Genomic DNA, 112502 nt, shown 5'->3' with positions numbered 1-112502 from the left:
CCGTTGGCGTTGCCGAAGTAGACGTCCTCGATCCGGGCCGGGTCGAGGTCCGGCGTACGGGCGAGGAGCTCACGGATGACGTGGGCGGCCAGGTCGTCCGGGCGTACCCCGGCCAGCCCGCTGTTGTAGCGGCCGATCGGTGTCCGGACCGCGTCGACGATGTACACCTTGTTCACAGCAGGCCCTCCGGGACAGTGAGTTTCGCGTCGGTCTTGGCGGTGATCTCCTCGACGCCGACCCCGGGCGCGGTCTCGACGAGGACGAGCCCCTCGTCGGTGACGTCCAGGACGCCGAGGTCGGTGATGATCCGGTCCACGCACGCCTTCCCGGTCAGCGGCAGCGCGCACTCGGTGAGGATCTTCGCCGAGCCGTCCTTGGCGGTGTGTGTCATGACGACGATCACCCTGCGGGCCCCGTGGACCAGGTCCATCGCCCCGCCGATCCCGGTCACCAGCTTCCCCGGAACGGCCCAGTTCGCCAGGTCGCCCTTCTGCGACACCTGCATCGCTCCGAGCACGGCGACGTCGATGTGCCCGCCCCGGATCATGGAGAACGACAGCGCCGAGTCGAAGAACGACGCCCCGGGCAGGACCGTCACCGTCTCCTTCCCGGCGTTGATCAGGTCCGGGTCGACCTGGTCCTCGGTGGGGTAGGGGCCGGTGCCCAGGATGCCGTTCTCCGACTCCAGGACCACCTCCACCCCCTCGGGCAGGTGGTTCGGGATCAGCGTGGGCAGCCCGATCCCGAGGTTGACGTACTGCCCGTCCTCCAGCTCGCGCGCCGCCCGCGCGGCCATCTCCTGGCGCGTCCAGGCCATCAGCTGCTCACCGTCCGCTGCTCGATCTTCTTGTCCGCCGCCTGCTCGGGGGTCAGGGCCACCACCCGCTGGACGAAGATCCCCGGCAGGTGCACCGCGTCCGGATCGATCTCCCCGGGCTCCACGAGTTCTTCGACCTCGGCGACCGTGACCTTCCCGGCCATCGCCGCGAGCGGGTTGAAGTTGCGGGCGGACTTGCTGAAGACGAGGTTCCCGTGCCGGTCGCCCTTCGCCGCCCGGACCAGCGCGAAGTCGGTGCGGATCCCGCGTTCCAGCACGTACTCGGTGCCGTCGAAGTCCCGCACCTCCTTCGCCGGCGAGGCCAGCGCCACCGCGCCCGAGCCGTCGTAACGCCACGGCAGCCCGCCCTGCGCGACCTGCGTCCCCACCCCCGCGGGCGTGTAGAACGCGGGGATCCCCGCACCGCCGGCGCGCAGCCGTTCGGCGAGCGTGCCCTGCGGGATCAGCTCCACCTCCAGCTCACCGGCCAGGTACTGCCGGGCGAACTCCTTGTTCGCCCCGATGTACGACCCCGTCACCCGCGCGATCCGCCCGGCCGCCAGCAGCACCGCCAGACCCGACTCCATCGCCCCGCAGTTGTTCGAGACCACACTCAGGTCACTCACACCCCGCTCGTACAGCGCCCCGATCAGCACGTTCGGCACACCGCTCAGACCGAACCCACCCACCGCCAACGACGCGCCCCCCGGCACATCAGCCACCGCCTCCGCGGCCGTGGCGACCACCTTGTCCATCCGTGAAGCCTCATCTCTCAGCGGATTAATCAGGGCACTGAGTATTTCAGCGAGATGGCTGACACGGTGCCACTGACATCGAAACCCGTCAAGACCTCGGCCGATGGCGGTCGGCTGTACAGACAGGACGGGTGGTCGCGGGTATCGTTCAGTGCGCCAACGAATTCGGACCACGGGAGCGCATATGGCCGCGGTGGACCTCACCACCCACCCCGGGCACCTGGCCCGGCGGCTCCAGCAGGCCCACTACCTGCTGTGGAACACGATGGTCTCGGAGGAGATCACCTCGCCGCAGTTCGCCGTGCTGAACGCGCTCGTCGCCGAGCCGGGACTGGACCAGCGGACCGTGGGGGAGCGGGTGGGCCTGGACCGGTCGACCATCGCCGAGGTCATCAGCCGGCTGGACCGGCGCGGGCTCCTCGACAAGGTGCGCGACCCGCAGGACGGCCGCCGCTTCCTGCTGCGCCTCACCGACGAGGGAGTGCGGGCCCACCGCAAGCTGAGCGTGCGCACCGCCCGGATGAACCAGGTCTTCCTTGCCCCGCTCTCGGCAGAGGAGCAGAACCATTTCTTCGACCTGATCCAGCGGGTCTCCGACGCGGCGGAGGGCCTGCGCAATCCGGCGGAGCCGGTCGCCTCCCGGGCGTGAGCAGCGCCGTGGTGAACGACCGGCCTGACCGGCGAAGCGCTCAGGCTTTCAGGAACACCACCCACACCTGACCGTCGGCGAAGTTCACCGGGCTGCCGTCCGCGGTCGTGAACGTCGTTCCGCCGCCGGCCTCCGGCCGCGACCAGGTGGCTTCGAACGACCGCCCGTCCCGCAGTACCTCCGCCCTCCCCGAGCCCACCGTCTCGGTGAACGGTGTGTTGTTGCCGAGGACGTCGTGGTACTCCGACGGCCGGACCCGCACGTGCTGCACCACGACCGTCGCCGGTGCCGGCCGGTCGCCCGCCGTCGTCCTCACCGGGGTGCCGTCCATCGACACCAGCCAGCGGCTTCGGTCGCCGGACCAGGTGAAGGTGAAGCGGGCCGCCGGGTACCGCACGGTCCGCGACGCGGTGACCGTGCCGCCGGCCGGGGCCGCCCCGTGGCGGAAGCCGGTGGTGAGCGCCGCCCTGCCGGGCGCCCCGTCCGGCATCACCCGGGCCGGACGCAGGTACAGGTTGTGCGGGGCCGGCCGGCCGCTGCCCCGGTAGTAGGCGCCGGACGCCTCCGCGGGCGACTTCGGCCGCAACGGCGCCCGGCCGATCAGGGGGAGCAGTTTCTTCTGGGCGCCGGAGAAGGCGAGCGTCGGCCGGGTGAACTGGCGCAGCAGCTCCAGGTCGGACTCGCGGGCGCTGCGGACCGGGCCGATGGCCTCGGGGAGCCTGGTGGCGTACACCGCCATCAGCCGGCTGAGGCCGCCCTCCACCTGCTCCACGTACACCACGTCCGCCGAGTCCAGCCCGGTCTGCGGGCGGGCCGCGGCCACGTTGTCGATCTTCACGGCGAGGACGGATCCGGTGGCAGGCCGTTTGCCCGGTGCCGGGGTGCTCTCGCTCGGTGCCGGGGTGGCCTGCGGTGCGCGGCCGTCGTCCGTCGTGCCGTGCCGGGTACAGCCCGCCGTGACGGAGGCGGCCGCCGCGGCCGCCGCCAGCGCTGCCGTCAGCACCGTCCGGCGCGTCGGCGCCTCGTGTCGTCGCCTGTCCACCGCTGCCCCCCGCTCGTCCCACCCCGTTCACGCTCTTGACTGATTGTGTGCTCAACAGGTCAGCGGGGGCCATACCTGCTCGAAACAGATCCGGGACGGTCAGGATCCAAGGATCTCCGTGAGGTCGTAGCGCACCGGCTCCTCCAGCTGGGCGTAGGTGCAGCTCTCCGGCGTGCGGTCCGGGCGCCAGCGGCGGAACCGGGCCGTGTGCCGGAAGCGGGCCCCGTTCTCCATGTGGTCGTACGCCACCTCGGCCACCCGCTCCGGCCGCACCGGCACCCAGGACAGGTCCTTCTTGCCCGACCAGCGGCTCGGCGCGCCCGGCAGCCGGGCCGACTCGTGCGCCGCCTCCTCCGCCCAGGCCGCCCACGGGTGCCCGGAGACGTCGGCCATGCGCAGCGGCTCCAGCTCCTCGACCAGCTCGGCCCGCCGCTTCATCGGGAACGCGGCCGACACACCCACGTGCTGAAGGGCGCCCCGGTCGTCGTACAGACCCAGCAGCAGCGAGCCCACCACGGGGCCGCTCTTGTGGAAGCGGTATCCGGCCACCACGACGTCGGCCGTCCGCTCGTGCTTGACCTTGAACATGGCACGCTCGTCCTGGCGGTAGCGCAGGGTGAGCGGCTTGGCGACGACCCCGTCGAGGCCGGCCCCCTCGTACTGCTCGAACCACTGCCGGGCCACCTCGACATCGGTGGTGGCCGGCGCCAGGTGCACCGGCGGGGTCACGCCGGCCAGGGCCCTGGTGAGCAGGGCGCGGCGGTCGGTCAACGGGACGTCGAGGAGGGACTCGTCGGCCAGCGCCAGCAGGTCGAAGGCGACGAACGAGGCAGGCGTCCGCTCGGCCAGCGTGCGCACCCTGGAGTCCGCCGGGTGGATCCGCTCGGTCAGCGCGTCGAAGTCCAGCCGGCCCTCCCGCGCGATCACGATCTCCCCGTCCAGCACGCACCGCTCGGGCACCCGCTCCCGCAGCGCCGCCACCAGCTCGGGGAAGTACCTGGTCAGCGGCTTCCCGGTACGGCTGCCCAGCTCCACCTCGGCGCCGTCCCGGAACACGATCGCCCGGAAGCCGTCCCACTTCGCCTCGTACTGCATGTCCGCCGGGATCGTCGCCACCGACTTGGCGAGCATCGGCTTCACGGGCGGCATCACCGGCAGATCCATGCCACGACTGTACGAGCGCTCCCGGGCGTCCGCTCGTCACGCGGCACGCTTCGGTACGGACTCTGGGACCGCGTCGAGCCGATATGCGCGGTAGGGGTGGTGCGCCTACCGTGGCCGCATGGGCGATGCGGTGCAACTGGAGGTGGCCGGCCGGACCGTACGGCTGTCCAGCCCGGACAAGGTGTTCTTCCCGGAGCGCGGTTTCACCAAGCTGGACGTCGCCCGCTACTACGCGGCCGTCGCCCCCGGCATCCTGCGCGCCCTGCGCGACCGCCCCACCACCCTGCAGCGCTACCCGGACGGCATCGAGGGCGAGTGGTTCTACCAGAAGCGCGCTCCCAAGGGCATGCCCGACTGGATCCCCACCGCCCACATCACCTTCCCCAGCGGCCGCACCGCCGACGAGATGTGCCCCACCGAGGAGGCGGCCGTGGTGTGGGCCGCGCAGTACGGCACGCTCACCTTCCACCCCTGGCCGGTACGGCGCGATGACGTCGACCGTCCCGACGAACTCCGTATCGACCTCGACCCGCAGCCCGGCACCGACTTCGCCGACGCGGTCCGCGCCGCCCACGAACTGCGCGCCGTCCTGGACGAGTTCGGCGGACTGCGGGGCTGGCCCAAGACCTCCGGCGGCCGCGGGCTGCACGTCTTCGTGCCCATCGAACCCCGCTGGACCTTCACCCAGGTACGGCGCGCCGCCATCGCCGTGGGCCGCGAGCTGGAACGCCGGATGCCGGACCGGGTGACCACCAAGTGGTGGAAGGAGGAACGCGGCGAGCGCATCTTCGTCGACTACAACCAGACCGCCCGCGACCGCACCATCGCCTCCGCCTACTCCCTGCGGCCCCGCCCGAACGCCCCCGTCTCGGCGCCGCTGCGCTGGGAGGAGGTCGACGACGTGCGGCCCGCGGACTTCGACCTGGTCACGATGCCCGCCCGGTTCGCCGAACTCGGCGACGTGCACGCCGGCATGGACGACCACGCGTACTCCCTCGACGCCCTCCTGGAACTCGCCCGCCGCGACGAGGACGAGCACGGCCTCGGCGACCTGCCCTATCCGCCGGAGTACCCGAAGATGGCGGGCGAGCCCAAGCGCGTCCAGCCGAGCCGGGCACGGCCCGAACAGGCCTCCTGACGACGGGAGCCGGCACCGTCCCGGCCGCGGCCGGCGGAATGCGGCGCCCGGTGCGGGCGATCCGGCCGCCTCCCCGGATCCCGGGACTATGCTGATCGCCAGCCGCCGAGGAGGAGGGCCGAGGTGTCCGAGGCAGTGTCGCGCCCCACGCTGGAGGCCGTGGCCGCGCGGGCCGGGGTGTCGCGGGCCACCGTGTCCCGGGTCGTCAACGGCGGGGACGGCGTGCGCGAGCCGCTCGTCGAACGGGTGCGGCGGGCGGTCGAGGAACTCGGCTACGTCCCCAACCAGGCAGCCCGCAGCCTCGTCACCAGACGGCACGACGCGGTCGCCGTCGTCATCGCCGAACCCGAGACCCGGATCTTCGCCGACCCCTTCTTCGCCCTCCAGTTGCGCGGCATCAGCAAGGAACTGACCGCCCACGACAACCAGCTCGTCCTGCTGCTCACCGAGGGACGGGACGACCACGCCCGGGTGGCCCGCTATCTCGCCGGCGGCCATGTCGACGGCGCGCTGGTCTTCTCGCTCCACCTCGACGACCCGCTGCCCGGACTGATCGAGGGCGCCGGCGTCCCCACCGTGTTCGGCGGCCGGCCCGGCTGGAACGACGGCACGGACAGCGTCGTGTACGTCGACTGCGACAACCGGGGCGGCGCCGAGGACGCGGTGCGCCATCTCGTCAGCCTGGGCCGGACCCGGATCGCGCACATCACCGGGCCGCTGGACCAGACGTCGGCGGCCGACCGGCTGCAGGGATACCGGGACGTGATGGGGGAGACCGATCCCCGGCTGGTCGTCGCCAGCGACTTCACCCCGTCCGGCGGTGAGCGGGCCATGGGCGAACTCCTCGACCGCTGCCCGGACGTGGACGCCGTGTTCGCCGCCAACGACCTCACCGCGCTCGGTGCCCTGCGCGTCCTGCGCGAGCGCGGCCGCCGGGTGCCCGAGGACGTCGCCGTGATCGGCTTCGACGACGTGCTGCCGGTCGCCGGACAGACCGAGCCGCAGCTGACGACGGTCCGTCAGGACATCGAGGAGATGGGCCGGTTGATGGCCCGCCTGCTGCTGTCCACCCTGACCCGCGGCGGGCCGTCCACCGGCGCGCCGTCCAGCGTCGTCCTGCCCACGACGCTGATACGGCGCGCGACCGCGTGACGGGCCCCGGCTCCGGCCTCAGGTCTGCTGCGGTTCGCTCCTGATCACCGCGAAGCGGGCGCCGTACGGGTCGGCCAGCTTCGCCATCCGGCCCACTCCCTCCAGCGTGGTCGCAGGCATCCGCACCCGGCCGCCCGTCTGCTGGGCCTTCTCGACCACCGCGTCCGGGTCCTCGACCTCGAAGTACGGCAGCCAGTACGCGCCGGCCTGCGCCTCGGCCGGGTCCTCGGCCAGCGGCACCATCCCGCCGAACACCGACGCGTCGTCGCCGCCCGCCGGGTTGACACAGGTGTAGGTGCCGCCGGGGAACGGCACGCCGGAGGTCTCCAGGCCGAGCACCTTGTGGTAGTAGGCCGCGGCGGCCGCGATGTCCGGGGTGTACAGCTCGACCCAGCACAGCGAACCCGGATCCCCCGCCACGTCGAATCCCTTGGTCAGCGCCGGCTGCCAGATGCCGAACGGCACCCCCGCCTGGTCGGTGAGGACCGCCAGGTGGCCCTGGCCCAGCACGTCCATCGGCTGCGCGAGGACACTGCCGTGCGCCTGCTCGGCCGCCTTCGCGGTGGCCTGCGCGTCCTCGCTCTGGAAGTACACCGTCCAGGACGGCGGGCCCTGCTCCGGGCCGGTCTGCATACCGCCGGCGACGGTCCGGCCGTCCAGCTGGAAGAAACCGTAGCCGCCGGCGTCGGGACCCGCCGACCGGAACTGCCAGCCGAAGAGACCGTTGTAGAAGGAGACGGCGCCGTCGATCTCGGGCGTGCCGAGGTCGATCCAGTTGGGAGCGCCGTTGACGAAACGGGTGGTGAGCATCATCGCCCTCCTCGCAAGGGTCCTGTTCTCTGCTGCGCCGAGTCTTCCACCGCCCACTGACAATCGCTGCCCGCCCACGCCCATCCCGGCCCGGTTACCGTGGGTCACCCGACGCAATCGCCGAGTTTCGGATCCGTTCCGCGCGCCGCCGTGCGCGGGCGTGGCGCGCGGGAGCATGATCGAGGCTGAAGTGCTCCGTCGCCGGGCGTTGAGCGGGCGTTGATCGAACGTTTTTCGCCGCCCGGCACGATCCTGGCCATGCACTTCGACACCGTCATCCCGCCCCGCACGCCCGTCCCGGCCTGGCAGGCGCAGGCGTTGTGCGCGCAGACCGGGGCGGACTTCTTCTTTCCCGAGCCCGGCAGCTCGGTACGCGAGGCCAAGCGCATCTGCGGCATGTGCGAGATGCGCGCGGCCTGCCTGGAGTACGCCCTCGACAACGACGAACGCTTCGGCGTCTGGGGCGGCCTGTCCGAGAAGGAACGCCTGGATCTGCGCCGCGCCTCCCGCTGAACCCGTGCCCGCCGGGAAATCCGGTACGACCGCGCACCCCTGCCCGGATATCATCCGGGCAAGCGGGCCGGACGTAGCGCAGAGGCAGACGCATCGCCTTGCCAAGGCGAACACGCCGGTTCGAATCCGGTCGTCCGGGCCGCGTGACGAGGTCCTGTAGAGCAGAGGCAGACTCGCCGTCATGGCATGACGGATACGCCGGTTCGAATCCGGCCGGGACCACGCTACGGCGGACACGGGGCGGGGCGGATGACCGAGGCGATCACCGAGGCGGAACTGTCCGCCTTCCACGAGGTCGTGGGGAAGCTGCGGGCGCTGCCCGTCGACGACCCGGTGCGGCTGCGGGCCGAGCAGGTCGCCGCCTCCTTCGCCCGTGACGGACGGCTGCGCCGTCGCAGGACGCGCGGCACCGAGACGTCGCGGGCCGACGCCGCCGTGATGGCGGCGACCGCCACCGGTGCCCCGGACCGCCGCGAGGACGCGCCGCTGGCCGTGCCCGGCGCCGGCGGCGTCTTCCGCAAGCCACGCACCTGCTACGTCTGCAAGTCGCCCTATCGACAGGTCGACACCTTCTACCACCGGCTCTGCCCCGACTGCGCCGCCGACAACACCGCGCGCCGTGCCCTGACCACGGACCTCGGCGGACGCCGCGCGCTGCTCACCGGCGGCAGGGTGAAGATCGGCTTCCAGCTGGCCCTGATGATGCTCCGCGACGGCGCCGAGGTCCTGGTCACCTCGCGTTTCCCGCAGGACACCGTGCGCCGCTTCGAGGCCGCCCCCGGCAGCGCGAAGTGGCTGGACCGACTCACCGTCCTCGCCGTCGACCTGCGCGACCCGCGCCAGGTGCTCGGCCTGTGCGAGGAGTTGCGGCAGGAGGGCGAGCCGCTCGACATCCTCGTCAACAACGCGGCCCAGACCGTGCGCAGACCGCCCGAGTCGTACGCCCTGCTGGCCGCCGGAGAACCCGACGCGCTGCCCCCGGGGGCCCGGCAGGCTCCCGGATTCACCCCGATGCGCAGACTGGCGGGCTCGGCCGCGGCCCTGCCCGTCGCCCTGCGCGAGGCCGACGAGGCCGGGCTGCTGCCCGACCCGTCGCCCGAGAACTCCTGGTCGGCCCGGCTCGGTGCCCTCGACCCGGCCGAGGTCCTGGAGACCCAGCTCGTCAACGCCCTTGCCCCGGCGCTGCTGTGCGACCGGCTGCTGCCGCTGCTGCTGGCCTCGCCCCGGCCGCGCCGCTACGTGGTGAACGTGACCGCGGTCGAGGGCCGGTTCGCCGTCCGCAACAAGACGGCCGGCCATCCGCACACCAACATGGCCAAGGCCGCCCTCAACATGCTCACCCGCACCAGCGCCGCCGACCTCGCGGAGCGGGGCGTCCACATGTGCGCCGTCGACACCGGCTGGATCACCGACGAGAACCCGGCTCCGAAGAAGGCCCGGATCGCCGGCTCCGGCTTTCGCACGCCTCTGGACGTCGTCGACGGCGCGGCCCGCGTCTACGACCCGATCGTGCGCGGCGAGGCCGGGGACCCGGTGTCCGGGGTGTTCCTGAAGGACTACCGGGAGGCGGAGTGGTGACCGAGGACCCCGGGGACCGGCCGCAGACCTTCGCCGGTGTCCCGCCCGTGGTGCCGCGCCCGGCCGCCGAACTCGCCCCGCTGCTCGACTGGCTGCGGGCCGGCCGCCCGGCGGGGGAGCGGCTGGACTTCACCGCCGGCACCGCGCTGCCCGACGGCCGCCTCGACCTGTGCAAGCAGGACGTCGGCCCGGCGGGCGCCGCCCTGATCGCCGAGGCCCTCGGCGAAGGGCCCACCCCGGTACGGCACCTGCTGCTCGGCACGGACGCCCTCGGTGACGCGGGCGCCGAAGCCGTGGCCGGTTCCGGCGCCGAGGTGGAGACGCTCTACCTGGGCTGCAACGGCATCACGGCGAGCGGCGCCTGCCGGATCGCCGACCAGCTGCGGGCCTCGCCGCAGGTCGTCACCGGGGTGTGGCTCAAACGCAACCCGCTGGGCGGCGGAGGCGGCCGGGCCGCCGCCGAACTGATCGCATCCGCCCGCTCCTTGCGCACCCTCGACCTGGTCCAGACCGGACTCGACCCGGACGCAGCGGCGGTGCTCGCCGACGCGCTGCTCGCCGCGGCAGGCAACGGACGCCGGATCGAACGTCTCTTCGCCGGCGGCAACCCGCTGGGCGCGGCCGGGGCACGGGCCCTGGCCGCCGTCGTCGCCGGGGGTGGGCTCGGCGAACTGTACGTGTCCGCTGCCCGGCTGGGGGACGCGGGCGCCCTGGAGCTGGCCGCCGCCCTGGACCGTGCGCCGTACGGTCGGCTGACCCGGCTCGCGGTCGCCAGCAACGGCATCGGACCGGCGGCCGCGGCCCGCCTGGTGACGGCGGCGGCCGGCGCCGGGGTGACCCTGCTCGACCTGGGGCGGGTACGTGCGGCGGCCGTCCTGGCCGCGGGCGACAACCGGATCGACCTGGCGGCCGCCGACACGATCGGCCGGGCCCTGTCCCGCTCCGAACACCGTCTCGCCCATCTGGTGCTGACCCACACCGGGATGCGCAGCCGGGAGGCCCACCGGCTCCTCGACCACGCGGCCGGGGCCGGCACGGCCACCCGCTACCGCCTCGGCGCCGGTGTCGCCGCAAGCGTCAAGCGCCGCCTGGCCGGCCTCAGCGCCCACCTCCCGGCACCCACGGTCCCGGCCGACGTGGCCGCCGTACGCAGCGTGCACCGGACCGCGTCGCCGCAGACCTGACCGTCAGCTCCGGCGCAGACGCCGGCGGCTCGGCGTAGTCGTCGCGCAGGACCGGATCGACCTCCACCGCGAGCAGTCGCCCCGGGGCGAAGGGCACGCCGTCCAGGATCGCCCGCCGCAGTGCCGTGTCCCGGTCGGTGAGCAGCCGCCAGACGACGGCGTTGAGATCCGGGTCGTCCTCCTGGAGCATCCACAGCACCACCGAGGACGGCAGCGCCGGCAGCCCCCAGGGGATCCGGCGCCGGGTCTCCCGGAGATCCTCCGGCACCGGGCGGGGCAACCCGACCCGCGTGCGTACCCGGTCGGCGTCCGCCGGGTCGATCAGGTCCAGCAGGAAGCCGACCGCCCGGCCGGAAGTGGTGTCGTCACGCATGCGCGCATGATGCCGCAGGCCACCGACAGGGCGCACCGGGGAATCCGGGCGCCCGTCCGTCGTCGGGTCAGGCGCCGGCGCGGGTCGCCATCCGGGCCTTGCGCGCGGCCAGCTTCTCGTCGAACTTCGTGGCCTCCGCGTTCAGTCCGCCCATGAACAGGCCGAGTTCCTCCTGCGCCTGCAGGCCCTCCGGACCGAGGCCGTCGATCTCCAGGACCTTCAGGTGGCGCAGCACCGGCTGGAGCACGTCGTCGTGGTGGATGCGCAGGTTGTAGACCTCGCCGATCGCCATCTGGGCGGCGGCCCGCTCGAAGCCGGGGATGCCGTGGCCGGGCATGCGGAAGTCGACGACGACGTCCCGCACCGCCTGCATGGTCAGGTCGGGTGCGAGTTCGAACGCGGCCTTCAGGAGGTTGCGGTAGAAGACCATGTGCAGGTTCTCGTCGGTCGCGATGCGGGCCAGCATGCGGTCGCAGACCGGGTCGCCGGACTGGTGGCCGGTGTTGCGGTGCGAGATGCGGGTCGCGAGCTCCTGGAAGGCGACGTAGGCGATGGAGTGCAGCATCGAGTGCCGGTTGTCCGACTCGAAGCCCTCGCTCATGTGCGACATCCGGAACTGCTCCAGCTTGTCCGGGTCCACCGCGCGCGAGGCGAGCAGGTAGTCGCGCATCACGATGCCGTGCCGGCCCTCCTCGGCGGTCCAGCGGTGCACCCAGGTGCCCCAGGCGCCGTCCCGGCCGAACAGTGAGGCGATCTCGTGGTGGTAGCTGGGCAGGTTGTCCTCGGTGAGCAGGTTCACCACCAGCGCGATCCGGCCGATCTCGGTGACCTTCGACTGCTCCTTGCGCCAGGCCTCGCCGTCCTCGAAGAGGCCGGGGAAGTTACGGGCGTCCGTCCACGGCACGTACTCGTGCGGCATCCAGTCCTTGGCGACCTTCAGATGCCGGTCCAGCTCCTTCTCGACCACTTCCTCCAGGGCGTACAGCAGCCGCGCGTCGGTCCACACGGACGGGCTGCCGAGAGGGGGAGAAGTGATCGTCACGAGAACTCCAGGGGGACGCCGAACAAGAGCGGATGAACGGGAGAGGACCGGCGAGCGGGGCCGGAAACCTACGTGATCGTAGGCTACGAATCCGTAGGTTACGAAGCCGTAGGTTAAGTGCGCTGTAAATGCCGCTGATCAGGCCCGGTGCGCAAGGCGAATCGGGACATGCCAAGCAGCTCCGGGACGCGCAGGTCCCAGAGCCGAAGAGGTGAAAGGATCACCCGTCAGGCGTACAACTCCCGCAGTCGCACCGAGAGGCACGTCACACATCCCTCGAGTTTCTCGAACTCGGAAATGTCCACCGTGCCCACCTCGTGGCCGAGATCGGCCAGTAGCTCCGCGGTCTTCGGGGCGCTCGCCGACATCAGCAGCTTGCCGCCGCCCAGCAGCACCACATGGGCGCCCGCCTCCTCGGGCACCGCCAGGAAGCCCGGGAACAGCGACGGCCGGTCCACGTTCGGGATGTGCCCCAGAACCGTGCCGTCGGGCAGCGCGGTCACCGCCGACTTCAGGTGCAGCACCTTGCTCACGGGTACCGCGACCACGCGCGCCCCCAGCGGCTCGAACGCGGCCCGCAGTTGCTGCACCCCGGCCGCGTTGGTCCGCCCACCGCGGCCGACGTAGACGGTGTCGCCCACCTTGAGGACGTCACCGCCGTCCAGGGTGCCGGGCTCCCAGATCCAGTTCACCGAGCAGCCCAGCCGGGCCACCGCCTCCTCGACGCCGGCCGTCTCCGCACGCCGGGACTCGGCGCCGGGCCGGGTGATCAGCGCGACGTTCTTGTACATGACGACCGTGTCCTCGACGAACACCGAGTCAGGGCAGTCGTCCTCCGGGTCCACCTCGACGGTCTCCCAGCCGTGCGCGCGCAGCGTCTCCGCGTACGCCTCCCACTGGTCCTGCGCGAGCTCGAGGTCGACCTTCTCCCGCTCGATGTGCGTCACCAGGCCTTCGGCAAGGCGGGGGCTGGGGCGGCGGACGAGGGCCTTCTTGCTGGGCACGGCGGGTCTCCGGGGTCGGTGATGGTCCGGCGCCCATTGTGGGGGCGCCGGACCGCCATCATGCAGGGCCGATCGGTGTCGACAAAACCCCCGTTGTCAGGCTGTGCCCTCACCGAGACGCGCCACCTCGTCCGGAGTTGTGCCGGTCAGCTCCCCGTCCGCCATCAGCAGCCACCGCGTGATCCCGATCGACTCCAGGAACGGCAGGTCGTGACTGGCGACGATCAGGGCGCCCGCGTACGACTCCAGGGCCGTGGTGAGCTGCCGGACGCTCGCCATGTCGAGGTTGTTCGTCGGCTCGTCCAGCATCAGCAGCTGCGGCGCGGGCTCGGCCAGCAGCAGCGCGGCCAGCGCCGCCCGGAAGCGCTCGCCGCCGGAGAGCGTGCCCGCCTGCTGGTCGGCGCGGGCGCCCCGGAACAGGAAGCGGGCCAGCCGCGCCCGGATCCGGTTGTTGCCGGCGTCCGGTGCGAACCGGGCCACGTTCTCGGCGACGGTCAGCCCGTCGTCGAGGACGTCCAGCCGCTGCGGCAGGAAACGCAGCGGCACGTGCACGTGCGCCTCGCCCGCGACCGGCGCCAGCCCCCCGGCGATCGTCCGCAGCAGCGTCGTCTTGCCCGCGCCGTTGCGTCCGATCAGGGCGATCCGCTCGGGCCCGCGCAGGTCGAGGATCCCCTTCACCCGCGAGCCGTGCGCGAGCTCCAGGTTCTCCAGCGTCAGCACGTTCCGGCCCGGCGGTACTGCCGTGTACGGCAGTTCGACGCGGATCTCGTCGTCGTCCCGTACCGCCTCCACCGCCTCGTCCAGCCGCTCCTTCGCCTCGTTGAGCCGCTCCTCGTGCATGATGCGGTGCTTGCCCGCGGCCTCCTGCGCCGCCCGCTTGCGCGCCCCCATGACGATCTTCGGCTCGCGCTTCTGCTCGTACATCTTCTGGCCGTAGCGCTTGCGGCGGGCCAGTTTGACCTGGGCGTCGGACAGTTCGCGCTTCTGCTTGCGGACGTCGGCCTCGGCGACCCGCACCATGCGCTCGGCCGCCTCCTGTTCGACGGCGAGGGCCTCCTCGTACGCCGAGAAGTTGCCGCCGTACCAGGTGACCTCACCGCCCCGCAGGTCGGCGATCTGGTCGACCAGGTCGAGGAGTTCGCGGTCGTGGCTGACCACGATCAGCACGCCCGGCCAGGAGGCGACGGCCGCGTACAGCCGCTTGCGGGCGTACAGGTCGAGGTTGTTGGTGGGTTCGTCGAGCAGCAGCACGTCAGGCCGGCGCAGGAGCAGCGCGGCCAGCCGCAGCAGCACCGACTCGCCGCCGGACACCTCGCCGACGGTCCGGTCCAGGCCGATGTGGCCAAGGCCGAGTTCGCCGAGGGTGGCCAGGGCGCGCTCCTCGACGTCCCAGTCGTCGCCGAGCGCCTCGAAGTGCCGCTCGGACGCGTCACCCGCCTCGATGGCGTGCAGGGCGGCCCGCCGCGTGGCGATGCCGAGCACCTCCTCGACGCGCAGCGTGGTGTCGAGCGTGACGTTCTGCGGGAGGTGGCCGACCTCACCGGCCACCTTCACCGAGCCTTCGGCCGGGGTGAGTTCACCGGCGACGAGCTTCAGCAGCGTCGACTTCCCCGAGCCGTTGACACCGACCAGGCCGGTGCGGCCGGGGCCGAAGGAGATGTCCAGGCCGTCGAAGACGGGGGAGCCGTCGGGCCAGGCGAAGGAGAGGGACGTGATGGTCAGGGATGCTGACATGGGCGCCTCGCGGTTGCTTGCGGTGTCGGGGGACAGACGCGTGTCGAGACACCGCGAGGCAGAAGCCGAGAGGGCCAGGGAGAGAATCCTGCGCCGGGAGGACGGCTCACACGCCGAGGTCGAACGCCACAGACACACCTCACGGGTGTGACGCGGTGTCTCAGGACCTCAGACGAGCAACGTCCTTCTCCAATCGGCGGCAACAGGACCGCGATACACGTTAGGAGGGGCCACCAGGAGTGTCAACGCAATTAATCACCGCCGGGAAACGCCCGGTCAGCAGGCGTCCCGCATCAGCTCGGCCAGGTCGTGGTCCAGGTCCAGCTGAAGGTGTTCGAGACCGGCGGGCACCAGGTCGCCGGTGGCCTCCAGGAACCGGCGTATCTCGCCGGAGCGCACGTGGACGACGGCGGTGCCCTCGGGAGCGTGGAACTCCAGCACGGTCCGGTCGTAGCCGTACGGCCGCACCCGGACGTCCCCGTCGCCCTCCGGCGCGTGCAGTCCGGCGGCCAGCAGCTCGCGGGAGAACGTCCAGCAGACGTCGACCCCCTCCAGGGTGGCCGGGGCCGGGAAGGTCATGCGCACGGCGAAGGGGTCCTCGCGGTCGTAGCGCAAGGTGGCGGGAATGCTCGGCATACGCGGTGACGCGGCGACCAAGCGGGCCTCTACGGGCTGCTCGATGACGGTGGACAACGCCTTGCTCCCTCGTGACGGTGGTACGAATTCCCGGGTGTGTGAGACCTGGCACTGGAAGAGACGAAGGAGGCGGCCGATCCGTGCACAGGAAGGGCGAGTGACCTCTGTCACCGCCCCAGTCCACACCCGGGCCTCCCTCTCGCCAGGGGCGGCCGGGCCCTCTGGACGGCGGCGCGGTGGTCGGCTAGCTTCGCGCGCCATGAGGCGCTTGGGGAGCACGCGACGCACTGGACGAGCCCGACGCACCGGCCGAGCGGTCGCGGTGGGGGTGGCGTGCACCGCGGCGCTGGCCGCGCTGACAGCCGGTCCCGCACAGGCCGGCACCCGGGCACCGCACTGGGCACTCAAGGACACCGGCACCCCGGACGTGCGGTTCCGGGGCCTGGCCGCCGTCGACCGGCACACCGCCTGGCTGGCCGGAACCGGCGGCACCGTGCTGCGCACCACGGACGGGGGGACCAGCTGGCGGAACGTCTCGCCACCGGACGCGGGCGACCTCCAGTTCCGGGACGTCGAGGCGTTCGACGCGCACCGCGCGGTGGTGCTGGCCATCGGCGAGGGCGAGGCGTCCCGGGTCTACCGCACCGACGACGGCGGCCGGACCTGGACGGAGTCCTTCCGCAACACCGATCCCGCCGCCTTCTACGACTGCATGGCCTTCTTCGACCGCCGCCACGGCCTCGCCATGAGCGACCCGGTCGACGGGAAGTTCCGCATCCTGTCGACGAGCGACGGCGGCCGGTCCTGGCGCGTGCTGCCGGACGACGGCATGCCGGTCGCCCTGGCGGGCGAGGCGGGCTTCGCGGCGAGCGGCCAGTGCCTGGTCACCTCCGGCCCGAAGGACGCCTGGCTGGCCACCGGCGGCGGCGCGCACGCGCGCGTGCTGCACTCCGCCGACCGCGGTCTGACCTGGACCGCCGCCGACACGCCGATCCCGGCGGGCGACCCGGCCAAGGGCGTCTTCGCCCTCGCCTTCCGGGACCGCGGCCACGGCCTCGCGGTCGGCGGCGACTACCGCCCCGACCAGGCCTCGCCGCAGGCGGCCGCGGTCACCCCGGACGGCGGCCGCGGCTGGCTGGCCGCCGCCACCCCGCCGCCCGCCTACCGCTCGGGTGTCGCCTGGCTCCCGCACAGCCGCACCTCGGCCCTCGCCGTCGGCCCCACCGGCACCGACCTGACCACCGACGGCGGCCGCACCTGGCGCACCGTCGACACCGGCTCGTACGACACCGTGGCCTGCACACCGGACCTGAGCTGCTGGGCGGCCGGGGAGCAGGGCCGGGCGGCACGCCTGGAGAACTGAGCCGGGGGTACCCGTTCCTCGCCCACCGGAAAGGAGCGGTCATGCCACGCGGATCCAGCCCCAAGCGGGAACGTCAGTACGAGCACATCAAGGAGAGCGCTCTCGACCGCGGCGAGAGCCAGGACCGGGCCGAGGAGATCGCCGCACGGACCGTCAACAAGGAGCGCGCCCGGTCCGGCGAGTCCAAGACCGCCAGCCGTACGTCCACCCAGGACATGTCGTCCGGCCGGCGCGGCGGGAAGCGGTCCCACAGCGGCGCCCAGGGCCCGACCTACGACCAGCTCTACGAGGAGGCCAGGCAGCGCGGCATCGAGGGCCGCTCGGACATGAACAAGGCGCAGCTGCAACGGGCTCTGAACGCCAAGAAGAGCTGAGCCCGCCGGACGCCGGGTTCGGTCCGGGCCACGCCGGGTTCTGTCCGAGCCGTCACCGCACGCGCGCGTGGCACCCCGTACGCTCGTGCCCACCATGACGACGACCGTACGGGTGCCCGCGGGCTGGCCCGCGACCGAGGAACAGGCCCTGGCCGTACAGGACGAGCTGCGCGGGCGGGTGGTCCTCGACGAGCCGGGCCCGGCGCCCGGCGCCGGGCTGGTCACCGGCGTCGACGTGGCCTACGACGACGAGCGCGACCTGGTCGCCGCGGCGGCCGTCGTGCTGGACGCGGCGACCCTGGAGGTCGTCGCCGAGGCGACCGCCGTCGGCCGGGTCTCCTTCCCGTATGTGCCGGGACTGCTCGCCTTCCGCGAGATCCCGGCCGTTCGGGCCGCCCTCGACGCCCTGCCCTGCCCGCCGGGCCTGGTCGTCTGCGACGGCTACGGACTCGCCCACCCGCGCCGCTTCGGCCTCGCCAGCCACCTGGGCGTCCTCACCGGCCTGCCCACCATCGGTGTCGCCAAGAACCCGTTCACCTTCGCGCACGCTGACCCGGACGCCCCGCGCGGCAGCCACGCCCCGCTCCTGGCCGGCGCCGAGGAGGTCGGCCGCGCGCTGCGCACCCGGGACGCGGTCAAGCCGGTGTTCGTCTCCGTCGGACACCGCGTCAGCCTCGACAACGCCTGCGCCCACACGCTCGCGCTCACCCCGAAGTACCGCCTGCCGGAGACCACCCGCCGCGCGGACGCGCTGTGCCGCGGCGCGCTGCGTGAAGCTCAGGCCTGAGTAGCGATTCTGAGTACGAGTACGGACGCCGCCGTTACAGTCCGGCGGCAGGCTGGCCGCATGACCACACACCGCGCCCCCGAGTCCGTTGCCGCCTCCGCCCGGCCCGTCGAGCGCACGGTGACGGTCGCGCTGGTGCTCGCCGTGGTGGTGGGGTTCGGGTGGATGGCCGGGATGCTCTACACCGTGATCCAGTGGCAGTCCTAGGGGTTCAGCGGGTCGCCGCCACCCGGAAGCCGATTCCGGCCGCCCGCAGCCGCTCGGTCAGCGCGTCGCCCATCGCCTGCGCGGTGGTGACCTGGCCGGCCGTCGGCGGCAGTTCGTCGAAGGCGAGCGAGAGGGCGGCCTCCGCGAACATCTTCGCCGTCTCGCCGTAGCCGGGGTCCCCGCCCGAGACCTCCGTGAACACCCGTCGCCCGCCGCCCTCGCCGACGAACCGGACCGTGAACCAGCTGCGCGCCCGCTTCTCCGCGTCCGGCCCGTCCCCGGGCCTGAGCCGGTCCGACAGCCAGCGCCGGGCGGCCGGCAGCTGGGCCGCCGCGGCGACCGCGCCGACGACCGCGACCCCGCCGAGCGCCACGGGCAGGTGGCGGACGGCCGCGTAGTGCCGGTAGCGGAAGTCGGGGCCGTAGCGGTCCAGGGCCTTCGCCGAGCGGCGCACGATCTGGGTGTCGATCGTGGGCAGCGGCAGCGCCCAGGCGCCGACCTCGGGCGCGAACCGGGGGGCACCCGTCGGCGCGCTTGTCCGGCGGTCCAGCAGCCGGGGCTCGTGCCGGGCGCGGTCCCGGGCGGCGGCGAGCATCTGCCGGGGGCGTGCGAACTGGTCCAGCACGGAGGCGAAGGTGCCGCCGGAGAAGGTGGCGTCCGCGGTGACGAACCCGTCCACGGTCAGCGGCACGCCCTCCGGCAGTTGCCGGACCGTGAAGTACGCGCCCAGGTCGTGCGGGACCGAGTCGAAACCGCAGGCGTGCACCAGGCGCGCGCCCGTCTCCCGCGCACGTGCGTCGTGCCGGACGTACGTCAGGTCCACGAACTCCGGCTCGCCGCACAGGTCCAGGTAGTCGGCGCCGGTGTCCGCGCAGGCCGCGACCAGGTCCTCGCCGTAACGGCCGTACGGGCCGACCGTCGTGGCCACCACGCGCGCGTGCTCGGCGAGGGCCCGGACGGTGGCGGGCTCCGCGACGTCGGCGCGCAGCACGCCGACCGCCTTGCCGCCCGGCAGCCGCTCGCGCAGGGCCTCCAGTCTGCGCTCGTCCCGGGCGGCGAGCGCCCAGCGCAGTCCTTCGGGCGCGTGCGCGGCGAGGTACTCGGCGGTGAGCTCGCCGACGAAGCCGGTGGCTCCGAAGAGCACGAGGTCGTAGGGACGGTCCGTCGTCTTCAGCCTGCTCATGACACCTCTCGGTCGTGCAACCCGTGCCGTTGTCGGTGGCTGAGGCTAGCGTGAGGAGTGCGGACGCACCCCCACGGGGTATCTTGACTAAGCGCTTGCTCGTCCGCTCTTGTGCCCAGTGGAACCTGTTCTTAGCATCATCGGTGTTACATCAGTTGTGTCACATGACTGGGGGCATGACCATGGCAGGGACGCCAGGACACGGCCCGCTCTCCGGCGTGCGCGTGGTCGAGCTGGCCGGTATCGGGCCGGGCCCGTTCGCCGCCATGCTCCTCGCCGACCTGGGCGCCGACGTGGTCCGCGTCGACCGGCCCGGCGGTCCCGGGCTCGCGATCGACCCGGCGTACGACGTCACCAACCGCAACAAGCGCTCGGTGCTCGTCGACCTGAAGTCCCCGGACGGCCCCGCCCGCGTCCTCGACCTCGCCGCACGCGCCGACATCCTGATCGAGGGCTACCGCCCCGGCGTCGCCGAGCGGCTCGGCGTCGGCCCCGGAGACTGCCACGCCCGCAACCCCCGCCTGGTCTACGGCCGGATGACCGGCTGGGGCCAGGAGGGACCCCTCGCGCACCGCGCGGGCCACGACATCGCCTACATCGCCCTCACCGGCACCCTCGGCATGATCGGCCGCCCCGACGAGCCCCCGGCCGTCCCCGCCAACCTGCTCGGCGACTACGCCGGCGGCTCCCTCTACCTCGTCGTCGGCGTCCTGGCCGCCCTGCACCACGCGCGCGGGACCGGCACCGGCCAGGTCGTGGACGCCGCCATCGTGGACGGCACCGCGCACCTCACCGCGATGATCCACGGCATGGTGGCCGCGGGCGGCTGGCAGGACCGGCGCGGGGCCAACCTGCTGGACGGCGGCTGCCCGTACTACGGCACCTACGAGACCGCCGACGGCGGCCACATGGCGGTCGGCGCCCTGGAACCCCAGTTCTACGCCGAGTTCCTCCGGCTGCTCGGCGGACTGGACGACCTGGCCGACGCCCGCAAGGACTGGACCCGGTGGGGCGAACTGCGCGAGCGCGTCGCGGCCCGCTTCAAGGCGCGCACCCGCGACGAGTGGACGGCCCTCTTCGAGGGCTCCGACGCCTGCGTGGCACCCGTCCTCTCCCTCCGCGAGGCCCCGCACCACCCCCATCTGGCCGCCCGCGGCACCTTCGCCGACCACGGCGGCATCACCCAGCCGGCCCCCGCCCCGCGCTTCTCCGCGACCCCCACGGCCGTGCGTACCCCGCCCGCCCGGCCCGGCGCCGACACCGCCGCGGTGGCCGGCGACTGGGACGTAGCGGCGCTCCTCGACGGCCCCGACGACGACCGCGACCACCACGACAAGGACGCCACCTGATGGAGCTCTCGACCTTCCTGGACTACGCGGGCGACCCGCGTACCGCCGCGGACCAGGCGGCCGCGCTGGAGTCGGCGGGCCTCGACGCGGTCTGGGTCGCGGAGGCCTACGGCTTCGACTCGCCCACGATCATGGGCTACCTGGCCGCCCGCACCGAACGGATGAAGATCGGCTCCGCGATCCTCAACGTGTACTCCCGCACTCCCGCCCTCATCGCCCAGACGGCCGCGGGCCTGGACGCGATCTCCGGTGGCCGCGCGATCATCGGACTCGGCGCCTCCGGCCCGCAGGTCGTCGAGGGCTGGCACGGGAAGGCGTACGACAAGCCCCTCGGCCGTACCCGCGAGACGATCGAGCTGACCCGGCGGATCCTGCGCCGCGAGGTCATCGACCACCACGGCATCACCGACATGCCCCGGCCCGGCGGCCTCGGCAAACCCCTGAAGATCCTCACCAGGCCGGTCCGCCCCGCCGTCCCGCTCTACGTCGCCTCGCTGGGCCCCGCCAACGTCCGGATGACCGCCGAGGTCGCCGACGGCTGGCTGCCCACCCTGTTCATCCCCGAGAAGGCGCACCAGGTGTGGGGCACGCCGCTGGCGGAGGGCGCCGCCCGCCGGGACCCGGCCCTCGGAACGCTCCAGATCGTCGCCGGCGGGCTGCTCGCCATCGGCGAGGACGCGGCCGCCGTGCGCGACCAGGTCCGCCCGCGGATCGCCCTCTACGTCGGTGGCATGGGCGCACCCGGCAAGAACTTCTACAACGACCTCGCCGTCGCCTACGGCTACGAGAAGGAGGCCCGGCTCATCCAGGAGCTGTACCTCGAAGGCCGGCCGCGGGACGCCGCCGCGGCCGTACCGGACGAGTTCTGCGAGCTCATATCGCTGTGCGGCCCGCAGGGCTACGTCCGGGACCGCATCGAGGCCTTCCGCGAGGCGGGCGTGACCATGCTGGACGTCACCCCCGTCGGCCCGGACCCGGCCCGTCTGGTCGAGACCGTCAAGAACTGGCTCTGAGCCTCCGTCTTCCGAACCCTCTTGAAAAACCCTCGTTGAAAGGCTTGTCAGTGAGCACCGAAGCGTACGTGTACGACGCGATCCGCACCCCGCGCGGCCGCGGCAAGGCGAACGGCGCCCTGCACGGCACGAAGCCCATCGACCTGGTCGTCGGACTCATCCACGAGATCCGCGACCGCTTCCCGGACCTCGACCCGGCCGCCGTCGACGACGTCGTGCTCGGTGTCGTCGGCCCGGTCGGCGACCAGGGCTCCGACATCGCGCGGATCGCCGCGATCGCCGCCGGGCTGCCGGACACGGTCGCCGGCGTGCAGGAGAACCGCTTCTGCGCGTCCGGCCTGGAAGCCGTCAACATGGCCGCCGCCAAGGTCCGCTCGGGCTTCGAGGACCTCGTCCTCGCGGGCGGCGTGGAGTCGATGTCCCGGGTGCCGATGGCCTCGGACGGCGGCGCCTGGTTCAACGACCCGATGACCAACCTGGCCGTCAACTTCGTGCCGCAGGGCATCGGCGCCGACCTGATCGCCACCATCGAGGGCTTCTCCCGCAGGGACGTGGACGAGTACGCGGCGCTCTCCCAGGAGCGCGCGGCGACGGCCGTCAAGGAGGGCCGCTTCGACCGCTCCGTCGTCCCCGTGCGGGACCGCGCGGGCCTCGTCGTCCTCGACCACGACGAGCACCTGCGGCCCGGCACCACCGCCGACTCCCTCGCCAAGCTGAAGCCGTCCTTCGCCGACATCGGCGAACTGGGCGGTTTCGACGCGGTCGCCCTGCAGAAGTACCACTGGGTCGAGAAGATCGACCACGTCCACCACGCGGGCAACTCCTCCGGCATCGTCGACGGCGCCTCCCTGGTCGCCATCGGCACCAGGGAGATCGGCGAGCGCTACGGCCTCACCCCGCGCGCGCGGATCGTCTCGGCCGCCGTCTCCGGCTCCGAGCCGACCATCATGCTCACCGGTCCCGCCCCCGCCACCCGCAAGGCCCTCGCCAAGGCCGGCCTCACCATCGACGACATCGACCTGGTCGAGATCAACGAGGCGTTCGCGGCGGTCGTCCTGCGCTTCGTGAAGGACATGGGCCTGTCCCTGGACAAGGTCAACGTCAACGGCGGCGCCATCGCGCTGGGCCACCCCCTCGGCGCGACCGGCGCGATGATCCTCGGCTCGCTCGTCGACGAACTGGAGCGCCAGGACAAGCGCTACGGCCTCGCCACCCTGTGCGTGGGCGGCGGCATGGGCATCGCCACCATCGTCGAGCGCGTCTGAAATCCCCGCGGAACCAAGAGACTTCACGGAGACACGAGCCATGACCGAGAGCACCACCATCCGCTGGGAACAGGACGACACCGGCGTCGTCACCCTCGTGCTGGACGACCCCAACCAGTCCGCCAACACCATGAACGCGGCCTTCGCCGAGTCCCTCGCCGCGGTCACCGACCGCCTGGAGGCCGAGCAGGACTCGATCCGGGGCGTCATCTTCACCTCCGCCAAGAAGACCTTCTTCGCCGGCGGCGACCTGCGCGACCTCATCCGGATCACCCCCGAGACCGCCCAGGACCTCTTCGACGGCGGCCTCGCCGTCAAGCGCAACCTGCGCCGCATCGAGACCCTGGGCAAGCCGGTGGTCGCCGCCATCAACGGCGCGGCCCTCGGCGGCGGCTTCGAACTCACCCTCGCCTGCCACCACCGCGTCGCCCTCGACACCCCCGGCACCAAGATCGGCTGTCCCGAGGTCACCCTCGGCCTGCTTCCGGGCGGCGGCGGGGTCGTCCGCACCGTCCGTCTCCTCGGCATCGCCGACGCCCTGCTGAAGGTCCTCCTACAGGGCACCCAGTACAACGCCACGCGCGCGCTGCAGAACGGGCTCGTGCACGAGGTGGCCGAGTCGCCGGAGGACCTGCTGGCCAAGGCCCGCGCGTTCATCGACGCCAACCCCGAGTCGCAGCAGCCCTGGGACAAGCCCGGCTACCGGATCCCCGGCGGCACGCCCGCCAACCCCAAGTTCGCCGCCAACCTGCCGGCCTTCCCGGCGAGCCTGCGCAAGCAGACCAACAACGCCCCCTACCCGGCGCCGCGCCGCATCCTCGCCGCCGCCGTCGAGGGCAGCCAGGTCGACTTCGAGACCGCCCAGGTCATCGAGGCCCGCTACTTCGTGGAGCTGGCCGCGGGACAGACCTCGAAGAACATGATCCAGGCGTTCTTCTTCGACCTCCAGGCCGTCAACTCCGGCGCCAACCGGCCCAAGGGCATCGAGCCCCGCAAGGTCACCAAGGTCGCCGTCCTCGGCGCGGGCATGATGGGCGCCGGCATCGCCTACTCGTGCGCCCGCGCGGGCATCGACGTCGTCCTCAAGGACGTCTCGGCCGAGGCCGCCGCCAAGGGCAAGGCCTACTCCGAGAAGCTCTGCGCCAAGGCCGTCGCCAAGGGCCGCACCAGCCAGGAGAAGGCGGACGCGCTGCTCGCCCGGATCACGCCCACCGCGGACCCGCAGGACCTGGCCGGCTGCGACGCGGTCATCGAGGCGGTCTTCGAGGACACCGCCCTCAAGCACAAGGTCTTCCAGGAGATCGAGTCCGTCGTCGCCCCCGACGCCCTGCTCTGCTCCAACACCTCCACGCTCCCCATCACCGCCCTCGCCGAGGGCGTCGAGCGCCAGGCCGACTTCATCGGCCTGCACTTCTTCTCGCCCGTCGACAAGATGCCGCTCGTCGAGATCATCAAGGGCGAGCGCACCGGCGACGAGGCACTGGCCCGCGCCTTCGACCTGGTCCGGCAGATCAACAAGACGCCGATCGTCGTCAACGACTCGCGCGGCTTCTTCACCTCCCGGGTGATCGGCCACTTCATCAACGAGGGCGTCGCCATGGTCGGCGAGGGCATCGAGCCCGCCTCCGTCGAGCAGGCGGCGGCCCAGGCCGGCTACCCGGCCAAGGTGCTCTCCCTCATGGACGAGCTCACTCTCACCCTGCCGCAGAAGATCCGCCGCGAGTCCCGGCTGGCCGTCGAGGAGACCGGCGGCACCTGGACCGCGCACCCCGCCGAGGCGGTCATCGACCGCATGGTCGACGAGTTCGGCCGCCCCGGGCGCAGCGGGGGAGCGGGCTTCTACGACTACGCCGAGGACGGCAGCCGCGCCGCCCTCTGGCCCGGCCTGCGCGAGCACTTCACGAAGCCCGGCCACCAGATCCCGTTCCGGGACATGCAGGAGCGGATGCTCTTCTCCGAGGCCCTCGACACCGTCCGCCTCGTCGAGGAGGGCGTCCTCACCTCGGTCGCCGACGCCAACATCGGCTCGCTCTTCGGCATCGGCTTCCCCGGCTGGACCGGCGGCGTCCTGCAGTACATCAACGGCTACGAGGGAGGCCTGCCCGGCTTCGTGGCACGCGCGCGTGAACTCGCCGAGACCTACGGCGAGCGGTTCACCCCGCCCGCGCTGCTGGTCGAGAAGGCGGAGAAGGGGGAGACCTTCACGGACGGCCGCTGAGCCGACGCCGAGCCGGGTGCGCGGAGCGGACCCTCCTCAGGAGCCGTCTGCCGAGACGGCTCCTGAGCCGCCGAGCCACTGGTGCACCTCCGCGCTGAGCGACCGCTGGAAGGCGGTCAGGAGCGCCTGGACCACCAGCGGCTGCATGTGCGAGGACAGGGACTTCACGTCCGCCTCGGTCCGCTCCGCCACCTCGGCCCGGAACAGCAGGGACAGCTCGCGCGCGGCCGCCCGCGCGTGCTCGGTCAGGACGGTGCGCGCGGCCAGGATCGCCTTCTCGGACAGCGGTACGTCGAGGAGCCGCACGGCGAGCCGGAGCAGGCCGGGGTCGATGCGGTAGCCGTCCCCGTCGGGTCGTACGACGTCCATGGCGACGAGCCGTTCCACGTCCTCCGTGTCCAGCGGCCGTCCGGCCCGCCGCCGCAGCTCGGCGGCCGTCACGGTCACCTCGGTGTCCGGCGCCCAGGAGGCGACCACGGCCCGATGGATGGCCAGGTCGTGGTGGCTCAGGCCGGGCGGCAGCTGCCGTAGGTAGCGTTCGATCGCCGCCAGTGTCATGCCCTGGTGCTGCAGCTCCTCGATCAGAGCCAGCCGGGCCAGATGGTCCCGGCCGTAGTGGCCCACCCGGCGCGGACCGATCACCGGAGGCGGCAGCAGCCCCTTGGTGCCGTAGAAGCGGACCGTGCGGACCGTGGTGCCGGCCCGCGCGGCCAGCTCGTCGATCGTGAGTGCCGGGTCCGTGGAACCGCCGTCGGTGTCGGTCGTCATGTGCAGCAGTATCGCTGTCACACCGGCACTGTGACACCGGACGGTGACCCAGATGTGTTCAACTGATGTTCATCTTCACGCCAACATCGTGACCTTGTGAGAAGTCCCGCTCTGTGATCTGCACCATCGCATACGCCCTGGTGTCCGGGGGAAAGTGGGCCTTGGTCTGTGCCCACCACCAAGCGCGCCGACCGCCTACATCCGGACACCCGAGCGTGACCCGTTCGGGCGCACCAGAGAGTGGAACCCCCCTGTGAGCAAGGACTCCGTGGACACGGCACAGGCTGCCGCCACCCGGACCGACGCGGCCCAGGCGCCCGCGGACGCGGGCGACGCCGGCTACAGCAAGGACCTCAAGGCCCGCCACGTCAACATGATCGCCGTCGGCGGCGCGATCGGCACCGGCCTCTTCCTGGGCGCCGGCGGCCGCCTTCACAACGCGGGCCCGGCCCTCGCCCTCGCCTACCTGGTCTGCGGCGTCTTCGCCTTCTTCGTGGTCCGCGCCCTCGGCGAGCTGGTCCTCTACCGTCCCTCCTCCGGTTCCTTCGTCTCGTACGCGCGTGAGTTCCTCGGCGAGAAGGGCGCGTACGTCGCCGGCTGGATGTACTTCCTGAACTGGTCGACCACCGGCATAGCCGACATCACGGCGATCGCGCTCTACACCCACTACTGGAGCATGTTCACGAGCATCCCCCAGTGGACGCTCGCGCTGATCGCCCTAGCCGTCGTCCTGGCGGTGAACCTGATCTCGGTGAAGATCTTCGGCGAGATGGAGTTCTGGTTCGCGATCATCAAGGTCGCGACCCTCGTCGGCTTCATGCTGATCGGCATCTTCCTGCTCGCCACCCAGCACAAGGTCGACGGCCGGACCCCCGGCGTGAGCGTCATCAGCGACCACGGCGGTGTCCTCCCGCACGGCCTGATGCCGGTCGTCCTGGTCATGCAGGGCGTGATCTTCGCGTACGCGGCCCTGGAACTGGTCGGCGTCGCGGCGGGCGAGACCGCCGCGCCCGAGAAGGTCGTCCCGCGCGCGGTGAACTCGATCATGTGGCGCGTCGGCCTCTTCTACGTGGGCTCGGTCGTCCTCCTGGCCCTCCTCCTCCCCGGCTCGGTCTACTCGGCCGACGAGAGCCCCTTCGTCACGGTCCTCTCCAAGATCGGCGTCTCGGGCGCCGGCGACGTGATGAACCTGGTGGTCCTCACCGCGGCGATGTCCTCGCTCAACTCCGGCCTGTACTCCACGGGCCGCATCCTGCGTTCCATGGCGGTGGCCGGTTCGGCCCCGAAGTTCACCGCGCGCATGAACCGCAGCCAGGTGCCCTACGGCGGCATCCTGCTGACCTGCGCGGTCTGCGTGCTCGGCGTCGGCCTGAACTACCTGGTGCCCAGCCAGGCCTTCGAGATCGTGCTGAACGTCGCCTCCCTCGGCATCATCAGCACCTGGGTGATCATCATGCTCTGCCACCTGATCTTCGTCCGCCGCGCGAAGGCCGGCCTGGTCGAGCGCCCCGCGTTCCGCCTCCGCCTCAGCCCGGTGACCGAGCTCACCACCATCGCCTTCCTGCTGGTCTGCCTCGGCATGATGGGGAACGACGCCGAGGTCGGCCGCAAGACCCTCCTGCTCATCCCGGTGATCGCCGTCCTCCTGGTGGCCGGCTGGTTCGGCGTCCGCCGCCGGGTCTCCCAGACGGCCGACAGGGAGCTGACCCAGCTCTCGGAGTAGCGGCCCGGCGCCGTTGTCAGAGGCATCGCCTAGGGTGGCGTCGTGGGGGAGATCACATACGTCCGAGGCGACGCCACCACACCGTCGGGCAAGGGCGTCAAGGTCATCGCTCACGTCTGCAACGACCTGGGCGGCTGGGGAAAGGGCTTCGTGCTGGCCCTCTCCCGCCGCTGGCCCGAGCCCGAGAAGGCATACCGGGCCTGGCACCGCGACCGCGCGAACAACGACTTCGGCCTGGGCGCCGTCCAGCTGGTCCAGGTCGAGCGCTACATCTGGGTGGCCAACATGATCGGCCAGCGGGGGACCAGGACCGGCAGCAAGGGCGTACCGGTCCGGTACGAGGCGATAGACACGGCGCTGGCCGAGCTCGCCGACGAGGTGCTCGATCGCGGCGCGTCCGTGCACATGCCCCGCATCGGCTGCGGCCTGGCGGGCGGCAAGTGGTCCCGGATCGAACCGGTGATAAACGAGCGGCTGGTGGCCCGCCGAATCCCGGTCACCGTGTACGACCACGGCGACGAAGCGCCCCGTTAGCCTGCTGGAGAGGCTGCGGACGGGCGCCCCTTCAGGGGCGCTGGGGGTCCCCCCGGCCACAGGCCGGGGGAGGAACTGCGCGACCGGCCCCCACCGGCCCGCAGCCCCCCACTCGGCGCACCCGGCACCGGCCCCTGCTCAGTGCAGGTCGTTCGTCGCCTCGATCCGCTTCCACGACTTCGGCCGGACCGGGGCCACCGCCGCCCTGAACGCGGGAGCCGCCGGCTTCGTCGGCTGGAACAGCCACGCGTCGAACAACCCGGACAGCGACTTCCCCGACACCTTCTCGGCGTACTCCTCGAAGTCCCCCACCGAAGCGTTCCCGTACGCGTGCTCCTTCGGCCACCCCTTCAGGATCGCGAAGAACGCGTCGTCCCCGACCGCGTTCCGCAGCGCCTGCACGGCCAGCGCCCCCCGGTCGTAGACAGCGATGTCGAACTGGTCGTCGGGACCGGGATCCCCCGGCTTCACCGTCCAGAACGCGTCGTCGGCCGGATGCGACGCGTACACGTAGTCGGCGAGCTCCTGCGTCGTGCCCTCGCCCTCGTGCTCCGACCACAGCCACTGCGCGTACCGGGCGAAGCCCTCGTTGAGCCAGATGTCCTTCCAGCCCTTGAGGGAGACGTCGTCGCCGTACCACTGGTGGGCCAGCTCGTGCACGACCACCGAGGTGTTGGAACCGTTCGCGAACTGCTTCGGGCTGTAGTAGACGCGGGTCTGCGTCTCCAGCGCGTACCCGGTGGTGGTGTTCGGCACGTACCCGCCGGCCGAACTGAAGGGATACGGCCCGAAGTAGCCGGAGAGCCAGTCGACGAGCTCCCCGGTGCGCTCCACGCTCGCCCGGGCCGCCCCGTCGTTGTCGCCGAGGTCCTTGCTGTAGGCGTTGACGACCGGCACCCCGCCCTCGGAGGTGCTCGTCGTGATGTCGAACTTCCCGACGGCCAGGGTGGTCAGGTAGGTCGCCTGCGGCTTGTTCTGCCGCCAGTTGTACCGGGTCCAGCCGAGCTTCGAACTCGTCGACTGGAGCAGGCCGTTGGAGATGACCTGGGTGCCGTCGGGGACCGCCACCGACACGTCGTAGGTCGCCTTGTCCAGCGGGTGGTCGTTGCTCGGGTACCACCACCACGCGGCCTCGGGCTCGTCCGCCGCGACCGCCCCGTCCGGGGTGCGGTGCCACGTGTTGAAGCCGTACGCGCTCTTGGTCGACGGCACCCCGCTGTAGCGGACCACGACGGTGACCTGCGTGCCCTTCGCCAGCGGCGACTTCGGGGTGACGACCAGTTCGTGCTGACCGGACGTGGCGAAGTCCGCCTTCACCCCGTTCACCCGCACCTCGCTGACGTCCAGCAGGAAGTCCAGGTCGAAGCTGGACAGGTCCTGCGTGGTCCGCGCCAGGATCGTTGCCGTACCGGCCAGTTCGTCGGTGGCCGGCTGGTACTGCAGGCGGAGGTCGTAGTGGGAGACGTCGTAACCGCCGTTGCCGTAGTACGGGTAGTAGGGGTCGCCGATGCCCGGCGCGCCGGGGCTGTAGCTCGCGGCCGATGCCGGGATCGCCAGCAGCAGGGAGGCCGCCGCGAGGGCGCCCGGCGCGAGGATTCTGCGGTGCAAGAGAACTCCAGGTCGGTAGGGGGCCGAGGCGCACCCGCCACACCGGGGCGGGCCGCGCCAAGTCGATGGAGCACGAAACTGTTCGGAGCCTATTCAGTCCCTGTGTCCCCTGGCCTGTCCATGGCACCTCCTGTCACACGATCGCCATTCGGCCGCAATCCGGCCTGACGGTCCCCCAGATGCCCCCTTCTGCACAGGAGTTGACCGGGGTAACGTCCGCCGCATGCCGAAACGCACGCGCTTCACGATCTGGAGACCGCTCGCCGTCGCGGCCGTCGCCGCCCTGATCGCCGCCTTCCTCACCCCGGTCGCGGCCCAGGCTTCCGGCGCCCCTCGCGAGAGCCGGCCCGTCTACTCGTACGCGAACGCCATCCGCGAGGCCGTCTGGGTGGACACCGGTCTCGACTCCGACGGCGACGGGAAGACCGACCGGGTCGCCGCCGACGTCGTCCGGCCCGCCGAACCCGCCGCGCAGGGCCGCAAGGTGCCGGTCATCATGGACGCCAGCCCCTACTACTCCTGCTGCGGCCGCGGCAACGAGAGCCAGTTGAAGACGTACGACGCCCACGGGAACGTCGTCCAGATGCCGCTCTTCTACGACAACTACTTCGTGCCCCGCGGCTACGCCGTCGTCGGCGTCGACCTGGCCGGCACCAACCGCTCCGACGGCTGTGTCGACGTCGGCGGCCGCTCCGACATCCAGTCCGCGAAGGCCGTCGTCGACTGGCTGAACGGCCGCGCGAAGGCGTACAGCAGCCGCACCGGCACCACCACCGTCAAGGCGAGCTGGACCAATGGCAGGACCGGAATGATCGGCAAGAGCTGGGACGGCACCATCGCCAACGGCGTGGCCGCCACCGGCGTCAAGGGGCTCAAGACGATCGTCCCGATCAGCGCCATCTCCTCCTGGTACGACTACTACTTCGCCCAGGGCGCCCCGCTCTACGACTCGGGCCCCGACTGGCTGGCGGGCGCGGTGGAGAGCGACGACGCCCAGGCCAAGTGCGGTGCCGTCCAGCAGAAACTGGTCGACGGCGCCCCGCGCAGCGGCGACTGGACCGGCCTGTGGACCGAACGCGACTACGTCAAGGACGCCTCCAAGGTGAAGGCGAGCGTCTTCCTCGTCCACGGCATGCAGGACCTCAACGTCCGCACCAAGCACTTCGGCCAGTGGTGGGACGCCCTCGCCAGGAACGGCGTCGAGCGCAAGATCTGGCTCTCCCAGACCGGACACGTCGACCCGTTCGACTACCGGCGGGGCGCCTGGGTCGACACCCTGCACCGCTGGTTCGACCACGAACTCCTCGGTTACGACAACGGCGTCGACCGCGAGCCCATGGCCGACATCGAGCGCCACCCCGACCAGTGGGTGACCTCCTCGGTCTGGCCGCCGCGCGGCACGCAGACCACCACCCTGCGCCCCGCCACCGGCACCCGGGCCGGCGTCGGCACCCTCGGCCTGCACAAGGGCTCCGGAACCGAGACGTTCACCGACGACCCGCAGCAGAGCGAGACCGACTGGGCGGCCCAGCTCGCCACCCCCACCTCGGAGAAGGCCGGCTTCCTCACCGCGCCGCTCACCCGGGACCTGCGGCTGTCCGGCTCGTCGAAGGTGACCGTCACCGCCACCCCGACCACCTCGACGGCCCACCTGACCGCCGTCCTGGTCGACCTCGGCCCGGACACCGTCCGCGACTACGCCGATGCCGCCGAGGGCATCACCACCCTCACCGACCGCACCTGCTGGGGCGAGAGCACGGCGGGCGACAGCGCCTGCTTCCGGAAGACGGCGGCGAAGACCAAGGCCGTCGACTTCACCGTCTTCAGCCGCGGCTGGGCCGACCTCGGCACCTACGCCGACCCCGGCAAGGGCGTCCCGCTCACCCCGGGCAAGGCCTACACGATCACGCTCGACCTGGCGGCCACCGACCACGTCGTGCCCAAGGGCCACCGCCTGGCGCTGATCGTCGCCGGCACGGACAAGGACCTCATCGACCCGCCGTCCACCACCCCGACGCTCACCGTGGACCTGTCCCGTACGACGGCCAGGGTCCCGCTGGTCGGCGGCGCGGCCGCGTTCACCCGCGCCACTTCCGCCCGGTGGACCGCCCCCGAGCCGAGGGCCCTGCACGGCCTGCGCACCCCGCGCACCGTCCAGCGCGTCCCCGCGGGCTGACCGTTCAGGCGGCCGGGCCGGTGTCCACCAGCCCGGCCGCCTCTCGCGCACAGCCCCAGGCGACGGTGACCCCGGCCCCGCCGTGCCCGTAGTTGTGGACCAGCACTCGGCCCTCCGGCCGGAGTTCGTGCTCCAGGCGGACCGCCGACCGGTACGGCCGCAGCCCCACCCGGTGCGCCAGCACCCGCGCCCCGCCGATCTCCGGCCGGACCGCCGCACAGCGCGCCACGATCCCGGCCGCGACCTCGGGATCCGGCTCCAGCGACCAGGCGTCCTCCTCCGCCGTCCCCCCGAGCAGCAGCCCGCCGGGCTGCGGGAAGAAGTAGGCGGACGCGCCCCCGGCCACCTCGTCGGACGTGTACCAGGTGGTGATGCCCGGGTTCTCCACCACGACCAGCTGCCCGCGCACCGGACGCACCGCCGGATCCGGGACCAGCGAACGGGCCCCGAGCCCGGTGCAGTTGACCACGACCCGCGCGGGCACCTCGTCCAGCGCGCCCACCGTCCGCTCCTCGACCGTCCCGCCCGCGCGCTCCAACCGCTCCCGCAGCCACGCCAGATGGACCGGCATGTCGATCAACGGCAGCCGGGCCGCCACACCTTCCGCGGTCTCGGTCAGCCCCGGCACCTCGGCCGCCCACGAACCCAGCCCGTCCAGCCGCAGGCCGTCGTGTACGCCCTCGACCAGGCGTACGCCCGTCTCCTCCGGCCGCGCCGCCAGCGCCTCGTACACGACGAGGGAGGCGAGCGACCACTGCCCGACCAGCGTCTCCGGCTCGATGCGGTACGGCCACCACAGCGCGCCGGCGACCGCCGAGGTCGTACGCCCGCCGGTCTCCCGGGCCCACACCCGCACCCGGCGCCCGCTCTCGGCCAGCACCACCGCCGTGGTCAGTCCGGCCACCCCGCCGCCGACCACGATCACTTCGTCACTCAGCTCAGGCTGCACACGGCGACGTTAGCGGAATATGTCATGCCGCGCTCAGATCGTCCCGCTCTGGGGATACTCACAGCATGTCTGCCGCATACGCGACCTTCGGCCTGGCCCCGGCGATGCGCGCCGGCGGTGTCCGCGCCGACGGCGGCTACCAGCTCCACCGGGACTTCGTGGACTTCGTCGTCGACGGTCACCCGCTGCTGTTCCAGCTCTCCGACCTGGACGCCGTCTCCCCGCTCGCCTCCGACGTCCCGCCCGCGATCTTCACCGCCCAGGTCCGCAGTCTCTTACTGGAGTCCGAGCCCCCGCTGCCCGACGGCCGGTACGTCGTCTACGGCTGCCCCGAGTGCCAGGACCTGGCCTGCGGCGCGGTCACCGCGGTCATCGAGCACGACGGCGACGACTACATCTGGCGGGACTTCGCCTGGCAGACCTCCGAACACGTGGACCTGGAGCTCAACGGCTATCACGGCATCGGCCCGTTCCGCTTCCGCGGCCCCGAGTACCGCGAGGCCCTCGGCGCGCTCCTGGCCGACTCCGGCCCGCCGCCCGGCCGCCGGGTGCTGCTGATCGGCGCCCGTGTCGCCCTCCTCGCCAAACTGGCCGCCGCCCTGCGCACCATCGGCATCGGCGCCGACATCACCCGCGACGCGGACGGCGTGCCCGCCGAGGAGCTCCGCGGCTACGCGGCCGTCGTCTTCGGCCCCGCGGCCGGCCAGTCCGAGCGGACCGCCGTACGTCAGGCGTTCGAACGGGCGGGTGTGCCTGTCGCCTACGTCGACGGACTCGCCCCGATCGTCCCGCTCCTCGTCGCCCAGATCGAACACGTCCTCGACCGCAGCCCGATCCCGCAGCGCCGGCTGGCCGGCCTGGCCGCCGCCGACGGCACCGTCGGCTTCGAGGTCACCTCACCCTGCCGGGTCCGGCTCACGTCGTACCGCCTCGACCGCCTCTCCCGCCCCCGCGCCCACGAACTCTTCGACGGCGTCCTGGAACCCGGCCGCCACCGCATCCCGCTGGACGGCAGGGCGGCCAAGGACGGCTCCTACGTCGTGGCCCGCAGCTCCGGGAGCGTACTGGTGGCGGCCCTGGAGCGCTGACCGGGGGAGACGGGGCTGAGGGCGGGCCGGCCGGGCCCATTAGGATCGGCGTCCTGATGACTGCCACCCTCGTCGCCAAGAACCTCGCCGCCGGGCACGGCGACCGCTCGCTCTTCTCCGGGCTCGACCTCGTCGTCGCGCCCGGTGACGTGATCGGTCTGGTCGGTGCCAACGGCGCGGGCAAGTCCACCCTGCTCCGGCTGCTCGCCGGGCTCACCGCCCCCGAGCACGGCGAACTGCGTCTGTCCCCGCCGACGGCGAGCGTCGGCCACCTGCCCCAGGAGCCGGAGCGGCGGCCCGGCGAGACCGTCCGGGCCTTCCTCGCCCGGCGCACCGGGGTCGCCGAGGCACAGCGGGTGATGGACGAGGCGACCCAGGCCCTGGTCGACGGCGCACCGGGCGCCGACGACGCCTACGCCGTCGGCCTGGAGCGCTGGCTCGACCTCGGCGGCGCCGACCTGGACGAGCGCGCCGAGGAAATCGCCGACTCCCTCGGCCTGGCCGTCGACCTCGACCAGCCGATGACCGCCCTCTCCGGCGGCCAGGCCGCCCGCGCCGGCCTCGCCTCCCTGCTCCTCTCCCGCTACGACGTCTTCCTCCTCGACGAGCCCACCAACGACCTCGACCTGGACGGCCTGGAACGCCTCGAACGGTTCGTGACCGGCCTGCGCGCCGGCACGGTCGTCGTCAGCCACGACCGCGAGTTCCTCACCCGCACGGTCACCAAGGTCCTCGAACTCGACCTCGCCCAGCAGCAGATCCGCCTCTACGGCGGTGGTTACGACGCCTACCTGGACGAACGCGACGTGGCCCGCCGGCACGCCCGCGAGGACTACGAGGAGTACGCCGACAAGAGGTCCGCCCTCCAGGACCGGGCCCAGATGCAGCGTTCCTGGATGGACAAGGGCGTCAAGAACGCCCGGCGCAAGGCGTCCAACGACAACGACAAGATCGGCCGCAAGTTCCGCAGCGAGGCCAGCGAGAAGCAGGCCGCCAAGGCCCGCCAGACCCAGCGCATGATCGAACGCCTGGAGGTCGTCGAGGAGCCCCGCAAGGAGTGGGAACTGCGCATGGAGATCGCGACGGCCCCGCGCTCCGGCGCCGTCGTCGCCACCCTGCGGGACGCGGAGGTACGGCGCGGCGACTTCACCTTCGGCCCGGTCTCCCTCCAGATCGACTGGGCGGACCGGGTCGCGGTCACCGGCGCCAACGGCGCGGGCAAGTCGACGCTGCTCGCCGCGCTGCTCGGCCGGGTGCCCCTGGACGCCGGGCACGCGGCCCTCGGCTCGGGCGTGCTGGTCGGCGAGGTCGACCAGGCCCGCAAGCTGTTCCACGGCACCGAGTCCCTGCTGGACGCCTTCAGCGCGGCGGTCCCGGACACCGAACCGGTCGAAGTCCGCACCCTGCTGGCCAAGTTCGGCCTCAAACACGACCACGTGCTCCGATCGGCGGTCACCCTCTCCCCGGGCGAACGCACCCGCGCCGCCCTGGCACTGCTGCAGGGCCGGGGCGTCAACCTGCTGATCCTGGACGAGCCGACGAACCATCTCGACCTCCCCGCGATCGAGCAGCTGGAGTCCGCCCTCGACACCTACGAGGGCACCCTCCTCCTGGTCACCCACGACCGCCGCATGCTCGACGCGGTCCGCGTCACCCGCCGCCTGGAGGTCGCGGCGGGCAAGGTGACGGAACGCTGACCGCTGGGGGAGGAACCGCGCGGGCAACCACAACGCACCCGCGGCCGCCCGACAACCCGACCCGGCCCCCTACACCCGGCAGGAGACAGGCCATGAGCACATCGCCGAAACGGTCGGCCCCGCGGATCGTGAACGAACAGGACGTTCTCGCCCAGCTGCGCGGCACCCAGGACCGCATCGCCGACGCGATCACCGCCTTCGCCGGCACCATGACGTTCGTCTACCTGCACGCCCTGTGGTTCGCGGTCTGGATCGTCTGCAACGAGGGCGTGCTCGGCAAGGGCGCGATCTGGGACCCGTTCCCCTTCGGCCTGCTCACCATGATCGTCAGCCTGGAGGCGATCTTCCTGTCCACGTTCGTGATGGTGAGCCAGAACCGCCAGGCCGCCCGCGAGAACGTCCGTGCCGACCTGGACTTCGAGACCAACGTGCGCTCGGAGGTGTGGTCCATCCACATAGGTCGCGCCCTCGGCGTCGACCCACTGGAGGTCGAGAAGCGCGTCCAGGACCTGCTCACGGAGAACCGCGCCCGGATGAACGGCACCGCCCAGCCGCCGAAGGAGACATGATCCGTCAGGCGGTGGCGCCGAAGGCGGTGACGTCGAGCCAGTCGTCGCAGGCGCACAGATGTGACGCCGATTTGACATGCCCCTTTCGCCTCGGGTTCACCGGCCGCGCCGCCCCGCCTCCCCGGCCGCCCGCTCCACGCGGTCCCGGTGCTCGGCCCAGGCCTCCGCGTCGCCGGGCGCCATGTTGGCACCGTTCACCCGCTGCCCCGTCGCCCCGTCGACGAGCTCGCGCACGATGTCGGCGTGACCGGCGTGCCGCTGGGTCTCGGCGACCATGTGGGTGAGGACGCGGTGGAGGGTGATCTCCTTCGGCGGGTCGACGGGCAGGCGGCCGACCGCGTCCAGGGGAAGGGCGGCGATCGTCTCGTCCGAGTGGGTCCGGATCCGCTGGTAGACCCCGACCAGCTCTTCGCGCGTCTCGTCGGCCCGCGCCCACAGATCTCCGTTGGGTTCCGTGTCGCCGGTGAACCACAGCCTCGGTGCTCCGTCGAAGGGACGCCCGAACGCCGCTCCGAAGTACCAGGCCTCGGCACCGGCGAGATGCTTGACCAAGCCCAGCAGATTCGTGCCGGTGGGAGTCAGCGGACGCCGGATGTCGTACTCGGACAGCCCCTCCAGCTTCCACACCAGCACGTCACGGGCGTCCTGGAGGTACGTATGGAGATCGGCCTTGAAGTCAGCTCCGGTCATGGGGCCAGTCTGCGCATCAGGAGATCTTTGTCCAGGGAATTGGCCGGCGCGCGACGGTGCCCGGCGAGGGCAACGCATCCCGTCAGGGGCGCCGGAACACCCCTGGCAGAAGGCCGGGGGAGGAACTGCGCGACCGGCCACGACGGACCCGCAGCTCCCCAGCACCCCCGGAAGGCGCCGTCAAGGCCCGGTCAGCGCTTCCCGTCCTTGCCGCCCAGCAGCCCGGCCCGGCGCAGAGCATCGGCCATCGCGCTGTTCGCCGGAGCGGGCGCGGACGCCTGACGAGCTCCGCCGCCCTGCCGCTGCTGCTGTTGCCGCTGCTGCGGCGGACGGCCGCCCCGCTGGCGCCGTTCGCCGCCGTCGCCCTGTCGGCCGCCCTGCTGCGGAGCTGCTTCGTCGTCCAGCCGCAGCGTCAGCGAGATCCGCTTGCGCGGGATGTCCACGTCGAGGACCTTCACCTTGACGATGTCACCCGGCTTCACCACGTCCCGCGGGTCCTTGACGAAGGTCTTGGACAGCGCGGAGACGTGCGCCAGACCGTCCTGGTGCACGCCGACGTCGATGAACGCGCCGAATGCCGCCACGTTCGTCACCACGCCCTCCAGGACCATCCCGGAGGACAGGTCGGAGATCTTCTCGACGCCCTCCTTGAAGGTGGCCGTCCTGAACGCCGGACGCGGGTCGCGCCCGGGCTTCTCCAGCTCCTTGAGGATGTCGGTGACGGTCGGCAGACCGAACGTCTCGTCCACGAAGTCCGACGGCCGCAGCGAGCGCAGCACACCCGTGTTGCCGATGAGCGCGGCCACCTCCTGGCCCGACGTCTTCACCATCCGCCGGACGACGGGGTACGCCTCCGGGTGGACGCTCGACGCGTCCAGCGGGTCGTCGCCGCCGCGGATGCGCAGGAAGCCCGCGCACTGCTCGTACGCCTTCGGGCCGAGCCGGGCCACGTTCTTCAGCTGGCTGCGGGAGGTGAACGGGCCGTTGGCGTCGCGGTGGGCGACGATGTTCTCGGCGAGTCCGGAGGTGATGCCGGAGACCCGGGCGAGGAGCGGGGCCGACGCCGTGTTGACGTCCACGCCCACGCCGTTCACACAGTCCTCGACCACCGCGTCCAGCGAGCGGGACAGCTTCACCTCGGACAGGTCGTGCTGGTACTGGCCGACGCCGATCGACTTGGGGTCGATCTTCACCAGCTCGGCCAGCGGGTCCTGGAGCCGGCGGGCGATGGAGACGGCGCCGCGCAGCGACACGTCCATGTCGGGCAGCTCCTGGGAGGCGAAGGCGGAGGCCGAGTACACGGACGCGCCGGCCTCGGACACCATCACCTTGGTGAGCTTCAGGTCCGGGTGCCTGGTGATGAGCTCACCGGCGAGCTTGTCGGTCTCGCGGGACGCCGTGCCGTTGCCGATCGCGACCAGGTCGACCGCGTGCTCCTTGGCGAGCCGGGCCAGCTTGGCGATCGCCTCGTCCCATTTGTTGGCCGGGACGTGCGGGTAGATGACGTCGGTGGCGACCACCTTGCCGGTGGCGTCGACGACGGCGACCTTCACACCGGTCCGGAAACCGGGGTCCAGGCCCAGCGTCGCGCGCGTGCCGGCCGGGGCGGCGAGCAGCAGGTCGCGCAGGTTCGCCGCGAACACGTTGACCGCCTCGTCCTCGGCGGCCGTGCGCAGCCGCAGCCGCAGGTCGATGCCGAGGTGGACGAGGAGCCGGGTGCGCCAGGCCCAGCGGACCGTGTCCGTCAGCCACTTGTCGGCCGGCCGGCCCCGGTCGGCGATCCCGAACCTGTGGGCGACGATCCCCTCGAACGAGGACGGGCCCTCGGTCGGCTCCTCCGGCTCCAGGACGAGGTCGAGGACCTCCTCCTTCTCGCCGCGCAGCATCGCCAGGATGCGGTGCGAGGGCAGGTCGGTGAAGGGCTCGGTGAAGTCGAAGTAGTCGGCGAACTTCGCGCCCGCCTCCTCCTTGCCGTCCCGCACCTTCGCGGCGAGCCGGCCGCGCACCCACATGCGCTCGCGCAGCTCACCGATGAGGTCGGCGTCCTCCGAGAAACGCTCGGTGAGGATCGCGCGGGCACCGTCCAGGGCGGCCTGCGGATCGGCGACGCCCTTGTCGGCGTCGACGAAGGCGGCGGCGGCCGCCAGTGGCTCCACGCCCGGGTCCCCGAGCAGCCCCTCGGCCAGCGGCTCGAGGCCGGCCTCCCGCGCGATCTGCGCCTTGGTCCGCCGCTTCGGCTTGTACGGCAGGTAGATGTCCTCCAGCCGCGCCTTGGTCTCGGCGCCCCGGATCTGCGCCTCCAGCTCGGCGGTGAGCTTGCCCTGCTCGCGCACCGACTCCAGGATCGCGGTCCGCCGCTCCTCCAGCTCCCGCAGGTAGCGCAGCCGCTCCTCGATCGTGCGCAGCTGCGCGTCGTCGAGCATCTCGGTCGCTTCCTTGCGGTAGCGGGCGATGAAGGGCACCGTCGAACCGCCGTCGAGCAGCTCCACGGCAGCCTTGACCTGCCGCTCCCGTACGCCGAGCTCCTCGGCGATCCTGCCTTCGATGGACCCTGGAACCAGGGACCCGGGTGTCGTCACGATCCCGTACCGCCTTCTCCACTGAGGTTGCGCCGCAATTGTGGCAGGTGACACCGACAACCGGGCCTCAGGGCGCCGTTCCACGACACGGACACACCACGAATCCCCCGCACGCCCGACGATCCATTCGCACACCCAAACGAACCAGACAAACAAACCGCCCCCAACCCGACGGCCCTCTCCCGGCGACCCGTCCGCTTCGGGCGATCCGCCGGCCTCCCACAATCCGCCGCGACGGCGCTCAGCCACCACGACACGGTCCGGCGGTGCCGAACCCTGTCGGGCGAGGGGACAGGCCCGCCCAGATGGCCCGCTGCCGACAACCGTCCGCTCCCGGAAACCCGTCCGCTCCCGGAGCTCCACCCGCCTCCCACAATCCGCCGCGACGGCGCTCAGCCACCAGGGCGTGGTCCGGCGGTGCCGAACCCTGTCGGGCGAGGGGACAGGCCCGCCCAGACGGCCCGCTGCCGACAACCCGTCCGCTCCCGGAAACCCGTGCGCTCCCGGCGATCCAACCGCCTCCCACATTCCGCCGCGACGGCGCTCAGCCGCGACGGTGCGGTCCGGTGGCGCCGGGCCGGCCGGGCACCGGCCCGCGTCCCCGCCGCGTCACCCCTTGCCGAGGAGGTCCGCGGGGAACGCCCCCGCGGCCACCGCCGCCCGCGCGAAGTCCGCCGCGAGTTCGGTTAGGCGGGCGACGCCGTCGGTTCCCAGGTGCTCGTAGGGTGCCTGGTCCAGGCGGTCCGTCTCCGTCTCGATCTCCGCCCGCAGGGCCACCCCCGCCTCGGTCAGCTCCCCCGCCGCGTCGAGGAGGCCGCGGTCCCGCAGCCGTTCCGCCGCCGCGTCCCAGTCGTCCTGGTTCCAGCCGCGCGTGGCGAAGACCCACTTCGGGGCCATGCCCTTGCCCGTCGCCGTGTGCGTCACCACCGCCTCGAGACCGTCGAGACCGGCCGCCAGCAGCACCGCGAGGTGACCGTCGCCGCGATGCTCGCGCAGCAGCGTGCTCGCGTACCAGTAGGCGAGGTGGGGCTCCTGAGGCACCGGCAGGTCGGCATGGGCCGCGTACAGCGGGCGGCCGGAGCGCGCGCAGGCCTCGGTGGCGCGCAGCGCGAGCCGCGCGGCCTCGGCCATCCGGTCGGAGGCCACCGCGTCCGCGCCGAGCAGCCGCCGCATCGACCCGTCGACGGCACGCGCGCGTGCGGCGAGGACGTCCTTCGGGGACGCGGTCTCCCAGACGGCCGGCACGTGCCGGGCCACCAGCTCGTACTTGTAGTTGTAGAACGTCGCCGTCACCGTGCCGGCCCCGACCGGCCCCAACGCGGCCGCCCGCACCGCGAAGTTGACGGCCCGCGGATGGGTGACCCCGAGCGCGGCCAGTTCCTCGGCCAGCTCGGGGCTGAAGAAGTGGGTCGCGTGCAGGGAGTTGAGCAGGGTGTGGCAGCGGCGGCCGGCGCGCGGCTCCAGGACGGCGGTTGTCATGGCGGCACGCTACTTACTGGTTGGTACGGACTTCCAGTGCCCGGACCGGGGCCGGCGCCGTACGCCGTGCGGGATGGCAGGAAAGGTGGGCTGCTCGTCATTGCGGCCATCGCCGTACCGGCCAATAATCGACGACATGGCGCAGCGAACCGTTCTCGTCGTTCTCTTCGACGGAGTCCAGAGCCTCGACGTCACCGGCCCGGTGGAGGTCTTCACGGGTGCCGACACCCAGACCCCGGGCAGCTACCGGATCCGTACCGCCTCCCTGGACGGCGCTCCCGTGCGCACCTCCAGCGGGCTGACGGTCGTACCGGACCAGACCCTGGCCGGCGCGTCCGACCCGCACACCCTGCTCGTCCCGGGCGGGCAGGGCACCCGGCGGCCCGACCCGGAACTGGTGGCGTGGCTGCGGGCGCACGGGCCGCTGGCCGCGCGGCTGGTCTCCGTCTGCACCGGCGCCGTCCTGCTCGCCGCCGCCGGGCTCCTGGACGGGCACCGGGCGACCACCCACTGGGCGTACTGCGACAGGCTGGCGCGGGATCACCCCGCCGTCGAGGTCGACCCCGACCCGATCTACGTCCGGGACGGCCACGTCGCCACCTCGGCCGGCGTCACCTCCGGCATCGACCTCGCGCTCGCGCTGGTCGAGGAGGACCTCGGCCGGGACGTCGCGCTCACCGTCGCCCGGCACTTGGTGGTGTTCCTGCGCAGACCCGGCAACCAGGCCCAGTTCAGCGCCCAGCTCGCCGCCCAGACCGCGCAGCGCGCACCGCTGCGCGAGGTTCAGCAGTGGATCACCGAGCACCCGGACGACGACCTGAGCGTCGAGGCCCTGGCCGCCCGCGCGGCGCTCTCGCCCCGCCACTTCGCCCGCGCCTTCCAGGCCGAGACCGGGACGACACCCGGCCGCTACGTCGACCGGGTCCGGCTGGAACACGCCCGGCGGCTGCTTGAGGACACCGGCGACGGCGTCGAGGAGGTCTCCCGCGCCAGCGGCTACGGCACGCCCGAGGCGATGCGCCGCGCCTTCCTCCGGACCCTCGGCGCGACCCCCGCCGAATACCGGCGCCGGTTCAGCCCGGCACCCGTCGGCCCACCCCGTTAGGAGAGCCATGCAGATCGCGATCGCCCTCTACGACCGCTTCACCGCCCTCGACGCCGTGGGCCCCTACGAGACCCTGGGCCGGATCCCGGACGCCGAGATCGTCTTCGCGGCCGAGCAGGCCGGCCCCGTCCGCACCGACAACGGGCAGCTCGCCCTGACCGCGGCGAAGACCTTCGGCGAGGTGCCGCACCCCGATGTCGTGGTCGTCCCGGGCGGCCCCGGCCAGACCGCCCAGATGACGAACCCGGCCCTCCTCGACTGGATCCGCGCCGCCGACGCCACCAGCACCTGGACGACCTCCGTGTGCACCGGCTCCCTGCTGCTGGCCGCCGCGGGCCTCCTCGGCGGACGGCGGGCCACCTCGCACTGGCTGGCCCTCGACGAGCTGCGCGGGTTCGGCGTCGAACCGACGGGGGAACGGGTCGTCCTCGACGGCAAGTACGTCACCGCGGCCGGTGTCTCCGCGGGCATCGACATGGGCCTGACCCTGATCGGCAGGATCTCCGGGGACGCGGTCGCGCAGGCGGTGCAGCTCGGGATCGAGTACGACCCGCAGCCGCCCTACGACGCGGGTTCCCCGCAGAAGGCGCCCGCCGAGGTCGTCGGCCTGCTCCGCTCGAGGAGCCGGTTCATCCTCGGGGCGGAGCTGCCCACGTGAACCGCGGCTGACGGCGCTCCAGGAAGGCGGCGACCCCTTCGGCGGTGTCGCCGCTGCCGCGCGCCTGCTCCGCCCAGTGCGCGTCCCGGTCCGTACGGCCGTCGGCGAACTCCTTCGCGGCGGCCTGCGTCAGCTGCGAGCGGGCGGCCAGGATCGGGGTGAACTCGGCCACCCGCTTGTCCAGTCCGCCCTCCGGCAGCACCTCGTCGACCAGACCGGTGCGCAGCGCCCGCTCCGCGTCGATCAGCTCGCCGGAGAAGAGCAGGTACTTGGTGGCGGCCGGGCCGACGAGGGAGACCAGGCGGCGGGTGGAGGCGGCCGGGTAGACGATGCCGAGTTTGGCCGGTGTCACCCCGAACAGCGCGCCCTCCTCGGCGAACCGCAGGTCGCAGGCGGCGGCGAGCTGCGAGCCGCCGCCGACACAGTGGCCGCGCACGGCGGCGAGGGTCGGCTTGGGGAACGCGGCGAGGGCCTCCTCGGCGGCGACGGCGAGGGACTGTGCCTCGGCGGGGGAACCCCGGAGGGTGGAGATGTCGGCGCCGGCGCAGAAGGTGCCGCCCTCGCCGGTGAGCACCAGGGCCCGCACTGCGGGGTCGGCCGCGAGGCCGTCGAGGAGCGGCGGGAGGGTGCGCCACATCTCCGCGGTCATCGCGTTGCGTTTGGCCGGGTTGCCGATGACTACCGTGGCGACGGCTTCTTCGACCTGGTGGGTGAGGCGGGGCTCCATGGCCGGGATGCTATAGGCGCGGGCCGGCCGTGCCCCTGGCGGCCGCCGTCGCATCTCCCGGAAAGTTCTCATACCCGTACAACACGAATAGTTCGCGAAGTCGGCATTGAGGGGGGCAAGAGTCGTTCCACAACTGACCTTGTCATACGCCAACGGTCAGATCCGCTCGATATTCGCTGACTTGTGTTCAGTTCTCCGGGGCGGAGCGGGTCGTTGCCAACACTCGACGTGTGGTGACAATCGAGCGCGAGGGTGGCGACCGGACGATGGAGAACCACGGGCGCGGGCACGACCCGCGTCCAGAGGGAGGCGGCCCGCCGCCGGATCCGCTGCCGTACGAAGGAGTCTGGCGGTTCACCGCCCCCGCCGTGGACGCCTCGGTCCCGCAGGCGCGGCGCGCCGTACGGGACCTGCTCCAGCGCCAGGGCGTCCCGGTCTCGGAGGACCTGGTGTACGGGCTGTTGCTGATCGTCTCCGAGCTGGTCACCAACGCGGTCAAGCACGCGGCGCTGCTGTCGCCGGTGCTCGCCGTGGAGGTCGCCGTCGGCGCCGAGTGGGTGCGGGTGTCGGTGGAGGACAACCATCCCTACCGCCCGACCGCGCTGGAGGCCGACCACGGCCAGACCGGCGGCCGGGGGCTGCTGCTGGTGCGGGAGGTGGCCCGGGAGGCGGGCGGGGTCGTGGACGTGGAGCACACGTCGAGCGGCGGCAAGGTGATCTGGGCCGCCCTGCCGCTCAAACCCGCGACGCTGCCCTGAGCGGCCGGTTCACCAGCCCGCGGACGGGCCCGTCAGCTCCCGGATCGCCGGGCGGGCCGCGTCCAGCACGGTCATGAACCAGGACGAGAAGGGGTCCTTCGCGTGCCGCTCGGCCAGCTCGGCGGCCGTCACGAAGACGGTCGCCTCGACCTCCTCCGGGTCCGGCGCGAGCGTCGCCTGCACCATGCCGACGAACAGGTGGTTGAACTCCTGCTCCACCAGGCCGGAGGCCGGGTCCGGATGGTTGTAGCGGACCGTGCCCGCCTCGGCGAGCAGCGAAGGGGAGACGCCCAGCTCCTCGAAGGTCCGCCGGGCCGCCGCCGCGAAGGGCGCCTCGCCGGGGTAGGGGTGGCCACAGCAGGTGTTGGACCACACTCCGGGGGAGTGGTACTTGCCCAGGGCCCGCTGCTGGAGCAGCAGCCTGCCGTGTTCGTCGAAGAGGAAGACGGAGAACGCCCGGTGCAGCTGCCCGGGCGGCTGGTGCGCGGCCAGCTTCTCCGCGGTGCCGATGGTCACACCCTTCTCGTCGACGAGTTCAAGGAAAATCGCGTCTGCGGTCCCTTCCGACGTGCTGTGCGTCGCGGTGGCAGGTGTGATCGGCATACCCATCCTTCGCCTCGGTCTTCGCACCAAGTCTGCCGTACGAATCCGACACTCCCGGCACTTCCCGGCACGGGCACGCCGGAAGAGGGACCCGGTACTTGATCGTGCCCTACGGGTGCGAGAGGGAACCGCCCGGGGGTCTCGAACACAAGGACGCCGGGGGAGTGCGGAGCGCTGCGTTCCGGGGCTGCGGGCCCGGCGGGGTCAGTCGCAGAGCCGGGCCTCGTGCTCCGCGTGCCCGCCCGGCTCCAGCTGGAAGGTGCAGTGCTCCACGTCGAAGTGGTGGCCCAGGCAGCCCTGCAGCTCGTGCAGCATCTTCTCGTGGCCGATGGCGCTCAGCGCGTCCGAGCGGACCACCACGTGCGCCGAGAGCACCGGCATCCCCGAGGTGATCGTCCAGGCGTGCAGGTCGTGGACGTCCTCCACGCCGTCGAGCGCCAGGATGTGCGACCGTACCTCCGCCATGTCGACGTCCCGCGGCGCCGCCTCCAGCAGGACGTCCAGGGTCTCGCGCAGCAGTTTCAGCGTCCTCGGCACGATCATCAGGCCGATCACCAGCGAGGCGATCGGGTCGGCCGCCTGCCAGCCGGTGGTGAGGATCACCACCGCCGAGATCAGCACGGCCAGCGAGCCCAGCGCGTCGGCCGCCACCTCCAGGAAGGCACCGCGCACGTTCAGACTCTCCTGCTGGCCGCGCACCAGCAGCGTGAGCGAGATCATGTTGGCGACCAGACCGATCAGGCCGAACACGATCATCTGGCCGCCGTGCGTGTCCGCGGGCGTGAGGAACCGCTGGACCGCCTCGTACAGCACGTAGCCACCGACCACGAGCAGCAGCAGGCAGTTCGCCAGGGCGGCGAGGATCTCGGCGCGGGCGAGGCCGAAGGTGCGGTTGGTGCTCGGCGGGCGGTTGGCGAAGTGGATCGCCAGCAGGGCCATGCCCAGGCCCAGCGCGTCGGTCGCCATGTGGGCCGCGTCCGCGATCAGCGCGAGCGAGTCGGCCACCAGGCCGCCGGCGATCTCGACCACCATCACCCCGAGGGTGATGGCAAGCGCCACCCGGAGCCGGCCGCGGTACGCCGCCGCGGCCGTACCGGTGGGCGGCGCGTGGCTGTGGCTGTGACCGTGGTCGTGCCCTGCCCCCATGGGATAAGCCTCCTGTGTTCGCCCGGGATCACAGTGAACTACGGGTGGGGGGTATCCGGCAACGCGGCACTGAACACCGTTGTCATGTGCCCTGACCTGCGGAAACGAATCCCAGGTCGGGGAAGCCTCAGTTGCCTCCGGGCCCGGGCGGGGCAGCGCGGGCGACCGGCCGGGGGCCCGCGGACCCGTGTCCCCAATGCCCGTTCTGCGAGCGCCATTTGTGGGCCGGGGCCCGGATCGCGGATGATGATCTCGGCAAAGGCAGGGGCAGAGCGGGCCGACCGTGCCGTGAACGGCCGGTGAACAAGCAGTCCTCACCATCCGATAACCTCTGCCGAATGCCGTCCGGGGGCCACAGGCACACCCCGCCCCACCACGCAGCAGACCGGCGCCCGGACGCCGGCACCCAGGGAGTGAGTTCGGTTGTCGACCGCCATCGTCACCGGTCCGCCGGTGCCCGGATCGTCACTGGAGAGCGATCTGCGGGCGCTCGGCTTCGAGGTGCGGACGGCGTCGGACACCACCGAGGCCGAAGCCCTGCTGACGGCCGTACCCGCCGACCGGCGCGTCGCCGTCGTCGACGCCCGCTTCGTCGGTCATGTGCACGCCCTGCGCCTCGGCCTCACCGACCCCCGCTTCCCGCTCGCCGCGATCCCCGGCGCCGTCACCGCCCAGCCCGCCGCCCGGCCGGCCCTGGCCCGGGCGCTGGCCCGGGAGGCCGCCGCCGGCGGCGCCACCGCCCTCGCCGTGGACGGCCTGGTCACCGCCCTGGACGCCGACGTCCACCACCCCGAGCTGGGCAGCCTGGTCGCCGCCGTCCCCACCGACCCGCAGGCCCGCAACGAGGCCCGGCAGGCCGTCGCCGCCGTGGACGACGAGGCGATACGTCTCAAGTCGGCCGTGAAGTCCCGGGACGGCTTCTTCACCACCTTCTTCGTCAGCCCGTACTCGCGGTACATCGCCCGCTGGTGCGCCCGGCGCGGACTGACCCCCAACCAGGTCACCACCGCCTCGCTGCTCACCGCCCTGATCGCCGCGGGCTGCGCGGCCACCGGCACCCGGGCCGGCTTCGTCGCCGCGGGCGCCCTGCTGGTCTTCTCGTTCGTCCTGGACTGCACCGACGGCCAGCTCGCCCGCTACTCCCTGCAGTACTCCACCCTCGGCGCCTGGCTGGACGCCACCTTCGACCGGGCCAAGGAGTACGCCTACTACGCGGGCCTCGCCCTGGGCGCCGCCCGCGGTGGCGACGACGTGTGGGCCCTCGCCCTCGGCGCGATGATCCTGCAGACCTGCCGGCACGTGGTCGACTTCTCCTTCAACGAGGCCAACCACGACGCCACCGCCAACACCAGCCCCACCGCCGCCCTCTCCGGGAGGCTCGACAGCGTCGGCTGGACGGTCTGGGTGCGCCGGATGATAGTCCTGCCCATCGGCGAACGATGGGCACTGATAGCCGTCCTCACGGCCGCCACCACCCCGCGGATCACGTTCTACGTGCTGCTGATCGGCTGCGCCTTCGCCGCCACCTACACCACGGCCGGACGGGTGCTGCGGTCGCTGACCCGGAAGGCCAGGCGGACGGACCGGGCGGCGCGGGCCCTCTCGGACCTGGCGGACAACGGTCCGCTCGCCGGGTTCGTGTCCCGCACCCTGCACGCCCCGCTCGGCTCCCCCTTCCTGGTGGCCCTGGCCGGCGTGGCGATTCTCACCGTCTCCCTCTTCTCCGGCGTGACGTGGGCCCCGGTCGCGGGCGCCGTCGTCTACGCCCTGGCCGCCGGCCAGGCCCTGGCCCGGCCCCTCAAGGGCGCTCTCGACTGGCTGGTCCCGCCCCTCTTCAGGGCCGCCGAGTACGGCACGGTGCTCGTCCTCGCGAGCAAATCCGGGGTGAACGGAACCCTTCCCGCGGCTTTCGGTCTGGTGGCCGCCGTCGCCTACCATCACTACGACACGGTGTACCGCATCCGCGGCGACGCCGGGGCGCCGCCGGCCTGGCTGGTACGTGCCGTCGGGGGGCAGGAGGGGCGGACGCTGCTCGTCACCGTCCTGGCCGCGGTGCTCACCGCCGCGCAGTTCAAGGCCGCACTCACGGTCCTCGCCGTGGTCGTGGCCGGGCTGGTGCTCGTCGAGAGCATCCGCTTCTGGGTGTCCGCAGGGGCGCCCGCCGTTCACGACGAAGGAGAACCCGCATGATCGGCCTCGTGCTGGCGGCCGGCGCCGGACGGCGTCTGCGCCCCTACACCGACAGCCTGCCCAAGGCGCTGGTGCCGGTGGGGCCCGCCGGGATAGAGGACTCGATCACGGTGCTCGACCTGACCCTCGGCAACTTCGCCGAGATCGGCCTGACCGAGGTCGCGATCATCGTCGGCTACCGCAAGGAGGCCGTCTACGAACGCAAGGCGGCCCTGGAGGCCAAGTACGGGCTCAAGCTCACCCTCATCGACAACGACAAGGCCGAGGAGTGGAACAACGCCTACTCCCTGTGGTGCGGCCGTGACGCCCTCAAGGACGGTGTGATCCTCGCCAACGGCGACACCGTGCACCCCGTCTCCGTCGAGAAGACGCTGCTCGCCGCCCGCGGCGACGGCCGGCGGATCATCCTCGCCCTGGACACCGTGAAGTCCCTCGCGGACGAGGAGATGAAGGTCGTCGTCGACGCCGACAAGGGCATGACGAAGATCACCAAGCTGATGGACCCGGCCGAGGCCACCGGCGAGTACATCGGCGTCACCCTCATCGAGGGCGACGCCGCGCCCGAGCTGGCCGAGGCGCTGAAGGCGGTCTGGGAGACCGACCCGCAGCAGTTCTACGAGCACGGCTACCAGGAACTGGTCAACCGCGGCTTCCGCATCGACGTCGCGCCGATCGGCGACGTCCGCTGGGTCGAGATCGACAACCACGACGACCTCGCCCGGGGACGGGAGATCGCGTGCCAGTACTGACCCGGCTGATCCCCTCACCGGTCGTCGTCGACATCCGCCCGGGTGCCCTCGACGACCTCGCGGGGGTGCTCGCCGACGAACGCATCTCGCACTCCGGCCGGCTCGCCGTCGCCGTCAGCGGCGGCTCCGGCGCGCAGCTGCGCGAGCGCGTCTCGCCGAGCCTGCCGGGCGCCACCTGGTACGAGGTCGGCGGCGGCACCCTCGACGACGCCATCCGGCTGGCCGGGGAGATCAAGGCCGGCCGCTACGACGCGGTCGTCGGCCTCGGCGGCGGCAAGATCATCGACTGCGCCAAGTTCGCGGCGGCGCGGGTCGGCCTGCCGCTGGTCGCCGTGCCGACGAACCTCGCGCACGACGGCCTGTGCTCGCCCGTCGCCACCCTCGACAACGACGCGGGCCGCGGTTCGTACGGCGTGCCGAACCCGATCGCGGTCGTCATCGACCTCGACGTCGTCCGGGAGGCCCCGGCCCGCTTCGTGCGCTCCGGGATCGGCGACGCCGTCTCCAACATCTCGGCGATCGCGGACTGGGAGCTGTCCCACCGCGTCACCGGCGAGAAGATCGACGGTCTGGCGGCCGCCATGGCCCGCCAGGCCGGCGAGGCGGTGCTGCGCCACCCCGGCGGCATCGGCGAGAACGACTTCCTGCAGGTCCTCGCCGAGGCGCTGGTGCTCAGCGGGATCGCCATGTCGGTGTCGGGCGACTCCCGTCCGTCCTCCGGCGCCTGCCACGAGATCAACCACGCCTTCGACCTGCTCTTCCCGAGGCGTGCAGCCAGCCACGGCGAGCAGTGCGGGCTCGGCGCGGCCTTCGCGATGTACCTGCGCGGAGCCCACGAGGAGTCCGCGTTCATGGCCGATGTGCTGCGCCGGCACGGACTGCCGGTGCTGCCTGAGGAGATCGGCTTCACCGTGGACGAGTTCGTCCGGGTCGTCGAGTTCGCCCCGGAGACCCGGCCCGGCCGCTACACCATCCTCGAACACCTCGACCTCAAGACCCACCAGATCAAGGACTTCTACGTCGACTATGTCAAGGCCATCGGTAGCTGAACTCCGTCCGGTCGTGCACCCCGTTGGGGTCAAGGACCGGCGCAGCGGTGAGCACTGGATGGGGCGCCTCTACATGCGTGAGGTGTCCCTGCGGGTCGACCGCTACCTGGTGAACACCAGGGTCACGCCCAACCAGCTCACGTATCTGATGACCGTCTTCGGCGTCCTCGCCTGCCCGGCCCTGCTGGTGCCGGGCGTCTGGGGCGCGGTGCTCGGCGTGGTCTGCGTCCAGATGTACCTGCTGCTCGACTGCGTCGACGGCGAGGTGGCCCGCTGGAAGCAGCAGTACTCGCTGGGCGGCGTCTACCTGGACCGGGTCGGTGCCTACCTCACCGACGCCGCCGTCCTGGTCGGGCTCGGGCTGCGGGCCGCCGACCTGTTCGGCAGCGGCCGTATCGACTGGCTGTGGGCCTTCCTGGGCACCCTGGCCGCGCTCGGCGCCATCCTGATCAAGGCCGAGACCGACCTCGTCGGCGTGGCCCGCCACCAGGCCGGCCTGCCGGTGGTCAAGGAGGCCGCCGCCGAGATGCGCTCCTCCGGGATGGCGCTGGCCCGCCGGGCCGCCGCCCTGTTCCGGTTCCACCGGCTGATCCTCGGCATCGAGGCCTCGCTGCTGATCCTGCTGCTCGCCGTCGCCGACCACTTCCACGGCGACCTCTTCTGGACCCGGCTCGGCACGGCCGTGCTGGCCGGCATCGCGCTGCTGCAGACCCTGCTGCACCTGGTCTCGGTCCTCGCGTCGAGCAGGCTGCGGTGAGCGCCGGGCTGAAGGTCGGCGCGGTGGTCATCACCATGGGCAACCGCCCCGACGAACTGCGCGCCCTCCTCGACTCGGTCGCCAAGCAGGACGGCGACCGGGTCGAGGTCGTCGTCGTCGGCAACGGCTCGCCCGTCCCGGACGTCCCGGACGGCGTCCGCACCCTGGAGCTGCCCGAGAACCTCGGGATCCCCGGCGGCCGCAACGTCGGCATAGAGGCCTTCGGCCCCAGCGGCCGCGATGTCGACATACTGCTCTTCCTCGACGACGACGGCCTGCTCGCCGAGCACGACACCGCCGAGCTGTGCCGCCAGGCGTTCGCCGCCGACCAGCGGCTCGGCATCATCAGCTTCCGCATCGCCGACCCGGACACCGGGCAGACCCAGCGCCGGCACGTGCCGAGGCTCCGGGCCTCCGACCCGATGCGCTCCTCCCGGGTCACCACCTTCCTCGGCGGCGCCAACGCCGTCCGCACCCAGGTCCTCGCCGAGGTCGGCGGCCTGCCGGACGAGTTCTTCTACGCCCACGAGGAGACCGACCTGGCCTGGCGGGCCCTGGACGCCGGCTGGATGATCGACTACCGCGCCGACATGGTCCTCAACCACCCCACCACGGCCCCCTCCCGGCACGCGGTCTACCACCGGATGGTCGCCCGCAACCGGGTCTGGCTGGCCCGCCGCAACCTGCCCGCCCCCCTGGTGCCGGTCTACCTCGGGGTGTGGATGCTGCTGACCCTGGTGCGCCGCCCCTCCCGCCCGGCCCTGCACGCCTGGTTCGCCGGCTTCCGCGAGGGCTGGACCACCCCGTGCGGACCCCGCCGCCCGATGCGCTGGCGGACTGTGTGGAAGCTCACGCGACTGGGCCGTCCCCCGGTGATCTGACAAGCTCGGAGGTGCGGGTCCGCGCGTACGGCGTGCGGACCCGCCCCGGGAACGGCCGTACACGGTGCGCGGACGCCCCCGGGAATGTGTCTGATGGCGGAGACGTGTCGCCCCCAGTAGCACAATCCCGTAAGACGAACGTAAGAAGCATCGGTCGCCGGATTCGAAGGCGAAACCGGCGACCGACGCGAAGACGGATCCGAAGACGAAGGCTTCCACCCTTGAGTGAGACAACGCATGACGGCGGGATCGCGGTGACCGCGCCGCCGTCCCCCGACGAGGGCCTCACGGCGACGCAGCTGGCCGCCAGGTACGGGCTCGCGGTGAGCGGCGCACGCCCTCCGCTGGCCGAGTACGTACGCCGGCTCTGGGGGCGGCGCCACTTCATCCTGGCCTTCTCGCAGGCGAAGCTCACGGCCCAGTACAGCCAGGCAAAGCTCGGCCAGCTCTGGCAGGTGGCCACGCCGCTGCTGAACGCGGCGGTGTACTACTTCATCTTCGGCGTGATCCTGCACGCGAGCCGGGGCATGTCGCAGGACGTCTACATTCCGTTCCTGGTCACCGGCGTGTTCACCTTCACGTTCACCCAGAGCTCGATCATGACGGGCGTGCGGGCGATCTCGGGCAACCTCGGTCTGGTGCGTGCGCTGCACTTCCCGCGAGCCTCGCTGCCGATCTCCTTCGCGCTCCAGCAGCTCCAGCAGCTGCTGTTCTCGATGATCGTCATGGTCGCCGTGGTGGTCGGGTTCGGCAACCGGCCGGGCCTGTCCTGGGTGCTGGTCGTACCGACCCTGTTCCTGCTGTTCCTCTTCAACACGGGACTGGCCCTGATCGTGGCCCGGATGGGCGCCAAGACGCCGGACCTCGCCCAGCTGCTGCCGTTCATTCTGCGCACCTGGATGTACATGTCCGGCGTGATGTTCTCGATCACCAAGATGATGGAGGGCCGGCCGGAGTGGGCGCGCACGCTGCTCCAGGTCAACCCCGCCACCGTCTTCATGGACCTGATGCGCTTCGCCCTCATCGACGGCTACGGCGCCTCGAACCTGCCGCCGCACGTCTGGGTCGTCGCGCTGTCCTGGGCCGTGGTCGTGTTCGCCGGCGGTTTCGTGTACTTCTGGAAGGCTGAGGAGCGGTACGGCCGTGGCTGAGCAGAGCACAGGGGAGCGGATCCCCACCGTCATCGCGGAGGACGTGCACATCGTCTACCGCGTCAACGGCGCCAAGACCGGCAAGGGCAGCGCGACGGCCGCCCTCAGCCGCATCTTCCGGCGCGGCGACGACCGGGGCGTCCGCAAGGTGCACGCGGTCCGCGGTGTCTCCTTCGTCGCCTACCGCGGCGAGGCCATCGGCCTGATCGGCTCCAACGGCTCCGGCAAGTCCACCCTGCTGCGCGCCATAGCCGGCCTGCTGCCCGCCGAGAAGGGCAGGGTCTACACCAACGGCCAGCCCTCGCTGCTCGGCGTCAACGCGGCCCTGATGAACGACCTCACGGGCGAGCGCAACGTCATCCTGGGCGGTCTGGCCATGGGCATGTCCCGCGAGGACATCCGGGCCCGCTACCAGGAGATCGTCGAGTTCTCCGGCATCAACGACAAGGGCGACTTCATCACCCTGCCGATGCGCACCTACTCGTCCGGCATGGCGGCCCGCCTCCGCTTCTCCATCGCGGCCGCCAAGGACCACGACGTCCTCATGATCGACGAGGCGCTGGCCACCGGTGACGCGGCCTTCCGCAAGCGTTCCGAGGACCGGATCCGGGAACTGCGCGAGCACGCCGGCACGGTGTTTCTGGTCAGTCACAACAACAAGTCGATCCGCGACACCTGCGACCGCGTCCTGTGGCTGGAGCGCGGTGAGCTGCGCATGGACGGCCCGACCGAAGAGGTGCTCAAGGAGTACGAGAAGTTCACGGGCAAGTAGCCCCGTCCGGACCAGGCCCCGCCGGAACCTCTCCGGCGGGGCCCGCGTCTGCAAAGGAAACGTCAACTCGGGCTCGCCTTAGGAATCTTGACGCCAATCGGTGTGTTGTTGTGATCTGCGGGACACCCCGACGAACCTCGATGCGTTGTACAACGTAAGCTGTACCGGTCCCGGAAAGCGGCAAGAGGGGCGATAATGCGCGACACCCTCCGCCGGGCCGCCCCGCGGGCCGCTGGGCGGCGTGTCCGAAATAGTGTGTATTGGGTCGGCAGTGTAGAACGGGAGATGTGACGGCAATGGCTACGGAAACTCCCCAGCTCAACGCAGGCCGCGCCGTCCCCGCCCCGGGCAGCGAACGGTGACGGCAGCCGGCCCGGTGCGCACCGGAGACCCGGAGCGCGGCACCCTGGACAAGGCCGCGGACGAGAACTTCCCCGTGGCCCCCTTCTTCCTGCCGAAAGCCTGGCGCGACGACCTGATGGCGGTGTACGGCTTCGCCCGTCTCGTCGACGACATCGGCGACGGCGACCTCGCCCCCGGCGGTGCCGACGCCCGCCTCCTCGGGGTCTCCCCGGAGCAGGCCGAGGACCGCCTGGTCCTGCTCGACGCCTTCGAGGCCGACCTGCGCCGCGTCTTCGACGCCGTCCCGCGCCACCCCCTGCTGCGCCGCCTGCAGCCCACGGTCCGGCGCCGCGCGCTGACCCCGGAGCCCTTCCTCGGACTGGTCGCCGCCAACCGCCAGGACCAGCTCGTCAAGCGCTACGAGACCTACGACGACCTCCTCGCCTACTGCGAGCTGTCCGCCAACCCCGTCGGCCGCCTGGTCCTCGCCGTCACCGGTACCTCGACCCCCGAGCGCGTCCGGCTCTCCGACTCGATCTGCACCGCACTCCAGATCGTCGAACACCTCCAGGACGTGGCCGAGGACCTCGGCCGCGACCGGATCTATCTGCCCGCCGAGGACATGAAGCGCTTTCACGTCCAGGAGGCGGATCTCGCCAGGAAAATCACAGGCGCATCGGTGCGTGCACTGGTTGCATACGAAGCACAACGCGCCCGCGATCTCCTGAATGAAGGCGCCCCCCTTGTGGGTAGCGTCCACGGCAGGTTGAAGCTGCTGCTTGCGGGGTTCGTGGCGGGGGGAAGGGCGGCGGTCCACGCGATCGCCGCCGCCGAGTACGACGTACTTCCCGGCCCGCCCAAGCCCGGCAAGGGCCGGTTGCTGCGTGAGGTGGGCGTGACTCTGCGAGGAGAGGGGTGATCCGGACCGTGGACTCTCCCACACACGTGTCCGCACCGGTACTCGCCGCCTACAGCTACTGCGAGACGGTCACCGGACAGCAGGCACGGAACTTCGCCTACGGCATCCGGCTGCTCCCGGCGCCCAAGCGGCGCGCCATGTCGGCGCTCTACGCCTTCTCCCGGCGTGTCGACGACATCGGCGACGGCGAGCTGGCGAGCGACGTGAAGGCGGCCCGTCTGGAGGACACCCGGGCACTGCTGGCCCGGGTCCAGGACGGCGCGGTCGCCGAGGACGACACCGACCCGGTCGCGGTCGCCCTCGCCCACGCCGCCCAGGCCTTCCCGATCCCGCTGGGCGGCCTGGACGAGCTGATCGACGGCGTCCTGATGGACGTGCGCGGCGAGACCTACGAGACCTGGGACGACCTCAAGGTCTACTGCCGGTGTGTGGCCGGTGCCATCGGCCGGCTCTCGCTCGGCGTGTTCGGTACGGAACCGGGGGCGCGTGGCGCCGAGCGCGCGCCGGAGTATGCCGACACGCTCGGGCTCGCGCTTCAGCTCACCAACGTCCTCAGAGACGTCCGCGAGGACGCCGGCAACGGCCGTACCTACCTGCCCTCCGACGACCTCGCCAAGTTCGGCTGCTCGGCGGGGTTCCACGGACCCACCCCGCCGGAGGGCTCCGACTTCGCCGGTCTGGTGCACTTCGAAGTGCGGCGCGCCCGTGCCCTCTTCACCGAGGGCTACCGGCTGCTGCCCATGCTCGACCGGCGCAGCGGCGCCTGTGTCGCCGCCATGGCCGGCATCTACCGCCGCCTGCTCGACCGCATCGAGCGCGAACCGGAGGCGGTGCTGCGCGGCCGGGTCTCGCTGCCCGGACGCGAGAAGGCGTACGTCGCCGTGCGCGGCCTGTCCGGGCTCGACACCCGGCGCCACACCTCCCGCCTGACCGTCAGGAGGCGCGCCTGATGGACACAGTGGGCCAAGGCGACTCCACCGGAGAAAAACGGCAGGCAACCCTCCGGCACGGCGTGGCGTCCCTGACTGCGACGGCCCGACCTGCCCCGTTCCACCGGCACGGCGGGCGGGCAGGGGAGGACGCACGATGACCGACGGCACGCGATCCGAGCGGACGCACGACGACATCCCGTCCGGGCGCTCCGCGGTCGTGATCGGCGGCGGCCTCGCGGGCATCACCGCCGCGCTCGCGCTCGCCGACGCGGGGGTGCGCGTCACCCTGCTCGAAGGCAGGCCGAGGCTCGGCGGGCTCGCCTTCTCCTTCCAGCGCGGCGACCTGACCGTGGACAACGGCCAGCACGTGTACCTGCGCTGCTGCACCGCCTACCGCTGGTTCCTCGACCGCATCGAGGGCACGGCGCTGGCACCGCTGCAGGACCGCCTCGACGTACCCGTCCTCGACCTCGCCAAGCCGGAGGGGCGGCGCCTGGGCAGGCTCCGGCGCGACCCGCTGCCCGTCCCCCTGCACCTGGGACGCAGCCTGGCCGCCTATCCGCACCTCTCGCTCGCCGAACGGGCCAGGGTCGGGCGTGCCGCGCTCGCGCTCAAGGGGCTCGACCTCGCCGATCCGAGCCTGGACACACAGGACTTCGGCAGCTGGCTGGCCGCCCACGGCCAGTCGGCGCGTGCCGTCGAGGCCCTGTGGGACCTGGTCGGGGTCGCCACCCTCAACGCGGTCGCGGGCGACGCCTCGCTGGGGCTCGCCGCGATGGTGTTCAAGACCGGTCTGCTGTCCGACCCGGGCGCGGCCGACATCGGCTGGGCCCATGTGCCGCTGGGCGAACTGCACGACCGGCAGGCCCGCAAGGCGCTCGACTCCGCGGGCGTGCGTACCGAAGTCCGTACACGCGTCACCTCCGTCTCCACTAACGAGAACGGAACCTGGAGCGTTCAGGTTCCCGGCGAGACGCTCACCGCCGACGCCGTCGTGCTCGCCGTCGCCCAGCGCGAGGCCTACGACCTGCTCCCGGCCGGTGCCCTCGACGCCCCGGAGAACCTGCTGGAGATCGGCACCGCGCCGATCCTCAACGTCCACGTGGTCTACGACCGCACGGTGCTCACCAAGCCGTTCTTCGCGGCCCTCGGCACCCCGGTCCAGTGGGTGTTCGACCGCACCCACGCCTCCGGGCTGCGCGCGGGCCAGTACCTCGCGCTGTCCCAGTCGGCCGCCCAGGACGAGATCGACACCCCCGTGGCCGACCTGCGCGAGCGCTATCTGCCCGAGCTGGAACGGCTGTTGCCCGCGGCGCGCGGCGCCGGGGTGCAGGACTTCTTCGTGACCCGGGAGCGCACGGCGACGTTCGCCCCCACCCCCGGCGTCGGGCGGCTGCGGCCCGGCGCCCGCACCAAGGCACCCGGCCTCTACCTGGCCGGAGCGTGGACCGCCACCGGGTGGCCCGCGACCATGGAGAGTGCGGTCCGCAGCGGTGTCAGTGCGGCCGATGCCGCGCTCAGCACCCTGGGCCGGCCCCGCCCCCGTCGCCTCTTCGAGTTCGAGGAGGCGGCGTGACGCTCGACCAGCAGGCGGCAGGCCTCCGCACCCCCGGTACCGCAACAAGAGGAGAAACTGTGCCCACTGTGCCCCCGGCCTCGAAGGGCGCTCGCGAGACCGCAGTGGACGTGACCGCGCTCCTGGAGCGCGGCCGGACCCTTGCCACACCGGTACTGCGGGCGGCCGTCGACCGCCTGGCCTCTCCCATGGACACCGTGGCCGCCTACCACTTCGGCTGGATCGACGCCGAGGGCAACCCCGCCGACGGCGACGGCGGCAAGGCCGTACGCCCCGCGCTCGCCGTGCTCTCCGCCGAGGTCACCGGCGCCGCCCCCGAGGTCGGCATCCCCGGCGCGGTCGCCGTCGAGCTCGTCCACAACTTCTCCCTGCTGCACGACGACCTGATGGACGGCGACGAACAGCGCCGGCACCGCGACACCGTCTGGAAGGTGCACGGCCCCGCCCAGGCCATCCTGGTCGGCGACGCCCTGTTCGCCCTCGCCAACGAGATCCTGCTGGAACTCGGCACCGTCGAGGCAGGCCGCGCCACCCGCCGGATCACCACCGCCACCCGCGCCCTGATCGACGGCCAGGCCCAGGACATCTCCTACGAGCACCGCGACCGGGTCAGCGTCGAGGAGTGCCTGGAGATGGAGGGCAACAAGACCGGCGCCCTGCTCGCCGCCTCCAGCTCGATCGGCGCGGTGCTCGGCGGCGCCGACGACCGCACCGCCGACACCCTGGAGAAGTACGGCTACCACCTCGGCCTCGCCTTCCAGGCCGTCGACGACCTGCTCGGCATCTGGGGCGACCCGGAGGCCACCGGCAAGCAGACCTGGAGCGACCTGCGCCAGCGCAAGAAGTCCCTGCCGGTCGTCGCCGCGCTCGCCGCGGGCGGCCCCGCCTCCGAGCGGCTCGGCGAGATCCTCGCCGCCGACGCCAAGAGCAGCGACTTCGAGAACTTCTCGGAGGAGGAGTTCGCCGCCCGTGCCGCTCTCATCGAGGAGGCCGGCGGCCGGGAGTGGACCGCCGAGGAGGCGCGTCGCCAGCACACCATCGCCATCGAAGCCCTCCACGCCGTCGACATGCCCGACCTGGTCCGGGCGCAGTTCACGGCGCTCGCGGACTTCGTCGTCGTACGAAAGAGATGATCATTATCGGTCGAATAGTCCTCGCGTAGTCGCCGGCCGGTGCGAACGCGCAGCCAGCACCGGCCGACGGCGGACCCACAGCAGAACGATTTCGCACGACTGCACGAAGGGGAAGCCATGACAGCGACGACCGACGGAAGCACCGGGGCCACCCTGCCGCCCCGGGCCGACTCGGCCAGCACCGAACTCACCACCCCCGTGGCGGCCGGGGTACAAGAAGCCGCCGAACGCGCCGTACGGCGTGCCACCGACCATCTGCTCGCCCAGCAGGACGCGCAGGGCTGGTGGAAAGGTGACCTGGAGACCAACGTCACCATGGACGCCGAGGACCTGCTGCTCCGTCAGTTCCTCGGCATCCGCGACGAGGCCACGACCTCAGCCGCCGCGCTCTTCATCCGCGGCGAGCAGCGTGAGGACGGCACCTGGGCCACCTTCTACGGCGGCCCCGGCGAACTCTCCACCACCATTGAGGCGTACGTCGCCTTGCGGCTGGCCGGCGACGCGCCGGACGCCCCCCACATGGCGAAGGCGTCGGCCTGGGTCCGCGAGCGTGGCGGGATCGCCGCCGCCCGGGTCTTCACCCGGATCTGGCTGGCCCTGTTCGGCTGGTGGAAATGGGAGGACCTGCCGGAACTCCCGCCGGAACTCCTGTACTTCCCCAAGTGGTTCCCGCTCAGCATCTACAACTTCGGCCAGTGGGCCCGCCAGACCATCGTGCCGCTCACCGTGGTCTCGGCCAAGCGCCCGGTGCGCCCGGCCCCCTTCCCGCTGGACGAGCTCCACACCGACCCGGCCAACCCGAACCCGCCCCAGCCGCTCGCCCCGGTGGCCAGCTGGGAGGGCGTGTTCCAGCGGCTCGACAAGGTTGTCCGCGGCTACCGCAGGGTCGCGCTGGGCCGGCTGCGCGGCTCCGCTCTGAAGTCCGCCGCCCGCTGGATCGTCGAGCGCCAGGAGAACGACGGCGCCTGGGGCGGCATCCAGCCCCCGGCCGTCTACTCGGTGATCGCCCTGTACCTGCTCGGCTACGACCTCGAACACCCCGTGATGCGCGCGGGTCTCGAGTCGCTGGATCGTTACGCCGTGTGGCGCGAGGACGGCGCCCGGATGATCGAGGCCTGTCAGTCCCCGGTGTGGGACACCTGTCTGGCGACCATCGCCCTGGCCGACGCCGGACTCCCCGCCGACCACCCGCAGCTCGTCAAGGCCGCCGACTGGATGCTCGGCGAGCAGATCGTCCGCCCCGGCGACTGGGCGGTCAAACGGCCCCAGCTCCCGCCCGGTGGCTGGGCGTTCGAGTTCCACAACGACAACTACCCCGACATCGACGACACCGCCGAGGTCGTCCTCGCGCTGCGCCGGGTCAGGCACCACGACCCGGAGCGGATGGAGAAGGCCATCGGGCGCGGGGTGCGCTGGAACCTCGGCATGCAGTCGAAGAACGGCGCCTGGGGCGCGTTCGACGTCGACAACACCAGCCCGTTCCCCAACCGGCTGCCGTTCTGCGACTTCGGTGAGGTCATCGACCCGCCGTCGGCCGACGTCACCGCGCACGTCGTGGAGATGCTCGCCTTCGAGGGCATGTCCCACGACCCGCGCACCCGGCGCGGCATCGAGTGGCTGCTCGCCGAACAGGAGCCGAACGGCGCCTGGTTCGGGCGCTGGGGCGTCAACTACGTCTACGGCACCGGGTCCGTGGTACCCGCGCTCACCGCCGCCGGACTGCCCGTCTCGCACCCGGCGATCCGGCGCGCGGTGACCTGGCTGGAGCAGGTCCAGAACGAGGACGGAGGATGGGGCGAGGACCTGCGCTCCTACAAGTACGCCGACGACTGGAGCGGGCGCGGCGCCTCGACCGCCTCCCAGACCGCCTGGGCGCTGATGGCGCTGCTCGCGGCGGGGGAGAAGGACTCCAAGGCCGTCGAGCGGGGCGTCCGGTGGCTCGCCGAGACCCAGCACGAGGACGGCTCCTGGGACGAGCCGTACTTCACCGGCACCGGCTTCCCCTGGGACTTCTCCATCAACTACCACCTCTACCGGCAGGTCTTCCCGCTCACCGCGCTCGGCCGCTACGTCCACGGTGAGCCCACCCCCGAGGCAGAGGGGGACTGATGAGCGCCACGCCCGCGCCGGCCCCGCTGCTGATCGCCTGCGCACTCGGCATCGAGCACCTCGCCCTGCGCGCCGGCGAAAGGGGCGGCTCGGGCGGACCCGTCACCGTGCTGCGCACCGGCATGGGCCCCAGGGCGGCGGAACGGTCCGTCACCCGGGTCCTGGCCGACCCCGCGCTCGCCGGTGCCGCCGTCCTGGCGACGGGCTTCTGCGCGGGGCTCGCCCCCGGCATGCACCCCGGCGACCTCGTCGTCGCCGAGGAGACCCGGGACCCCCGCGGCAGCGTCCCGTGCGTGGGCACCGAACTCCTGGTGAAGGAACTCGTACGGACCCTGCCCGGCCGCACCGTCCACACCGGACCGGTCACCGGCTCCGATCATGTCGTCCGCGGTCACGAGCGGTCGGATCTGCTCGCGACCGGCGCAATCGCGGTCGACATGGAATCGGCGGCCACGCTCCTGAGCGCCGTGCAGGCGGGCGAGCGCCCCGTTGCGGCCGTCAGGGTGGTCGTGGACGCTCCTGAACATGAACTCGTCCGGATCGGCACGGTGCGCGGTGGAATATCCGCTTTCCGTGTTCTTCGATCCGTTCTTCCAGCTTTCTTTGAATGGCACCGTTCTTTGCTGCTCCCCCGGAGGTGAGCCAGATGGCCATGCCGCTGCGTCAGTCGATCAAGGTCGCTACTTACTTGGCCGAACAGAAGCTCCGCAAGCGGGACAAGTTCCCGTTGATCGTGGAGCTGGAACCCCTCTTCGCGTGCAACCTGAAATGTGAGGGCTGCGGCAAGATCCAGCATCCGGCGGGGGTGTTGAAGCAGCGCATGCCGGTCGCGCAGGCGGTCGGAGCGGTGCTGGAGTCCGGTGCTCCGATGGTGTCCATCGCGGGCGGCGAGCCCCTGATGCATCCTCAGATCGACGAGATCGTGCGGCAGCTGGTGGCGAAGCGGAAGTACGTCTTCCTGTGCACCAACGCGATGCTGCTGCGCAAGAAGATGGACAAGTTCACCCCCTCGCCGTACTTCGCCTTCGCGGTGCACATCGACGGGCTGCGCGAGCGGCACGACGAGTCCGTTGCGAAGGAGGGCGTGTTCGACGAGGCGGTGGAGGCGATCAAGGAGGCCAAGCGGCGCGGCTTCCGGGTGACCACCAACTCGACCTTCTTCAACACGGACACCCCGCAGACCATCATCGAGGTGCTCAACTTCCTCAACGACGACCTCAAGGTCGACGAGATGATGATCTCGCCCGCCTACGCCTACGAGAAGGCCCCCGACCAGGAGCACTTCCTCGGCGTCGAGCAGACCCGCGAGCTCTTCAAGAAGGCCTTCGCGGGCGGCAACCGCAAGAAGTGGCGGCTCAACCACTCCCCGCTCTTCCTGGACTTCCTGGAGGGCAAGGTCGACTTCCCGTGCACGGCCTGGGCGATCCCGAACTACTCGCTCTTCGGCTGGCAGCGCCCCTGCTACCTGATGAGCGACGGGTACGTGCCCACGTACCGCGAACTCATCGAGGAGACCGACTGGGACAAGTACGGCCGCGGCAAGGACCCGCGCTGCGCCAACTGCATGGCGCACTGCGGCTACGAGCCCACCGCCGTCCTCGCCACCATGGGGTCGCTCAAGGAGTCGCTGCGCGCGATGCGCGAGACGGTCTCCGGGAACCGGGAGTAACGGCATGACCGCGGTTTCCCTGGGCCTCCCGGAGGTCCCGGCCCGGCCGGTCGCCGAGCGGCGCGTGTCCCGGCAGATCCATGTCGGGCCCGTGGCGGTCGGCGGCGGCGCCCCGGTGTCGGTGCAGTCGATGACCACGACCCGCACCTCCGACATCGGCGCCACCCTCCAGCAGATCGCCGAACTCACCGCGTCCGGCTGCCAGATCGTCCGCGTCGCCTGTCCCACGCAGGACGACGCGGACGCCCTGGCGACGATCGCCAAGAAGTCGCAGATCCCGGTGATCGCGGACATCCACTTCCAGCCGAAGTACGTGTTCGCGGCCATCGAGGCCGGGTGCGCGGCGGTCCGCGTGAACCCCGGCAACATCAAGAAGTTCGACGACCAGGTGCGGGAGATCGCACGGGCCGCCAAGGACCACGGGACCCCGATCCGCATCGGGGTCAACGCGGGATCGCTCGACCGCCGGCTCCTGGAGAAGTACGGCAGGGCGACCCCGGAGGCACTCGTGGAGAGCGCTCTGTGGGAGGCCTCGCTCTTCGAGGAGCACGACTTCCGGGACATCAAGATCTCGGTCAAGCACAACGACCCGGTCGTGATGATCGAGGCGTACCGGCAGCTCGCCGCCCAGTGCGACTACCCGCTGCACCTCGGGGTCACCGAGGCGGGCCCGGCGTTCCAGGGCACGATCAAGTCGGCGGTCGCCTTCGGGGCATTGCTGTCCCAGGGCATCGGTGACACGATCCGCGTCTCGCTGTCCGCCCCGCCCGCCGAGGAGGTCAAGGTCGGCATCCAGATCCTGGAGTCGCTGAACCTCAGGCAGCGGCGTCTTGAGATCGTCTCCTGCCCGTCCTGCGGGCGCGCCCAGGTCGACGTCTACAAGCTGGCGGACGAGGTGACGGCGGGCCTCGAGGGTATGGAGGTGCCGCTGCGCGTCGCCGTCATGGGATGCGTGGTCAACGGCCCCGGCGAGGCACGGGAGGCCGACCTGGGGGTCGCCTCCGGCAACGGCAAGGGGCAGATCTTCGTCAAGGGCGAGGTCGTCAAGACCGTGCCCGAGTCGAAGATCGTGGAGACCCTCATCGAGGAAGCGATGAAGATCGCCGAGCAGATGGAGCAGGACGGCGCCGGGTCCGGAGCACCCGCCGTCACGGTGAGCTGAACAGCACGGACCGAGAGGGGGCCGAGCGTGACGATTCTGGAGACCATCCGGGGACCACGCGACCTGAAGGCGCTGTCCGAGGCGGAACTCGGCGAACTGTCCGAAGAAATACGCGAGTTCCTGGTGCACGCGGTCGCCAGGACCGGCGGCCATCTCGGGCCCAACCTGGGCGTCGTGGAGCTGACCGTCGCGCTGCACCGGGTCTTCGAGTCCCCGGCCGACCGCATCCTGTGGGACACAGGCCACCAGAGTTACGTCCACAAGATGCTGACCGGCCGTCAGGACTTCTCCAAGCTCCGCGGCAAGGGCGGCCTGTCCGGATACCCCTCGCGCGAGGAGTCCGAGCACGACGTCATCGAGAACAGCCACGCCTCCACCGCGCTCGGCTGGGCCGACGGCCTCGCCAAGGCCCGCCAGGTGCAGGGGGAGAAGGGCCACGTCGTCGCGGTCATCGGCGACGGCGCGCTGACCGGGGGGATGGCCTGGGAGGCGCTCAACAACATCGCGGCCGCCAAGGACCGGCCACTGATCATCGTCGTCAACGACAACGAGCGGTCGTACGCCCCGACCATCGGCGGCCTCGCCAACCACCTGGCCACGCTGCGCACGACCGACAGCTACGAGAGAGTGCTGGCCTGGGGCAAGGACGTGCTCCTGCGCACCCCGGTCGTGGGCGACACCATCTACGAGGCCCTGCACGGCGCGAAGAAGGGCTTCAAGGACGCCTTCGCCCCGCAGGGCATGTTCGAGGACCTGGGCCTCAAGTACGTCGGCCCGATCGACGGCCACGACATCAAGGCCGTCGAGTCGGCGCTCCGGCGCGCGAAACGTTTCCACGGGCCGGTGCTCGTGCACTGCCTCACGGAGAAGGGGCGCGGCTACGAGCCGGCCCTCGCCCACGAGGAGGACCACTTCCACACCGTCGGCGTGATGGACCCGCTCACCTGCGAGCCGCTCGCGCCGTCCAACGGACCCTCCTGGACCTCGGTGTTCGGCGACGAGATCGTCCGCATCGGCGAGGAGCGGGACGACGTCGTGGCGATCACCGCGGCCATGCTGCACCCGGTCGGCCTCGGCAAGTTCGCCGAGCGCTTCCCCGGCCGGGTCTGGGACGTCGGCATCGCCGAACAGCACGCGGCCGTCTCGGCGGCCGGCCTCGCGACCGGCGGACTGCACCCGGTCGTCGCGGTCTACGCCACGTTCCTGAACCGTGCCTTCGACCAGTTGCTGATGGACGTGGCGCTGCACCGCTGCGGGGTGACGTTCGTCCTGGACCGGGCGGGCGTGACCGGGGTCGACGGCGCCTCGCACAACGGCATGTGGGACATGTCCGTCCTCCAGGTGGTGCCGGGCCTCAGGATCGCCGCCCCGCGCGACGCCGAACAGCTGCGGCTCCAGCTGCGCGAGGCGGTCGCCGTGGACGACGCGCCCACCCTGGTGCGGTTCCCGAAGGAGTCGGTGGGGCCGGAGATCCCGGCGGTCGACCGGGTCGGCGGGATCGACGTCCTGCACCGCGGGGCGGACGCGCGGGTGCTGCTGGTGGCGGTCGGCGTGATGGCACCGGTGTGCCTCCAAGCCGCGGACCTGCTGGCCGCCCGGGGCATCGCCTGCACGGTCGTTGACCCTCGTTGGGTCAAGCCGGTGGATCCCGCGCTGCCGGGTCTGGCGGCCGAGCACGAACTGGTGGCCGTCGTCGAGGACAACAGCAGGGCGGCCGGGGTTGGCGCGGCGGTGGCGCTCGCGCTGGGCGACGCGGACGTGGACGTGCCGGTGCGCAGGTTCGGGATTCCGGAGCAGTTCCTGGCGCATGCGAAGCGGGGGGAGGTGCTGGCCGACATCGGGCTGACGCCGGTGGAGATCGCGGGGCGGATCGGGTCCAGCCTCGCGGGTCGGGGGGACGACCGTGCCGAGGGGGGTGCCGCGAGGGGCCGTGTGGCGGGTGCGGCCCCGTCCGGGCTGGTCGCGCAGTTCCCCGCGCCCCTGAGGGGCGCCTCAGTGGAGGGCGCTGTCATGGACGGCGCTTACGAGGAGAAAGAATGAGCAAGGAGTTCGACCTCGGTGCGCTGCTGGCCGAGCGTGGTGGTGAGCGGTACGAGCTGCACGGGAAGTACCTGAACCACCAGCTCCCGCGCATGCTGCACACCATCGGTTTCGACAAGGTCTACGAGCGGGCCGAGGGCGCGCACTTCTGGGACGCGGACGGCAACGACTACCTGGACATGCTCGCCGGGTTCGGGGTGATGGGGCTGGGCCGCCACCACCCCGTCGTCCGCAAGGCCCTGCACGACGTGCTGGACGCCCAGCTGGCCGACCTCACCCGCTTCGACTGCCAGCCGCTGCCCGGGCTGCTCGCCGAGCGGCTCCTCGCGCACAGCCCGCACCTGGACCGGGCCTTCTTCGGCAACAGCGGCACCGAGTCGGTGGAGACGGCCCTGAAGTTCGCCCGGTTCGCCACCGGCAGACCCCGCGTCCTCTACTGCGACCACGCCTTCCATGGCCTGACCACCGGCTCGCTGTCGGTCAACGGCGAGGACGGCTTCCGGGACGGCTTCGCCCCGCTGCTGCCCGACACCGCCGTCCCCCTCGGCGACCTCGACGCGCTCGCCCGGGAACTGAAGAAGGGCGACGTGGCCGCCCTGATCGTCGAGCCGATCCAGGGCAAGGGCGTGCACGAGGCCCCGCCCGGCTACCTGCGGGCCGCCCAGGAGCTGCTGCACAAGCACAAGGCCCTGCTCATCGCCGACGAGGTGCAGACCGGCCTCGGCCGCACCGGCGACTTCTACGCCTACCAGCACGAGGAGGGCGTCGAGCCGGACCTGGTGTGCGTGGCCAAGGCGCTGTCCGGCGGGTACGTCCCGGTCGGCGCCACCCTCGGCAAGGACTGGATCTTCAAGAAGGTCTACTCCTCCATGGACCGCGTGCTGGTCCACTCGGCCAGCTTCGGCGCCAACGCCCAGGCCATGGCGGCCGGGCTGGCCGTCCTGTCGGTCATGGAGAACGACCAGGTCGTCGCCCATTCCCGGGCCGTGGGGGAGCAGCTCAAGTCCCGGCTCGCCGCCCTGACCGACAAGTACGAGCTGCTCGCCGAGGTACGCGGCCGGGGCCTGATGATCGGCATCGAGTTCGGCCGGCCCAGCTCGCTGAAGCTGCGCAGCCGCTGGACCATGCTGCAGGCCGCCCGCAAGGGCCTGTTCGCCCAGATGGTCGTCGTACCGCTGCTGCAACGGCACCGGATCCTCACCCAGGTGTCCGGCGACCACCTGGAGGTGATCAAGCTCATCCCGCCGCTGGTCGTCGACGAGTCCGACGTGGACCGCTTCGTGGACGCCTTCACGGACGTCATGGACGACGCCCACAGCGGCGGCGGTCTGATGTGGGACTTCGGCAAGACGCTGATCAGGCAGGCCGTGGCCAACCGCTAGCTCTTTGCCTCTGAGGCAAGAAAATTGCCTCCCAGGCAAAGTTGCGGCTGAATGGAGGCATGAGCCCCTCCGACAACGAGCGGGCGGGCGGGCCGGTCGACGACCTGCCCGCCGTCGCCCCGCAGCTGCGCTCCCTGCGCCGCCGCGCCGGTCTCACCCTGGAGGCCGCCGCCCGCGACGCCGGGCTGTCGCCCGCGCACCTGTCCCGGCTGGAGACCGGTCAGCGGCAGCCCTCGTTGCCGATGCTGCTCGCGCTCGCACGTGTCTACGGTACGACGGTATCGGATCTGCTGGGGGAGACCGTCGCCGACCGGGACGCGATCGTGCGCGCCGGCGACATGGAACCGACCCGCGCCGGTGGCTGGACCTACTGGCAGGCCGGGGCGTCCGGCCGGGGGATGCAGGCGCTGCGCGTCCGGGTCCCGCACGGCTCCCAGGGCGACATCGTGCGGGTGCATCCCGGTGAGGAGTGGCTGCACGTTCTGCGCGGCCGGCTGCGGCTGCGCCTCGGTGACACCATCCATGTGCTCGCGCCGGGCGACAGCGCGCACTTCGACTCGCTGACCCCGCACCGGCTCGCCGCCGAGGACCAGGACGGGGTCGAGCTCCTGTTCGTCCATACCCTGCTGCAGAGTCCCACCGCCGCGCTGTGCCTGGGACCGATCACTGGAGAGCTGCCGTGAGCAATATCGAGGAGAAGTTTCCCCGGTCCCTGTGGATCCGGCTGGTCATCTACCTGGCCGTCGGGCACGTCCTGGCCGGTTTCCTCTACCTGCTGTTCGCCCTCGGCGGCAAGGGCTGAGCCGCGGCCCTCCGCCCGGTCTCAGTCGAGCAGGCGTTCGCGCAGCCGCTCCCGCGTCTCCGGAGCGAGCTTCAGGCCCTGCTCCAGGTACGCGTCGACGTCGCCCCACGTCTCCTCGATGCTCTCGAAGGCCGCCGCCAGGTACTCCGCGCGGGCGTCGAAGAGCGGGCTGAGCAGCTCCATCACCTCGGGGCTGTAGGCGCTGTCCCCGCCGCCGCTGCGGCGCACCTTGTAACGGCGGTGCTTGGCGTTGGACTCAAGGTAGTCGGCGGTGATCGCGTCGCGCTCCACACCCACCGCGAGCAGCGTCACGGCTATGGAGATGCCCGCCCGGTCCTTGCCGGCCGCGCAGTGCATCAGCGCCGGGACGCTGTCCTCGGCGAGCGCGTGCAGCACGCGCGAGTGCTCGTCGGTGCGGTCCTTGACGATCGTGCGGTACGAGCTGACCATCCGGGCCGCGGCCTTGCCGTCGCCCAGGAGCCCGCGCAGCTGGTCGATCTCGCCCTCACGGACCATCTTCCAGAAGTCGGCGCCGTGCGCCGGGTCGGTCAGCGGCAGGTTCAGGTTCCGTACGCCGGGCAGCTCGACGTCCGGGCCCTCCAGCTTCTGGTCGGCCGCGTTGCGGAAGTCGAAGATCGTGTGCAGGCCGAGCGAGGCGAGGAACTCCGCGTCCTGTTCCGTCGCGTGCGCCAGATGGCCGCTGCGATACAGCACGCCCGACCGCACCCGGCGCCCGTCCACGGTCGGCAGGCCGCCCACGTCACGGAAGTTGCGCACACCCGCCAGCTCGGGCTCGGTCGACGGGACCTGCTGCGTCACGGGGGCTCCTCCCGGTCGGCCCCGTCGGCGCTGCTCGTCGACGGGCACTGGACCGACCATACGACATCGGTTTCCACGGGCAATGAGTTGTCCACAGGCTCGCCTCCGCGGCCCGGGACCCTTGCCTCCGGGGCCCGCGGCCATTGATGATGTTGGGGCTTGAGCGGATCTGTTGGCCCCTGTGTGAGGTTTCTCGATGGTGGACATCGCCGAAAACGGTCGTACCTGGCTGCTGTCAGGCCCCGGCAGCAGCTACGCGCTGCATCTGACGGAGTCCGACGAACTGCTCCACCTGCACTGGGGGCCCCGGATCGGGCTCGCCGACGCCGAGGAGCTCAGCACCCGGGTGCTGCCCGGCTACTGGCCCTTCGAGTCGCCGCTGGACGGCCGCGAGGAGTACCCCGTCGAGGGCGGCCCCCGCTTCGTCCGCCCCGCACTGTCCGTGCGGACCGAGGAGCGCCGGGGCACCGAGTGGTCCTTCGACACGTACGAGGTCGAGGACGACGAGCTCCGGCTGCGCTTCACGGACGACGGCATCGTCATCACCCTGCACTACCGGATGCGCGGCGACGTCGTCGAGCGCTGGGTGACCGTCGACAACGAGGCACACACGCGTGTGGAGCTGCTGCGCGCCGACCCCGCCACCTGGACGCTCCCCGACCGCGAGGGCTGGCGGCTCTCCCAGCTGCACGGCCGCTGGGCCGCCGAGTCCCGGCTCGCCAGCGCCCCGGTCACCTACGGCGAGAAGGTCATCGGCAGCCGCCGCGGCCACACCGGGCACCAGCACCTGCCCTGGGTCGCCCTCGACACCGACGCCACCGAGGAGCGCGGCGAGGTCTGGGGCTGCGCCCTCGGCTGGTCCGGCTCCTGGCGGATCGCGGTCGCCCAGCTCCCCGACGCGCGCGTGCAGATCACCGGCGGCGCCGGCTACGACGACTCGGGGCTGCTGATGCTGGCCGAGGGCGAGTCGTACACCAGCCCCGTCTTCGCGGGCCTGTGGACCGACGGGGGCTTCGGCGGAGCCAGCCGTGCCTGGCACGCCTACCAGCGGGCGTACATCATTCCGGACGCCGACCAGGACCGGCCGGTGCTGTTCAACTCCTGGGAGGCCACCACCTTCGACATCTCCGAGGAGCAGCAGGCCACCCTCGCCCGCCGGGCCGCCGCGATCGGCGTCGAGCTGTTCGTGGTGGACGACGGCTGGTTCGGCGCCCGCACCAACGACCGCGCCGGCCTCGGTGACTGGACGCCCAACCCCGACCGCTTCCCCAAGGGCCTCAAGCCCCTCGCCGACTACGTGCACGCCCTCGGCATGCAGTTCGGCATCTGGGTCGAGCCCGAGATGGTCAACCCGGACAGCGACCTGTACCGCGCCCACCCCGACTGGGTCCAGTACCAGCAGGGACGAAAGCGGACGGAGTTCCGCAACCAGCTCATCCTCAACCTCGCCCGCGAGGACGTCCAGGAGTACCTCTGGGAGCAGCTCGACACCCTGCTGTCCAGCGCCCCGATCGACTACGTCAAGTGGGACTTCAACCGCTGCTTCACGGACGCGGGCTGGCCCGGCGAGCCCTACCCGCAGCGCCTGTGGGTCGACCACGTGCGCGGGCTGTACGCCCTGCTCGACCGGATCCGCGCGGCCCACCCGAACGTCGCCATCGAGTCCTGCTCGGGCGGCGGCGGGCGGATCGACCTCGGGATCATGAGCCGTACCGACGAGGTGTGGACCTCCGACAACACCGACCCGCTGGACCGCCTCGCCATCCAGCACGGCTTCAGCCAGATCCACCCCGCCCGGGTGATGTCGGCCTGGGTCACCGACAGCCCGAACCACCAGCTCAACGGCCGGGTCAGCAGCCTGCGTTTCCGGTTCGTCAGCTCCATGGCCGGGGCGCTCGGGGTCGGCGGCGACCTCTCGCGGTGGACCGAGGAGGAGCTGGCCGAGGCTGGGCACTGGGTGGAGCTCTACAAGGAGATCCGGCCCCAGGTGCAGCGTGGCGACCAGTTCCGGCTGCGGCCGCCGGCCGGCGGGCTCAGCGCGGTGCAGTACACGCTCGGCGACGAGACCGTGGTCCTGGCCTGGCTGCAGGCGCAGAGCTACGGCGAGCCGGCCCCGGCGGTGCGGCTGCAGGGGCTCGACTCGACCGCTGCGTACGAATGCCGCGAAACGGGCGAAGTGCATCGAGGTGCCGTGCTCTTGCACCACGGACTGCGTACCGGGCTGAAGGGTGACCTGGATGCGGCAGTCTTCCGGTTCCGCCGGATCTGACATATATGCCCGACTTGGTGCCTTCGTCATTACTTGCTCTGGAATAAGTGGACGTGGTGTGACGTGCGTGAGGAGCGTCATATGCGTGACCGTCCGTCGCGCGTCATGCTCACGTAATCCCGAGATTTCGCAGGTGAATTGGAAATCCGCAGGGGGCCGGAATTCACGGAGGGTGACCGGAATTTCCCTTTATGGATCAAGTCGGAACCGGACGGCCGGAACCGGGTGCTTGTCCATGTCCGTCCTACTCGCTTACGTTCGCCGCACATCCGGTCGGAACGCCGAATCCTGCCGCCGCCCGGAGTCCCCACACACACTCACCCGTGCCCGGCAGGAGCGGGGGACCCACCAGGTATGACCGCCTGTTCCGGTTCCCGGGACGGCTAGGGGTGTAGCCACGTCCTCCGGTGTGGCCGGGCAGCTCCAGCCCGAACCCGACAGCTCACCTCGCAGGCGCAGGAGAGGAATGCGCCATGCCCGCGAAGGGTAAGCACCGCCGTCCCAAGTCCCAGCGTCTCACCCGCTCGATGGCCGTCGCCGGAACCGGTGGCGCCGCGCTGGCTCTGCCGCTCATGGGGGCCACCGGCGCCCACGCGGCCACCACGCAGTCCCTTTCCGAAAAGACCACCCAGTCGCTTCCCGTGGTCGAGAGGGCCGCGGTGAGGGAGGCCCCCGCAGGGAATTCCGGCGCCGTGCATTCCGCGCGGCGGATCTACACGGTGGTGCCCGGCGACTGTCTCTCGAAGATCGCCCGCGACCAGAACGTCCGCGGTGGCTGGCACCGGCTCTACGCCGACAACCGGCAGGCGGTCGGCGGCAATCCCTCGCTGATCCATCCCGGCCTCAAGCTCACCCTCGGCGGCCGGCACGCCGCGCCGACGGACTCCGGCGCCCGCCCCGAGGCGCAGTCGAACCCGGGGTCGTCCACCTCGTCCTCGGCTTCGTCCTCAGACGCCTCGCACACCTCGAACAACTCGGGCGGTTCGGTCACGACCGCCTTTGGCTTCACCCTCCCGGTCACCGGTGGCACCATCGGCACCGGCTACCACGTGGCCGGCAGCATGTGGTCCAGCGGCTACCACACGGGCGTCGACTTCGTCGTCCCGACCGGTACCCCGGTCAAGGCCGTCGGCACCGGCACCGTCGTCACGGCCGGCTGGGGCGGCGCCTACGGCAACCAGGTCGTCATCCGCCTGGCCGACGGCTACTACGCGCAGTACGGCCACCTCTCCGCCCTGTCCGTCTCGGTCGGTCAGACCGTGACCGCGGGCCAGCAGGTCGGCCTCTCCGGCGCGACCGGCAACGTGACCGGCCCGCACCTCCACTTCGAGATCCGCACCACCCCCGACTACGGCTCGGACGTGAACCCGGTCGCCTACCTCCGCTCCAAGGGCGTCACCGTCGGCTGACCCGAGCGCATATCCCGGTGTCGACGGGGCCGCCCCACACGCGGCCCCGTTCGGGATCGACACGTCAACGCCGCTGGTCAGGGACTTATTCCAAGATTGGCAAAGTATTTAAGGGTGTCTTATCTCACCGAGCGTCAACCCCTTATTACGGTCGCGTAGGTCACAGCCGAAGGTGAATCATGGCCCGACGTGGGAGACGATTCGAAGAGTGACAATGCATCAGTGATCGGGTCGTACGCGGCGGTGGGGGACAGCTTCACCGAGGGCGTGGGAGACCCCGGCCCGGACGGGGCGTTCGTCGGCTGGGCCGACCGGTTCGCGGTACTGCTGTCCGACCGGCGCCCCGAGGGCGACTTCAGCTACACCAACCTCGCCGTACGCGGGAAACTGCTCGACCAGATCGTGGCGGACCAGGTGCCGCAGGCCCTGGAACTCGCCCCGGACCTGGTCTCCTTCTGCGCGGGCGGCAACGACATCATCCGCCCCGGAACCGACCCCGACGAGGTGGCCGAGCGGTTCGAGCGGGCCGTGGCCCGGCTGACCGAGGCCGTCGGCACGGTGCTCGTGACCACCGGGTTCGACACCCGGGGCGTGCCCGTCCTCAAGCACCTGCGCGGCAAGATCGCCACGTACAACGGACATGTCCGGGCCATCGCCGACCGGTACGGCTGCCCGGTCCTCGACCTGTGGTCCCTCAAGACCGTGCAGGACCGGCGGGCCTGGGACGGCGACCGCCTGCACCTGTCTCCCGAGGGGCACACGCGCGTGGCGCTGCGCGCGGGTCAGGTGCTCGGCATCGAGGTGCCGGCCGACCCCGACCAGCCGTGGCCCCCGCTGCCGCCCCGCGGCACCCTGGAGGTCCGCCGCGACGACGTGCACTGGGCCCGCGAGTACCTGGTCCCCTGGATCGGGCGCCGGCTGCGCGGCGAGTCGTCCGGCGACCACGTGACGGCCAAGGGGGCGCTCTCCCCGGACGACATCAAGATGCGGATCGCCTCCGTGGCCTGAGGCGGAACCGGCGGGTAAGGGGTGGCCGCACTGCGGGCCGCCCCTTACTACTGCTCGGGCAGCCCCAGTTCGCGCGCCAGCGCCTCGTCGGCCCACGCCCGGGCCCGGGCCCGGGGCACCGCGCCGGGGTACGAGGTCAGCTGGACGGCGAGCCCGTCGAGCAGCGCGGTCAGCCGCAGCGCCGCCGCGGTGGGGTCGGGGCACCGGAACTCACCGGCCGCCACCCCCTCGGCGATGACCTCGGCGAGGGCCGCCTTCCACTGCTGGTCCAGCTCCTTGGTGACGTCCCGCAGCGCGGGCTCCCGCAACGCCACCGCCCAGCCCTCGATCCACAGCCGCCAGCCCTTGGCCTGTCCGGTCGGCGCGTACCAGCGCACCGCGGCCCGCAGCCGGCGCAGCGCCGACGTGCGGCGGCCCAGCAACTTGCGCAGATGCGCCAGGTCGTCCTCGGCGGCATAGGTGAAGGCGGCGGCGACCAGCTTCTCCTTCGTCGAGAAGTGGTACAGCACCAGCGCGTTGCTCACCCCGAGGGCCGAGGCGACATCGGCGATCCGCACCGCCGCCACGCCCCGCGCCTCGATCTGCTCGATGGCGGCCCGCAGCAGTTCCTCCCGCCGCTCGGCCACGCTCAACCGCACTCTCGCCACGCGGTCACCCTAATCGGTCGTCCCGCCACCCGCGTTGCCGTCTCAGGCCAGCGGCAGCCGCATGATCGTCAGGTTCAGCCAACGGCCGAACTTGGTGCCCACCTCGCGGACCGTGCCGACGTGCTCGAAGCCGAACCGGTCGTGCAGCCGGACCGACGCGGCGTTCCCGGCCTCGATGCCGGCGATCATCACATGGTGGCCGGCCTCGCGCGCCGAGGCGATGAGCGGGCCGAGCAGCGCGGAGCCGATGCCGAGCCCGTGGCTGCCCTCGCGCACGTAGACGGAGTTCTCCACCGTGTGCCGGTAGCCGTCCAGGGCGCGCCACGGGCCGTAGACCGCGAACCCGGCCACCTCGCCCGGCGCGTCGGCCGGCTCGGCCACGAGCGCCGAGCCGCGTTCCAGGTGGGCGGCGAACCAGGCCGCGCCCTCCGCGGGGGACTGCGGGGTCTCGGTCCACAGGGCCGTCGAGTGCTCGATCGCGTGATTGCGGATCGCGCGGACGGCCTCCTCGTCGGCGCGCCGGGCCGGGCGCACCACCACCAGGCCTCTCTCGTATATTGGATTCATGTCCAACATAGTAGAACCATCTGCCGACCCCTTGGTTCGGCAGATCGCCGCCCGGGTCCGCACCGAGCGGGAGCGCCGCCGCTGGACGCTGGCGCAGCTCGCGGACGCCTCCGGGGTCTCCCCGGCGATGATCAGCCGGATCGAGCGCGGTGAGAGCAGCCCCACCGCGGTCGTCCTCGGCAAGCTGTCCGCCGCCTTCCAGATCGGCGTCGCCGCGCTGCTGGCCCTCGCCGAAGGCGCCCACGGCGCGCAGGAGTCCGTGGCCGACACTCCAGGGGTACGGCGCGCGGCCGACGCCGCCGAGTGGCGCGACCCCGGCACCGGCTACCGGCGCCGCCAGATCACCGGCCCGCGCTTTCCGGCGGAGATCGCCGAGATCCGGCTGCCCGCCGGAGCCCGGGTGCCCTACCCGGCAGCGGCCTTCGCCTTCGTACGACAGCTCGTCTGGGTCCTCGACGGCCGCCTCACCTTCCACGACGGAGACACGGTCCACGAGCTGGACGCCGGCGACACCGTCGAACTCGGCGCACCGGCCGCGCGCGTCTTCGCGAACACCACCGAGGCCGAGTGCCGTTACGCCGTCGTCCTCACCCGCGACGCCCAGCCGTGAGCCGTCCGCTGCCCCGCGGCGGCACCCGTCTCCTGGCCGCCACGGCCGTCGCCGCCCCCGTGCTCGACGCGCTCGGCCGGCAGGCCACCAGCCTCACGGCCACGGGCGCGCTGCTGCTCGCCGCCCTGCTCGGGCGCCGCTGAGGACGCGCCCCGTCACCGGTACCAGCCGAACCGCTCCGCGATCACCGGCAGCCGGTCGGTCACCAGGGCATGGGCCGCGGCCCGCGGTGTGGTGCCGTCGGCCGCCGCACGGTCCAGCATCAGCTCCACCAGGGCCCGCATCGAGCGGCGGATGTGGGCGAACGCCTCGTCGGCGTCGGGACCGATGTCGCCGAACAGCGTCCACCACCACCAGGCGTTGGTCCCCGAGTTGACCACCACGTCCGGCAGCACCGTCACCCCGCGCGCGGTGAGCCGCTCCTCCGCCTCCGGGAGCACGGGCATGTTGGCCGCCTCCACGATCCAGCGCGCGGTGACCAGGTGCTCGTTGGCCGCGTCGACCACGTACGACACCGCCGCCGGCACCAGTACCTCCGCTTCCGCGGACAGCCAGGCGTCACCCGGAAGTTCCACGTCACCGGGGCGCAGCACCGCGCGGTCGACGGTGCCGTACGCGTCCCGCGCGCGCAGCAGCGCCTCGACGTCGAGACCCGCCGGGTTGGCGATCGTCCCCTTGACGTCGGCGACCGCCACGATCGTGAGCCCCGCGCGGGCGAGGAACCGCGCCGTGGCGCCGCCCATCGTGCCGAGCCCCTGGACGGCGACCCGCGTCCCCGCGTACGGCACCCCGGCCCGGTCCAGCGCCGCCAGCGCCGACTCGGCGACACCGCAGCCGCCGGCCAGCTCGTCGAGGCCGATTCCGTCCACCTCGACGGCGAAGGCCTCCGCCAGCCTCCGCCGGGCCGCCGCCTCGTCGTCCAGCAGCGGGTACACGGCCTGGATCGAGGAGACCAGCCCCGCCTCGGCCGCCGCCCGGTCCACCAGGTCCTGGGTGAGCCCCAGGTCCTCGCCGGTGGTCCAGAAACCCTCCACGTACGGCCGCATGGCACGCAGGTAGCGGACCAGCAGGGCGTACGCCCCCGGGTCCTGCGGATCGCAGTCGATGCCGCCCTTGGCGCCGCCCAGCGGGATGTAGCGGCCCGCGGGGTTGTAGTGCAGGGCCTCCTTCATCGTCATGCCGCGCGCGAGCCCGGTCACCTCTTCCAGGGTGCAGCCGGGACGCATCCGCAGGCCGCCGCTGGCCACGCCCCGCACCAGCCGGTCGACGACCAGGAAGCCCCGGCGGCCGGTGACGTGGTCGGTCCACACGAGGGACATCAGGGGAGCGGTCACGGGGGCTCCTCGGGAGCGGTGTGAAGGAACGGTGTTACTGAACAGTCAGTCAGTATCGGGAGGCGGGCGGTGCGGTGTCAACGCCGACTGTCACAAGGGCCGACCATAATGGGGATCTCGGCGACACCTCTGGAGGTACCGTGACCGGTTTGCGTTCCCTGAGCCCCGGGCTCCGCGTGCTGCGGCCCACGGCCTTCGGCGCGGACCCCGGCGGCGAGCGCATGGCCCGCATCCAGCGCTCCCCGCACTTCAAGGACGGCGTCTTCCAGAACCCCGGCGGCACCGCCCGGATGCGGCCCTCGGGCTCGATGCTGGAGTTCGCCAGGACCTACTTCGAGAAGGAGCAGCGGGCCCGCAGAGCTCCCCGGGGCACCGTTCCGGTGCACCCCACCACCGTCGCCGACCTCGCCCGGCCCGCCGCCGGCGGTCTGCGGGTGACGTGGATGGGCCACTCCAGCGTCCTCGCCGAGATCGACGGACACCGCGTGCTCTTCGACCCCGTCTGGGGCGAGCGCTGCTCACCGTTCCCGTTCGCCGGGCCCAAGCGGCTGCACCCGGTGCCGCTGCCGCTCGCCGCGCTCGGCCCCGTCGACGTCGTTGTCATCTCCCACGACCACTACGACCACCTCGACCTGCCCACCATCAAGGCGCTGGCCGGCACGGACACCGTGTTCGCCGTACCACTCGGCGTGGGCGCCCACCTGGAACGGTGGGGTGTGCCCGCCGGCCGGCTGCGCGAGCTGGACTGGCACGAGGAGACCCGGGTCGGCGGCCTCACCCTGACCGCCACCCCGGCCCGGCACTTCTGCGGCCGCGGGCTGCGCAACACCCAGCACACCCTGTGGGCGTCCTGGGTCATCGCCGGCGAGGAGCACCGGATCTACCACAGCGGCGACACCGGCTACTTCGACGGTTTCAAGGACATCGGCGCCGACCACGGGCCGTTCGACGTGACGATGATCCAGATCGGTGCGTACAGCGAGTTCTGGCCCGACATACACATGACGCCCGAGGAGGGCCTGCGCGCCCACCTCGACCTCCAGGGCGGGCAGCCGCACGGCGTGCTGCTGCCGATCCACTGGGGCACCTTCAACCTCGCCCCGCACGCCTGGGCCGAGCCGGGGGAGTGGACCAAGGACGCCGGTGACGAGGCGGGCCAGGCGGTCGCGCTGCCGTGTCCCGGCGAACCTTTCGAGCCGTCCGGGAAGCTGCCCGCGGATCCCTGGTGGCGTGCGGTGTCGGCGCCGGTCGACCGGCCGTGGCAGCGCGAGAAGCGGGCCGAGGGCGCCCCCGAGCAGGGAGACCTCGGCCTCGCGGGCGAACGGTGACGACGCCCCTTTGGCGCGGAAGGTGACGAGGCACCGGTGACTCCCGCACCGCTGTGGCGGTGCCGTGAAAGTGCATGTGAAGACGGCGCCCGCGGTGGCCTCCGCGGAGAGCTGGGCGGGCAGCGCGAGCGCCGCTGCGGGGAGGCAGGCGACGAACGGGGGTCCACCGTCGAGGCCGCACTCCTGGTCCGCGACCTCATCCGGCGCTGCCTGCTGAGGGACCGGCGCTGCCCGCCGAAGGACCCGGACATACGGGAGCTGCGCAGGGCCGGCGCGGTGGACCAGTTCGTCGGCAGCGCGGAGGTCCTGAGCCGACCGGACCTGGCGCGGGCCGCGGCCGACGCCGTGACGGGCATCGCGCCCACGGCGGCCCGCCCCGCGCCCCGGTGAAGGACCGCCGGATCCAGATAGATCACAGTGGGTGACGCTCTGGGGGGTGCTGTGAGGGGCGCGGGCGGTCTCACGGCCGCCCTGCCGAGGCGGCCGAGGCCCTCCGGGCGGAGGGGAGGCGCGCGCGGCGGAGTGCCGGAGGCCCAGGCTCACGTCTTCTGCGTGTGACCGTTTCTGAGCAGGTCGGATCATTGATTGATTGTTCGAGGATGGAGCGCCGAGGGGGTTATCGGTCTTTCGTACGACGGCTCATACCAGAGCGGGACCATCTCCGGGGGACTTTGTCAACTGCCCACCGCACATGATGCGTCGGCGACTACTGTGAGTGTCCGTCGGACGACACGGGGCCGAATTCTTTTGCGGTCCCCTCGCCCGGCACCGCGATGGCGCATGCCCGACTCGCGCGCCCCGCGCGAGAAACCAGGCCCGACGGACCAGTACGAGGACGCAGATGTCTCACCTCCGTGCACCGGCCGCCCGCGCCGACCGCCGTGAGGGCGGCCGGCACGGACGACCGGTCGCCAGACCCGTTCCCGCGCTGCCCGAGACCCACATACGGCCTCAGCTCATGCGGCTGGCGGTTCTGCCACCGGTCGCGGTGGCACTCAGCGGCTGCGCCGCCGTCCTGTTCACCGTCCGCTCCACCGGCGCCCGGCCCAGCCTCACCCTGCTGGCCGTGCTCGCCGGAGCGGTCTCGGTGACCGCCGCGGGCATCGTGATCGCCGCCGTGGCCGCGGGCCGCGCCGCCCGCTCGGTCAGCGACCGCGTCGGCATCCTGCGCCGCAACACCGCCCGCGGCGAGGCCGACCTGCTCGCCCTCGTCGACGCGCTGCGGCGCGGCGAGACCCCGCCCCAGCGCAAGCCGCGCGGCGGGCCGCCCGCGGACGCGGACGACTTCGAACTGCTCGCGGCCGACCTGTCCCGCGCGCACGACGGCGCCGTCACCGCCGTCGTCCAGGCGGCCCAGCTCTCCAGCCAGGCCGGCAGCGAACAGAAGCTGGAGGTGTTCGTCAACCTGGCGCGGCGGCTTCAGTCCCTCGTGCACCGGGAGATCTCGATCCTCGACGAACTTGAGAACGAGATCGAGGACCCGGACCTCCTCAAGGGCCTCTTCCACGTCGACCACCTCGCCACCCGGATCCGGCGGCACGCCGAGAACCTCGCCGTCCTCGGCGGCGCCGTGTCCCGGCGGCAGTGGAGCAACCCCGTCTCCATGACCGAGGTGCTGCGCTCCGCCATCGCCGAGGTCGAGCAGTACTCCCGCGTCAAACTCGTCCCGCCGATCGACGGCGAACTGCGCGGGCACGCCGTCGCCGACGTCATCCACCTCCTCGCCGAACTCGTCGAGAACGCCACGGTGTTCTCCGCCCCGCACACCCAGGTGCTGCTCCGCGCCAACCTGGTCACCTCCGGACTCGCGGTCGAGGTCGAGGACCGCGGACTCGGCATGCCGGTCGGCGAACAGTCCAAGATGAACGCCCTGCTCGCCGACCCCGACCAGGTCAACGTCGCCAGCCTGCTGGCCGACGGCCGCATCGGGCTCTTCGTCGTCTCCCAGCTCGCCCGCCGGCACGGCATCAACGTCCGCCTCCAGACCAACATCTACGGCGGTGTCCAGGCCGTCCTCGTCGTCCCGCAGGGCCTGCTGGGCACGGCACGGGGCGTACCCGGCGCACCCGGTTCGGTGCTGCCGCCCCTCGACCCGGCGAACGGGGGCGGCGCACCGGGAGCGCAGATCGGTGCGCCCGGCACCGGGGGAGCCCGCGCGACCGACGGCACCGGGTCGCCGGCAGGTGTCCGCGGCACCGCCGGGCCGGACACGGGAGCCCGAAGCAGGACCGCCGCGGTCGGACCGCCGGCCGGCCGAGGCCCCGGACAGCAGCCGAGCCCCGCCACGGCCGCCACCGGCGGGCGGCGCCGACACGCGCAGCACGAGGGCACGCCCGCGCCGCTGCCGGTGCGCGGTGCCCAGGAGACCCGCCCGAACCCCGCCGAGGCAATGCCCGGCATCCGCCCCGAGGACCGGCCGGTGGTCGCCGAGCACGCGGGTGCCCCGCCCGTACCGCGGGTCGGCGCCGTGCGCGGCACGATGGGCAAACCCCAACTGCCGCGCCGCCGCGCCCAGGAGCACATCGTTCCCCAGCTGCGCGGCGGCCCGGCCCCCCGCCCGGAGAACGAGAACCCGGTCGGACACGACCCCGGCCTGATGGCCGCCTTCCAGCGCGGCATCGGTCTCGCCGAGGCCCAGCAGCACCTGGAGGCCGCCGAGACGGAGCCGAGCGCCGCCGAGCCGGTGGGCGGGGCACATGGCGCTTCGCCACACGACGGCTTCACCACCATGGGGTTCGCCGACATGGCAGCCCACGACACCTTCGGCGGTCGACCGACCAACACGTCGCATGCCACGCACTTGGACGCGACGCACATGGACGCGACGCACATGGATGTCACGGGTATGGACGCGACGCGCACGGACGCGACGCACCTGAATGCCGTGCGTACGGAGGCGGCACATGTAGAGACGGCACACATAGCGCCAGACCCCATGGCGCCAGACCCCCTGGCCCCGGACCGCATGGTCTCGGAACACACGGCCTCGGACCACATGACCAAGGGCCACCCGGACACGGACCACATGGCCCCCGCACACACCAGCCGGCCCCACCGGGACTCCGCCGAGAGCGAGTCGGCATCCCGGCCCCAGTCGTACTCCCAGGCCCTGCGCCCGGTGCACACCTCCGAATTCACCTCCCGGCCCGACGGGAGCGCACCTGCCGGATGACCAGCACTCTTTCCACCCCCACCCCCACCCCCGCCACCCCCGCCCCGACCCCCACCCCCAGCGCTCCCGCTGATCTTCGTACCCCAAGGAGTCGATCCACCATGGCGAGCGATGCGCCGACCGCCCAGGTATCCGACCTCGACTGGCTGATGAGCGGCCTGGTGCAGCGGGTGCCGCACACCACCAGCGCGGTGCTCCTGTCCTGCGACGGGCTGGTGAAGTCCGTCCACGGCCTGGACCCGGACAGCGCCGACCACATGGCGGCGCTCGCCTCCGGCCTGTACTCGCTCGGCCGCAGCGCGGGCGTCCGGTTCGGCGACGGCGGGGACGTCCGCCAGGTCGTCGTCGAACTCGACTCGACGCTGCTGTTCGTCACCACCGCCGGCTCCGGCACCTGCCTCGCCGTGCTGGCGGGCCGGGAGGCCGACGCCGCGGTCCTCGGCTACGAGATGGCGATGCTGGTCAAGAGCGTCCGCCCGTACCTCGTCACCGCGCCCCGGCAGCACGCCGTCGAATCCACGGCGACGAGGCCTTGAGGGTGGCGGCAGCCGGCGACGGGCCCTGGCTCGACGACGCGGCCGGACGCCTCGTGCGCCCGTTCACGGTCAGCAACGGCAGGACCGAGCCCAGCATCGCCCTCGACCTCATGTCGCAGGTGATGGCGACCGGGTCCACACCCCTCGGCTACCTCGGCCCCGAACACGCACAGGCCCTCGACCTGTGCCGCGCCCCCGTCTCGGTCGCCGAGATCGCCGCGCACCTCAAACTGCCCGCCGTGGTCACCAAGGTGCTGCTCTCCGACCTCGTCGACTGCGGGGTGCTGACCGCCAAGCCCCCGGTGTTCCACCACAACCCCACTGACCGGTCCCTCCTGGAGGCAGTGCTCGATGGACTACGACGACAGCTCTGATCCCTTCCCCACCGCACTGAAAATCCTGGTGGCCGGTGGGTTCGGGGTCGGCAAGACCACCTTCGTGGGTGCGGTCAGCGAGATCGCGCCGCTGTCCACGGAGGAACTCCTCACCACGGTCAGCGCCGCGACCGACAGTCTCGACGGGATCGAGAACAAGGTCGAGACGACCGTGGCCATGGACTTCGGCCGCATCACCCTGGACCCGGAGCACGTGCTCTACCTGTTCGGCACGCCCGGACAGGAGCGGTTCTGGTTCATGTGGGACGAACTGTCCGAAGGCGCGCTCGGCGCGGTCATCCTCGCCGACACCCGGCGCCTGGAGGACTGCTTCGCGGCCGTCGACTTCTTCGAGGAGCGCGGCCTGGGCTTCATCGTCGCCGTCAACGAGTTCGACGGTTCCTACCGCTACGACCCCGAGGAGGTGCGCGCCGCCATCGACCTCGACCCGGAGGTCCCGGTCATCCGTTGCGACGCCCGGATCTCCAGCTCCGGGGTGCAGACCCTGCTCACCCTCGTCCGCCATCTCATCGCCCACGCTCCGGTCTCCGCGCCGAGCCACGGCGCCCACATGTGAACCCCATATCCCGCTCACGGAGCCCGTATATGACCCACGTCCACTGCGACGGAGCCCGCGCATGAGGTACGACCCGCCGCGTCCGGCCGGCCGGCTGCTGCTCACGCCGGAGGACAAGGAGGCCCCCGAACGTACCCGGCGCCTCGGCCAACTGCGCCTGGGCGAAGACCCGGACCCCGCCCTCGACGCCTACGCGGACCGGCTCGCCGGGGTCACCGGAGCGCCGTACGCCATGGTCAACTTCATCGACGTGAACCGGCAGTTCTTCGCGGGCCTGCACCTGCCGGACGTGGCACCGCCCGTCGTACGGCCGGACGGCAGCACCCCGGTACTGGGCCGTGAGCTGCCCCGCGACCACGGTTTCTGCCCCCATGTGGTGGTCCGGCGCAAGGCGCTGGTCCTGGAGGACGTCTGCGACTACCCGCGGTTCGCGGGCAACCCGGTCGTCGACGAGTTCGGCATCCGTTCCTACCTGGGCGCCCCGCTGATCGACAGCACGGGAACGGTGCTCGGCACGGTGTGCGTGGTCGACGTGGAGCCACGTCCCTGGGGCCGACCCGGTCTGGAGACCATCAAGTCGTCGGCGTCGGAATTGGTGGCCCGCATCGAGCGTCGCGAGGCAGACGGGCTGCCGCTGTTGTGACGGCGGGAACAGCACGGGCCCGGCCCCTCCAATAGCCGACCGGTCCAATACCTCCGTATCCAAGGCAGCCGGCCGGCGTAGTTGACGGTGGCCAGGTTCGCCCCGGCTCCGGCGGACAGGCCGGCCTGGTCGTGCATCAGGGGCAGGATCGGGGTGGAGACGAAACGGCCCACCCCCATGCCCCCGGCGAGCGCTGCGGCGGCCCTGGCGACATGTGCCAGGGAGAGCCCGAGGCGGCGCCGGACACGGAGCCGGAGCCGGAGGCGGCAGCTGACGTGGAGGCAAGGGTCATCGGGTGCCCTCGGCCCGGCCCGGGTCGTTGGGGTGGGACTCCAGCGGGGTGACGGTGACCGTCATCCACGGGCGCAGCGGCAGCGTGCCGAGCACCTTCTCGTGGAGTTCCGCCTCGTCGGAGGCGCGCCAGACGCCGATGCTGCGCAATTCGCCCACGGGGCGCCACAACCGGGCCAGGTGACCGGTCGCGGCCAGTTCACGCGCCCGGACGGCCTCCGCGGCCCGGCGCCGGTCGACCTCGTCCTGGCCCGTGCCCTCGGGTATGTCGGTGGTGATCTCGACCAGGAACTCGCGCACGATGTTCTCCCTCCTCCGTCGGTACCTCCATCGTCCGCCGCCACCGGAACCACCGCCACGACAGGTCGGCTCACTGCTGGGAGGCGCAGCCTCCCAGCGCGCGTAGCATGACGCGCGTGGAACTGCGCCAGCTCCGGTACTTCGTCGCCGTCGCCGAGGAACTGAACTTCGGCCGGGCCGCCGAGCGGCTGCTCATCGCAGGCCCGTCCCTCTCCCAGCAGATCAAGGCGCTCGAACGGGACCTGGGTGTCCGGCTGTTCGACCGGGACCGCCGCTCGGTCTCCCTCACCCCCGCCGGTGCCGCGCTGCTTCCGCACACCCGGGACCTGCTGGAGCGGGCCGACGACCTCAGGCGCCGGGCGGGCCGCCTCTCGGGCTCCGAGTCGGTACGGCTCGGTTACGTCAACTGGCTGCCGCCGGACCTGGGTTCACGGACGGCCGCGGTGGCCCGGGTCCATGTGGACGCGTGGGTCGCGCCCTCCCACACCCAGGCCGCCCGGGTCGCCGACGGCAGCCTGGACCTGGCCGTCTGCTGGGTGCGCACCGAGGACCTCGAACGGCACGGGCTGCGCGCCCGGCTGATCGGCGCGGACCGGCTGTACGCCGTCGCCAAGGGCACCGACACGAGCGACCTGCCTGCCCGGGACACCGACATCCTGATCGACGACGACGTCACCTCGTGGGCCTCCTGGAACGCGTACGCCGAGGAGCTCACGCGGGCTGTCGGCGCCCGCCCGGTCCGCATCTCCGACGGTGCTGTCACCGGCCCCGCCTACTTCGACCACGTCCGGCGCTGCACCAGGCCCGTCCTCAACTCGCCGAAGGGCCAGACCGCTCCGCTCCCGCCCGACCTGGTCCGCCGCGAGATCGTCACCCCGAAGGTGTACTGGACCTGGTCCCTGGTCTGGCGCGCGAGCGAGGACCGGGCCGGCGTCCTGGCCGTCGTCGACGCCCTGTGCGACGGCGTCGGCGACCTCGGGATCCACGCCCCCGACGCCTGGTTGCCCGCGGACGACCCCCACGCTCTTCGCGGCTGAGCCGCGCTGGGAGGCCACGCCTCCCAGACGGGAGGAAACCGATCCTGGCGCGCCCGGCGGACCCGGCCTACGGTCAAATAGTCGACCGGTCGGCTAGCGGCCGGTCAGCCACTACTGAGAAGGTCAGCATGAGCACCCAGCAGCAGAAGGTCGCGATCGTCACCGGTGCCTCGCAGGGCATCGGCGCCGCCCTCGTCGAGGGCTACCGCAAGCTCGGCTTCGCGGTCGTCGCCACCTCCCGCACGATCGCCCCCGCCGACGACGCCGGCGTCCTGACCGTCCAGGGGGACATCGCGGACCCGGCGACCGCCGAGCGGGTCGTGGCCGCCGCGGTCGAGCGGTTCGGCCGGATCGACACCGTGGTCAACAACGCCGGCATCTTCGTCGCGAAGCCCTTCACCGAGTACACCGCCGCCGACTACGCGGCCGTGACCGGCATCAACGTCGCCGGCTTCTTCCACCTCACCCAGCAGGCGGTCCCGCACCTGCTCGCGCAGGGCGGTGGGCACGTCGTCAGCGTCACCACCAGCCTCGTCGACAGCGCGGACGCCCGGGTCCCCTCCGTCCTGGCCTCGCTGACCAAGGGCGGCCTGCAGTCCGCGACCAAGTCCCTCGCGATCGAGTACGCCACCCGGGGCATCCGCGTCAACGCGGTGTCGCCCGGCACCATCAAGACCCCCATGCACCCGGCGGAGACCCACGAGTTCCTCGCCGCCCTGCACCCGGTCGGCCGGATGGGTGAAGTGGGCGACATCGTCGACGCGGTGCTCTACCTGGAGACCGCGCCGTTCGTCACCGGCGAGATCCTGCACGTCGACGGCGGTATGAGCGCCGGCCACTGACGGCACGGCCCGGCACTCACCGAGGACCTACCGAGGACCTATCGAGGATCCACCGAGGATCCACCGAGGAGAAGAAGGAGCGGACATGACCAGCACGACGGAGGACACGGCGGTCCTGAGCGCGGTGCTCGACCGGTGGAAGGCGGCCGTCGACGCACACCAACCCGAGCGCGTCGCGGCCCAGTTCACCGAGGACGCCGTCTTCCAGGGACTGCACCCCTACAGCGTCGGACGGCAGGGCGTCGCCGCGTACTACGACTCCCAGCCCCTCGGGATGAAGGCGGCGTACCGCGTCCTGGAGACCCGGCGGCCCGCCGACGGCGTCGTCCTCGGCTACCTGGGCGTCGAGTTCTCCTTCACGGACCGGCCCCCGCTGGACGTGAAGCTCTCGGTCCTCGTCACCCGGACGGGCGAGGACTGGCACATCGCCCACTACCAGGTCTCCCGCCTCGACTAGCCGTCCCCTGCCGGGTGTTCCGCGGGCGTGAAGCCGAGCTGTGGCGGCGCTTAAGAAATCCTCGATGGACCGATGCGCCAGGGTGCGGCAGATTGCTGTGAGATTCCACCCCCTCCCCGGCCGCGGAGCGCTTCGGCGTCCCCGCGGCCGGGACCTCACGCACAGGAGCCGTAGCGTTGAAGGCGCTGGTCAAGGAGAAGGCGGAGCCAGGGCTGTGGCTCACGGACGTCCCGGAGCCCACGGTCGGGCCCGGTGACGTACTGATCAAGGTCCTGCGGACCGGCATCTGCGGCACCGACCTGCACATCCGGGCCTGGGACGGCTGGGCCCGGCAGGCGATCACCACCCCGCTCGTGGTCGGCCACGAGTTCGTCGGCGAGGTCGTGGCGACCGGCCGGGACGTCACCGACATCAAGGCGGGCGACCGCGTCAGCGGCGAGGGGCACCTCGTGTGCGGCAAGTGCCGCAACTGCCAGGCCGGCCGGCGCCACCTGTGCCGGGCCACGGTCGGCCTCGGTGTCGGCCGGGACGGGGCGTTCGCCGAGTACGTCGCGCTGCCCGCGGGCAACGTCTGGGTGCACCGCGTCCCCGTCGACCTCGACGTGGCCGCGATCTTCGACCCGTTCGGCAACGCCGTGCACACCGCCCTCTCCTTCCCGCTGGTCGGCGAGGACGTCCTCATCACCGGCGCGGGGCCGATCGGCCTCATGGCCGCCGCCGTGGCCCGCCACGCGGGCGCCCGCCACGTCGTGATCACCGACGTCAGCGAGGAGCGCCTCGACCTCGCCCGCAAGATCGGCGTGAGCCTCGCCCTGAACGTGTCACGGGCCGGGATCGCCGACGGGCAGCGGGAGCTGGGGCTGCGTGAGGGCTTCGACGTCGGCCTGGAGATGTCCGGCAGGCCCGAGGCCATGCGCGACATGATCGCCAACATGACGCACGGCGGCCGTATCGCCGTGCTCGGCCTGCCCGCCGAGGAGTTCCCCGTGGACTGGGCCCGGATCGTCACCTCGATGATCACCATCAAGGGCATCTACGGCCGTGAGATGTTCGAGACCTGGTACGCGATGTCGGTCCTCCTGGAAGGCGGACTCGACCTCGCCCCCGTCATCACCGGCCGCTACGGCTACCGCGACTTCGAGGCGGCCTTCGCCGACGCGGCGAGCGGCCGCGGCGGCAAGGTCATCCTCGACTGGACCGCGTAGTCCGTCGCACACATCCGCGCGTCAAACCCCTGGGAGCTTCTGGAATGTTCGACTCCGTGCGCGACGACCTGCGCGCCACCCTCGACGAGATCCGCGCCGCCGGCCTGCACAAGCCCGAGCGCGTGATCGGCACCCCGCAGTCCGCGACCGTGTCCGTCACCGCGGGCGGCCGCCCCGGCGAGGTCCTCAACTTCTGTGCCAACAACTACCTCGGCCTCGCCGACCACCCCGACGTGATCGCCGCCGCCCACCAGGCCCTGGACCGCTGGGGCTACGGCATGGCCTCGGTCCGCTTCATCTGCGGCACGCAGGAGGTCCACAAGGAGCTGGAGGCCCGCCTGTCGGCGTTCCTCGGCCAGGAGGACACGATCCTCTACTCCTCCTGCTTCGACGCCAACGGCGGTGTCTTCGAGACCCTCCTCGGCGAGGAGGACGCGGTGATCTCCGACGCCCTCAACCACGCCTCGATCATCGACGGCATCCGCCTCTCCAAGGCCCGCCGGCTGCGCTACGCCAACCGTGACCTGGCCGACCTGGAACGGCAGCTGAAGGAGGCGCAGGGCGCCCGGCGCCGGCTCGTCGTCACCGACGGCGTGTTCTCCATGGACGGCTACGTGGCCCCGCTGCGCGAGATCTGCGACCTCGCCGACCGCTACGACGCGATGGTCATGGTCGACGACTCGCACGCCGTCGGCTTCGTCGGCCCGTCCGGCCGCGGCACCCCCGAGCTGCACGGCGTGATGGACCGCGTCGACATCATCACCGGCACCCTCGGCAAGGCCCTCGGCGGCGCCTCCGGCGGCTACGTCGCGGCCCGCGCCGAGATCGTCGCCCTGCTCCGGCAGCGCTCCCGCCCCTACCTCTTCTCCAACACGCTCGCCCCGGTGATCGCGGCGGCCTCCCTGAAGGTCCTCGACCTGCTGGAGGCCGCGGACGACCTGCGGGTCCGGCTCGCCGAGAACACCGCCCTGTTCCGCCGCCGGATGACCGAGGAGGGCTTCGACGTCCTCCCCGGCGACCACGCCATCGCCCCCGTGATGATCGGTGACGCGGCAGAGGCGGGCCGGATGGCCGAGCTGCTCCTCGAACGGGGCGTGTACGTGATCGGCTTCTCCTACCCGGTGGTCCCGCAGGGCCAGGCCCGGATCCGGGTCCAGTTGTCCGCGGCCCACTCGACGCAGGACGTCGACCGTGCGGTGGACGCCTTCGTGGCGGCCCGTGCGGAGCTGGCGGGCTGATCCGCACTGGTGGGGCCGATCGGTACTGATGGGCTGATCGGTACCGATGAGGTGATCGGCACAGGTGGGCCGATCGGTACCGGCGGCCCGAGCAGCTCAGACATATTGCGATAATCAACCTCATGATCGAGGCGCGGCGGCTCCACATCCTCCGTGCGGTGGCCGACCACCGCACGGTGACGGCGGCTGCCGCCGCGCTCTATCTGACCCCCTCGGCCGTTTCCCAGCAGCTGACGGCCCTCGAACAGGAGACCGGCCACCGCCTGGTCGAGCGCGGCGCCAAGGGCGTACGGCTCACCGCGGCCGGCGAGATCCTGCTCGCCCACACCAACGCGGTCCTCGCCCAGCTGGAGCGGGCCGAGGCCGAGCTGGCCGCGTACGGCTCCGGCGAGGCCGGCACGGTCACCGTCGCCGCCTTCGCCACCGGCATCGCCCAGGTGGTCGCCCCGGCCGTGGCCCGCCTCGCCGGCACCGCCCCCGGCATCCGCATCCGCGTCCAGGACGCCGAGGGCGACGCCAGCCTCCCGATGGTCCTGGACCGGCAGGTCGACGTCGCGGTCGCCGTCGAGTACCGCGGGGCCCCGCCCGCCGACGACCCCCGGCTCACCCACGTGTCGCTGTACGCCGAGCCGTTCGACGCCGTCGTCCCGCTCCACCACCGGCTGGCCGGTACCTCCGAGGTTCCCCTCGCCGAGCTGGCCAAGGACGCCTGGATCGGGCCGTACCCCGGCAACCCCTGCCACGACGTCGCCGTCCTGGCCTGCGAGAGCGCCGGCTTCCAGCCCCGCTTCGAGCACTCCTCCGACGACTTCCGGGCCGTGGTGGCGCTGGCCGCGGCCGACGCGGGCGTGGCCCTCGTCCCGCGTTCCGCGCTGCGCGGCATGGACCTGACCGGCGTGGTCGTACGCCCCGTCGACGGTGTCGCCCCGACCCGCCGCGTCTTCGCGGCCGTGCGGCGCGGAGCCGAGGCCCACCCGCTGATCCGCCCGGTGCTCGACGCCCTGGGCGAGGCGGCACGGCTGTGAGCCTTCCTTAACACCGCCGTTTCACATCAGGGATATCGTCCCGGATGTGAAACGGACTGAGACGGTCTCCCCGGACCCCGTCGACCCCGACCCCGTCGACGCCCGCCTCGGCGGTCGCCTCGCCCAGCTGCGGGCCGAACACGGCTGGTCCCTGGGTGAGTTGGCAGAGCGCAGCGGAATCAGCAAGTCCACCCTGTCCCGTGCCGAACGGGCCGAGACGAGCCCCACGGCAGCCCTCCTCAACCGCCTCTGCAACGTCTACGGCCGGACCATGTCCCAGCTGCTCAGCGAGGTCGAGGCGGCACCCGCGCCGGTGCTGCGCGCCGCCGAGCAGCAGGTGTGGGAGGACCGCGCCTCCGGCTTCGTGCGCCGGTCGGTGTCGCCGCCGCACGGCGGGCTGCGCGGCGAACTCGTCGAGGGCCGGCTCGCGGCGGGCGCGGACCTCGCCTACGACCGCCCGCCGGTGCCCGGCCTGGAGCAGCACATCTGGGTGCTCGACGGGAGGCTGGCCGTGACGGCCGAGGGAACCGAGCACCTGCTGGACGCCGGGGACTGCCTGCGGCTGCGGGTGTGGGGGCCGACCCGCTTCCGGTGCCCGGGCCCGGCACCGACGCGGTACGTGCTGGCGGTGGTGCGGCCGTGAGGACACTGCGCCTGGACGCCGACCAACTGCCGCAGCGGGCGGGGGAGCTGGCCGAGCTGCTGGCCGACACGGTGAACGGCGGGGCGTCCGTCGGTTTCCTCGCTCCCCTCGGACGGGAGCGGGCCGTCGCCTGGTGGCGGGAGCGGGCGGCCGCCGTGGCCGCCGGGCAGCTCGCCGTCTGGGCCGCGCTGGACGACGCCGGCCGGACCGTCGGCACGGTCGGCCTCGCCTTCGCCCACCCCGGCAAACCCAACGGCCCGCACCGCGCCGAGCTGGTGAAGCTGATGGTCCACCGCGACGCCCGGGGCCAGGGCATCGGACGCGGCCTGCTGACCGTCGCCGAGGAGGCCGCGGCCGCCGCCGGGATCACCCTGCTCCATCTGGACACCGAGACGGACAGCCCCGCGGAGCGCCTCTACCGCTCGGCCGGCTGGACCCGCGCGGGCGTCATCCCCGACTACGCTCTCGACCCCGCCGGCGTACTGCGCGCGACGACCCTCTACTACAAGCGGGTGGGCACTCCGGGCGGGTGAGTGTCAGTGCCGGCCGCTACGGTTCGGGGCATGCCGGACGCCGAAGACGTACGCCGAGTCGCCCTGTCCCTGCCGGACACCGGCGAGAAGATCGCCTGGAGCATGCCCACGTTCCGGGTCGCAGGGAAGATGTTCGCCACGCTCCCCGAGGACGAGACCTCCATCGCCGTGCGCTGTCCCAAGGATGAGCGTGACGAACTGGTGCTCGCCGAGCCCGGCAAGTTCTGGATCGCCGATCACGAGGCGCAGTTCGCCTGGGTCCGGGTGCGGCTCGCCGCGCTGGAGGACGAGGGCGAGCTGCGCGACATCCTCGCCGACTCCTGGCGGCAGGCGGCCCCGCCCCGGCTCCTGGACTCCTACCCGGAGCTGGGGCTGCCCGGCGCGGCAGACTGATCCCCGCGGGCCGCTGCCCGGACACAGGCGGGGCCGGGCCCGGCCGATCCGGCCCGGCGGAAACGCGTGCGCGACCACCGACCCGAGTGCGGTATTGTTTCCCTGCACGTTTCGACCGGGGAAACCCCAGGTCAGGCGGGCACCGGGACGTGGCGCAGCTTGGTAGCGCACTTGACTGGGGGTCAAGGGGTCGCAGGTTCAAATCCTGTCGTCCCGACGGTGCGAAGGGTCTTCGCAGGCGAGAGCCTGCGAGGGCCCTTTTTCGCGCGTCCGTCGCCCGTCGGCGCTGGTGCGCGGGAGGAGTCGTTCGCGGTGCTTGCTTATGCCGTACGGACATCCGGCCGGAGTACTCTGACGGCCGATGGTTTGAGCTTTCAAACAATAGCCTCGGAGAACGTCATGCGCGTCGCCATCACCGGATCCACCGGACTCATCGGTTCCGCCCTCACCCGTTCCCTCCTCGCCGACGGTCACCGTGTGCTGCGTCTGACCCGTGGCCGGACCGCGGCCCGGACGGCGGACGGCAGCGAGTCCGTGACCTGGGAGCCCGGCGCCCGGCTGGACCCGGCCGTCCTGGACGGAGTCGACGCCGTGGTCCACCTCGCCGGAGCCGGGGTCGGCGACCGGCGCTGGAGCGCGGCGTACAAGCAGGAGATCAGGCTCAGCCGCCTGCAGGGGACGCGGACCGTCGCCGAGGCGTGTGCCGAGGCCGCCGTGCGGCCCCGGGTGCTGATCTCGGCCTCGGCCACCGGCTACTACGGCGACACCGGCGACCGTGTCGTCACGGAGTCCGATCCGGCCGGCGGCGACTTCCTGGCCTTCGTCTGCGTCGGCTGGGAGGCCGCCGCCGCGCCGGCCGAGCGAGCCGGCGTCCGGGTCGTGCACCCGCGTACCGGCCTCGTGGTCTCCGCCGGCGGCGGCGCCTGGGGCAGGCTGTTCCCGCTCTTCCGGTACGGCCTCGGCGGCCGGCTCGGCTCCGGCGACCAGTACTGGCCGTTCATCTCGCTGCCCGACCACATCGCCGCCCTGCGCCACGCGATCGACCACGAGGACGTCGCAGGTCCCGTCAACTTCACGGCCCCCGAGCCGCTCACCAACCGCGAGATCACCCGTGCGACCGGCCGGATCCTGCACCGGCCCACCCTCGCCGCCGTCCCCGCCTTCGCGCTGCGGATCGTCCTCGGCGAGTTCGCGGAAGGCATCACGGGCAGCTGCCGGGCGGTCCCGGACAGACTGCTGAAGGCGGGGTTCACCTTCCGGCAGCCCGGCATCGACGAGGCGCTGCGCGCCGCGCTGGACCAGGGCTAGCGGGCGGCCGGCGTCGGACGACCAGGCCCGCGCGGTCCTCGCCGAGCGGGAGCGGCCGGCCGGGACCTGCCACGAGCGGCTCGCGGAGCTCAGAGCCGAACTGGAGCGGGACGAGGAGGCGTTGACCACCAACGGCCGGATCGCCCCGGAACACGGCCTGCGCCGGGCCGAGATGGGGCGGGACTGGACCCGCTGGGCCGCCGGACAGCTCGGCTGAACGCCGTCGGCGGCACCCCGGCCGGACACCCCGGAGAGCTCCCTAGCTCACGAACCCCACGTGGGCCAGCGCCTGCTTCAGCAACACCCCGTGACCGCCCGGCATCTCGCTCTGCACGGCCTCCAGCATGGCCTCCTGCGGACTGAACCACACCAGGTCCAGCGCGTCCTGCCGGGGCCGGCAGTCACCGGTGACCGGCACGATGTAGGCCAGCGACACCGCGTGCTGACGGGGGTCGTGATACGGCGTGACGCCCAGCGTCGGGAAGTACTCGGCCACCGTGAACGGCTGCAGGGAGGCTGGCACCCGGGGCAGCGCCACCGGGCCGAGGTCCTTCTCCAGATGGCGCAGCAGGGCGTCACGGACCCGCTCGTGGTGCAGGACACGGCCGGAGACGAGGGCCCGGCTGACCGTTCCGTCCGGGCCGATGCGGAGCAGCAGGCCGATGCTGGTGACTTCGCCGCTGTCGTCGACGCGCACGGGCACGGCCTCCACGTACAGGATCGGCATGCGGGCGCGTGCCATCTCCAGCTCGTCGGAGGACAGCCAACCGGGCGTGGTTTCGGTCATGTCAGACATTGCTTGATCATACTTTCCGGACAGGGCGCGCGGTCAGTCGCGGCCGGGGTCGGATGCGGGAAGTCCGTACAGACGACGGGCGTTGTCGCGTCCCGTCCAGGCGGCGATCCGCACCGCGTCGGTCGGGCTCAGTTCGTCCGCGTCCACCCGGGCCTGCAGCATTCCGGCCAGCCCCTGCCGGAAGGACAGCGCGCCGAGGTGGTGGAACTCGGCCACACCATAGGCGTCCGAGCTGTACAGCAGTTTGCGGAACGGGGTGATCTCCATCGCCTCCGCCAGCACCGCCCCGGCCCGCGCCGGGCCCACGTGGTGCAGGGCGAGCCCGACGTCGAGGTGCACGTGCTCGAAGACCGCGGCGAGGTAGGCGGCCTGGCGGTGGTAGGGCCAGCAGTGCAGCAGGAGCACCGGGACGGTGCCGGCGGTCAGCCGCAGCCAGTCGGTGAGCAGGGCCGGATCCGCGCGGTGCAGCCGCAGGTCCGAGTCCCCGAAACCGGCGTGGAGCTGGAGCGGCAGCCCGAGCCCGACGGCGGTCCACAGCAGATGACGCATCAGCACCGGGTCCGTGAGCCTGCCGCCCGCGGCGAACCACAGCGCGGCCGCCCGGGTCACCTCCGCGTACGTCGGCCGTGCCGGGTCCAGGGCGAAGCCGGTGCGGTAGGCGGCCACCGACTTGACCGCGACCACACCCGGCCGCCGTACCGCCTCCTCGGCCGCGGCCCGGAAGGCGCCCGCGTACTCGGCCGCGGCGATGCCCTGTGCGGCCACCGCCTCGGCGACGCGCTCCAGGCGCACGACCTCGTAGGCACGCGCGCCGGCCGCCGCCGCGAGTTCGGCGGGGGAGGTGACCGGGTGCGGGGCGTACCCGGTGTCCACGCAGAACGCCTCCGTGTGCGCGGCCGTCAGGAACCGGCGGTTGACCTCCTGCCAGCCCAGTTCGGCCCGGCGCGCCAGGTAGTCGGCCACCGGCGCGTGCCGGTCCAGGCCGAGCAGGGGAGCGCAGTGCCGTCGCACGGCGATGCCGGCCGGGGTGTCGAACGGCGAGACGCCCGGCCAGGCCTCGCCCTCGGTCAGCAGCGACTCGAACTCGGGCTCGGTGAGGTCGGCGGTGACCGCGCCGTGGCAGTGGTGGTCGACGAGCGGGAGCGCGTCGAGGGCTTCCCGGACCGGTCCCGGCATCAGTACTTCCACCGGTAGGCCGCCGCCACCCCGGCCTCGTCCAGGCCGGCGACGGCCGCCGTCTCGCCCTCGCGTACGGCGACCACCGCGTCCGCGAGGACCGGGCCGAGCGCGGTGCGCAGCACCTCGTCCTCGCGGAATTCGTCGACGGCCTGCGCGAGCGAGGTCGGCAGCCGGCGCACGCCCCGGGCCACCGCCTCGTCCGGGACCAGCCGGCCCGGGTCGTCTCTGACCTCCTTGGGCAGCGGCGCGGCCGAGGCGAGCCCGTCCAGTCCGGCGACGATCACGCAGCCCAGGGCCAGGTACGGGTTGGCGGCCAGGTCGACCGGCTTGACCTCCAGGTTGGCCTCATGGCTCTGGTGGCCCACCGTGCCGGTGACGACCCGGATCCCGGTCTCGCGGGTCTCCCGGCCCCAGGCCGTGTACACCCCCGCCCACTGGGCGGGCCTGAGCCGCAGATAGCTGGCCGGGCTGGGCGCGGTCACCGCCGTCAGCGCGGGCAGGTGGGCCAGCAGCCCGGCGATGAACGACTCCGCCGCGGCCGTCATGCCGTACCGGCCCTGGCTGCCGGCGTGCAGGTTGATCCCGCGGCGCCACAGGGAGAGATGCAGGTGGCCGCCGTTGCCGACACCCCGCTCGGTGACGGCCGGGGCGAAGGAGGCGCGCAGGCCGTACTTCTGCGACACGGCACGGATGGTCTGCCGGACCAGCACGCTCTGGTCGGCCGCGGCCACCGGGTCCAGGGCGTCGGTGGAGAGCTCGAACTGGCCGGGCGCGTACTCGGGGTGGAGCTGGGCGACCGCCACCTCCTGCTTCTCGAAGGCCGCGAGCAGGTCGGCGGTGTAGTCGCTCAGCTCGGTCTGCCGGGCGGCGCTGTACGCGGGACCCGAGGTGGCCGGTGCGAACTCGTCAGCCGGTGCGGCGGCCCGGCCGAGCGCCCACTCGATCTCGATCCCCGCCTTGAAGGTGATGCTGTGCCGGTCCTCGGCGTCGGCGACGACCCGGCGCAGGAAGGTGCGGCTGCACCCCGGATGCCGTTCACCCTCCTGGGTGACCCGGTCGACCGGCGCCCAGGCCCAGCCGGGCTGCCCGGCGAGCACCACCAGCCGGTCCAGGTCCGGCACGAGGCGCAGATCGCCGTCGGGCGAACCGAGGACGTCGGTGCGCACGATCGCGTCGTTCGCCAGGAAGGTGTCGAACACCGGGGACATGCCGACACCCCAGGCCACCGCAGGCTGCAGCCCCTGCCAGGGAACGGTCTTCACCCTGCAGATCCCGGCGGTGTCCACGAAGGCCAGCATGATCCCGCGCACGCCCTGCGCGGACAGCTCGTGGGCGAGGGCGTGGGCCCGGGCCAGATCGCCGGGGTTCCCGCCGGGTACGGGGTCGACCAGGGGTGGCATACGACGTCCTCCTCGACGGGCTCGGATGCACGCGTCCCGGCCAGGGTTTCACGCCGACCGCGCCGAACTGCGCTACCGGCGCCGGGGAGTCGGCCCCGGCGGCGCGTCCGGATCCCGGCGGCCCGGAGCTCAGGGCTCAGGCGGCGAGGAGTTCCTCCGACAGGTCCCGCAGCCGGCGCGCGTTGTCCGGGTCGACGGCGTAGCGCGCCACCCCGGAGAGCCTGCCGGTGCGGCGGTCGACGACCTCGCTCTCGTTGCAGTCGTCGAAGAGGCCGCCCTCGACGCGGGCGCGCGTTCCGGGCAGCCGGGCGACCTCGGCGGCGGCGTCCGTCACCCGTTCCGGGTCGCGTCCGGTGAGCAGGACCAGGTCGTCCGGGGCCAGCCGGGCGGCGAGGCCTTCCGCGAGGGCGCGGCCGAGTCCCTGGTTGGCGCCGGTGACGAGAGCGATGCGGGAAGCGTTCATGCATCCACGCTAGGAACCGCGTGTCCATGAGTCCAACGAGAGTTACGCACGGCTAGTATGCGTTAATGTAATGGACTTCAACGATGTGTCACTGACCGCGCTGCGGGTCTTCCGCGCGGTCGCCGAACAGGGCACCTTCACCGCCGCCGCGGCCTCGCTGGGCTACACCCAGTCCGCGGTGTCCCGGCAGATCGCCGCGATCGAGCGCGCGGCGGGCGCGGAACTCCTCGAGCGGCGCCGCGACGGGGTACGGCTCACCGCGGCCGGCCGCATCGTCATGCGGCGCGCGACGACCGTGCTCGACGAGATCGAGGCGACGGCGAGGGAGCTGTCCGGGCTGCCTGGACAGGGTGGGACGGTCCGCCTCGGCTGGTTCCCCACCGCGGGTGCCGTGCTGGTCCCGCTCGCCCTGACCGCGCTGCGCCGGACGGACCCTGGCCTCCAGGTCATCGGCCGCGAGGGCACCACCCCCGCGCTGGTGCGCGCCCTGCGCGCCGGCAGCATCGACCTGGCCCTGCTCGCCTCGGCGCCGCCGTTCCGGGCGCCGGACGCCGAATCGCCCCCGCTGGTGCTCCAGACCCTCACCGAGCGCGCCCTGTGCCTCGCGCTGCCGGCCGGCCATCCGCTGGCCCGCGGCGACTTCGTCGACGTGGCCGACCTGCGCGGGCAGCGCTGGATCGCCGGTTCCGCCTCGGGCGAGGACCGGCTGATGGGGGTGTGGCCCGGCCTTGACGAGCGGCCGGAGATCGCCCACGTCGCCCGGGACTGGCTGGCCAAGCTCCATCTCGTCGCCGCAGGCTGCGGGCTGACCACCGTGCCGGCGGCGCTGGCCCCGGCGGCGCCGGCCGGTGTCCGGATCCTGCCGGTCCGCGGCGGGCCGCAGGAGCAGCGCCGCCAGCTGCTGGCCCGGCTGCCGCACCCGCCGGCCGAGGCGGTCACAAGAGTGGCGGCCGCCCTGCGGGCGGCGGCGCTCGACGCGGGCGCGCCGGACAGAGCGGGCTGACCTGAGCGAGCGGACTGCCCTGAGGCAGGCGGGCTGACCTGAGGCAGGCGGGCCGACCTGAGCAAGCGGGCCGACCTCAGCAAGCGGGCCGGGCGGCTGGACCGAACCGAGCGGTTCGACCGGGGCGGATCGACCCGCTCGGTCCGGAGTGGGCAGCCGGACCGGGTCGAGGGGCTCGTCCTGAGCGGGCAGCCCGGCCGGGTCGAGCGGCTCGTCCTGAGCGGTCCGAGTGAGTCCTCGGCGGGCTCGGCTTTTCTCAGCGGGCTCAGTTGTTCTCGGCGGCGAACATCCAGCGCTGCTTCTCCAGGTCCGCGGTGATCGAGATCAGCAGGTCCTGGGTGACCGGGTCGGGCTCGTCGGTCGCGGCGATCCGCTCGCGCAGCCGCCCGATCGCCGCCTCCAGGGTCCGCACCATCAGGTCGACGACCTCGTCGTCGCGCAGCCAGCCGTCCTTGGGGCCGGGCAGTGAGAACGCCGCGGCGACGGTCTCCGGGCGGCCGTCCGGCGGCACGCCCAGGGCGGCGGCGCGCTCCGCGACGGTGTCCGAGTAGGCGCGCGCGGTGGCGACCACCTCGTCGAGCTGGAGATGGATCGAGCGGAACCGCGGGCCCACGATGTTCCAGTGTGCCTGCTTCCCCATCAGCGACAGTCCGAGCAGGTCCACCAGGGTCTCCTGGAGGGCGCCCCCGGTGACCCGGAGCGCCTGGTCGGGCAGCGTGCTCTTCACCACGGACATGGTGGGCGTCTCCCTTCTGAGCTGTGCCTTCGTCGCAGCGCGAGTGCCCTGGCGCAACGGCCGCAAACGCAGCCGACCAGCGAGACGGTACTTACGCCCTCCGGTTGTCCGGACATAACATCGGTCCCCGCATGAACACGATGACGCTCTGGCACATATCCGGCTGGGAGTTCGCCGCCCTGGCATTCGCCGCCCTGCTCGTCGGCTTCTCGAAGACCGCCGTCAGCGGGGCCAACACCGTCAGTCTCGCCGTCTTCGCCGCCGTCCTCCCGGCCCGCGCCTCCACCGGTGTCCTGCTGCCGCTGCTCATCGCGGGGGACGTGCTGGCCGTGGCGACCTACCGGAGGCACGCCCACTGGCCCACACTGTGGCGGCTGTTCCCGGCGGTCGCGGCCGGCGTGGTGATCGGCACGCTGTTCCTGGTCTGGGCCGACGACGGCGTCGTACGGACCTCGATCGGGGCGATCCTGCTGCTGATGGCCGGGGTCACGCTGTGGCGGCGCCGTACGGCCGACCGCCCCGACGACCCGGACCAGGTCACCACCCGTGCGGGCCGGGCGAAGGCGGGTTCGTACGGCGTGCTCGGCGGCTTCACCACGATGGTCGCCAACGCGGGCGGCCCGGTGATGTCGATGTACCTGCTGTCGGCCGGCTTTCGCAAACTCGGCTTCCTCGGCACCTCGGCGTTCTTCTTCCTGATCGTGAACCTGTCCAAGTTGCCCTTCAGTGCCGGCCTCGGCCTGATCGACGGCAGCTCGCTGCTGCTGGACGCCGCGCTCGTGGTGTTCGTCGTGCCGGGCGCGCTCATCGGCCGGTGGGCGGTGCACCGGATCAACCAGCGGCTGTTCGAGCAGCTGGTCATCGCGGCGACGATCCTGGGCGGCCTGCAGCTCCTGCTGCGCTGAGCGGTCTGCCGGCGGGTCCCTTGGCGGGTCCCTGGGCGGGTCCTCCGGCCCGTCCGGTGGCCCCGGGAATGCGACAGGGGGAGGTGTTGTTGCAGAGATCGTGAATGACATGCCCGGATCAAGAACCTCGGGTGTGAGCGAAGGGAGAACCTCATGGCACGCAGCACCGCGCGTCCCGTCGTCAGGCTGAAGTCGACGGCCGGGACCGGAGTCACCTACGTGACCCGCAAGAACCGCCGGAACAACCCTGACCGGCTGGTCCTGCGCAAGTACGACCCGGTGGCCGGCGCCCACGTCGACTTCCGCGAAGAACGCTGAAGCCGGCCGTAAGCACACCGGCAGCCCAGAGAGGAAACCCCATGAAGGCCCGCATTCATCCCGCGTCCCGACTCGTGGTCTTCCGGGACCGCGCCGCGGACACCGCGTTCCTGACGCGGTCCACCGCCGACTCGTCCAGGACGATCGAGTGGGAGGACGGCAACACCTACCCGCTCATCGACGTGGAGATCTCGTCCGCGTCGCACCCCTTCTACACCGGCAGGGCGCGGGTCATGGACAGCGCCGGCCGCGTGGAGCGCTTCGAGCGCCGTTACGGCCGCACCGCCGCCGCCCGCGGCTGACCCACGCGGCGACCGACCCGAGGAGAAGAGAACCATGAAGGTACGCAATTCCCTGCGCTCACTGAAGGCCAAGCCCGGCGCCCAGGTGGTCCGCCGACGTGGCGTGGTCTACGTGATCAACAAGAAGGACCCCCGGTTCAAGGCCCGTCAGGGCTGACCGGGGTGGGCCTCCACGACGGCCGCCCGGCGCACCCCGCCGGGCGGCCGTCGTGCGTCACGGCGTCGGCCGGCCGAGCTGCCCCACGGCGCCGTCCCCCGCGCAGGCCCCGTGCGTCACGGCGTCGGCCGGCCGAGCTGCCCCACGGCGCCGTCCCTGCGCAGGCCCCGTACGCTCGCCCCATGTCTCCGCACGTCCTGATCCTCGGCGGCACCGCCGAGGCCCGCCGTCTCGCCACCGAGTTGTCGGGGCGCCCCGGAGTCCGTGTCACCACCTCGCTCGCCGGCCGGGTCACGCGGCCGGGCACGCTCGCCGGCGAGGTGCGGATCGGCGGGTTCGGCGGCGCGGCGGGCCTCGGCGACTGGCTGCGCGAACACCACGTGGACGCGCTGGTGGACGCCACCCACCCGTTCGCCGGGACGATCACCGCGAACGCGGCCCGCGCCGCCCGGGCGACCGGGATCCCCTCCGTCGTCCTGCGCCGCCCCGGCTGGCAGCCGAGCCCCGGCGACGACTGGCACCCGGTTGCGTCCCTGCCCGCGGCGGCGGCCGCCCTGCCCCGCTTCGGCCCCCGCGTCCTCCTCACCACCGGCCGCCTCGGCCTGTCCGCCTTCGCCCACCTGACGGACCGGCACTTCGTCGTACGGTCCGTGGAACCCCCCGAGCCGCCCCTGCCCCGGCACACCGAGGTGCTGCTGGCGCGCGGCCCGTTCACCGTCGCCGACGAGACCGCGCTGCTCACCGGGAACCTGATCGACGTCCTGGTCACGAAGGACAGCGGGGGAGAGGCCACGGCCGCCAAACTCACGGCCGCACGGGAACTCGGGCTGCCCGTGGTCGTCGTACGTCGGCCCCCGTTGCCGGACGGCGTGACGGCGGTGCCGGACGTCGCCGGCGTACTGGAACGGCTCGGGCTGGCCCCGGCGTGACCACTTCCGACGTCCGGGGTCCTGGCGTCCGAGGTGTCCGGACGCAGGCCGTCCTGACGGCGGGCGCCGGCTCCGCCGACCGCTCGGACAGGCCGACGCCTCGGGCAGGACGGCATCCTCGGTCGCTGTCACGATGTGACCTTCACGCCGGTGGGCCACCGTCGCATACCGGCAGGGGCCACCCGCATACCGCTCAGCCCTCCTTCGGGACCTCCGGGTGGCGGCGCAGCAGATACGTGTCCATGATCCAGCCCTTGCGCTCGCGTGCCTCGGCCCGCAGCCGCTCGATGCGCGGGCCGGCCTCGGCGATCGGACCGGAGACCAGGATCTCGTCCGGGGTGCCGAGGTACGCGCCCCAGTAGATGTCGATGTCCTCGTCCGCGTACCGGCGGAAGGCCTGGTGCGCGTCGAGCATCACGACCACGTCGTCCACCCCGTCCGGCAGCCCCTCGGCGAGCCGCCGCCCGGTGGTGATCTGCACCGGGCGGGCCACCCGGTTCAGTCCCGTGCGGTGCCGGGCCGCCAGCGCCGAGACACTGCTGATCCCGGGCACCACGTCGTACCCGAACCGCACCGTGCCCCGGGCGAGCACCTCCTCCAGGATCGCCAACGTGCTGTCGTACAGCGACGGGTCGCCCCACACCAGGAACGCGCCCGTCTGCTCCTCGCCCAACTCGTCGCGGATCAGCCGCTCGTAGATGTCCGCGCGGGCGGAGCGCCAGTCGCCGACGGCCGGCGAGTACGCCCCGCCGCCCGCGGCCCGGTCCCGCTCCGGGTCCCGCGCCTCGACCACCCGGTAACCGCCGTCCGGTATGTGCGTGTCGAGCATGTCCAGGCGCAGCTGTGTCAGGTCGCTCTTGACCTCCCCCTTGTCGAGGAGGAAGAACACGTCCGTGCTCTTCAGCGCCCGGACCGCCTGGAGGGTGAGCTGGTCGGGGTCGCCCGCGCCGATACCGATGACATGAATCTCTCGCACGTTCCCGAGTCTGCCGCATGCCACTGACAACGGGTCACCCCGGTGCTACCCGGGGCCGCACAGCCGGGGCGCCTCGCCCTTCGCGTCGACGCTCCCGGCGCCGCCCTCCACACGCCCGGCCAGCTCCCGCGCCCAGCGTGCGAGCCCGTCGACATCGATCCCGTGAGGCCGTGGCTCCTCGCCCCCTCTCGCCCACTCCTCCACCGCGCCCGCACCGCGCCGCAGCAGCCGCGCCCCGCCGGTCACGTTCCCGCGAGCCGCGTGCGTGAGCCCCACGGCCAGCTGGGCGAGCCCACGCCACAGGGTCCGTTCCGCCTCGGGCCCCGACTTCCAGGCGTCCTCGAACACCTCGTGCGCGTGGAACGGCTTCCCGGCGTCGAGCAGCGACTGCGCCTCGGCGACCGTCGCCCGCGGGGTCCGTACGACGCCCTCGGGCTGCCGCTCGACGCCCGGCGCGCCGTACGGCAGCGGCCGCCCCAGCCCGTCCCGCGGCCGGGCACTGCGCGCCCGTCCCTCGGCGTCCCGGTCCCGTCCGCCACTTCCCACGTCTTCCATACGACCGATTGTCTCCCCACCGTCCCCCGCCCTCTTTCTGCCCGCCCGGGTACGTGGGGTAAGGTGCTGTTCACGCGATCACGCGGGTCACCGCGCATGAACGCATCGGGACGTGGCGCAGCTTGGTAGCGCACTTGACTGGGGGTCAAGGGGTCGCAGGTTCAAATCCTGTCGTCCCGACTGGAGACAGTCGCAGGTCAGGGGCCGATTTCGGAGGTGTCCGAAATCGGCCCCTGATCATTCGTGGGGACCCGTTGGGGCTCGGCAGTGAGCGAGGTGCGCACAGCACACTGAGGTGTGCGGAGAGCGTCGCCCCGGCGGCCGTGATCTCGTGTACGCCGGGGTGCGGGTAGCGCTGGGTGGTGGTCAGGGAGCCGTGGCCGGCGATCCTGCGCAGGACGTGCACGTCGCGGGGCGGGTCCCGGCCGGGCACGCCGGTGACTTGGTCGTCCCGGGCGTACCGGGTGCGCTGTTCCTTGCTGTCAGGTCAGTTGTCGGGCACGAGCCATCCGATGCCCAGTTCCTCCGCCCCCGGGCGTAACGTCCTTATGAGTTCGGCGCGTTCGGGGTCGTCTTCGGGAAGGTTGTCGGCGAGGAGGGCCTGCGCGGCGACGGTCTGCGGCCGGGCGCCGAGCGCGGCGCGCAGGTGGAGTGAGCGGCGCAGCGTCGCGATCCGCTCGGCGGGCTCCCTGTGCGGTGCCAGGTGCCGGATGATGTAGGACTCGAAGTAGCCGTCGCCGGTCCTCGTGGCGATGTCGAGGGCGGTCTCGTAACGCGGGAGGGCACCGGCGGGGTCCTCGCCGATGTTGTCCAGCAGGACGGCCCAGTGGTATTCGGCCCAACCGCGCACCTTCTCGTCGTCACCGAGGAGACCCGGATCGGAGCACCGGCCGCAGCCGTGGCGAACGAGCGCCCGCACCCCATGATCAACCGTCACCAGGCCTGGCTGGGCGGCCTGGTCCGCGCCGCCGCCGAGTGGTGCGGTCCACCCGGCGGCGCACGGCAACGGGGAGCACTGCTCACCCCGCGTTACGCTCAAGAACTGTGAGTGACGCACCGCGCGAGCAAGCGACAGAGGTCCCCGGGGAACCGCCGGCGGAGCCGGGGACCCACCTGCGCGTCGCCGTCGTGCTGCTGGTCGCGGCCTCCGGGGCGGTGGAGACCATCTCCTTCACCGCGCTGGACCACGTCTTCGCCGGGGTCATGACCAGCAACCTGGCCCTGCTCGGGATGGCGGTCGGCCGCGCCCAGGCCACCGGCGTGACCGCGGCGGTGCTGGCGCTGGCCGGATTCGGGCTGGGCGCGGCCGTCGCCGCCCGGTGCACCCGCCGGCACGAGGGCACCGCCACGCACTGGTCGCGGCCGGTGCTGCTCTGTCTCGCCGGCGAGGCGCTCCTGCTGGCCGCGGGCGCCGTGGTCTGGGCCGTCCTCGGCGGAGCGCCGGGGCGGGCGGCCCGGGACGTCCTGCAGTTCGGGGCCGCGCTGACGATGGGCATCCAGTCGGGAGCCATGGTGGCGGCCGGCCGGGCCGCGGCACCGACCACGTACCTGACCGGCACCCTGGCCACCTACATCGTCAAGGGAGTGGGAGCGGGCCGCCCGAACCGCTGGGTGCCGCTCCGGCTGGCGGCCCTCATCGCGGGCGCGGCGGCCTGCATGGCGCTCCTGCGGACGGCTCCGGGCTGGGCCGGTCTGCTCCCGCCGGTGCTCGTGGGATGCGCCCTCCTCGGCGCGGGCGTGCCCGCGCTCCGTTCCCGCCGCGCCGCACCCGGCGGGGAGTGAGACGCGAGCGGTCTCGGGGGCCGGCCAGGCGGACTGCCGGGCTCGTCTCACCCGCGCTTCTACTAAATTAGTAATTAATCTTGACACGGTTTCGGCCACAGGCCACAGTCGTCGCCGTGACCTCGCGGGCCCGCTCCGGCAGGACGGCCCGCGTCTCGTTCTCCTGCTTCCCAACCCCCGGGAGAGGCACGTGACTTCGCACCCGCCCGCAGCCGGACCCCGGCACCACCGGATCACCCGGGCCGCCCTGGTGGCCGCCGTCGCGGTGGTCCTGGCCGCCACCGTGACCCCCGACGCCGTCGCGCGGACGACCGTCGACCAAGGCGCACCCGCCGGCTACGACAGCGGCCTCGCGCCCACGCCCTACATGGGCTGGAACACCTACTACGGGCTCGGCGCACCCACCGAGAAGGAGGTGCGCGCCGTCGCGGACAAGCTGGTCAGCAGCGGTCTGCGGGACGCCGGCTACGACATCGTCTGGCTGGACGGCGGCTGGCAGGCCGACAACCCCCGGGACGCCCAGGGCCGGTTGACGGCCAACCCGGACCGTTTCCCCTCCGGAATCCCGGCCCTCGTCTCCTACCTGCACCAGCGCGGACTGCGGGCCGGCATCTACACCGACGCCGGCACCTACGACGGCGGCAAGAGCTGCGGTCTCGGCAGCCGTGGGTACTACGACCAGGACGCACGGCAGTTCGCGAGCTGGAAGATCGACGCCGTCAAGGTCGACTTCCTCTGCGGGATCGGCGCGAAACTCGACCCGGGCCCCGCCTACAAGGAGTTCAGCGACGCGGTCGCCAAGTCCGGCCGCCCGATGCTGCTGAACCTCTGCAACCCGCTCACCGACGACTGGGGCCTGCCGCACACCCCCGAGCAGGACGCCCACAACACCTACGTCTACGCCCCGGCGATCGCCGACTCCTGGCGCACCGGCACCGACATCGCCTGGGGCACCCCCAGTCCGGGCGAGTGGCCGAACATCCTGCGCAACATGGACGCCAACGCCTGGCACCCCGAGGCGCAGGGCCCCGGCCATTACAACGACCCCGACTACCTCATCCCCATGCGGAAGATGACCGACGGGACGTACGAACTCACCCAGGAGGAGTCCACCACCCAGTTCGTGATGTGGGCCGAGATGGGCTCACCGCTGATGCTGGGCTCCGACCCGCGCACCCTGTCCGACTCGATGCTCACCACGCTCCGCAACCCCGAGATCATCGCCGTCGACCAGGACCCCCTCGCGGTCCAGGGCGTACGCGTGGCGACCGACTCGGCCGGCGACGTCTACAGCAAGGTCCTGCAGGGACACGGGCAGCGCGCGGTCGTCCTGCTCAACCGCTCCGACCAACCGGCCGAACGCACCGTGCAGTTCGCCGACACCGGCCTCGGCGGCCCGGTGCGCGTCCGTGACCTGCGGGCCCGCGCCGACCGGGGCACGCACACCGGGTCGTACACCGTCGAGGTCCCCGCGCACGGCACCGCCTTCCTGAAGCTGACCGGCGCCGACGCCCTGCCGGGGACGGACCTGGGCGTGACGGCCACGGCGAGCCCGGCCGTGGCGGGCGACGGCTCCACCTTCTTCCGGGGGCCGCACGGCTCGCTCGTCGAGCGGACCGCCGGGAGCACGAAGGACCTCGGCGGTCCCGCGCAGGGGAAGATCCTCGGCCAGCCCGCCGTGTACGCCTCCGCCGGCGGCCGGATCGACGTCTTCGTGCGCGGCGCCGACTCACGGGCCTACCGGCGGGTCTACGCCGACGGCCGCTGGGGGCGGTGGCAGTCCCTGGGCGGCAGCCTGACCGACGCGCCGTCCGTCGCCTTCACCGATCCCGCCCACTGGACACTTTTCGCCCGTGGCGCCGACGGCACGGTGGTGCAGCGCGGCCCGGCGACCGACTGGTCCTCGCTCGGCGCGCCCGCCGGACTGCAGGTCTCCGGCCGGCCGTCCGCCGCCGTCGACGCGCAGGGACGCGTCCACGTCGCCGTCCGCAGCACCGCCGACGACGTGTGGACGCGGACCCGGGACACGTCGGGGGAGTGGTCCGACTGGACCTCGCTCGGCGGCACCGTCAGCGGCAGCCCGACGCTCGTCACCGCCGGGGACGCGGTGCTGCTGTACGCGCGGGCCGCCGACTACACCCTCTGGCAGCAGCGGTACGCCGACGGCGCCTGGCAGGGCTGGAGCAAACGGCAGGAGTTCCCGAGCGCCGCGTTCGACGGCGCGCTCGGCGCGGCCGCCGCCCCGGACGGAGCCGTGGACGCGGTCTTCCGCGGAGTCGACGGCCACGTGTACCGGACCCGATTCAACTGAACGAGGACATCACCATGGCCAACCCCCAGACCAGCAGACGGCGTTTCCTCGCCGGACTCGGTGCCACCGGGACCGCGGCACTGCTCAGCGGCTGCGTCACCTCCACCTCCTCCGGGAAGACCTCCTCGAAGGGCCCGGCGACCCTCCAGTCCAACCTCTCCGCCCCGCAGGCCAAGGCCGCGATGGAGGACCTGGTCGCGGCCTACGCGAAGAAGGGGTCCGGCAAGGCGAGCCTGAACACGGTCGCCGCCGAGACCTTCCGCACCCAGCTGCCGACCTACCTCACCTCCGCCAACCCGCCGGACGTCTACACCTGGTACCCCGGCTCGGTCGCGGACGCCTACGCCAAGAAGAACCTGCTGCTCGACCTCGACGAGGTGTGGAACTCCTCGCCCGACCTCAAGCGGTACACCAAGGCGCTGGACTCGCTGTGCACCGCGAGCTCGGGCAAGAAGGTCTTCGTGCCCAACACCTACTACTGGTGGGGCATGTTCTACCGGAAGTCCAACTTCGCCAAGTGGGGCGTGAGCGAGCCCAAGAGCTGGGACGAGTTCCTCGACCTGTGCGACAAGCTCAAGTCCAAGGGCGTCGCCCCGATCGGGCTCGGAGCAGGCGGCAACACCCCCTGGGTGGCGTCGGCCTGGTTCGACTACCTCGACATCCGGATCAACGGCGCCCAGTACCACCGCGAACTTCTCGCCGGGAAGCACCGGTTCGACGACCCCGAGGTCCGCAAGGTCTTCGACCGCTGGCAGGAGGTACTGCCGTACTTCGACCCGAACGGCACCGCCCTCGCCTTCCAGGACGCGACGACCGCGCTGCTCAACGGCAAGACCGGCATGATGCTCATCGGCACCTTCTTCGCCGACTCGGCGCCCAAGAGCGCCCTGGACGACATCGACTTCTTCCGCTTCCCCGTCATCGACGCCAAGATCCCGCTCGCCGAGGAGGCGCCGGTCGACGGCTACTTCGCCAGCGCCCGCACCGGCCGCCGCGACCAGGTCTTCGACCTGCTGACGTACCTCGCCACCGCCGAGGCCCAGGAGATATACATCAAGGGCTCCTCCGGGACCGTCCTGCCCTGCAACCCGGACGCCAAGGACGCCGGCACCGCGCTGGTGAAGAAGGGCCGTGCGCACGTCGCGGAGGCCGCCGAGATCACCCAGTTCTTCAACCGGGACTCCAGCGACGCCCTCCAGCCCACCGCCGACACCGCCCTGACCAAGTTCCTGGCCAAGCCGAAGCAGATCAGCGGCATTCTGACCGACTGGCAGCGCGACGCCCAGAAGATCTGGAACGCCTGACGTGGCCGTGCTCACCGCCACCGACCGGAAGACCCCGGCCCCCCTGCCGCTCAGCGGCAGGCGGGCCCGGGGCCCCCGGCGCACCCCGCCGATGGTCCTCGCCTTCGTCCTGGTCCCGCTGCTCGCCGAGGCCGTGTGGGTGTTCTGGCCCGCCCTGCAGGGCTTCTACCTCGCCCTCACCAAGTGGGACGGCGTCTCCCCGCCGCAGTTCGTCGGCCTGGACAACTTCCGGGAGATGGCCCACGACGAGGTCTTCCGCAGCGCCCTCGGCCACACCGTCCTGTGGCTGCTCCTCTTCGGCGGCCTGTCCGCCGTCCTGGGCCTGGCCGCCGCACTCCTGCTCCAGCAGGAGCGGCGCGGCGTCGGCTTCTACCGGGCCGCCCTGTTCCTGCCGGTCGTCTTCTCGCTGGTGGCCACCGCCCTCGTCTGGCAGGCGATCTACCAGCCCGACGGCGTCCTCAACCGGGTACTGGAAGGGGTGGGCCTCGGCAGCCTCCAGCACGCCTGGCTCGCCGACCAGGACACCGCCCTGTACGCCGTGATCGTGCCCGCCCTGTGGCGCCAGATCGGCTACGTCATGGTGCTGTACCTGGCCGGCCTCAAGGGCATCGACCCGGCGCTCTACGAGGCCGCCAAGGTCGACGGCGCCAGTGCCTGGCAGCGGTTCCGGCACGTCACCCTGCCCCAGCTGCGCAGCGTCAACGCCGTCGTGCTGTCGGTCATCATCATCGACTCGCTGCGGTCCTTCGACGTCGTCTGGTCCCTCACCCGCGGCGGTCCCTACCACTCCTCCGAACTGCTCAGCACCTACATGTACTCCACCGCCTTCCAGTCCCTGCGCCTCGGCTACGGCTCCGCCCTGGCCGTCGTCATCTTCGTCCTCGCCTTCGGGGTCATCGCCTCCTACCTCGTCCGCGCCTTCCGGGAGGCCGACTGATGTCCACCGACGCCACGGCCAACTCCACCGCGCTGCGCCGCAGAAGGACGGCCACCGCCGGATTCCACCTCGGTGCCGGCGCCCTGGCGATCCTGTGGCTGCTGCCCATCGCCCTGGTCCTGGTGACCAGCCTGCGCTCCTTCGACGACATCGCCGCCCACGGCCTGGGCAGTTGGCCGCACTCCTTCACCCTGGGCAACTTCGGCCAGGCCTGGACCGACGGCGGCCAGCAGCAGGCCCTGATCAACAGCCTGCTCGTCACGATCCCGTGCGTCCTGGTGACCCTGACCCTCGCCGCGATGGCCGCGTTCGCCCTCAGCCGCTACGAACTCCCGTTCCGGCGCGCCCTGCTGCTGCTCATGCTCGGCGGCAACCTGCTGCCCCCGCAGATCCTGCTCATCCCCGTCTCCAAGCTCAGCGAGGTGATGGGCGTCTACGACACCCTGCCCGCGCTGATCGGCGTGCAGATCGGCTTCGGCGTCGGCTTCTACGTCTTCGTCCTGCACGGGTTCATGCGGTCGATCCCGGCGGAGATCCAGCAGGCTGCGGTCGTGGACGGCGCCGGGCCCTGGCAGATCTTCTGGCGGATCATCCTCCCGCTGACCCGCCCCGCCCTGGCCGCCCTCAGCGCCCTGTCCTTCACCTGGATCTTCAACGACCTGCTCTGGGCGATCACCGTCCTGCGCAGCGACACCAAGATGCCGATCACCGCCGCCCTCATCGGGCTCCAGGGCCAGTACGTGTCGGAGTGGAACGTGATCGCCGCCGGGTCGGTCATCGCCGCCGCGCCCACGGTCGCCGTCTTCCTGCGCTTCCAGCGGCACTTCGTGGCCGGCCTCAACCTCGGAGCGGTCAAGTGACCTACCAGCGCTGGACCTTGCGGACGGAGCACACCAGCTACACCGTCCGCCTCTCCCCGGACGGCCCCTGGGCCGAGCTCGACGCCTGGGGCCCGCTCGGCGTCGAGGACGGGCCGTCCGCCCTGGACTGGTCCCACCGCACCCACTTCATCACGCCCGCCGACGCGGCCCCGGCCGAGTACCTGCCGTACGGGCTACGGCCGTTCACCGGGTCCGAGCTGGTGGTGGGAGGTCCGGGCGCGGACCGGGGCGTGTGGTGGGAGTTCGACGGCGCCGAGGAGGCGGAGGGATCCCTCCGGCTCGCCTTCGTGGACGGGCGGACCGGGCTGCGCACGGTCCTCTGCTACCAGACCGTCCCCGGCACCGACGTGATCCTCCGCTGGGCCGAGTTCACCGCTGCCAGCGAACTCCGCCTGGAGCGGCTCGACTCGGCCGCTGTCAACGTCCCCGTCAGGGGCACGGCCCGGCTGACGTATCTCTCCGGTCAGTGGTCGCAGGAGTTCCAGCACACCCGACTCGACCTGACCAGAGGCACGTTCACCATCGGCAGCACGCAGGGTGCGCCCGGCCACGCGTACGCGCCCTGGCTCGCCGTGCAGGACGAGGAGGCCGCGTACGGCGTCGCGCTCGAATGGCCGGGCAACTGGCACATCACGGCGGAGGCCGAGCCGGGCGGTGCCGTACGGGTCCGCGCCGGACGGGTCCCGCACGAAGGCGCCGTGCACATGGCCGCGGGCGAAAACCTTGCCACTCCCCGCCTCGCCTGCGCGTTCAGCCCGGACGGCCTCGACGGCCTGTCCCGGGTCTGGCACCGCTACGAACGCCGCCTCTCCGGCGACCGGCTGCGGCGCACCCGCAAGGTCCTCTACAACTCCTGGGAGGCCACCGGCTTCGACGTCGACGCCGCCGGGCAGCTGGAGCTGGCGAAGGCCGCCGCCGACATCGGAGCCGAGCTGTTCGTCGTGGACGACGGCTGGTTCACCGGCCGCGCCGACGACACCGGGGGGCTCGGCGACTGGTACCCGGACCCCGAGGCGTTCCCGCGGGGCTTCGGCCCGTTCGTCGAGGAAATCCGCGCGCTCGGCATGGACTTCGGCCTGTGGGTGGAGCCGGAGGCGGTCAGCCCCGGCAGCCGGCTGCACGCCGAACACCCCGAGTGGGTCTACCGCGTCGACGGCCGCCCGGCCCGGCTCGTCCGCAACCAGCTGCTCCTCGACCTCGGCAGGACCGACGTCCAGGACTTCGTGATCGGCACGCTCGACCGGCTGCTCGGCACCTACGGCATCGGCTACCTGAAGTGGGACATGAACCGCCCGCCCACCGAACGCGGCCGCCCCGGCGCGGGTCCCGCCGACCTCGTCGACCTGGACGCCGAGCACGTCGCCGGATACCTGCGGGTCCTCGACCACCTGCGCACCGCACACCCCGACGTCACCGTCGAGGGCTGCGCCGGCGGCGGCGGACGGATCGAGCACGCCACCATCGCCCGCACCGACGTCGTCTGGCCCAGCGACAACACCGCGCCGATGGACCGGCTGCGCATCCAGCACGGCTTCCTGCACGCCCACGCGCCGCACGTCATGAGCTCCTGGGTCACCGACGCGCCCGGCATCTTCGACCCGCGCCCGCGCAGCCTCGCCTTCCGCTTCGTCAACGCCATGTGCGGAGTCCTCGGCATCGGCGCCGACCTGCGCGCCTGGACCCCGGAGCAGCGCGCCGAGGCCGCCCGCTGGACCGCCCGGTACAAGGAGGTGCGGGACGTGGTCCACCACGGTGAGGCCCGGCTGCTCGGGACGCCGGACGACCCCACCTGCGGGGTGCAGTACGACGCCGGCGACATGACCGTCGTCGCCGCGCTCTCCACCGGCCGCCTCGACGGGGCGCCGCTGTTGCCAGGCCGCCCCGACCGGCTCCGGCTGCGCGGCCTTGACCCGGCGGCCCGCTACCGGGACACGGCCACCGGAACGTCGTACGGCGGGGCTCATCTGCTCCACCACGGCCTGCCGTTCGCGTGGAGTGCCGAACACGATGCCGACCTGGTGGTGCTGAGCCGCCTGTAGGCCGCATATGTTTCCAGCAGCTCACCCTCTAAGGAGCCCGATGGACCAGTCCGTACGACGGTACGGTGCCCGCTTCACCGGCCGCACCGCCGTGGTGACCGGCGCCGCCTCCGGCATCGGCGCCGCCACCGCCGCACGCCTCGCCGGGGAGGGCGCCGCCGTCGTGCTCGCCGACATCGCCGACGAACGCGGCCAGGCCGTGGTGGACGGGATCGAGAAGGACGGCGGCCGGGCCCGGTACGTGCACGCGGACGTCGCCGCCGAGGACGACTGGGCGCGGATCGTCACCGCCGCCCACGCCTTCGGCCCGGTCGACGTGCTCGTCAGCAACGCCTACACCGTCGAGGTCCGCCCGGCCGGCGAGATGAGCCTGGCGTCCTGGCAGCGGCAGCTCGCCGTCAACCTCACCGGCGGCTTCCTCGGCGTCAAGGCGGTCCTGCCCGACCTGCGCGCCGGCCGCGGCGCCGTCGTCCTCACCTCGTCCGTGCACGCCCACGCGGGCATCCCCGGCCACCCCGCCTACGCCGCGGCCAAGGGCGGCCTGCTGTCCCTGTGCGGACAGCTCGCCGTCGAGTACGGGCCCGAGGTCCGCGTCAACGCGGTACTCCCCGGCCCCATCCTGACCGGGGCCTGGGACCGCGTGGAGCCCGCGGAACGGGAACGCAGCATCGCCCAAACGGCCGCCCGCCGCTTCGGCACCCCCGAGGAGGTGGCCGCCGCGATCGCGTTCCTCTGCGCCGACGAGGCCTCCTACATCACCGGGTCGAGTCTCGTCGTGGACGGCGGCTGGAGCGTCGTGAAGGCCTCCGCATGATGCCCCTGGACCGGAACGTGGAAGAGAAAGGCTGTACGACATGACGCCCTACGCCCGCCGCGGTGTGCACGGCCAGACCGTGGAGGCCCTGGCGCGCCGCATCCTGGGCGGCGAGATCCCTGAAGGGGCCACGCTCGACCTGGTGGCGCTGCAGAGCGAACTCGACGTCAGCCTCACCGCCCTGCGCGAGTCCCTCAAGGTGCTCGCCGCCAAGGGCATGGTCGACGCCCGCCAGAAGCGCGGCACGTTCGTGCGGGCCCGCGCGGACTGGAACCTGCTCGACGCCGACGTGCTGCGCTGGCAGTTCGAGGGCGGGGGGACGACCGGC

110 protein-coding genes, 4 tRNA genes, 4 pseudogenes and 1 riboswitch (2 of these 119 only partly in view) are annotated in these 112502 nt (G+C 72.3%); of the genes and pseudogenes, 83 read left to right on the top strand and 35 right to left on the bottom strand.

The features are described from left to right. The 3 genes in view from BLW82_RS06100 to BLW82_RS06090 are tightly spaced (each overlapping or abutting the next) and all read right to left on the bottom strand, a layout consistent with a single transcriptional unit that may run on beyond the window. Window positions 1-176: the beginning of a thiolase family protein gene (locus BLW82_RS06100; protein ID WP_093497834.1), read on the bottom strand. 1027 nt of this gene lie to the left of the window's left edge; 176 of the gene's 1203 nt are visible here — the first part of the coding sequence; its start codon is at window positions 174-176; its stop codon lies off the left edge, out of view. Continuing rightward, a complete protein-coding gene (locus BLW82_RS06095) occupies window positions 173-817 on the bottom strand; it encodes a CoA transferase subunit B (RefSeq protein ID WP_093497833.1) in 645 nt (214 codons plus the stop codon). Before BLW82_RS06095 ends, BLW82_RS06100 begins: the two co-directional genes overlap by 4 nt. Continuing rightward, on the bottom strand, window positions 817-1572 hold the full coding sequence (locus tag BLW82_RS06090; protein WP_093497832.1) for a CoA transferase subunit A: 756 nt from the start codon (window positions 1570-1572) through the stop codon (window positions 817-819). The genes BLW82_RS06095 and BLW82_RS06090 overlap by 1 nt, the downstream gene beginning before the upstream one ends. A gap of 184 nt (window positions 1573-1756) precedes the next feature. Here BLW82_RS06090 and BLW82_RS06085 point away from each other — a divergent pair, with 184 nt between their 5' ends. After that, on the top strand, window positions 1757-2221 hold the full coding sequence (locus BLW82_RS06085; RefSeq protein ID WP_093497831.1) for a MarR family winged helix-turn-helix transcriptional regulator: 465 nt from the start codon (window positions 1757-1759) through the stop codon (window positions 2219-2221). A gap of 40 nt (window positions 2222-2261) precedes the next feature. Here BLW82_RS06085 and BLW82_RS06080 read toward each other — a convergent pair whose 3' ends face one another. Together BLW82_RS06080 and BLW82_RS06075 are read right to left on the bottom strand one after the other, a co-directional pair. Continuing rightward, entirely contained in the window at window positions 2262-3263 is a 1002-nt protein-coding gene (locus BLW82_RS06080) for a DUF3048 domain-containing protein (RefSeq protein WP_093497830.1), read from the bottom strand. A gap of 99 nt (window positions 3264-3362) precedes the next feature. Further along, window positions 3363-4427: an ATP-dependent DNA ligase gene (locus BLW82_RS06075; RefSeq protein ID WP_093497829.1), complete on the bottom strand. Its 1065-nt coding sequence runs from the start codon at window positions 4425-4427 to the stop codon at window positions 3363-3365. Between the two features lie 118 nt (window positions 4428-4545). On the opposite strand from BLW82_RS06075, the gene ligD reads away from it, so the two are divergent. Next, window positions 4546-5565: a non-homologous end-joining DNA ligase gene (gene ligD, locus BLW82_RS06070; RefSeq protein WP_093497828.1), complete on the top strand. Its 1020-nt coding sequence runs from the start codon at window positions 4546-4548 to the stop codon at window positions 5563-5565. A gap of 123 nt (window positions 5566-5688) precedes the next feature. Further along, window positions 5689-6717: a LacI family DNA-binding transcriptional regulator gene (locus BLW82_RS06065; RefSeq protein WP_093497827.1), complete on the top strand. Its 1029-nt coding sequence runs from the start codon at window positions 5689-5691 to the stop codon at window positions 6715-6717. An 18-nt stretch (window positions 6718-6735) separates the two neighbouring features. Here BLW82_RS06065 and BLW82_RS06060 read toward each other — a convergent pair whose 3' ends face one another. After that, window positions 6736-7527 carry a VOC family protein gene (locus BLW82_RS06060; RefSeq protein WP_093507883.1) on the bottom strand — a complete coding sequence of 264 codons (792 nt, stop codon included), beginning with the start codon at window positions 7525-7527 and terminating at the stop codon, window positions 6736-6738. Window positions 7528-7785: 258 nt separating this feature from the next. Between BLW82_RS06060 and BLW82_RS06055 the strand changes: the two genes are divergently transcribed. The 5 genes from BLW82_RS06055 (at window position 7786) to BLW82_RS46040 (ending at window position 10802) form a co-directional block, all read left to right on the top strand. After that, window positions 7786-8040, top strand: coding sequence for a WhiB family transcriptional regulator (locus BLW82_RS06055; RefSeq protein WP_177232852.1), 255 nt, complete (start codon window positions 7786-7788; stop codon window positions 8038-8040). A gap of 67 nt (window positions 8041-8107) precedes the next feature. Then, window positions 8108-8179: transfer RNA gene (locus tag BLW82_RS06050), tRNA-Gly, on the top strand. Window positions 8180-8190: 11 nt separating this feature from the next. Next, window positions 8191-8262 (top strand) — tRNA-Ala (locus BLW82_RS06045). A gap of 27 nt (window positions 8263-8289) precedes the next feature. Continuing rightward, on the top strand, window positions 8290-9618 hold the full coding sequence (locus tag BLW82_RS06040; RefSeq protein ID WP_093497825.1) for an SDR family oxidoreductase: 1329 nt from the start codon (window positions 8290-8292) through the stop codon (window positions 9616-9618). Further along, window positions 9615-10802 (top strand): leucine-rich repeat domain-containing protein, encoded by a 1188-nt coding sequence (locus BLW82_RS46040; RefSeq protein WP_093507882.1) that lies wholly within the window; start codon window positions 9615-9617, stop codon window positions 10800-10802. Before BLW82_RS06040 ends, BLW82_RS46040 begins: the two co-directional genes overlap by 4 nt. Here the strand turns inward: BLW82_RS46040 and BLW82_RS06030 are convergent. The 5 genes from BLW82_RS06030 to BLW82_RS06010 all read right to left on the bottom strand — a co-directional run bounded on the left by BLW82_RS06030 (window position 10717) and on the right by BLW82_RS06010 (window position 15648). Then, window positions 10717-11175 carry a hypothetical protein gene (locus BLW82_RS06030; RefSeq protein ID WP_093497824.1) on the bottom strand — a complete coding sequence of 153 codons (459 nt, stop codon included), beginning with the start codon at window positions 11173-11175 and terminating at the stop codon, window positions 10717-10719. The genes BLW82_RS46040 and BLW82_RS06030 overlap by 86 nt on opposite strands. 67 nt (window positions 11176-11242) lie before the next feature. Then, on the bottom strand, window positions 11243-12217 hold the full coding sequence (locus tag BLW82_RS06025) for an acyl-ACP desaturase (RefSeq protein WP_093497823.1): 975 nt from the start codon (window positions 12215-12217) through the stop codon (window positions 11243-11245). Between the two features lie 227 nt (window positions 12218-12444). Then, a complete protein-coding gene (gene ddaH / locus BLW82_RS06020; RefSeq protein WP_093497822.1) occupies window positions 12445-13221 on the bottom strand; it encodes a dimethylargininase in 777 nt (258 codons plus the stop codon). A gap of 96 nt (window positions 13222-13317) precedes the next feature. Further along, complete coding sequence (locus BLW82_RS06015; RefSeq protein ID WP_093497821.1) at window positions 13318-14955, bottom strand: ABC-F family ATP-binding cassette domain-containing protein; 1638 nt, start codon at window positions 14953-14955, stop codon at window positions 13318-13320. Between the two features lie 276 nt (window positions 14956-15231). Then, window positions 15232-15648, bottom strand: coding sequence for a spore wall synthesis regulator SsgD (locus tag BLW82_RS06010; protein ID WP_093497820.1), 417 nt, complete (start codon window positions 15646-15648; stop codon window positions 15232-15234). 202 nt (window positions 15649-15850) lie between these two features. Between BLW82_RS06010 and BLW82_RS06005 the strand changes: the two genes are divergently transcribed. From BLW82_RS06005 to mmpA, 4 genes are all read left to right on the top strand, one after another. Further along, the gene (locus BLW82_RS06005) at window positions 15851-16954 is read left to right on the top strand and encodes a WD40/YVTN/BNR-like repeat-containing protein (protein WP_256215662.1); all 1104 of its coding nucleotides are present in this window, start codon (window positions 15851-15853) and stop codon (window positions 16952-16954) included. A 41-nt stretch (window positions 16955-16995) separates the two neighbouring features. Continuing rightward, window positions 16996-17328, top strand: a complete 333-nt coding sequence (locus BLW82_RS06000; RefSeq protein WP_093497818.1) for a plasmid stabilization protein — start codon at window positions 16996-16998, stop codon at window positions 17326-17328. A 94-nt stretch (window positions 17329-17422) separates the two neighbouring features. After that, the gene (locus BLW82_RS05995) at window positions 17423-18115 is read left to right on the top strand and encodes an endonuclease V (RefSeq protein WP_093497817.1); all 693 of its coding nucleotides are present in this window, start codon (window positions 17423-17425) and stop codon (window positions 18113-18115) included. A 60-nt stretch (window positions 18116-18175) separates the two neighbouring features. Next, on the top strand, window positions 18176-18322 hold the full coding sequence (gene mmpA / locus BLW82_RS44270; RefSeq protein WP_093497816.1) for a morphogenic membrane protein MmpA: 147 nt from the start codon (window positions 18176-18178) through the stop codon (window positions 18320-18322). A gap of 4 nt (window positions 18323-18326) precedes the next feature. Here the strand turns inward: mmpA and BLW82_RS05985 are convergent, their stop codons facing one another. Then, on the bottom strand, window positions 18327-19505 hold the full coding sequence (locus BLW82_RS05985) for a saccharopine dehydrogenase family protein (RefSeq protein WP_093497815.1): 1179 nt from the start codon (window positions 19503-19505) through the stop codon (window positions 18327-18329). A gap of 176 nt (window positions 19506-19681) precedes the next feature. Here BLW82_RS05985 and BLW82_RS05980 point away from each other — a divergent pair, with 176 nt between their 5' ends. From BLW82_RS05980 to BLW82_RS05965, 4 genes are read left to right on the top strand one after another with little or no spacing between them, the layout of a single operon-like run. Further along, window positions 19682-20854 (top strand): CaiB/BaiF CoA transferase family protein, encoded by a 1173-nt coding sequence (locus BLW82_RS05980; RefSeq protein ID WP_093497814.1) that lies wholly within the window; start codon window positions 19682-19684, stop codon window positions 20852-20854. Continuing rightward, window positions 20854-21867 (top strand): LLM class F420-dependent oxidoreductase, encoded by a 1014-nt coding sequence (locus tag BLW82_RS05975; RefSeq protein ID WP_093497813.1) that lies wholly within the window; start codon window positions 20854-20856, stop codon window positions 21865-21867. The genes BLW82_RS05980 and BLW82_RS05975 overlap by 1 nt, the downstream gene beginning before the upstream one ends. A 50-nt stretch (window positions 21868-21917) precedes the next feature. Beyond that, complete coding sequence (locus tag BLW82_RS05970) at window positions 21918-23132, top strand: acetyl-CoA C-acetyltransferase (RefSeq protein WP_093497812.1); 1215 nt, start codon at window positions 21918-21920, stop codon at window positions 23130-23132. 40 nt (window positions 23133-23172) lie between these two features. Further along, complete coding sequence (locus BLW82_RS05965; protein WP_093497811.1) at window positions 23173-25350, top strand: 3-hydroxyacyl-CoA dehydrogenase NAD-binding domain-containing protein; 2178 nt, start codon at window positions 23173-23175, stop codon at window positions 25348-25350. 36 nt (window positions 25351-25386) lie between these two features. On the opposite strand, the gene BLW82_RS05960 is transcribed toward BLW82_RS05965, so the two are convergent. Then, window positions 25387-26118, bottom strand: coding sequence for a MerR family transcriptional regulator (locus BLW82_RS05960; RefSeq protein ID WP_093497810.1), 732 nt, complete (start codon window positions 26116-26118; stop codon window positions 25387-25389). A gap of 253 nt (window positions 26119-26371) precedes the next feature. On the opposite strand from BLW82_RS05960, the gene BLW82_RS05955 reads away from it, so the two are divergent. Continuing rightward, window positions 26372-27841 (top strand): amino acid permease, encoded by a 1470-nt coding sequence (locus BLW82_RS05955; RefSeq protein ID WP_093497809.1) that lies wholly within the window; start codon window positions 26372-26374, stop codon window positions 27839-27841. Between the two features lie 42 nt (window positions 27842-27883). Beyond that, complete coding sequence (locus BLW82_RS05950) at window positions 27884-28375, top strand: macro domain-containing protein (RefSeq protein WP_093497808.1); 492 nt, start codon at window positions 27884-27886, stop codon at window positions 28373-28375. A 138-nt stretch (window positions 28376-28513) separates the two neighbouring features. Here BLW82_RS05950 and BLW82_RS05945 read toward each other — a convergent pair whose 3' ends face one another. Continuing rightward, a complete protein-coding gene (locus BLW82_RS05945; RefSeq protein ID WP_093497807.1) occupies window positions 28514-29983 on the bottom strand; it encodes a M1 family metallopeptidase in 1470 nt (489 codons plus the stop codon). 223 nt (window positions 29984-30206) lie between these two features. On the opposite strand from BLW82_RS05945, the gene BLW82_RS05940 reads away from it, so the two are divergent. Further along, on the top strand, window positions 30207-32159 hold the full coding sequence (locus BLW82_RS05940) for a Xaa-Pro dipeptidyl-peptidase (protein WP_093497806.1): 1953 nt from the start codon (window positions 30207-30209) through the stop codon (window positions 32157-32159). 4 nt (window positions 32160-32163) lie between these two features. Here the strand turns inward: BLW82_RS05940 and BLW82_RS05935 are convergent, their stop codons facing one another. Continuing rightward, the gene (locus tag BLW82_RS05935) at window positions 32164-33108 is read right to left on the bottom strand and encodes an FAD-dependent oxidoreductase (protein WP_256215661.1); all 945 of its coding nucleotides are present in this window, start codon (window positions 33106-33108) and stop codon (window positions 32164-32166) included. Window positions 33109-33173: 65 nt separating this feature from the next. Here BLW82_RS05935 and BLW82_RS05930 point away from each other — a divergent pair, with 65 nt between their 5' ends. The 3 genes from BLW82_RS05930 (at window position 33174) to BLW82_RS05920 (ending at window position 36462) form a co-directional block, all read left to right on the top strand. Continuing rightward, window positions 33174-34196: an oxidoreductase gene (locus tag BLW82_RS05930; RefSeq protein WP_093497804.1), complete on the top strand. Its 1023-nt coding sequence runs from the start codon at window positions 33174-33176 to the stop codon at window positions 34194-34196. Between the two features lie 56 nt (window positions 34197-34252). After that, complete coding sequence (locus tag BLW82_RS05925; protein ID WP_093497803.1) at window positions 34253-35893, top strand: ABC-F family ATP-binding cassette domain-containing protein; 1641 nt, start codon at window positions 34253-34255, stop codon at window positions 35891-35893. A gap of 92 nt (window positions 35894-35985) precedes the next feature. Further along, the gene (locus BLW82_RS05920) at window positions 35986-36462 is read left to right on the top strand and encodes a DUF1003 domain-containing protein (RefSeq protein WP_093497802.1); all 477 of its coding nucleotides are present in this window, start codon (window positions 35986-35988) and stop codon (window positions 36460-36462) included. Between the two features lie 96 nt (window positions 36463-36558). Here BLW82_RS05920 and BLW82_RS05915 read toward each other — a convergent pair whose 3' ends face one another. The 3 genes from BLW82_RS05915 to BLW82_RS05905 form a co-directional block, all read right to left on the bottom strand. Continuing rightward, on the bottom strand, window positions 36559-37152 hold the full coding sequence (locus tag BLW82_RS05915; protein ID WP_093497801.1) for a DinB family protein: 594 nt from the start codon (window positions 37150-37152) through the stop codon (window positions 36559-36561). A 191-nt stretch (window positions 37153-37343) separates the two neighbouring features. Continuing rightward, entirely contained in the window at window positions 37344-39731 is a 2388-nt protein-coding gene (locus tag BLW82_RS05910) for a Tex family protein (protein ID WP_093497800.1), read from the bottom strand. Window positions 39732-40340: 609 nt separating this feature from the next. Continuing rightward, on the bottom strand, window positions 40341-41210 hold the full coding sequence (locus tag BLW82_RS05905) for an SCO6745 family protein (RefSeq protein ID WP_093497799.1): 870 nt from the start codon (window positions 41208-41210) through the stop codon (window positions 40341-40343). Between the two features lie 136 nt (window positions 41211-41346). Here BLW82_RS05905 and BLW82_RS05900 point away from each other — a divergent pair, with 136 nt between their 5' ends. Together BLW82_RS05900 and BLW82_RS05895 are read left to right on the top strand one after the other, a co-directional pair. Beyond that, on the top strand, window positions 41347-42315 hold the full coding sequence (locus tag BLW82_RS05900; protein WP_093497798.1) for a GlxA family transcriptional regulator: 969 nt from the start codon (window positions 41347-41349) through the stop codon (window positions 42313-42315). 7 nt (window positions 42316-42322) lie between these two features. Further along, complete coding sequence (locus BLW82_RS05895; RefSeq protein ID WP_093497797.1) at window positions 42323-42973, top strand: DJ-1/PfpI family protein; 651 nt, start codon at window positions 42323-42325, stop codon at window positions 42971-42973. On the opposite strand, the gene BLW82_RS05890 is transcribed toward BLW82_RS05895, so the two are convergent. After that, window positions 42945-43700: an enoyl-CoA hydratase/isomerase family protein gene (locus BLW82_RS05890; RefSeq protein WP_093497796.1), complete on the bottom strand. Its 756-nt coding sequence runs from the start codon at window positions 43698-43700 to the stop codon at window positions 42945-42947. The genes BLW82_RS05895 and BLW82_RS05890 overlap by 29 nt on opposite strands. A 266-nt stretch (window positions 43701-43966) precedes the next feature. Here BLW82_RS05890 and BLW82_RS05885 point away from each other — a divergent pair, with 266 nt between their 5' ends. Continuing rightward, window positions 43967-44458, top strand: coding sequence for an ATP-binding protein (locus BLW82_RS05885; RefSeq protein WP_093507881.1), 492 nt, complete (start codon window positions 43967-43969; stop codon window positions 44456-44458). A gap of 9 nt (window positions 44459-44467) precedes the next feature. On the opposite strand, the gene idi is transcribed toward BLW82_RS05885, so the two are convergent. Together idi and BLW82_RS05875 are read right to left on the bottom strand one after the other, a co-directional pair. After that, window positions 44468-45061 carry an isopentenyl-diphosphate Delta-isomerase gene (gene idi, locus BLW82_RS05880; RefSeq protein WP_093497795.1) on the bottom strand — a complete coding sequence of 198 codons (594 nt, stop codon included), beginning with the start codon at window positions 45059-45061 and terminating at the stop codon, window positions 44468-44470. A gap of 204 nt (window positions 45062-45265) precedes the next feature. Then, window positions 45266-46207 carry a cation diffusion facilitator family transporter gene (locus tag BLW82_RS05875; RefSeq protein WP_093497794.1) on the bottom strand — a complete coding sequence of 314 codons (942 nt, stop codon included), beginning with the start codon at window positions 46205-46207 and terminating at the stop codon, window positions 45266-45268. Between the two features lie 423 nt (window positions 46208-46630). Between BLW82_RS05875 and BLW82_RS05870 the strand changes: the two genes are divergently transcribed. From BLW82_RS05870 to BLW82_RS05780, 20 genes and pseudogenes are all read left to right on the top strand, one after another. Further along, complete coding sequence (locus tag BLW82_RS05870; RefSeq protein ID WP_093497793.1) at window positions 46631-48397, top strand: DUF5941 domain-containing protein; 1767 nt, start codon at window positions 46631-46633, stop codon at window positions 48395-48397. After that, window positions 48394-49146, top strand: a complete 753-nt coding sequence (locus tag BLW82_RS05865; protein WP_093497792.1) for a phosphocholine cytidylyltransferase family protein — start codon at window positions 48394-48396, stop codon at window positions 49144-49146. Before BLW82_RS05870 ends, BLW82_RS05865 begins: the two co-directional genes overlap by 4 nt. Then, window positions 49134-50195: an iron-containing alcohol dehydrogenase family protein gene (locus tag BLW82_RS05860; RefSeq protein WP_093497791.1), complete on the top strand. Its 1062-nt coding sequence runs from the start codon at window positions 49134-49136 to the stop codon at window positions 50193-50195. Before BLW82_RS05865 ends, BLW82_RS05860 begins: the two co-directional genes overlap by 13 nt. Before the next feature lie 13 nt (window positions 50196-50208). Next, window positions 50209-50952, top strand: coding sequence for a CDP-alcohol phosphatidyltransferase family protein (locus tag BLW82_RS05855; RefSeq protein WP_046728530.1), 744 nt, complete (start codon window positions 50209-50211; stop codon window positions 50950-50952). A gap of 8 nt (window positions 50953-50960) precedes the next feature. Continuing rightward, a complete protein-coding gene (locus BLW82_RS05850; protein WP_093507880.1) occupies window positions 50961-51833 on the top strand; it encodes a glycosyltransferase family 2 protein in 873 nt (290 codons plus the stop codon). A 221-nt stretch (window positions 51834-52054) separates the two neighbouring features. Next, complete coding sequence (locus BLW82_RS05845) at window positions 52055-52984, top strand: ABC transporter permease (protein WP_093497790.1); 930 nt, start codon at window positions 52055-52057, stop codon at window positions 52982-52984. Beyond that, window positions 52977-53756, top strand: coding sequence for an ABC transporter ATP-binding protein (locus BLW82_RS05840; RefSeq protein WP_093497789.1), 780 nt, complete (start codon window positions 52977-52979; stop codon window positions 53754-53756). The genes BLW82_RS05845 and BLW82_RS05840 overlap by 8 nt, the downstream gene beginning before the upstream one ends. A 358-nt stretch (window positions 53757-54114) precedes the next feature. Beyond that, entirely contained in the window at window positions 54115-55017 is a 903-nt protein-coding gene (hpnC, locus tag BLW82_RS05835; protein ID WP_093497788.1) for a squalene synthase HpnC, read from the top strand. Then, window positions 55014-55967, top strand: coding sequence for a presqualene diphosphate synthase HpnD (gene hpnD, locus BLW82_RS05830; RefSeq protein WP_177232851.1), 954 nt, complete (start codon window positions 55014-55016; stop codon window positions 55965-55967). Before hpnC ends, hpnD begins: the two co-directional genes overlap by 4 nt. Continuing rightward, window positions 55967-56044: pseudogene (locus BLW82_RS46215) on the top strand (DUF6380 family protein); the annotation flags it as partial. The gene hpnD and the pseudogene BLW82_RS46215, both read left to right, overlap by 1 nt. Next, window positions 56035-57525: pseudogene (gene hpnE, locus BLW82_RS05825) on the top strand (hydroxysqualene dehydroxylase HpnE); the annotation flags it as partial. The pseudogenes BLW82_RS46215 and hpnE, both read left to right, overlap by 10 nt. A 59-nt stretch (window positions 57526-57584) precedes the next feature. Then, entirely contained in the window at window positions 57585-58658 is a 1074-nt protein-coding gene (locus tag BLW82_RS05820) for a polyprenyl synthetase family protein (RefSeq protein WP_177232850.1), read from the top strand. A 117-nt stretch (window positions 58659-58775) separates the two neighbouring features. Beyond that, complete coding sequence (shc, locus tag BLW82_RS05815; RefSeq protein ID WP_093497785.1) at window positions 58776-60767, top strand: squalene--hopene cyclase; 1992 nt, start codon at window positions 58776-58778, stop codon at window positions 60765-60767. After that, window positions 60767-61408: a phosphorylase family protein gene (locus tag BLW82_RS05810; RefSeq protein ID WP_093497784.1), complete on the top strand. Its 642-nt coding sequence runs from the start codon at window positions 60767-60769 to the stop codon at window positions 61406-61408. Before shc ends, BLW82_RS05810 begins: the two co-directional genes overlap by 1 nt. 5 nt (window positions 61409-61413) lie before the next feature. Further along, window positions 61414-62436, top strand: coding sequence for an adenosyl-hopene transferase HpnH (gene hpnH, locus BLW82_RS05805; RefSeq protein ID WP_089107242.1), 1023 nt, complete (start codon window positions 61414-61416; stop codon window positions 62434-62436). Window positions 62437-62440: 4 nt separating this feature from the next. After that, window positions 62441-63598, top strand: coding sequence for a flavodoxin-dependent (E)-4-hydroxy-3-methylbut-2-enyl-diphosphate synthase (ispG, locus tag BLW82_RS05800; RefSeq protein ID WP_093497783.1), 1158 nt, complete (start codon window positions 62441-62443; stop codon window positions 63596-63598). Window positions 63599-63625: 27 nt separating this feature from the next. Next, window positions 63626-65638: a 1-deoxy-D-xylulose-5-phosphate synthase gene (gene dxs / locus BLW82_RS05795; protein ID WP_256215660.1), complete on the top strand. Its 2013-nt coding sequence runs from the start codon at window positions 63626-63628 to the stop codon at window positions 65636-65638. After that, window positions 65635-67020 (top strand): aspartate aminotransferase family protein, encoded by a 1386-nt coding sequence (locus BLW82_RS05790; RefSeq protein ID WP_093497782.1) that lies wholly within the window; start codon window positions 65635-65637, stop codon window positions 67018-67020. Before dxs ends, BLW82_RS05790 begins: the two co-directional genes overlap by 4 nt. A gap of 59 nt (window positions 67021-67079) precedes the next feature. Further along, the gene (locus tag BLW82_RS05785; RefSeq protein WP_093497781.1) at window positions 67080-67703 is read left to right on the top strand and encodes a helix-turn-helix domain-containing protein; all 624 of its coding nucleotides are present in this window, start codon (window positions 67080-67082) and stop codon (window positions 67701-67703) included. Next, the gene (locus tag BLW82_RS05780; RefSeq protein WP_093497780.1) at window positions 67700-67822 is read left to right on the top strand and encodes a DUF6126 family protein; all 123 of its coding nucleotides are present in this window, start codon (window positions 67700-67702) and stop codon (window positions 67820-67822) included. The genes BLW82_RS05785 and BLW82_RS05780 overlap by 4 nt, the downstream gene beginning before the upstream one ends. A 21-nt stretch (window positions 67823-67843) precedes the next feature. Here the strand turns inward: BLW82_RS05780 and BLW82_RS05775 are convergent, their stop codons facing one another. Further along, a complete protein-coding gene (locus BLW82_RS05775) occupies window positions 67844-68641 on the bottom strand; it encodes a tyrosine-protein phosphatase (protein WP_093497779.1) in 798 nt (265 codons plus the stop codon). 196 nt (window positions 68642-68837) lie between these two features. Here BLW82_RS05775 and BLW82_RS05770 point away from each other — a divergent pair, with 196 nt between their 5' ends. The 3 genes from BLW82_RS05770 to BLW82_RS05760 all read left to right on the top strand — a co-directional run bounded on the left by BLW82_RS05770 (window position 68838) and on the right by BLW82_RS05760 (window position 73327). Continuing rightward, window positions 68838-70910 (top strand): alpha-galactosidase, encoded by a 2073-nt coding sequence (locus tag BLW82_RS05770; RefSeq protein WP_093497778.1) that lies wholly within the window; start codon window positions 68838-68840, stop codon window positions 70908-70910. A 308-nt stretch (window positions 70911-71218) separates the two neighbouring features. Then, window positions 71219-71379, top strand: a riboswitch (cyclic di-AMP (ydaO/yuaA leader). A gap of 4 nt (window positions 71380-71383) precedes the next feature. Then, complete coding sequence (locus BLW82_RS05765; RefSeq protein ID WP_093497777.1) at window positions 71384-72319, top strand: M23 family metallopeptidase; 936 nt, start codon at window positions 71384-71386, stop codon at window positions 72317-72319. Between the two features lie 222 nt (window positions 72320-72541). Next, entirely contained in the window at window positions 72542-73327 is a 786-nt protein-coding gene (locus BLW82_RS05760) for an SGNH/GDSL hydrolase family protein (protein WP_093497776.1), read from the top strand. Window positions 73328-73374: 47 nt separating this feature from the next. On the opposite strand, the gene BLW82_RS05755 is transcribed toward BLW82_RS05760, so the two are convergent. Then, the gene (locus BLW82_RS05755) at window positions 73375-73974 is read right to left on the bottom strand and encodes a TetR/AcrR family transcriptional regulator (RefSeq protein ID WP_256215659.1); all 600 of its coding nucleotides are present in this window, start codon (window positions 73972-73974) and stop codon (window positions 73375-73377) included. Between the two features lie 42 nt (window positions 73975-74016). Continuing rightward, window positions 74017-74541, bottom strand: coding sequence for a GNAT family N-acetyltransferase (locus BLW82_RS05750; RefSeq protein WP_093497774.1), 525 nt, complete (start codon window positions 74539-74541; stop codon window positions 74017-74019). On the opposite strand from BLW82_RS05750, the gene BLW82_RS05745 reads away from it, so the two are divergent. Both BLW82_RS05745 and BLW82_RS44265 read left to right on the top strand, forming a co-directional pair. Beyond that, entirely contained in the window at window positions 74540-75151 is a 612-nt protein-coding gene (locus BLW82_RS05745; RefSeq protein ID WP_093497773.1) for a helix-turn-helix domain-containing protein, read from the top strand. The genes BLW82_RS05750 and BLW82_RS05745 overlap by 2 nt on opposite strands. Then, window positions 75148-75294, top strand: a complete 147-nt coding sequence (locus BLW82_RS44265; protein WP_177232849.1) for a hypothetical protein — start codon at window positions 75148-75150, stop codon at window positions 75292-75294. Before BLW82_RS05745 ends, BLW82_RS44265 begins: the two co-directional genes overlap by 4 nt. 12 nt (window positions 75295-75306) lie before the next feature. On the opposite strand, the gene BLW82_RS05740 is transcribed toward BLW82_RS44265, so the two are convergent. Beyond that, entirely contained in the window at window positions 75307-76485 is a 1179-nt protein-coding gene (locus BLW82_RS05740; RefSeq protein ID WP_093497772.1) for a glutamate dehydrogenase, read from the bottom strand. 140 nt (window positions 76486-76625) lie between these two features. Here BLW82_RS05740 and BLW82_RS05735 point away from each other — a divergent pair, with 140 nt between their 5' ends. The 7 genes from BLW82_RS05735 to BLW82_RS05705 all read left to right on the top strand — a co-directional run bounded on the left by BLW82_RS05735 (window position 76626) and on the right by BLW82_RS05705 (window position 83115). Then, a complete protein-coding gene (locus BLW82_RS05735; RefSeq protein WP_093497771.1) occupies window positions 76626-77813 on the top strand; it encodes an MBL fold metallo-hydrolase in 1188 nt (395 codons plus the stop codon). Between the two features lie 36 nt (window positions 77814-77849). Continuing rightward, complete coding sequence (locus tag BLW82_RS05730) at window positions 77850-78203, top strand: hypothetical protein (RefSeq protein ID WP_107408504.1); 354 nt, start codon at window positions 77850-77852, stop codon at window positions 78201-78203. Window positions 78204-78654: 451 nt separating this feature from the next. Further along, entirely contained in the window at window positions 78655-80985 is a 2331-nt protein-coding gene (locus BLW82_RS05725; protein ID WP_256215658.1) for a sensor histidine kinase, read from the top strand. A 101-nt stretch (window positions 80986-81086) separates the two neighbouring features. Continuing rightward, window positions 81087-81521: a roadblock/LC7 domain-containing protein gene (locus BLW82_RS05720; RefSeq protein WP_093497770.1), complete on the top strand. Its 435-nt coding sequence runs from the start codon at window positions 81087-81089 to the stop codon at window positions 81519-81521. Window positions 81522-81523: 2 nt separating this feature from the next. Continuing rightward, window positions 81524-81895, top strand: coding sequence for a DUF742 domain-containing protein (locus tag BLW82_RS05715; RefSeq protein WP_093497769.1), 372 nt, complete (start codon window positions 81524-81526; stop codon window positions 81893-81895). After that, a complete protein-coding gene (locus BLW82_RS05710) occupies window positions 81873-82472 on the top strand; it encodes a GTP-binding protein (protein ID WP_093497768.1) in 600 nt (199 codons plus the stop codon). Before BLW82_RS05715 ends, BLW82_RS05710 begins: the two co-directional genes overlap by 23 nt. A 61-nt stretch (window positions 82473-82533) precedes the next feature. Next, on the top strand, window positions 82534-83115 hold the full coding sequence (locus tag BLW82_RS05705; protein ID WP_093497767.1) for a GAF domain-containing protein: 582 nt from the start codon (window positions 82534-82536) through the stop codon (window positions 83113-83115). Between the two features lie 288 nt (window positions 83116-83403). Here BLW82_RS05705 and BLW82_RS05700 read toward each other — a convergent pair whose 3' ends face one another. Continuing rightward, a complete protein-coding gene (locus tag BLW82_RS05700) occupies window positions 83404-83706 on the bottom strand; it encodes a muconolactone Delta-isomerase family protein (RefSeq protein ID WP_093497766.1) in 303 nt (100 codons plus the stop codon). Between the two features lie 107 nt (window positions 83707-83813). On the opposite strand from BLW82_RS05700, the gene BLW82_RS05695 reads away from it, so the two are divergent. From BLW82_RS05695 to BLW82_RS05645, 11 genes are all read left to right on the top strand, one after another. After that, window positions 83814-84743 carry a LysR family transcriptional regulator gene (locus BLW82_RS05695; protein WP_093497765.1) on the top strand — a complete coding sequence of 310 codons (930 nt, stop codon included), beginning with the start codon at window positions 83814-83816 and terminating at the stop codon, window positions 84741-84743. Between the two features lie 128 nt (window positions 84744-84871). Next, on the top strand, window positions 84872-85585 hold the full coding sequence (locus tag BLW82_RS05690) for an SDR family NAD(P)-dependent oxidoreductase (protein WP_093497764.1): 714 nt from the start codon (window positions 84872-84874) through the stop codon (window positions 85583-85585). 85 nt (window positions 85586-85670) lie between these two features. Further along, window positions 85671-86042 (top strand): YybH family protein, encoded by a 372-nt coding sequence (locus BLW82_RS05685; RefSeq protein ID WP_093497763.1) that lies wholly within the window; start codon window positions 85671-85673, stop codon window positions 86040-86042. A gap of 176 nt (window positions 86043-86218) precedes the next feature. Next, a complete protein-coding gene (tdh, locus tag BLW82_RS05680) occupies window positions 86219-87247 on the top strand; it encodes an L-threonine 3-dehydrogenase (RefSeq protein ID WP_093497762.1) in 1029 nt (342 codons plus the stop codon). Window positions 87248-87291: 44 nt separating this feature from the next. Continuing rightward, complete coding sequence (locus tag BLW82_RS05675; RefSeq protein WP_093497761.1) at window positions 87292-88485, top strand: glycine C-acetyltransferase; 1194 nt, start codon at window positions 87292-87294, stop codon at window positions 88483-88485. A gap of 122 nt (window positions 88486-88607) precedes the next feature. Further along, window positions 88608-89510 carry a LysR family transcriptional regulator gene (locus tag BLW82_RS05670; RefSeq protein WP_093497760.1) on the top strand — a complete coding sequence of 301 codons (903 nt, stop codon included), beginning with the start codon at window positions 88608-88610 and terminating at the stop codon, window positions 89508-89510. Between the two features lie 46 nt (window positions 89511-89556). After that, a complete protein-coding gene (locus tag BLW82_RS05665; RefSeq protein ID WP_093497759.1) occupies window positions 89557-90153 on the top strand; it encodes a helix-turn-helix domain-containing protein in 597 nt (198 codons plus the stop codon). Then, window positions 90150-90686 carry a GNAT family N-acetyltransferase gene (locus BLW82_RS05660; protein WP_093497758.1) on the top strand — a complete coding sequence of 179 codons (537 nt, stop codon included), beginning with the start codon at window positions 90150-90152 and terminating at the stop codon, window positions 90684-90686. The genes BLW82_RS05665 and BLW82_RS05660 overlap by 4 nt, the downstream gene beginning before the upstream one ends. A gap of 30 nt (window positions 90687-90716) precedes the next feature. Beyond that, window positions 90717-91079 carry an MmcQ/YjbR family DNA-binding protein gene (locus BLW82_RS05655; RefSeq protein WP_093497757.1) on the top strand — a complete coding sequence of 121 codons (363 nt, stop codon included), beginning with the start codon at window positions 90717-90719 and terminating at the stop codon, window positions 91077-91079. Window positions 91080-91222: 143 nt separating this feature from the next. Further along, a tRNA-Pro gene (locus BLW82_RS05650) sits at window positions 91223-91296 on the top strand. A gap of 182 nt (window positions 91297-91478) precedes the next feature. Continuing rightward, window positions 91479-92387 carry a TIGR01777 family oxidoreductase gene (locus tag BLW82_RS05645; RefSeq protein WP_093497756.1) on the top strand — a complete coding sequence of 303 codons (909 nt, stop codon included), beginning with the start codon at window positions 91479-91481 and terminating at the stop codon, window positions 92385-92387. Between the two features lie 259 nt (window positions 92388-92646). Here the strand turns inward: BLW82_RS05645 and BLW82_RS05640 are convergent, their stop codons facing one another. From BLW82_RS05640 to BLW82_RS44255, 4 genes and pseudogenes are all read right to left on the bottom strand, one after another. Next, window positions 92647-93174, bottom strand: coding sequence for an NUDIX hydrolase family protein (locus BLW82_RS05640; protein ID WP_177233264.1), 528 nt, complete (start codon window positions 93172-93174; stop codon window positions 92647-92649). Window positions 93175-93216: 42 nt separating this feature from the next. Beyond that, window positions 93217-94359, bottom strand: a complete 1143-nt coding sequence (locus BLW82_RS05635; protein ID WP_177232848.1) for an amidohydrolase family protein — start codon at window positions 94357-94359, stop codon at window positions 93217-93219. Then, the gene (locus BLW82_RS05630) at window positions 94359-95762 is read right to left on the bottom strand and encodes a type I glutamate--ammonia ligase (RefSeq protein ID WP_093497754.1); all 1404 of its coding nucleotides are present in this window, start codon (window positions 95760-95762) and stop codon (window positions 94359-94361) included. Before BLW82_RS05630 ends, BLW82_RS05635 begins: the two co-directional genes overlap by 1 nt. 262 nt (window positions 95763-96024) lie before the next feature. Beyond that, window positions 96025-96225, bottom strand: a pseudogene (locus BLW82_RS44255) (carbonyl reductase); the annotation flags it as partial. Window positions 96226-96295: 70 nt separating this feature from the next. Between BLW82_RS44255 and BLW82_RS05620 the strand changes: the two are divergent. Next, window positions 96296-97228 carry a LysR family transcriptional regulator gene (locus BLW82_RS05620; protein WP_093497752.1) on the top strand — a complete coding sequence of 311 codons (933 nt, stop codon included), beginning with the start codon at window positions 96296-96298 and terminating at the stop codon, window positions 97226-97228. 265 nt (window positions 97229-97493) lie between these two features. Here the strand turns inward: BLW82_RS05620 and BLW82_RS05615 are convergent, their stop codons facing one another. Further along, window positions 97494-97964: a Dps family protein gene (locus BLW82_RS05615; protein ID WP_093497751.1), complete on the bottom strand. Its 471-nt coding sequence runs from the start codon at window positions 97962-97964 to the stop codon at window positions 97494-97496. 131 nt (window positions 97965-98095) lie between these two features. Here BLW82_RS05615 and BLW82_RS05610 point away from each other — a divergent pair, with 131 nt between their 5' ends. The 5 genes from BLW82_RS05610 to BLW82_RS05590 all read left to right on the top strand — a co-directional run bounded on the left by BLW82_RS05610 (window position 98096) and on the right by BLW82_RS05590 (window position 100575). Then, window positions 98096-98869: a sulfite exporter TauE/SafE family protein gene (locus tag BLW82_RS05610; RefSeq protein WP_093497750.1), complete on the top strand. Its 774-nt coding sequence runs from the start codon at window positions 98096-98098 to the stop codon at window positions 98867-98869. A 153-nt stretch (window positions 98870-99022) separates the two neighbouring features. Beyond that, complete coding sequence (rpmG, locus tag BLW82_RS05605) at window positions 99023-99187, top strand: 50S ribosomal protein L33 (protein WP_093497749.1); 165 nt, start codon at window positions 99023-99025, stop codon at window positions 99185-99187. A gap of 41 nt (window positions 99188-99228) precedes the next feature. Further along, entirely contained in the window at window positions 99229-99489 is a 261-nt protein-coding gene (locus BLW82_RS05600) for a type B 50S ribosomal protein L31 (RefSeq protein WP_093497748.1), read from the top strand. 34 nt (window positions 99490-99523) lie between these two features. After that, window positions 99524-99646 carry a type B 50S ribosomal protein L36 gene (gene ykgO / locus BLW82_RS05595; RefSeq protein ID WP_093497747.1) on the top strand — a complete coding sequence of 41 codons (123 nt, stop codon included), beginning with the start codon at window positions 99524-99526 and terminating at the stop codon, window positions 99644-99646. A gap of 182 nt (window positions 99647-99828) precedes the next feature. Beyond that, on the top strand, window positions 99829-100575 hold the full coding sequence (locus BLW82_RS05590) for a cobalt-precorrin-6A reductase (protein WP_093497746.1): 747 nt from the start codon (window positions 99829-99831) through the stop codon (window positions 100573-100575). 193 nt (window positions 100576-100768) lie between these two features. On the opposite strand, the gene cobF is transcribed toward BLW82_RS05590, so the two are convergent. Together cobF and BLW82_RS05580 are read right to left on the bottom strand one after the other, a co-directional pair. Continuing rightward, window positions 100769-101551 (bottom strand): precorrin-6A synthase (deacetylating), encoded by a 783-nt coding sequence (cobF, locus tag BLW82_RS05585; RefSeq protein ID WP_093497745.1) that lies wholly within the window; start codon window positions 101549-101551, stop codon window positions 100769-100771. A gap of 45 nt (window positions 101552-101596) precedes the next feature. Further along, window positions 101597-102106 (bottom strand): DUF309 domain-containing protein, encoded by a 510-nt coding sequence (locus BLW82_RS05580; protein ID WP_093497744.1) that lies wholly within the window; start codon window positions 102104-102106, stop codon window positions 101597-101599. A gap of 106 nt (window positions 102107-102212) precedes the next feature. Here BLW82_RS05580 and BLW82_RS05575 point away from each other — a divergent pair. Next, a tRNA-Pro gene (locus tag BLW82_RS05575) sits at window positions 102213-102286 on the top strand. 76 nt (window positions 102287-102362) lie between these two features. Here the strand turns inward: BLW82_RS05575 and BLW82_RS46210 are convergent. Next, window positions 102363-102512: pseudogene (locus BLW82_RS46210) on the bottom strand (site-specific integrase); the annotation flags it as partial. Window positions 102513-102593: 81 nt separating this feature from the next. Beyond that, the gene (locus BLW82_RS05565; RefSeq protein WP_177232847.1) at window positions 102594-103043 is read right to left on the bottom strand and encodes a hypothetical protein; all 450 of its coding nucleotides are present in this window, start codon (window positions 103041-103043) and stop codon (window positions 102594-102596) included. Window positions 103044-103150: 107 nt separating this feature from the next. On the opposite strand from BLW82_RS05565, the gene BLW82_RS05555 reads away from it, so the two are divergent. The 8 genes from BLW82_RS05555 to BLW82_RS05520 all read left to right on the top strand — a co-directional run. Continuing rightward, window positions 103151-103888, top strand: a complete 738-nt coding sequence (locus BLW82_RS05555) for a DUF1275 family protein (protein WP_177232846.1) — start codon at window positions 103151-103153, stop codon at window positions 103886-103888. 190 nt (window positions 103889-104078) lie between these two features. Continuing rightward, window positions 104079-106199, top strand: coding sequence for a DUF8189 domain-containing protein (locus BLW82_RS05550; protein ID WP_093497742.1), 2121 nt, complete (start codon window positions 104079-104081; stop codon window positions 106197-106199). 14 nt (window positions 106200-106213) lie between these two features. Next, window positions 106214-107503, top strand: a complete 1290-nt coding sequence (locus BLW82_RS05545; RefSeq protein WP_093497741.1) for an ABC transporter substrate-binding protein — start codon at window positions 106214-106216, stop codon at window positions 107501-107503. A gap of 1 nt (window position 107504) precedes the next feature. Next, complete coding sequence (locus BLW82_RS05540; RefSeq protein ID WP_093497740.1) at window positions 107505-108440, top strand: carbohydrate ABC transporter permease; 936 nt, start codon at window positions 107505-107507, stop codon at window positions 108438-108440. Next, complete coding sequence (locus BLW82_RS05535; RefSeq protein WP_093497739.1) at window positions 108440-109300, top strand: carbohydrate ABC transporter permease; 861 nt, start codon at window positions 108440-108442, stop codon at window positions 109298-109300. The genes BLW82_RS05540 and BLW82_RS05535 overlap by 1 nt, the downstream gene beginning before the upstream one ends. Beyond that, window positions 109297-111360, top strand: a complete 2064-nt coding sequence (locus BLW82_RS05530; protein ID WP_093497738.1) for an alpha-galactosidase — start codon at window positions 109297-109299, stop codon at window positions 111358-111360. Before BLW82_RS05535 ends, BLW82_RS05530 begins: the two co-directional genes overlap by 4 nt. A 40-nt stretch (window positions 111361-111400) precedes the next feature. Beyond that, on the top strand, window positions 111401-112174 hold the full coding sequence (locus BLW82_RS05525; protein WP_093497737.1) for an SDR family NAD(P)-dependent oxidoreductase: 774 nt from the start codon (window positions 111401-111403) through the stop codon (window positions 112172-112174). A 40-nt stretch (window positions 112175-112214) separates the two neighbouring features. Further along, on the top strand, window positions 112215-112502 hold the 5' end (the start) of the coding sequence (locus tag BLW82_RS05520) for a FadR/GntR family transcriptional regulator (RefSeq protein ID WP_093497736.1). 468 nt of this gene lie beyond the right edge of the window; only the first 288 of its 756 coding nucleotides appear in the window; its start codon is at window positions 112215-112217; its stop codon lies off the right edge, out of view.

Source organism: Streptomyces sp. Ag109_O5-10 (assembly GCF_900105755.1).
Classification (GTDB): domain Bacteria; phylum Actinomycetota; class Actinomycetes; order Streptomycetales; family Streptomycetaceae; genus Streptomyces.
This window is presented reverse-complemented; position numbering and strand designations above follow the sequence as displayed.

What these genes read in the sequence shown, in the direction of transcription:
- BLW82_RS06095 (WP_093497833.1), bottom strand. Translation starts at nt 817, where the DNA reads ATGGCCTGGACGCGCCAGGAGATGGCCGCGCGGGCGGCGCGCGAGCTG.
- BLW82_RS06090 (WP_093497832.1), bottom strand. Translation starts at nt 1,572, where the DNA reads ATGGACAAGGTGGTCGCCACGGCCGCGGAGGCGGTGGCTGATGTGCCG.
- BLW82_RS06085 (WP_093497831.1), top strand. Translation starts at nt 1,757, where the DNA reads ATGGCCGCGGTGGACCTCACCACCCACCCCGGGCACCTGGCCCGGCGG.
- BLW82_RS06075 (WP_093497829.1), bottom strand. Translation starts at nt 4,427, where the DNA reads ATGGATCTGCCGGTGATGCCGCCCGTGAAGCCGATGCTCGCCAAGTCG.
- ligD (WP_093497828.1), top strand. Translation starts at nt 4,546, where the DNA reads ATGGGCGATGCGGTGCAACTGGAGGTGGCCGGCCGGACCGTACGGCTG.
- BLW82_RS06060 (WP_093507883.1), bottom strand. Translation starts at nt 7,527, where the DNA reads ATGCTCACCACCCGTTTCGTCAACGGCGCTCCCAACTGGATCGACCTC.
- BLW82_RS06055 (WP_177232852.1), top strand. Translation starts at nt 7,786, where the DNA reads ATGCACTTCGACACCGTCATCCCGCCCCGCACGCCCGTCCCGGCCTGG.
- BLW82_RS06040 (WP_093497825.1), top strand. Translation starts at nt 8,290, where the DNA reads ATGACCGAGGCGATCACCGAGGCGGAACTGTCCGCCTTCCACGAGGTC.
- BLW82_RS06030 (WP_093497824.1), bottom strand. Translation starts at nt 11,175, where the DNA reads ATGCGTGACGACACCACTTCCGGCCGGGCGGTCGGCTTCCTGCTGGAC.
- BLW82_RS06015 (WP_093497821.1), bottom strand. Translation starts at nt 14,955, where the DNA reads ATGTCAGCATCCCTGACCATCACGTCCCTCTCCTTCGCCTGGCCCGAC.
- BLW82_RS06005 (WP_256215662.1), top strand. Translation starts at nt 15,851, where the DNA reads ATGAGGCGCTTGGGGAGCACGCGACGCACTGGACGAGCCCGACGCACC.
- BLW82_RS06000 (WP_093497818.1), top strand. Translation starts at nt 16,996, where the DNA reads ATGCCACGCGGATCCAGCCCCAAGCGGGAACGTCAGTACGAGCACATC.
- BLW82_RS05995 (WP_093497817.1), top strand. Translation starts at nt 17,423, where the DNA reads ATGACGACGACCGTACGGGTGCCCGCGGGCTGGCCCGCGACCGAGGAA.
- mmpA (WP_093497816.1), top strand. Translation starts at nt 18,176, where the DNA reads ATGACCACACACCGCGCCCCCGAGTCCGTTGCCGCCTCCGCCCGGCCC.
- BLW82_RS05985 (WP_093497815.1), bottom strand. Translation starts at nt 19,505, where the DNA reads ATGAGCAGGCTGAAGACGACGGACCGTCCCTACGACCTCGTGCTCTTC.
- BLW82_RS05980 (WP_093497814.1), top strand. Translation starts at nt 19,682, where the DNA reads ATGACCATGGCAGGGACGCCAGGACACGGCCCGCTCTCCGGCGTGCGC.
- BLW82_RS05975 (WP_093497813.1), top strand. Translation starts at nt 20,854, where the DNA reads ATGGAGCTCTCGACCTTCCTGGACTACGCGGGCGACCCGCGTACCGCC.
- BLW82_RS05965 (WP_093497811.1), top strand. Translation starts at nt 23,173, where the DNA reads ATGACCGAGAGCACCACCATCCGCTGGGAACAGGACGACACCGGCGTC.
- BLW82_RS05960 (WP_093497810.1), bottom strand. Translation starts at nt 26,118, where the DNA reads ATGACGACCGACACCGACGGCGGTTCCACGGACCCGGCACTCACGATC.
- BLW82_RS05940 (WP_093497806.1), top strand. Translation starts at nt 30,207, where the DNA reads ATGCCGAAACGCACGCGCTTCACGATCTGGAGACCGCTCGCCGTCGCG.
- BLW82_RS05930 (WP_093497804.1), top strand. Translation starts at nt 33,174, where the DNA reads ATGTCTGCCGCATACGCGACCTTCGGCCTGGCCCCGGCGATGCGCGCC.
- BLW82_RS05925 (WP_093497803.1), top strand. Translation starts at nt 34,253, where the DNA reads ATGACTGCCACCCTCGTCGCCAAGAACCTCGCCGCCGGGCACGGCGAC.
- BLW82_RS05920 (WP_093497802.1), top strand. Translation starts at nt 35,986, where the DNA reads ATGAGCACATCGCCGAAACGGTCGGCCCCGCGGATCGTGAACGAACAG.
- BLW82_RS05915 (WP_093497801.1), bottom strand. Translation starts at nt 37,152, where the DNA reads ATGACCGGAGCTGACTTCAAGGCCGATCTCCATACGTACCTCCAGGAC.
- BLW82_RS05905 (WP_093497799.1), bottom strand. Translation starts at nt 41,210, where the DNA reads ATGACAACCGCCGTCCTGGAGCCGCGCGCCGGCCGCCGCTGCCACACC.
- BLW82_RS05900 (WP_093497798.1), top strand. Translation starts at nt 41,347, where the DNA reads ATGGCGCAGCGAACCGTTCTCGTCGTTCTCTTCGACGGAGTCCAGAGC.
- BLW82_RS05895 (WP_093497797.1), top strand. Translation starts at nt 42,323, where the DNA reads ATGCAGATCGCGATCGCCCTCTACGACCGCTTCACCGCCCTCGACGCC.
- BLW82_RS05890 (WP_093497796.1), bottom strand. Translation starts at nt 43,700, where the DNA reads ATGGAGCCCCGCCTCACCCACCAGGTCGAAGAAGCCGTCGCCACGGTA.
- BLW82_RS05885 (WP_093507881.1), top strand. Translation starts at nt 43,967, where the DNA reads ATGGAGAACCACGGGCGCGGGCACGACCCGCGTCCAGAGGGAGGCGGC.
- idi (WP_093497795.1), bottom strand. Translation starts at nt 45,061, where the DNA reads ATGCCGATCACACCTGCCACCGCGACGCACAGCACGTCGGAAGGGACC.
- BLW82_RS05875 (WP_093497794.1), bottom strand. Translation starts at nt 46,207, where the DNA reads ATGGGGGCAGGGCACGACCACGGTCACAGCCACAGCCACGCGCCGCCC.
- BLW82_RS05865 (WP_093497792.1), top strand. Translation starts at nt 48,394, where the DNA reads ATGATCGGCCTCGTGCTGGCGGCCGGCGCCGGACGGCGTCTGCGCCCC.
- shc (WP_093497785.1), top strand. Translation starts at nt 58,776, where the DNA reads ATGACAGCGACGACCGACGGAAGCACCGGGGCCACCCTGCCGCCCCGG.
- BLW82_RS05810 (WP_093497784.1), top strand. Translation starts at nt 60,767, where the DNA reads ATGAGCGCCACGCCCGCGCCGGCCCCGCTGCTGATCGCCTGCGCACTC.
- hpnH (WP_089107242.1), top strand. Translation starts at nt 61,414, where the DNA reads ATGGCCATGCCGCTGCGTCAGTCGATCAAGGTCGCTACTTACTTGGCC.
- ispG (WP_093497783.1), top strand. Translation starts at nt 62,441, where the DNA reads ATGACCGCGGTTTCCCTGGGCCTCCCGGAGGTCCCGGCCCGGCCGGTC.
- BLW82_RS05790 (WP_093497782.1), top strand. Translation starts at nt 65,635, where the DNA reads ATGAGCAAGGAGTTCGACCTCGGTGCGCTGCTGGCCGAGCGTGGTGGT.
- BLW82_RS05785 (WP_093497781.1), top strand. Translation starts at nt 67,080, where the DNA reads ATGAGCCCCTCCGACAACGAGCGGGCGGGCGGGCCGGTCGACGACCTG.
- BLW82_RS05770 (WP_093497778.1), top strand. Translation starts at nt 68,838, where the DNA reads ATGGTGGACATCGCCGAAAACGGTCGTACCTGGCTGCTGTCAGGCCCC.
- BLW82_RS05765 (WP_093497777.1), top strand. Translation starts at nt 71,384, where the DNA reads ATGCCCGCGAAGGGTAAGCACCGCCGTCCCAAGTCCCAGCGTCTCACC.
- BLW82_RS05745 (WP_093497773.1), top strand. Translation starts at nt 74,540, where the DNA reads ATGTCCAACATAGTAGAACCATCTGCCGACCCCTTGGTTCGGCAGATC.
- BLW82_RS05750 (WP_093497774.1), bottom strand. Translation starts at nt 74,541, where the DNA reads ATGAATCCAATATACGAGAGAGGCCTGGTGGTGGTGCGCCCGGCCCGG.
- BLW82_RS05725 (WP_256215658.1), top strand. Translation starts at nt 78,655, where the DNA reads ATGTCTCACCTCCGTGCACCGGCCGCCCGCGCCGACCGCCGTGAGGGC.
- BLW82_RS05720 (WP_093497770.1), top strand. Translation starts at nt 81,087, where the DNA reads ATGGCGAGCGATGCGCCGACCGCCCAGGTATCCGACCTCGACTGGCTG.
- BLW82_RS05710 (WP_093497768.1), top strand. Translation starts at nt 81,873, where the DNA reads ATGGACTACGACGACAGCTCTGATCCCTTCCCCACCGCACTGAAAATC.
- BLW82_RS05705 (WP_093497767.1), top strand. Translation starts at nt 82,534, where the DNA reads ATGAGGTACGACCCGCCGCGTCCGGCCGGCCGGCTGCTGCTCACGCCG.
- BLW82_RS05695 (WP_093497765.1), top strand. Translation starts at nt 83,814, where the DNA reads ATGACGCGCGTGGAACTGCGCCAGCTCCGGTACTTCGTCGCCGTCGCC.
- BLW82_RS05690 (WP_093497764.1), top strand. Translation starts at nt 84,872, where the DNA reads ATGAGCACCCAGCAGCAGAAGGTCGCGATCGTCACCGGTGCCTCGCAG.
- BLW82_RS05685 (WP_093497763.1), top strand. Translation starts at nt 85,671, where the DNA reads ATGACCAGCACGACGGAGGACACGGCGGTCCTGAGCGCGGTGCTCGAC.
- BLW82_RS05675 (WP_093497761.1), top strand. Translation starts at nt 87,292, where the DNA reads ATGTTCGACTCCGTGCGCGACGACCTGCGCGCCACCCTCGACGAGATC.
- BLW82_RS05670 (WP_093497760.1), top strand. Translation starts at nt 88,608, where the DNA reads ATGATCGAGGCGCGGCGGCTCCACATCCTCCGTGCGGTGGCCGACCAC.
- BLW82_RS05655 (WP_093497757.1), top strand. Translation starts at nt 90,717, where the DNA reads ATGCCGGACGCCGAAGACGTACGCCGAGTCGCCCTGTCCCTGCCGGAC.
- BLW82_RS05645 (WP_093497756.1), top strand. Translation starts at nt 91,479, where the DNA reads ATGCGCGTCGCCATCACCGGATCCACCGGACTCATCGGTTCCGCCCTC.
- BLW82_RS05640 (WP_177233264.1), bottom strand. Translation starts at nt 93,174, where the DNA reads ATGACCGAAACCACGCCCGGTTGGCTGTCCTCCGACGAGCTGGAGATG.
- BLW82_RS05635 (WP_177232848.1), bottom strand. Translation starts at nt 94,359, where the DNA reads ATGCCGGGACCGGTCCGGGAAGCCCTCGACGCGCTCCCGCTCGTCGAC.
- BLW82_RS05630 (WP_093497754.1), bottom strand. Translation starts at nt 95,762, where the DNA reads ATGCCACCCCTGGTCGACCCCGTACCCGGCGGGAACCCCGGCGATCTG.
- BLW82_RS05620 (WP_093497752.1), top strand. Translation starts at nt 96,296, where the DNA reads ATGGACTTCAACGATGTGTCACTGACCGCGCTGCGGGTCTTCCGCGCG.
- BLW82_RS05615 (WP_093497751.1), bottom strand. Translation starts at nt 97,964, where the DNA reads ATGTCCGTGGTGAAGAGCACGCTGCCCGACCAGGCGCTCCGGGTCACC.
- BLW82_RS05610 (WP_093497750.1), top strand. Translation starts at nt 98,096, where the DNA reads ATGAACACGATGACGCTCTGGCACATATCCGGCTGGGAGTTCGCCGCC.
- rpmG (WP_093497749.1), top strand. Translation starts at nt 99,023, where the DNA reads ATGGCACGCAGCACCGCGCGTCCCGTCGTCAGGCTGAAGTCGACGGCC.
- BLW82_RS05600 (WP_093497748.1), top strand. Translation starts at nt 99,229, where the DNA reads ATGAAGGCCCGCATTCATCCCGCGTCCCGACTCGTGGTCTTCCGGGAC.
- ykgO (WP_093497747.1), top strand. Translation starts at nt 99,524, where the DNA reads ATGAAGGTACGCAATTCCCTGCGCTCACTGAAGGCCAAGCCCGGCGCC.
- BLW82_RS05590 (WP_093497746.1), top strand. Translation starts at nt 99,829, where the DNA reads ATGTCTCCGCACGTCCTGATCCTCGGCGGCACCGCCGAGGCCCGCCGT.
- BLW82_RS05580 (WP_093497744.1), bottom strand. Translation starts at nt 102,106, where the DNA reads ATGGAAGACGTGGGAAGTGGCGGACGGGACCGGGACGCCGAGGGACGG.
- BLW82_RS05545 (WP_093497741.1), top strand. Translation starts at nt 106,214, where the DNA reads ATGGCCAACCCCCAGACCAGCAGACGGCGTTTCCTCGCCGGACTCGGT.
- BLW82_RS05535 (WP_093497739.1), top strand. Translation starts at nt 108,440, where the DNA reads ATGTCCACCGACGCCACGGCCAACTCCACCGCGCTGCGCCGCAGAAGG.
- BLW82_RS05525 (WP_093497737.1), top strand. Translation starts at nt 111,401, where the DNA reads ATGGACCAGTCCGTACGACGGTACGGTGCCCGCTTCACCGGCCGCACC.